The organism is Chitinophaga fulva, from assembly GCF_012927205.1.
Classification (GTDB): Bacteria; Bacteroidota; Bacteroidia; order Chitinophagales; family Chitinophagaceae; genus Chitinophaga; species Chitinophaga fulva.
On record NZ_JABBGC010000001.1, the window covers coordinates 1,153,428 to 1,268,770 of the forward strand.

The following is a 115,343-nucleotide window of genomic DNA, read 5'->3' on the forward strand; positions in this document are numbered from 1 at the left end:
GATACCTTCGATGCTGAATTTCCACTGGTCACGGGTATTGTATTCCAGGGCCAGGCTGCTTCTCCATACCTGTGGCATTTTGAAGTTGTTGTCGATCAGGTCTACCTGGGTAGCACCGGAAGCGTCAGTTACTTTAGCACCGTTCTGGGCTGCGAAATCAGCGATACCGTTGGCAGAAGGTTTAGCTGCAGGGATCGGACCATTTACGAAAGGTTTGGTAGAACGTTGGTCGTAAGCACCATAAGTTACACCGTTGTTGTAGTAAGCGTAACCTAACCATGCGAAAGGAATACGGCCGGTGAAGAGACCGGTACCTCCACGCAGTACGAGGCTGTTGTCTCCTTTGATATCATAGTTGAAACCTAAACGCGGAGAGATCTGCACATTGTTCAGGAAGCTGTTTTTGATATCCTGAGGTTTGGTATATGAATAGGTGTTACCGTAGTTTGCGTCAACAGGCGCTTTGGTGGTTTTGTCACTCAAAGGCTGTTTGTTCGGAATACCAGTATAGTCTAAACGGATACCCGGAGTGATTTTGAAGCGATCAGTCAGTTGGATTTCATCCTGACCGTACAGGCTCAGCAGGTTCACTTTGAACTGTGCAGGAGGATTGGCCATGATGTTATCGCGGGAGTTGTTAGCGTAGTTATAGTTACCACGTACACGGGTAGGCATGTTAGCGAGGAAAGAGTCAACGCTGTTATAGTCGATACGACCGTTCCAGGAGTTTACGAAACCGTAAGTGATGTTGTAAAACTCGTTGTGGGTACCTACTGTGATGGTGTGGTTGCCTTTGAAGATGGTCACGTTATCGGTAACCTCAAAGGTTTTCTGTTTCATATTGAAGATGCTGGCTTCACGGTCAGTACCGAGGAAGATGGTAGAACCAGCAGTACGGCCTTTGATCTGGATCTGCGGAGTAGCAGGATCAGACAGCGGGTCTCTGTAGTCATGAACGCTGGAGTAACCCAGGATCAGGCTGTTGGAGAGCGTGCTGTTGAAAGTGCTTTTCAGCTCTGCAACAGTAGAAGATTGGTTGTTCACCTGTTTGAAGTCGATGCCTTTGAAACGGAAGTTCTGTTGGTCACGTTCCAGGTTGGTAGCTTCGGAGGTGATGGTATTGTTACGGAGAGACAGGTGATGTTTATCGTTGATATGCCAATCCAGTCTGTTAAAGAACTTATTGGAGTTGGAATAGATGCTGGTGTTACCGGCAGTTCCGATATCCACACCATAAGATTTCATCACGGCGGTGATGTCAGCAGCATCTTTTTCAGTGAGGATGCCACCACCATCAGCAGAACCTGCGGCGAGGATCACCGGGTCTACACGGCGGGTGATTTCTTCGTTGGTGAAGAAGAACAGTTTGTTTTTGATGATCGGGAAACCAACACGGGCGCCTGCCTGGTATTCATGGAAATCGCTGGGCAGTTTGGAACCGTCACCGGCGTTGTTTTTACCAATCATAGAGGCGTTACGGCCGTAACCGTAGATAGAACCGTGTACTTCGTTGGTACCGCTGCGGGTTACAGCGTTTACGCTACCACCGAGGAAGTTACCTACTTTCACGTCGAATGGAGCCAGTAATACCTGTACGTCCTGGATCGCGTCGAGAGACACAGGGTTGGTACGGGTGCTGCTTCCTGGCTGGCCGCTGGTAGAGCTCTGACCGCCGAGGGAAGGGCTGAAGCCGATCGCGTCGTTGTTGATCGCACCGTCCACAGTTACGTTATTATAACGATAGTTGGTACCGAGGAAAGAGTTGTTGTTGCTCTGCGGCGTTACCTTGGTGAGGTCCTGCAGGCTGCGGCTCAGGCTGGGGATGCTTTTGATCTGCTCCTGTCCTATTTTGGTGCCGCCTGTTTTGCTGCCGGTGTTGCCGGTAACTACGATTTCGCTCAGTGCAGTGGATTCTTCCTGTAATTTAAAGTTGAAGTTGATAGTACCCAGTGCCAGGTTCACATTTTCTTTTACTTCTTTTTTATAACCGATGAAAGAAACGGTTATAGTGTAAGGACCGCCCGGATTAAGGTTGGGTACAATGTAACGACCGTCGGTGTTGGTCTGTGTACCATTTTTAGTGCCGGTGGCGGTGTTTAATACTACCACCGTTACACCGGGGATAGCCTGACCAGCAGGATCGGCTACTTTACCTGAGATGATGGAGGTGGTGATCTGCGCTTGTGTGTTGTTAAAACATAAAACGACCAGAATGCTCGCTAAAAGCGTGACAAATGATTTCATAAAGCCTGTAAGTATTTACAGGTGCAAAAGAACTACTCCAAAGCAACCAGAATGTTAACTGATCATTACCAAATTGTTAAGGACTACTTAAAATGATCTTAAAATAACCTTGTTGATATGCAATTAAGTTAATAAAATACCAGGTTTAAGAATTCATATGAAAACAATGTTAACAATCAGGGGCGTAGGCGTCATGGCGAAATTGTTTAACAGTTCTTAAACAATAATTTCCTTAAGACAACCCTGATGACTATACGAAAATGACCATATGCCCGTGCCTGTTACCCATAAAAAAAACCCCGTCTCAACAGACAGGGTTTCTCTCGTTTTTTTAAACGGTTCTTGCTTAAAAATAGACTTTGAAAGTCCCGTCCGTTAAAGGTTTTTCTATTTCACCACTAATTAAAGTGCCGGAGAATGTACCCTCCGCTTGTTTACTATTAATGCTTTCGAGTTTGATGGAGATGGCTTTGGTAATATAGCCCTCTTCTTTTTGCTGAATGTCCATCAGCGTCATTTCACCGGTGCTTTGATCGTACTGTCCGGCCTGAAGGCCATTCGGGAAAGTGATCATGAGCTCCATATGTTTGGCGAAATTGTTGGTGACACCATCTATGATCAGCGTTTTTTTGCCGGCAATAACGGTGTCAGAAATGTAACCCTGTGTGGAGTTGGAATGGTAGGTAATATCCCCTACCCGGAAGGTGAAAGTGCCCTCAGGCGTTGCCTCTTTCTTTTTGGAACAACCTGCAAGCCCTGCTCCTGTAATGATTGCAACAACGGCCCATACGAAGATTTTCAAACGCATATGTTTTGTTATTTGATGCTGTCCTGTATTTGTGCCGCTGCATAGGGAAACCCGGGGGATTGGCCGGCAGAAATGCTGCCGCCAGCCATTCTTAATTGGAATAGGTGTACCGGTTAATATACGGGCATAGGGATAAATTCATGTGCAATATATGTAATAAAAATTAAATTAAATAAAATGTTAATAAATAAATGAAGTGCAGGCAGTCAAAAGGAAGGCGGCAACGTCAATATTAACAATATTTTTGTAGGGTAATTCCGTATTATTACTGTTCGAGTTTTATCATTAATAAAAGCACATTATGTCATCGGAAGTAGTCAAACAATTACAGGAAGCAGTGCAGTTTTCACCGGAGAATGTGCCGTTACGCTTACATCTGGCCCAGGTGCTGTTACAGGATTATGAATATGTGCAGGCAGAAGAACAGTACCGCAAAGTACTGGAACTGTCGCCGGACCATACCGGTGCCCAGCTAGGACTGGCCCGTACCTTTTATCATCAGCAAAAATATTCTGCCGCTATAGTTGTATTGGAACAACTGGAACATCATGAGCCGGACCATTTTGACGCACTCCTGCTCCACTGCCGTATACTGGTAAAGGAAAATTCCCTGCAATCAGCAAAGGATATTTATCAGCATCTGTTGCAGCTCAATCCGGGCTTCCGCGACGAAGCCCTCGATGCCCAGTTCCGCCTGCCGCAACAACAAACCGCTACCTCCTATGAGGAAGATGAGCCCATGGAAGATCCGGATAAAGTTTTCACGCTGGAAAAACCGGATATGAATTTTTCCGACGTAGGCGGCATGGAAAGAGAAAAGCAGGAAATAGACCTGAAAATCATCAAGCCCCTGCAGTTCCCCGACCTCTATAAAGCGTATGGCAAAAAAGCAGGCGGTGGTATTTTACTGTACGGTCCTCCGGGATGTGGTAAAACCTATCTGGCCAAAGCTACCGCCGGACAAATACAGGCGGAATTTATCAACGTAGGTATCCACGATGTATTGGACATGTGGATTGGCAACAGCGAAAAGAACCTGCATGCGCTCTTTGAACTGGCTCGCCAACGCAAGCCCTGCGTGCTCTTTTTTGATGAAGTAGACGCGCTCGGCGCTAACCGTACATCTATGCGCAACAGCGGTGCAAGCCACCTGATCAACCAGTTCCTGGCAGAGATGGACGGTATCGCTGCAAATAATGAAAATGTGCTGATCATCGGGGCTACTAATGCGCCCTGGAGCCTCGACCCGGCTTTCCGCCGCCCCGGCCGTTTTGACCGCATCATCTTCGTGGCCCCTCCTGATACAGATGGCCGCGAATCCATCCTGAAACTGCAACTGCGCAATAAACCCGTATCCGACGTGGATTATAAAGCCCTCGCGAAAGCAACGGCCGGCTATTCCGGCGCTGACCTGAAGGCTATCGTGGACCTCGCCGTGGAAGATAAACTCCTCGAAGCATTGCAGAAAGGAGTGCCACAACCTATATCGCAAAAAGAACTGGTGAAAGCTATCAAAATTCATAAGCCTACTACACGGGAATGGTTCAACACTGCCCGTAACTATGCCTTGTATTCCAATGAGGCCGGCCTGTACGATGATGTGCTGAAATACCTGGATATAAAGAAATAACTATGGCTGTACTCATTCAGCGTGCCCAGTTACTGCTGCAACAAGGGCGTTACCAGGATGCGCTGACCACCCTGAAACAACATCTCAGCACCAGCGCCAATGATATCGATGCGCTCTTCCTGCTGGCTATCTGTTACCTCGAAATGGGCAAAACAGAGGAAGGGGAACAAGTGGTCAACAATGCCTTGAGCTTTGCTCCGGACGACGACCGGTTCCTGTACCTGAAAGCCCGGATAGCGCTCAACAAAAACCAGTACAACGAGGCCTTGCAGGCTATCAGTGAAGCGGTCGCTGTCCATCCCTATCAGGCAGACTACTTCGGCATGTGGAGCCAGATACTGCTGTTTAAAAAGGATTATCAGGGCGCCCTGCAGAAGGCGCAGGAAGGACTGGCAATAGACCCGGAGAACCTGGTATGCCTCAACCTCCGGTCCAATGCGCTGTTTAACCTGGGCAAAAAAGAGGAGGCGTTTTCCAATTTGCATGAAGCGCTGGAACATAACCCGGAAAATGCCTATACCCACGCTAATCTGGGCTGGAAATGGCTGGAAGCCGGCGACCACCGGAAAGCCCTGGAGCATTTCAGGGAATCGCTGAAGCTGGACCCTAACCAGCAATGGGCCAAGAGCGGCATGGTGCAGGCCATGAAAGCCCGTTACTGGCTGTATCGCCAGTTCCTGAACTACGCTTTTTTTATGGGAAGGCAAAAGGCAGGTATGCAGTGGCTGATCATTGCCGGCCTCTTCATTTTTACGCAGATTGCCAGCAAGGTGTTCTTTCCATTATATGTGTTGCTGGCACTGGTGGCACTATCTACATGGCTGATAGCGCCGGTGAGCAACCTGTTCCTGCGGCTGAACCCTTACGGTCGTTATGCATTAACACCGCAGCAGATTAAAGTTTCCACGATGGTAGGTGGCCTGCTGTTGGTGGCACTGTTGGCCGCAGCTGCCTACTGGATTACGGCCATCCCCGGTCTGCTGGCTGTTGCTATCTGTTCCGGCGTATTGCTGTTGCCTGTGTCTAGTATGTACGCGCCTGAGTCAAAGAAAAACAAAAAGATATTCCGTATTTATACCCTGTCATTGGCTGTCATAGGACTTTTGGGGATCATCTTCGCGTTCATCACCAATGACTACGCTAATATATTCGTGGCCGTTATGCTGATCGGAGTGTTCCTGTACCAGCTGCTGGCAAACTATATTATCTCCAGGGAGTAACTATGATGGCCATGATTATTGCTGATTTCGCTGATTAGCGAAGATTAAAGCAGAGAATACCATTAAATATAAAAAAGAACATCGCCCACTGATTATATCGGTGGGCGATGTTCTTTTTATACTAAGATTATACTGATAATATTCTTCGCTTCGATCTTCGCTAATCAGTGAAATTAGCGATAATCATGGCCATCATGGGGTTATGCGTCGATCTTTGCGTATTTCGCATGTGATTCAATAAATGCTCTGCGCGGAGGTACTTCGTCGCCCATAAGCATGCTGAATACGCGGTCTGCTTCAGCAGCGCTTTCGATGGTCACCTGTTTCAGCGTACGTCTTTCTGGGTCCATGGTAGTGTCCCACAGCTGTTCTGCGTTCATCTCACCCAGACCTTTATAACGTTGTGTGTTTACGCTGTCTTCTTTACCACCAGCAGCCAGTTGTGTGGTAGCGGCTTTACGCTGTTCCTCTGTCCAGGCGTAGATTTGTTCCTTGCCTTTTTTAACGAGGTACAGCGGTGGTTGTGCAATATATACATAACCCTGCTCCACCATGGCTTTCATGTAACGGAATACGAAGGTGAGGATCAGGGTGGCGATGTGGCTACCGTCCACGTCCGCATCCGTCATGATGATCAGCTTGTGATAGCGGAGTTTGGTGAGGTTCAGGGCTTTATCGTCTTCTTCGGTACCGATGGTAACGCCAAGGGCGGTGAAGATATTTTTGATCTCGTTGTCTTCGTAGATCTTATGTTCCATGGCTTTTTCCACGTTGAGGATTTTACCACGGAGCGGCAGGATAGCCTGGAAGTTACGGTTACGGCCTTGTTTGGCAGTACCACCCGCGGAGTCACCTTCGACGAGGAACAGTTCACATTTTACAGGATCATTGTCGGAGCAGTCTGCCAGTTTACCAGGAAGGCCGCTGCCGGTCATTACGCTCTTACGTTGCACCAGCTGGCGGGCTTTACGGGCCGCTTCACGGGCCTGTGCTGCCAGCACCACCTTGTTGATCACCGTTTTGGCTTCACGGGGATGTTCCTCGAGGAAGGCATCCAGTACGGAAGCCACGGAGCTGTCCACCACACCCATTACATCGGAGTTGCCGAGTTTGGTTTTGGTCTGGCCTTCAAACTGTGGTTCCGGCACTTTTACGCTGATGATAGCGCTGAGGCCTTCACGGAAGTCGTCACCGGTTACTTCTACTTTTGATTTCTCAAACAGCTTGTTTTTATCGCCATAGGCTTTAAATACACGGGTGATGGCACGGCGGAAACCGGCCACGTGTGTACCGCCTTCGATGGTGTTGATATTATTAACGTAGGAGAAGATGTTCTCACTGAACGCTTCGTTATAAACCAGGGCTACTTCCACCGCTACGTTGGATTCCGGGTCGTGGGCTTCTACGTAGATAGGTGCAGGCAGCAGCGGGTTACGGCGGCCGTTCTTATCCAGCATCTGGATAAATTCGAGGATACCGCCTTCGCTGTAGAAAGTTTCAGAGAAGATATTGCCTTCTTCGTCTTTTTCACGTTCGTCGGACAGGGTGATGCGGATCTTACGGTTCAGGTAAGCCAGTTCCCTTAAACGGCCGGCCAGGATTTCCCGGTTGTAGGTCGTTTCCTTGAATATTTCGTTATCCGGCTGGAAGTGAACGGTAGTACCGGTAGTTTCGCTCACGCCGATTTCCCGTACAGCATACTGAGGGATACCACGGTGGTATTCCTGTTCAAACAGTTTACCTTCAGTTTGTACGGTCACATGCAGCATGGAGCTCAGTGCGTTTACGCAGCTGACACCCACCCCGTGCAGACCGCCGGATACTTTATAGGTGTTTTTATCAAATTTACCGCCGGCATGGAGCACGGTCATTACCACTTCCAGGGCGGAACGTCCTTCTTTAGGATGGATGCCGGTGGGGATACCACGACCGTCATCCTTTACCCGGATAGAGTTATCCTCGCAGATCGTTACATCGATATTTTTGCAGTAGCCAGCCAGGGCCTCGTCGATGGAGTTATCCACGACTTCATATACCAGGTGGTGAAGTCCTTTGATGCCAATGTCGCCAATATACATGGCCGGACGCTTGCGCACCGCTTCCAGTCCTTCCAATACCTGAATACTCCCCGCATCATATCCGTTGCTGGGGCTGGTTGCTTGCACTAATTCTTCGCTCATATGTTGGTGTAAAATCGTTTAGAAACAAAATCGGTAGACAATCATGCAAAAATACGAAAAATAAGCCTGATTTCCATAAAAGAATAGCTGTTTTTGAGTGGGATGGATGCCACTTTTTTGCCCTTATAATTTTCCCGCCCCGGCAGTCTCTTTCACGCCGGCGAATAATGTTTTCCACACCAGGTTAAAAAATGACTTCTGGACATCCCGTACATGGGTGGGGTTGGCGACCCGTACCTTCTCTCCGGGAAGAGGGTTCCCATCTTTAATGACCATCACATTGGCCACAAAACTCATCAATCCTTTACGGCTATAGTTTTTATGCTCTTTGTCCTGCTTCAGGATGGCTATTTTCAGGTTATCGTACAGCATGGTAACGCTGCCGGCGGCTTTTCGCTCATCTCCCCGGATATTAAAATTCAGGTCCCGGATGTTACAGGACCTTATTTCTATCATGCCCAGCGGCCGGGTCACGCTGTTCAGGTCTTTGCCGTTCATGTTTTCCAGCTGCCCGGACACGGCAAATTGGCCGGCAGGGTTGTTAAGGGTGAAGTCAAACCGGGCCCTCAACTTGCCGCTTTGCATGAAAATAGCGTCGAAATCGGCAATACAGTGGTTGTTCCGGGCCACCATGGAATCAATATTGGTGATATTGGTCAACCTGGCATGTATATGACTGAAGTTAATCTGGCCCAGCTGCTGGGATACAGGGCTTAGCTCGGCATACTGTAACTCCACATTGTTGCCGGTAAGGGTATCTATTTTTAATGGCAGATGCAGCTTTTGCAGTACCTGGTTGGGAAACTGCCCCGGTTTATCTTCCGGAGGCATCGGTAAGATCCGGTCACGATAAATATGCAGCCTGCCATTGCCGATATTGATCCGCCGGGCCCATACCTGCTGCTCCTGAAGCAACAGCCGCGGGTCCAGCTCCTGTACCTTGATATCATTAAACAACAGCTCGTAGCGGTCCTGTTGTATGCCACCAGTCTGCTGCTGGAACTGCGTTTTGTCGTAGCGGGGCTGTATCTCAAACTGGCCGATGTTCAGCGTTCTTTCGGCCGCATCGTAGCGGATACCGCGTACATACATCCAGTAGAGGCTGTCGCGGGTACGGTTCATATAATCCCGCATACCGATTTCATAGTTGCGGGCGTACAGGTAGCGGGTAGGATCATGCAGTGCCACAGAATCAATCAGAAAATCGTTTACGCCTACCCGTAGGTTGCGGAACTGATGTATCACGCGGGAGGAATCGCTCCGGGTAAATACATATTTAAAATTGGTATTGTCCAGCTGCAGGCGCCCGATGAAGATAGATTTCATTTTGGAGGATATGTCCTCATAAGCGGTACGGGGCCGGGTCGTGTCCCTGACAGTGCTGTTCTGTTCCATCACAATGCTCGGCCCGGTCACAATCAAGGCCCCGGCGCTCAGCTCCTTTTTGATGAAATACCGCCACGGTTTAAAATACCGCAGTTGTAGTTTCTCTACACTGATGAGGTAGGTGTTTTCCGGAGCACGATGATCCGCCAGCATGCGCTGGTATACCGCTGAGTCCAGCGTCATGGTGGCCTTGTCCACTGTCAGGCTGCCGGAAAGCACATTGAGATGCAATTCTTTGAATTGTACAGTATACAGGCTGTCTGATAAATCCGTCACATAGCCAGATAGTTCCTTGCGTAATAGCTTGGTCCAGTGGTGATTAAGGTACCAGGCTGTACAGCACACCAGTATCAGCAGCATGGACAATACGGTCAGAATAATCCTGACGGTCCGTGGTAATTTCCTTTTCCTGTGTTCCATCTGTTATGAATAAACGAAATTTATACCAATTGATTGCTGCCACAGTACTCCAAATATGTGGAAATTATTCTTTATGTTAGGAATGCTTTGTAAGTGTATTGTCAAAATGTATTTGATTAAAATTGGAAGTGTTAAATTTGTCCCGGTTTTAAAACATCAGGTAAAGTGAAAGAAATTCAGGAAATACTGGCATTAGCAATCCCGCAGCCCGCCATGAGCGACCAGCTACAGCTGGCGGAGCAGGATAGCGTGACTGTCCCGGATTGCCTGGACTTTACATTGCAGCGCTTTGTTTATGACAAGCCGCTGCCGGTGGAAGACGTAGCCATGGTTGTGTACCAGCCGGCTAAAAGAGGGCAGTCCGCCGCAATAGAACTACGCTATTGTGTGGCCGGCAGCAAATATTGTAAAAATCCCGCCTGCACTGACCAGTTATGTGCGGAAGGCAATAAGGAAGCCTGTAAGGACAAGGTCCCTTCTGTAGACCTTATCACTGTCAGGTTCCAGCCCGCGTTTATTCAGTCGCTTCAGAAAAATACCACCTCGTTCTCCCTTTTCGAGAACCAGACCCGCAAACCTTTCGTGAAAACCATCCAGCCCTGCACCAAATCCAAATCGGTGCTGGAAACCATGGTACATCATGACTATGAAGGAATGCTGAAGAACATCTTCCTGCAAAGCCGCGCCCTGGACTTACTGCTGTACAGTTCAGACCAGTTTATGCAGAATGATCCCGACGAACGCTATGGCTGCCGCTTCCTCACACATCTGGAAGATCGGGAGAAAATTGAAAAAGCAAGAAGTATCTTACTGGAACAACTGGATTCCCCTATAACCATCCGCGATCTGGCCCGCAAAGTAGCCATGAATGAATGTTACCTGAAAAAAGGCTTTAAAGCTATGTACGGTACCACCATCTATGACTATTTCCAGAAAGAAAGGATGGAGAAGGCCAAAGGCCTGTTGTACGAAAAAGGCATGTCTGTGTCTGAAGTAGCAATGCTCATGGGTTACTCCTGCATTTCCCACTTCTCTACTGCCTTTAAAAAACATACAGGATTAAAACCTTGCGAGTTGTTACTTCGTTGATTATCAATTAGAAAGACTTTTGATAAATGCTGATGGTCCATAGCCATCAGCATTTTTTTTGCAATTTCCCGCTTTGATCATTTCTTTTCCCGAATTGAAAACCGCAGTCGGAAATAACACTGTTACTTTGTAACTGTTAAAACGACGGACAGATTTCTATCTGTGAACCTTCAAAGCTTCCTTATTAGATTTGACCATGGGAAGAGACTTTTCTGGTGATTACATTCAGTAAAGCCATAAATTTTAAACTTGCGTTTTTTATCAAACACCAAAGGAACACAAGTTCAATTACCAGAGAAGTTTTTTACCAGATTTTATAAAGTCGCCTCACTTCTGTGGGGCGACTTTTAAATTTTCAGCAGTGGGCAATAGCTTCGGCACATTCTGTTTCATAAGCCGCCCCGTAAGTGTAACATACAATCACATATTTCAAGAACAGATGCCGGCTCGGTATAGGAGCTTTCTTCCAGGAAATGGCCAACAGTGGGCGGCAATATCTGCCATTTTCCTGTGATGGCTGTGCTGGAATACGGCAAATAACCCCTTTTAACTGTCATAACGGGACCGCCTACACGATGAATCCTGTTTTCTTCGTTGGCTGTGAATCGCCGCCGGAAGAATATATGGACCCGCTATCGGCAATATATCCGCGTTATTACAGCACCATGCTCATTGAAGACAGTATCCGTGTGGAGTTTCCGCATGATGCTGACCGTAAATTATTGTTCGCTACTCCCCTGAATTTTTCGGGAAATACTTTTACTGCCAGGACAATTTTTCATGCAGGTGTTCCGGTGTACGTATATGGCAGATTTAATACGGCCATAACGGCAGGCTTCGTTTCAGACAGCTGGCCCTACGTGCAGTTTCCTGATCGAAATGTGAACGCAGTTGTTTTACAATATGCCATTCTATGTTTCTCAGGAACAGGCAAAACAAAATTTTCAAAAAGAAATGGCAGGGCGTGACATGGAAGTTATCATGGCAGAAGGCCGGCGCCACTGGCAGGAAGTGGCTGGTTAAATTCAGGTGGAAGACGGAACACAGGCGCAGCGCAGATCATTTTACACCGTACTGTATTGTCGTCATGAACGAATGGTGAATATTACAGAAGATACACTTTGCTATAGTGGTTACAATAAAAAAGTTAATGTAGCCCATCATCCTTTTTATGTGGATGATGCTACCTGGGATACTTACCAGGTGCTGCATCCTTTGCGCATGGTCCTGCATCCGGAGCAGGAGGATATGCCGGATGCCTGTGTGACCATGTACGAGCAGGGCGGATGGGTGCGCCCACGTTTCCGCGGTTGTATGGAGATCATCCCTGTATGAATGGTTTTTACAGCACTATTATTTTTCTGGATGCATTGTGCAAAGGGATAAAAATACCACGGATCGCAGTGGCGTATGAATAGTCTTTCGGAAGAAAAAACGCGCACTGTCATGCCGCAACTGTCGGTGGGAGAAAAAGCCTTTGAAAAGCGATTGGACGAGCTGTTCCGCACTGTTCCGGCAATGCCGCGGTATGACTTCTGGCATCGCTTTCCGGCCACTACCGGATTGGTAGGTCAATTTTCCATGGGTAAGGAGCCCGGGTTTCACATTTCTTACCTGAAGTCCTGTGTTCAATAAGGCTACCATCCGGTTGCCACGAGGTAAGCAGTTCACGATAATAGCGTGTCATTGTTCAACGAAGAATCAGTATATCCAGCGGGCCTGGTTAAATGGCGAGGTGTTGCATCCTCCTTTTTCCACGCATCAGCAGTTAATGGAAGGTGGAACATTGTTACTGGAGATGGGGCCGTTGCCGGAGAAGCGCTGGGGTGCGAGTATCCATGCGCTTTGTTGCTGGTGATATAAAATGAAAAACCCCGCCCAAAAGAGCAGGGTCTGTCCTATTTATCCCTATACCTATGAAATACGTGTTTAATTATTCAGTGACGGTGCCTGCTTCGTTCAACAACACTGCTTTATCTGCACCATTGTCCTGAATGTTTACTTTGTAATAAGCAGCTACATCTGCTCTTTCAATTTTCCAGCCATCTTTTATGGTGGCTGCCGGATATTTTGTTTTCAGTGTACCTGCCACTGATTCCGGCAGTGTCTGCGCGTCGTATGAACTTCTCGTGGCAATCCATTTGCCATCGGCGTCATACTCAGCGAGTGTTTGTATGTTGTCTTTGTGGAAACTTACACTCCAGTGGCCAGCACTTGTCTTAGTCCACTTGGCGTCTGTAGTTCCGGCAAAGGCCTGATCAAAAGAACTTTTAACTGCTGCAGGTGCCTCCACCTTTTTCGCAACTGTTTTTGTTTTCTTAACTGATTTTTTTTGCTGTGCAAAAGTTGTGCCGGAAGTAATCAATACTGCACAAAAAATTAACGTCAACTTTTTCATAAATCAAGATATGGTTTATCCGCGTTGGGTTAAAATTAACTGACTTAGGTTTTTCTAATTCTTCCTGGCAAAGAGCTAAAACAATGCCAAAAACGTAAAATAAATACTCTTTATTGTAAATTACTAAGAAATTTACGAAAAAAATTTCAAAACCGCCGTTTTTGGGAAAGTTGCCCCTTTAGGTGCCATCGTATTTTCTTAACTTCGCACAATTTTAATCAATTATTGTCTAAATAACATCAAAGGGCGGGGAATTGTTTTATGTCCAGCAAATATCAGGAATATAACCAGCTGAATTTACCTCAGATAGAGAAAGATATATTACAGCAATGGGAGCTTCACCAGGCTTTTGAGAAAAGCGTGGAAGTACGGGATGGCGCCACGCCATTCGTATTTTATGAAGGCCCTCCCAGTGCTAATGGTTTGCCAGGTATTCACCACGTGATTTCACGCACCCTGAAAGATCTGGTGTGCCGCTATAAAACCATGAAAGGTTTTCAGGTAAAACGCAAAGGCGGATGGGATACCCATGGATTGCCAGTGGAACTGGGCGTGGAAAAGACCCTGGGAATTACTAAAGAAGATATTGGTAAAAAAATCTCTGTCGCGGATTATAACGAGACCTGCCGTAAAGAAGTTCTGAAATATAAAGACAAATGGGATGACCTCACCCGGAAAATGGGCTATTGGGTAGATCTGAAAGATCCTTATATCACATTTGACAATAAATACATTGAATCCCTCTGGTGGAGTTTACAGACCCTGTACAAAAAAGGCCTGTTATACAAAAGCGTGAGCATCCAGCCGTATTCTCCAGCTGCGGGAACTGGTCTCAGTTCTCACGAACTGAACCAACCGGGTACTTACAAAGATGTAAAGGATACCACCGTGGTAGCCATGTTCAAGGCGAAAAACGCAGCGAATTCCAAATTCCTGTTTGATGCCGCCGGGTCAGAGGAGGTCTTCTTCCTGGCCTGGACCACCACTCCATGGACTTTACCTTCCAACCTTGGTTTGACCGTCGGCGCCAATATTCAGTACGTGCTGGTGAGCACGCTCAACCAGTACACCCACTTGCCGGTGAATGTGGTGATGGCAAAAGACCTGCTGGGCAAGTACCTCAAAGCAGAAGGCGAAAATGCCGACTTCGCAGCCTACCAGGAAGGCGACAAAGTAATTCCGTGGAAAATACTGGCGAGCTTCAAAGGCAGCCAGCTGGAAAATATCCGTTACGAGCAGCTGCTGCCCTATACACAGCCGGAAGAAGGCGACCCATTCCGTGTGATCATCGGCGACTTTGTGACTACAGAAGACGGTACCGGTATCGTGCATACCGCTCCTGCTTTCGGTGCGGATGACAACCGCGTCGGTAAAAAATACGGCATCGGCATCTTGACGCTGGTAGACCGTGAAGGTAAGTTCACGGATAACGTGGGTGAGTTTTCCGGTAGATATGTGAAAAATTACAAAGATGATCCGGATTACAAAGATGTGGATGTGGACATCGCTGTGAAGCTGAAGAAAGAGAACCGGGCCTTTAAAGTAGAAAAATACGAGCACACTTATCCTCACTGCTGGCGTACAGACAAACCGGTATTGTATTACCCGCTGGATGCATGGTTCATTAAAACCACTGCGCTGAAAGACCGGATGGTGGAACTGAACAAGACCATCAACTGGAAACCGGCCTTCACCGGCACCGGCCGTTTCGGAAACTGGCTGGAGAACATGGTGGACTGGAACTTGAGCCGCAGCCGCTACTGGGGAACTCCATTACCCATCTGGCGCACCGAAGATGGCAGCGAGGAAATATGCATTGGCAGTATCGAGGAACTGAACACCGAAATTCGTAAAGCAAATGAAGTGCTGGGTGGTGACGTCAACAAGTCCTACCTGCATGAGGGTATCCTCGATTTGCATAAACCTTATGTGGATGATATCGTGTTGGTAAGTCCTTCCGGCAAGCCGATGCGCCGCGAACCAGACCTGATAGATGTGTGGTTCGACAGTGGAGCTATGCCCTACGCACAGTGGCATTATCCGTTTGAAAACAAGGAATTGCTGGATAAAGGGGAAGCATTCCCTGCCGATTTCATTGCGGAAGGTGTTGACCAGACCCGTGGCTGGTTCTATACTTTGCATGCCCTTGGTGTGATGCTGTTCGATAATGTGGCCTATAAAACCGTGGTTTCCAATGGTTTGGTACTGGATAAGAACGGGCAGAAGATGAGTAAGCGTCTGGGCAACGTGGTGAATCCGTTTGAGACGATCGACCAATATGGTGCAGATGCCACCCGTTGGTACCTGATCACCAATGCTTCCCCCTGGGACAGCCTCAAATTTGACGTAAAAGGCATCGGAGAAGCGCAACGCAAGCTCTTCGGTACTTTGTACAATACATATAATTTCTTTGCTATGTATTCTAATCTTGATAAGTTTACATTCAGCGAAGCATACATCCCCTTACAGGAGCGTCCGGAAATTGACCGCTGGATCATCTCGGTACTGAACTCCCTCATCAGGGACGTGACCAGCTACTTTGATGATTATGAGCCTACACAGGCCGGCAGGGCTATTGAATCTTTTGTGGACGAGCACCTGAGCAACTGGTACGTGCGTTTATGCCGTCGCCGGTTCTGGAAAGGAGACTATGGCCATGACAAAATCAGTGCCTACCAGACATTATACGAATGTTTGGAAAAAATTACACAATTGATGGCCCCGGTTTCCCCATTCTTCACAGACTGGATGTTTAACAACCTGAACCGTGTAAGTGGACGCCTTGAGGCGAAATCTATCCACCACACTGATTTTCCGGTGTCTGACTCCGCTGCCATTGATAGTGATCTGGAAGAAAGGATGCAGCTGGCCCAGGATATTTCCTCACTGGTATTATCCTTGCGTAAGAAGGTGAATATCAAGGTAAGACAACCACTTCAGAAGATCCTGATTCCTGTTCCCAATAATCACATGAAAGAGCAGTTGGAAAAAGTGGAAGATCTGATAAAAAGTGAGGTAAATGTCAAAGGGATTGATTATCTTACCGAAACGGGAGGTTTTATCAAGAAAAAGATTAAACCGAACTTCAAATCGCTCGGTAGCAAAATGGGTGCGAAGATGAAAACCGTAGCTGCATTCATTGGTGCGTTCACGGATACAGATATTGCTACTATTGAGCGCGACGGCCATTTCAACCTGGCTGTTGACGGCGAGCAATTGCAGATACAACTCTCTGATGTTGAAATAATTTCCGAAGATATTCCTGGATGGACAGTCGCGAATAAAGGTGCTTTAACGGTAGCGCTGGATATTACTATTACTGACCAGTTACAGGACGAAGGAAATGCACGCGAGCTGGTAAATCGTATACAAAAAATCCGGAAAGACAGTGGTTTTGAACTGACTGACAGAATTGACGTAACGGTAGAGAGCGTGGACTCGCTCAAATCGGCGATTATAAACTATAATAACTATATTTGCACGGAAATTTTGGCAGATAGCTTGGATTTAGTGGAGCAATTACAGGGCGGAACAGAAATAGAGGTGAATGACCTTAAATTTAATGTATTAGTTAACAAAAAAAGCTAATCCCCCATGGCAACAAAAAAGAAGGTTGCTAGTAAATCGACCCAAAAGGTAGTTCAGGTGAAGAAGGCAGCAGCAAAGGCGACGACTGCAAAGAAGACCGCCAAACCTGCTCCGGCTAAAAAAGCTGCGTCTGCCGCTCCTAAAAAAGTGGCCGCCGCCAAAAAAGCAGCCGCCAAGCCCGCCAAACCCGCAGCAAAAAAAGCCGTGGTAGCTAAAGCTGCAGTAAAGAAAACCGCAGCTACCCCAAAAAACGTAATTAAAAAGGCTCCAGCCGCAACAAACAGTAAAACATCGTCCGTCCCGAAAGTTGCTGTACCTGCAAAAAAGACCGTTAAAAATGAGCCTGCTGTAAAGCAGCAAGTGGTCACCAAAAGTGTTGCCGCTGAAAAAGAGAAACCATTAATTTCTAAGTCAGAAGAAAAAGAACTTAAAACAATGGCAATAAAGAAAGCAGATACAAAGGAACAAGTTGCTAAGGTGAAAGAATCCCCTAAAAAAGCAGCCGAAAAACCTGCGGTAAAGGCAGAGAAATCAGCAAAATCCGAGAAACCCGAGAAAACAGAAAAACCGGAAAAAGCTGAAAAAGCCGAAAAAGCAGAGAAAAAAGGTGGAAAGCCTTCTCTGGTTGCTTATCAGCCTGAATTTACCAAATCAGTGCTGGACCAGCCGGAAACGGCTTCAGGCCCCCTTTTCAGATATAGTGATGCAGACCTGCAGGAGTTCAGGGAATTGATCCAGAAAAAACTGGAGTTCGCCAAAAAAGAACTGGTTTATCTGCAAGGCCTCATTACCCGCAAAGACGAAGCAGGTACTGATGATACTGAAAACAAATACATGAGCATGGAAGATGGCAGCGGCTCCCAGGAAAGGGAACAGCTGAACCAGATGGCCAGCCGTCAAATCCAGTTCATCGACCACCTGGAAAAAGCCATGATGCGTATCGAAAATAAAACTTACGGCATCTGCCGCGTAACCGGCAAGCTGATAGATAAAGCACGCCTCCGTGCCGTACCTCATGCTACGCTGAGCATTGAAGCCAAACTGGCCAAGAGCAAATAAAAATTATAAGCATAAACGAAAAACGGGATTTGAGTAATCAAATCCCGTTTTTCGTTTATGGGTCACTGTCATGATTTAACAGTTTGCTTTCTGCCTGTTGCGCAGCTGCCGCATCGCAAAATACACCAGCCCCGCTCCTGCCAATCCAACAAGACTGCCTATCCCAATGTTGCGCGCCTGCTTTTTGCTGATGGCGGGCAACCTGAATTTTTTAGAAGGGCTCGCCGGTGCAATATCCAGCAAAGGCGCTAATGACAAACCAGTAATAATTTTGTCGGCAACCTTTTCTACATATGCCCGTTGGTACTGTGGACAAAACGCAACACCAATACCCGCTTCGGTCAACAGTTGGGTGTCCTGTTTACCATCTCCGACATAAATAATATTCTGTGAGTGGATATTATATTGCTCCGCTACATAAGGTAACACAGCACTCTTACAATACTCACCGTTCTTCAGAAAATAATCAGGCACTGTTAATTCTCCGGTAGCAACGCTGTTGACTAAATGTAGTTTATTGGCCAATACGAAGTCCATTCCCAGCTGATTTTTGATATGCCGGGCTACCATGCCAAAGCCATCTGTGATGAGGCCACAGGCATATCCTCTCTTCTTCAGTTCCTGCACTACTTCACGGATACCCGGTATCAGCGGAATAGCATCCGCTACTTCCAGTAATTCTGCAATATTGCGGCCTTCGAAAAGCGCAGCTGTTTGCTCCAGGCGTGTAAGCGTGTCCGTTTCAGTAGCCATGATGCGCTGCAGCTCTTCCTCCTGATCAAACGCAATTGCTGCCCATTGCAGATAGTTCTGCGTGAAAACAGCATGGTCCAGATTAAAAATGACCATCTTCTGTAACTTGTCGATAGATTCAAGAATGGAGTATTCCATCTGTTCCCTGATCAGGTTGATATTGCCCAGTGTTTCCAGGTTTTCCTGCGGAATGTTTTCTGCTTTGCGTAAAATAGTTCTGGACACTTCGCGCGACATTTTACTCAGCTGCTCCCATGTTTGCATAGCGTTTTCCACCTTGCCGATATTGGCTTCCACAATGCGGGCGCCTAACTGGTGCATGTCTATCAGTAAGCCGATATCCACGCCATAATCATTTTCAAATTGTACCCGGGACAACATGGATTTGCGTCCGGCGATCATGCCGCTAAGTGGTTGCTGGAAATGAGCGAGGTCAGGATACAGAATACTCAGCAGCGGCTTGGCCACTAATTGTGTGACCCTGCCTGCCTGCCTTTCAAAGTAGGATTTAACGAAATCAGCTTCGTCGCGTTCGATAGGATCAGTTAATAATTCTACAATGTTATCAGGATAAGTAAGAATATCACCATCAACATAGGCAATAATTTCGTGCTTGGCAGCCATCATACCTTCCCGCATGGAGATACCCTTCCCCCGCTGGCTGCTGGTAATTACCCGTACCTGCTCTTTCATGGCCTCTTCCACGGTGTTGTCTGTGGAATTGTCATCTACCACAATAATCTCAATTTTGCGGTTGGTCTTCTTTACGGTCTTTATTACCTGGCGTATGGTAGCCCCTTCGTTTAATACAGGAATTACGATAGAAATCATAGGAGTTCGCTATGTTAAAAGGTTAAAGAAATAAACATGCTGCAAAGAGCTGGTTGGCATTATCAAAATGGATATAACAAAAACAGTACCAAAAGAAACGGGGAGATGCAGGCCAGATAATGATTTGGGGATTTTTTGATTTACGGATTTTTTGATTTTGGCAATTTTTGATTTAACAACGTGATCCATGTTATTGAATCCCGGAATCAAAAAATCCTGCATCAAAAAATCCGTAAATGAGATTATTTAAACTCTTGCATTTCTACCAGTTTATGGTAGATGCCTTCACGGGAAAGCAGGTCGTCATGTGTACCACGTTCTTTTATTTCGCCGTGGTCCATAACCACAATTTCATTTGCATGCTGAATGGTGCTCAACCGGTGTGCAATGACAATAGTGGTGCGGTTTTGCATCAGTTTGTCGAGCGCGGACTGTACCAGTTTTTCTGACTCTGTGTCAAGTGCAGAAGTGGCTTCATCCAGTATCAGAATAGGCGGATTCTTAAAAATCGCTCTCGCGATGGTGAGGCGCTGACGCTGGCCACCGCTGAGTTTGAGGCCACGGTCCCCAATAGAAGTCTCGTATCCGTTTTCCAGGTGTTCAATGAACTCATGCGCATTGGCAATTTTTGCTGCCTGGATAACGGCTTCGCGGTCTGCTTCCGGATGGCCGAAAGCAATGTTGTTGAACACCGTGTCATTAAACAGTACAGCTTCCTGTGATACTACACCAATGAGTGCACGCAGATCGTTCAGCCGAAGATCGCGTACATCGGTACCGTCTATACGAATTGCGCCTTCGTTGACATCATAAAAACGTGGCAGCACATCGGCCATGGTAGATTTACCGGCGCCGCTGCGGCCTACGAGTGCGGTCACCTGGCCTTTGCGGATAGTCAGGTTGATGTCTTTCAACACATATTGCTGATCGTATTTGAAAGAAACATTGTTGTATTCAATCTTGTCATCGAATGTGCTGACAGGCTGTGCATTGTTTTTTTCCTGAACAGCTACCTGTGAATCAAGTATGCCGAAGATGCGCTCGCTGGCTACTATGCCGCGTTGCATAGTGGTGATGGCCGTGGAAATATTTTTTGCCGGCTGCAGGATCTGTGAATAGAAAACCAGGTAAGTCATGAAGGTGGCGCCTGTCAGCAGATCGCTGCCATGCAATACCATCGTGCCGCCATAAATCAACAGTACTACCACTACCATTACGCCCAGTATTTCTGATACCGGTGAAGCCAGCTCACGCTGGTTAAACATGGCTTTGCTCACACTAATGAAACGATAGTTGACGTCTCCGAATTTTTTCTGCATGAAAGGCGCTGCAGTGAATGATTGTATGATGCGGACACCACCCAGTGTTTCCTCTGTCACATTCAGAATTTTACCCAGCAGTTCCTGGCTGAACCAGCCCTTTTGTTTCAGCTTTTTAGAGATGTAGGAAATTAGCAGGCCGGACACCGGGAAAAAAACGATGGTAAAAAGCGTCAGTTTCACAGACAGGTAGAAAAGAACAGCGAAATAACCGATGATAATGAATGGATCGCGCAACAGGATCTGAACGGAGCTCACCACGGAGACTTCGACTTCCTGAACATCGTTGGTCATCACAGACAACAGGTCGCCTTTCTGTTTTTCACTATAATAGCCCAATGACTGTTCGGTGAATTTTTTATACAGGTTGGTCCGTAACCGGGAAAGCATCGTCATCTTCATCCGGGTTACCACACGGGTGCTCATATAGCGGCCAAGATTGGCAATGGTGACGCAAATGCCAATTACAGCGCAGACAAAGTACAGTGCGCTTTCTTTAGACCCGCTGGTATTGATAAAATAATAAAAGTAATAGTTAAACAGGTCAATGAAATACTTGATGGTAAAGGAAAACACAGGGTGGTTAATTACCTGTGGCTCAGTTGTCACCTGGTCGAAGATCACATTCAGCAGCGGAATCAACATGGCGAAGTTGACCATGCCGAAAACGATACCTATGATAGTATAAATAACATATTCCGGAACATAATGATGCAGGGGGGTAGCATATCCCAGTAATCGCTTGAAAGTCTTCATGCCTGATGCTTGCGTTTTTATTAGCATGCAAAAATAGCATAATTAAGTGACCACCTGCCTGTAAATACGCCCAATCTTTCCCGGAAATGGTTAATTTCGCGTATAACGGGGCGGTTCGTGGCGGTCCCCTGTTGACAGCATTATATCATAAATATATTATTATTGTGCATGTGTGCTGTTTTGTTAACGATTAAAACTGAATGCAATGCAGGAAACTAAAAGGCAAAAGCAAATAGGACAATTAATACAGGAGCAGCTGAGTGACGTGTTTCAGCGGATGGGGTTCAATGTAGTGGAAGGAGGCATGATTTCCATTGCTGCTGTTAAAATGACGCCTGACCTGCTGGAAGCGAAGGTATATCTGAGCATGTTCCAGATAAAATCTCCCAATGAGATGCTGGAGCGCATCAAAGATAGAATGGGAGAAATCAAAAAGGCGCTGGGATTACGGGTGGGCAAGCAATTGCGCCGGATGCCGGAATTGACTTTTTTCCTTGATGATACGCTTGACTATGTTTTCAAGATGGAAGAACTTTTCAAGAAAATCAAAGAAGACGATTCTCATATTAAAGGAGATAACCAATAATCAATGACGAATTACGGATTACGAATGACGAATTGTACTTTAGCCCCATGCTGTTGTTGACTTCATCATTCGTAATTCGTCATTCGTCATTCGTAATTCAAAAAATATGGTTTGGCAGTTTGCTTCCCGTTACTTCAGGGCTAAAAAATCCACTAATGCCATCAACATCATTGCCTGGGTAAGTGTGGCTGCCATCGCGATAGGTACCGGAGCGCTGATTGTTATCCTGAGTGTGTTCAACGGGTTTGAAGGTTTGGTGAAATCCCTGTATTCCTCTTTTTATCCGGCTATTAAAATTGTGCCCGCCAGCGGTAAAACATTGTTGCTTACGCCGGCGCAATTGCAGGCTATCGGGCATACGCCCGGTGTGGCTGCGTATTCCGAAGTGGTAGAGGAAAAAGCGGTGCTTCGCTACGGGGACGAACCTACGATTGCGGTGCTGAAAGGCGTGGATAGTAGCTACAACCGGGTGGCAGATGTGAAAGGCAATATCGTCCGCGGACGTTTTGATATCGGAGATGAAGTGGCTTACCGTGCTGTGTTGGGACTGGAGCTGGAAGGCGCGCTGGGTGTGGATGTGGAGCATAGTCTGGTACCGGTGACCGTATACGTCCCCCGCCGGAATGTAAATGCGTTTGTTACGCCGGAAGACGCGCTGAACAACGGTGTGCTTTATCCTGCGGGCACCTTTGCCATTCAGCAGGAGTTCAATAGTAAATACGTCATCACGCATATCAATTTCCTGCGTAGTTTGCTGGACCTGAAACCCAATGAGATGTCGGCCCTGGAATTGGCGGCAATGCCTGGAGTAAACCAGAATGAGCTAAAAGGCAGGCTGCAGCGGATATTGGGAGCATCTTATAAAGTACAGACCCGGTATGAACAGAATCAGTCTTTATATGCGATCATGCAGACAGAAAAATGGGCCGTATATGTGATTCTCAGTTTCATTATGATTATTGCTGCCTTCAACATGATCGGGTCGTTGTATATGCTGGTGATTGAAAAAGAGAAAGATATCACGATCCTGAAAGCCATGGGTGCCCGTAAGTCGCTGATAATGAGAATATTCCTTACAGAAGGACTGATTATTGCCGGTATAGGCACTTTGCTGGGGTTTGTGTTGGGAGGTGGGTTTTGCCTGATACAGCAATATTTCGGGATTATCCGGCTGGAAGGCACTTCGTTTTTGGTGGATACCTATCCGGTAAGTATGCACCTGGCTGATTTCGTGCTGGTGCTGATCACCATCCTGGTGATTGGGCTGGCTGCCAGCTGGTATCCTGCCCGCCGGGCAGCGGGGGAAGCTATTTCCCTCAAAGCCACCTGATGTTATTTAGATATTTCATTAAAAAGAAGAAGCGGGACTTTGATATCAAAGTCCCGCTTCTTCTTTTTAATTTTTTTTGAATACTTAAATAAATAGCTAAGTATCAAAATATGTAAATCTCAAAATGATTAATAGTCGCCGAGTGTTTCTGGCAATTGAGCCAGTGCTTTCGCCAGTTGTTCATCGCTGGGGGCGATACCATGCCATTCGTGGTGGCCTTCCATGAAGTCTACACCCTGTCCCATCACGGTTTTCATGATGATAGCGATGGGTTTGCCCTGGCCGGTAAGGCTTTTGGCTTTTTCGAGGGTAGCAACGGTATCGTCCATATCGTTACCGTTCATATGGAGGACGGTCCATCCGAAAGCTTCGAATTTAGCGCCTACATCGCCGAGGCCGGCCACGGCGTCAGTGGTGCCATCAATCTGCTGACCGTTGAGGTCCACAGTAATGATCAGGTTGTCCACTTTATGGTGTGGCGCAAACAGCACGGATTCCCAGATTTGTCCTTCTTCCAGTTCACCGTCGCCGTGCAGGCAGAAAACGATGCCTTTATCGTTGTTCAGCTTTTTGCTCAAAGCTGCACCGATAGCCACGCTCATGCCCTGTCCGAGGGAGCCGGAGGCCATACGTATACCCGGGAGGTGTTCGTGTGTGGTAGGGTGTCCCTGAAGGCGGGAGTTCAGTTTCCGGAAAGTGGCGAGCTCCGGTACCGGGAAATAACCGGAACGGGCCAACGCGCTATAAAAAACAGGGGAAATGTGCCCATTGGAGAGGAAAAACAGGTCCTGGTCACGGCCGTCCATGTCAAAAGGTTGGGGAGTATGCTTTAAAACCTTGAAGTATAAGGCAGTAAAGAAATCTGCGCAACCTAATGAACCACCGGGGTGGCCACTTTGAACACCATGTACCATTCGTACTATATCTCTTCTGATCTGGCTGGCAATATCCTGAAGCTGTGGCATGATAGTTGAGTGATTTTGTGCCGCAAAACTAATTGATTTCTTAGATTTTGTGGCGTTGAATGTTTGTTTTTGCGGTCTCAAAGTATTAAAATTCCCGATTTTTTTAGTGTTTCTTTTACATATTTGATTGAAATAAATATCTTTGCAAAACTTAAGCCCCACTAATGGAGAATGTTTTAATTGCTACCGTCCTGAGTTTTGTGGTAACCTATTTTTCTATTCCGATACTTATCCGAGTAGCGGAATTAAAACACTTGTACGACGAACCAGACGAGAGAAAAACACATAAACAACGCATACCAACGCTCGGAGGAATTGGCTTTTTCTCTGGGTTTATCATTGCTGCGACGGTGTGTGTCCCTACATTACAGAATTCGCCGTTTCAATATATGATGGCGGCTTTCTTCATTATTTTCATGGTGGGCATGAAAGATGATATCGTAGGATTGTCTCCACTTAAGAAACTCATTGGTCAACTCGTTGCTTCTTTTGCCATTATTTATCTGGGCAATCTGCAGATTACCGGTATGTATGGCTTCCTGGGTATCACCACCCTCCCTTCCAATATCAGCCTGATGCTGACATATTTCTACTTTGTTGTTGTGATCAACGCTTTCAACCTGATTGACGGCGTGGACGGTCATGCCGGCAGCATTGGTTTGTTGGTGAGTGCGGTGCTGGGCGCTTATTTCCTGCATGTTGGTGAAATCACCTACGCTGTGCTGGGCTTTGCACTGGCTGGCGGATTGGCAAGCTTCCTGATTTATAATATTTCTCCTGCCCGTATATTCATGGGCGATACCGGTTCCCTGTTGATTGGTTTGGTGAATGCTGTACTGGTACTTAAATTCATCGAAGTGGCAGGTAACCCGGCCAGCAAAATGCCTATTGGCGCCACACCGGCGGTAGCTATTGCTATCTTGATCGTGCCGCTTTTTGATACCCTGCGGGTGTTTTCCGTACGTATGCTCCAGGGCCGCTCTCCTTTTTCAGCGGACCGGAACCATATTCACCACTATTTACTGGACCTGCGCCTGGACCACAGACAAACTACCCTGGTATCTGTGAGTGTAAATGCGGTCTTTATCGCGGGGGCTTATTTCCTTCAGGGGCTGGGCACTACCGTGTTAACGATCGTTGTAGTGGGGGCTGCTACTACCTTTACTGGTATGCTGTATCTGGCCCGTAAGAGAAAGCTGACGCTTAAAACAGCCACCACGATTGCACAGCCTGCCGCCCAGAATGCTGCTGCGCCTAAAGTGCTTCGGGTTACTACAGGAGGCGTATTACAGGATAAATAGCCGGAAAACTGTTATATCCATTCTTGTATCCGTTACTTTGATGATTAAAAGAAAACCTGTAGGTTTGCAGGCACTTAACTATTTATGTTATGCAAGATGATCTAACGCTTATCCTGGATGATGCAGCGGACTCGATGAAAAGAGCAATCGGGCACCTGGAACAGGAACTCACTAAAGTAAGGGCCGGTAAAGCCAATCCTCAGATACTGGACGGTATTACTGTGGATTACTATGGCGCTCCTACCCCGCTTGCCCAGGTAGCCAATGTCAGCATCGCTGACGCCCGTACCCTGACCATTCAGCCTTGGGAAAAAAATATGTTGCAGCCTATCGAAAGGGCCATTATTGCAGCTAATATCGGCATCAACCCGCAGAATGATGGTATCATCATCCGTTTGTTCCTGCCGCCGCTTACAGAGGAAAGAAGAAAGGAATTTGTGAAGAGAGTAAACTCTGAAGGAGAACAGGCTAAGGTTGCCATCCGCAACATTCGCCGCGACGCGATCGAAGGCATCAAAAAACTGCAAAAAGACGGATTGAGCGAAGATACCGCTAAAGATGCGGAAGCTGATATTCAGACTGTGACCGATAAACACATCGTGCTCATCGATAAACATTGCGAAGCAAAAGAGAAAGAAATCATGGCCATCTAACCATCATTTCAGTAAAAATATAACAGCAGCGGAGAGACTTACACATCGTGTGTTTCTCCGCTGCTCTTTTTATCAGGAGGCTGTTTTGGCCCGGTTGACCAGATATACCCCCAACAGGATAATACCCATACACACCACCTGTATCCAGGTGATCGTTTCATGTGCCAGCAATCCCCAGCCTATAGCTACTACCGGTAACGCATAAGTGACCATGGACGCAAACATGGAACCGGCACGACGGATCAGCAGATAAAATAACACAGCTGCCACCCCGGTACCCATTACTCCCAGCACAAGGCCGGCAGACAGAGAACGCCAGGGAGCGTGGTCTGTCGCAAACTGGGGGAAAAAGTCGCTGAACAGTAATACCGGAAAAGTAGCCAGCCCACAGAAAAACATGGCTATAGACCCCAGCTGCAGCGAACCAAATCCTTTCAGATAATGATGCACCAGGCTGATATTGGTGCCATAACTGATCGTGGCGGCCACCACCAGCAGGCTGTAATACCAATGGCCGTTGGTGTTGATCCCCTTGGAACTGAAAAGCAACACCACACCCAGTAAACCCACACATACTCCCAGTAGTTGTGCTTTTTTAATAGGGCTTTTGAAAATAATCAAACCAGCGAGCAATGCCATCAGCGGCGTCAATGAATTTAAAATACCCGCCAGTGAACTGTCTATCTCGGTTTCAGCCAGACAGAAAAGAAAAGCCGGAAGCCCGTTGCCCAGAATACCGGAAAGAATAATAACGGGCAACTTATTGACCGGCGTTTGCCGGATAGCTTTGGGCAGAAATGGCAATAACGCCAGCCCTGCTGCCACCAGTCGCAAACTGGCTACCTGCCAGGGTGTAAAAGATTCCAGTCCGATTTTCATTAAAATGAAAGAGCTGCCCCAGGTAAGTGACAACAGCAGAAAGACGCCCCAGTGGGCAAATTTATGGTTCAAGGTGGCATTTTTTAAGAATACAAAATTGAGGATATAAGTCTATTGCACAAAATATAAATCGTTTGCGATGCAACACTTCTGAGTTGATTTTGTTAAATTCATTGGTAAGAATGTAAATCCATGAGTAAAATCAAGTTGTCTGCCATTAGTACCACCGCTCCCAAAAAACTGGACAAAGAAAAAATCAAAGCCACCACACGGGAAATTTTACAGGAACTGGACGAGTTGCAAAACCTGTTGTATGCCCAGCACAAACACTGTGTATTGATGGTGGTCCAGGGTATGGACGCCAGCGGTAAAGACGGGGTTATTAAAAATGTAACCGGCACCCTGAACCCGCAAGGTTGTACGGTGCATTCGTTTAAAGCGCCTACTCCCGAAGAAACGGACCACGATTTCCTCTGGCGTGTCCATAAACAGGCCCCCGGAAAAGGAATGATACAGGTGTTTAACCGTTCGCATTATGAAGATATTCTCATACAAAGGGTGCATAAATGGATTGACGAGAAAACCGCCCGTAAAAGGATGACGGCCATCAATGACTTCGAGCAGTTGCTGACCGTGCATAACAACACACACATCCTGAAATTCTATCTGCATGTGTCACGGGAAGCGCAACAGCAACGCCTGACCGAACGCACGGAAGACCCAAGGAAGATGTGGAAGTATAATGAGAATGACCTGGAAGAAGCTAAATTGTGGGACCAGTACATGGACGCATATGAAGACGCTTTTAAATACTGTAATGATATTCCCTGGATCATCGTGCCGGCCGATCATAACTGGTACAAGGAGTATATAATCGCACTAACGCTGAGGGATACACTGAAATCACTCAACATGAAATATCCCCGATTGAAGAAATAATAGATTAATAATTAAGCAGTTCTGTGATTATACACTATTTTCGTCGTCATATTTTAACCAAATTAAAACCTTGCATTTATGTCATTCATCAAAGAGTTTAAGGAATTTGCCATGAAAGGCAATGTAATGGATCTGGCCGTAGGTGTGATCATTGGTGGTGCCTTTGGAAAGATCGTTACATCACTGGTAGACAATATTATTATGCCTTTAATTGGCGTAGTAACCGGTGGTGCGGATTTTACGGACAAATTCACCTACCTGGACAGCAGCAAGGGGACTAATTTTCCATCACTGGCTGCGGCAAAAGCTGCTGGTGCTAACGTATTCGCCTATGGCGCATTTATACAGAGTGTGATCGACTTCCTGATTATTGCGTTCTGTATTTTCCTGCTGGTGAAATTTATGAACAGACTGACCAACAAGCAACCAGCTGCTCCGGCAGAACCAACTGCCCAGGAAAAACTGCTCATGGAAATCCGTGATGAACTGAAAAAAAGATAAGCTCTCTTTATATTACCGCACAGCATTCAGTTGCTCTCCTGTATGGAGAACAGCAGCGTGCTGTGTTTTTTTGTTAATCTAAAAAAGTCTAATTGATGAGAAAGTTTGCTTTGTCCATTGCCTGTTGTCTACTGAGTTTTGTAGCTGTCCAGGCACAAAATGACTGGATAAAGAGTCAACGGGATGAAACCGCAAAAAAAATTAAGAAAGATGATAAAGACACGACGGTTAAGATCTGGAAAAGAGGTGTTAATCTGAATGTGAATATCAACCAGGGCTCACTAAGCAACTGGGCTGCGGGTGGTGATAATTTCACTTTTTCGCTGGGATCTAACGTATATGCATTTGCGTTCTATAAGAATGGTCGCCGTGCATGGGACAACGTTGCAGACCTGGCTTATGGTTTTATCAACACCACCAGTCTCGGTGCCCGTAAAGCCGATGACCGTATAGACCTTACGTCAAAATACGGATATGATATTGGCAGGCACTGGTATATAAGCATGCTCGGCAACCTCAGGACACAGTTTACCAGTGGTTATCTCTATCCTGCTGATACTACGCCACAATTATCTTCCCGGTTTTTTGCGCCGGCCTACGTGCTGTTGTCTCCAGGTTTTGATTATAAACCTGTACCTGAGTTTTCACTGTTCCTCTCTCCCGCCACCTCCCGCTTCGTGTTTGTGATGGATGATTACCTCGCAAGCCAGGGAGCATATGGTGTAGATACCGGAAAACATTTTAAGTATGAAATTGGTGCTTATTTGTCTGCCAACTACATGAAAACCATCGCTAAAAATATTACCTACAAAGGCCGGCTGGATTTGTTTTCCAATTACCTCGATAATCCGCAGAATATTGTGGTGTTCTTTACTAATGCGCTGGAACTGAAGGTGAACAAATACATTGCCGCCACGCTCAATGTAGATATGATATATGACGATAAGGTAAAAACATTTGAAAATAAGCAAACTGGTGTGCTGGGCCCCCGTTTGCAGGTCAAGCAGATACTGGGGATAGGGTTCGCTGCCAAGTTCTGATTAGCCGGAATTTCGTTACTTTTGATAATACGCAAAGGCGCGAAGGCGCAAGGCAACAAAAGTCTTTGCTGCTTTGCGCCTTTGTGCATAAAACATCATCAACGTGAGTGAACAGGTTTCCTATAAAATAAAACTTCCGCAGTTTGAGGGTCCTTTTGACCTCCTGTTGTTCTTTATAGAACGCGATGAGCTGGATATCTATAATATTCCGATCAATACGATCACGCAGGAGTTTCTCGACTATATTCACCATATAGAATCGCTGAATATCGAGCTGGCAAGCGAATTCATCCTCTTTGTGTCCACACTGATGCGCATCAAGGCGAAAATGCTGTTGCCCCGCAAAGAACTGGACGAACAGGGAAATGAAATCGACCCGAGGATGGAGTTGATAGACAAGATCCTGGAATATAAACGATATAAGCAGGCTGCTGCGGAACTGGCCGAAATGGAGGCCGAACGCATGCTGCATATCAAACGTGGCAATATTGCGAAGGAATTGGCTGAAATCGGCGAGGTAACAAGTGAAGGGACTGAGATTCAGACCCTTACCCTCTTTAAGCTGGCCCAGACCTTTGAGAAAGTGATGCAGCGCATGAAAGCGCGTGACCATAAGCCTCAGCACGTGGTGTACAAATACGACTACACCATGGAAGGATCGAGGATGTATATGGAGGAGCTGGCCAGATCAGAGCGTACTTTGTCATTTGAAAAGATATTTGATCACTGTAAAGACAGGGTACACGCCATTTTCCTTTTCCTGAGCATGCTGGAACTGGTACAGATGAAGCACCTGGGTATTATGGTGGGAGAAGGCCGAAACAACTTTATTATTGATTACATTGATCCGGAGAACAGGGAGGAAGAACCTGCCGGAACACTTATAGATGGTTAACAGATGGGTGAGAAACGTGACAATATCGGTATCATTTCTTTGCCTGCCTATGCGCAGGCCGATCCTAGTTTTGTGGTGTCCAGCATTTGCGAGCTGGGTGAGAACTTCTTTGATCAGGCAGGTGTGCCGCACCGGCACGATTTCTACACTGTTTACTGGATCAAAAGAGGTTCGTTACTGCATACAATTGATACCGTTACGCACGAAGTAAAAAAGAACACCCTCTTTTTCCTGGCGCCCGGTCAGGTCCATAAGCTCCAGATGAGTGAAAGGATCGATGGGTATATGATCGCCTTCCAGGAGGCTTTTATGTGCCTGAAAGACCAGTCCCAGGTGTCTGGTATTAATTCCGGCCTTTTCTTCAATGATCAGTTCAGTAGTATCATCACGCTGGACCCGGAGCAGTCCGCTGATATTGAGTCTATCGTTCGCCTGATGCTGAAGGAGCTGAATACCCGTGAGCCGGAGTACGAAACCGCCCTGCATGGCCTGCTGCGTTATTTTCTCGTGCTGGTGTCCCGTATTAAGGGCCAAAGTGTGGCCATTCCGGCGGAACAGCATGCTGTACATAACAGTTCCATCTTCCTGAAATTCAAAAACCTTATCGAAGAAAAATACCGGGAACTGAAAACCGTCTCCGATTATGCAGGTCTGCTTCATATAAAACCTGTACTGCTCAATGAAATCAGTAAGCAGTTGTCTGGTATTACAGCAGGAGAGCATATCCGTAACAGAGTCATCCTTGAAGCTCAGCGTTATCTTTATAATACAGACCTTACAGCCAAAGAAATTGCCTACAAGTTAGGATTTGACGACCCCCACTATTTCAGCCGCTTTTTTAAGAAATACACCTCCCAGAGCCCTTCCGAGTTTAAGGAAGCCTCCCGCTCTGTGAGCCACCAGCCTTGATTTACCCCGTTTAGGTAAAAAAGTCCATCAAGGAAGGCGTTTTATCCATTTCATATAGGTGTTGCAACATGTATTTTTGTGTTGTCTTTTAAAGGAGGCAATTATGAAAAACATAAAACATGTAAGTCAGATTTTAATAGCACCTGCTCCCCACATGGTGGGCGACGGATTCAGGGTTCACAGCGTACTGCCTGGCGGTACCCGTTCCCAGAACAATCCGGTCAGCCCTTTTATCCTGATGGACTATGGCGCACCCAGCTACTTCCCGCCCACCAACAGACCGCGTGGCGTGGACCAGCACCCGCACAAAGGGTTTGAAACTGTCACCGTGGTATACCAGGGCGAACTGGAACACCGCGATTCTACCGGCAGTCATGGTAAACTGGCCCCTGGCGATGTACAATGGATGACCGCTGCTGCCGGTATCGTGCACGAAGAAAAACACGAAACTGAATTCAGCAAAAGAGGCGGTAAAGTAGAGATGGCCCAGTTGTGGGTAAATCTCCCGAAGGCATATAAAAACAGCAAGCCTGGTTATCAGAACCTCACCAAAGCGGAGATACCTGTCGTGAAAGTGAGTGAAGAAGGATATGTAAGAGTGATTGCAGGAGAATATCATGATGTTAAAGGCGCGGCTAAAACCTTCTCACCGGTAAACGTACTGGATGTACAGCTTAAAAAAGGCGATAAAATAGAAGTGGCCTTCCCGGCGCATTACAATACCATAGCGGTAGTGATGCAGGGAGAAGCAGACATCAACGGTAGCGCTGCCAAAGGCGTGGAAACCGTGCTCTTTGAGCATGACGGCACTGATATCACCATTACTGCCGTTACAGACACCAGCATGTTGCTGTTGAGCGGTGAACCCATCAATGAACCGATTGTAGCGTATGGTCCTTTTGTGATGAATACACCAGAAGAAATCAATGAAGCGATCAATGACTACAACGCCGGTAAAATGGGCTTCCTGAATTAATCCTGAACAATAAACACATCTATTTATAAAAACTAAAACAAAAACATATTTGTATGACTACCTGGAAAATTGATCCCACTCATAGTGATGTACAGTTTAAAGTAAAACACCTGATGATCACTACTGTGACCGGCCAGTTCGGTACATTCGACGCTACTATGCAAACAGAAGGTAACGATTTCAGCACTGCCAATATTTCTTTCAGTGCAGACATCAACAGCGTTACCACACAGAACGCACAACGTGACCAGCACCTGCTGGCAGGCGATTTCTTTGATGCTGCACAGTATCCTAAACTGCAGTTTGTTTCCAAAGAAGTGAAAAAGATCGATGACGAAACATATAAACTGATCGGTGATCTGACCATCCGTGATAATACCCGTCCGGTAGAACTGAGCGTGGAATTCGGTGGAGAAGTAGTAGACCCGTGGGGACAAACAAAGGCAGGCTTTGAACTGAGCGGTAAAATCAACCGTAAGGATTTTGGTCTTACTTTCCACGCTACCACAGAAACAGGTGGTGTGTTGCTGAGTGATGAAGTGAAACTGCTGGCCAGCGTACAAATGATCAAACAATCATAAAAAAACGACGATGGATATTATACAAAAACTGGAATGGCGTTATGCCGTGAAGAAATTTGATCCGGTGAAGAAGCTGACTGCCACCCAGTTGGACAGGATCACAACAGCTACCCGGTTATCTGCCTCCTCTTATGGGCTCCAGCCTTATAAGATGCTGGTGGTAGAAAACCCCGCCATCAGGGAAAGACTGAAGGCGGCCTCGTGGAACCAGTCGCAGATCACTGATGCATCACATCTGGTAGTGTTTGCCCGGGTACGTAACCTGAACGAATCCCACGTAGACGATTATACGAATAATATAGCCGCTACGCGTAATATCAATCCGGAAGACCTTGCCGGCTTTGCGGGGATGATGAAAAATACCGTGAGCCATCTGGATGCAGCAGGTGCCGCCGTTTGGACCTCCAAGCAGGCTTACCTGGCACTGGGTACTTTGCTGACAGCCGCAGCAGCCGAAGGCATCGATGCCTGTCCGATGGAAGGCTTTGATGCCAATCAATACGACGAAATTTTGGGCTTAAAGGATAAAGGACTGGCTACTGTAGTGATAGCAGCCATTGGTTTCAGAGCGGAAGATGATGTTATGCAACACGCAAAGAAAGTGAGAAAACCAATTGCTGAATTAGTGGAAGTTATTTAACTGTGATAGACAGGATTACAGCTGATTCACCGGATGAACGAAGACAGATAGGAAGAATTAAGAGAGATTGTGATAACCTGGCAGGGTTCCCTGCCAGGTTATCTTTTTTTGATCATGATAATCCTGTTTATTTTTGTAATTTGGGGCCTCTACACAGATTAATCACCTCAAATTATTTAAAGAATAATAACATGAAAAGATTTGCAACTGCCAATTGGCAAGGCACTGGTAAAGAAGGTAAAGGTACCGTTTCTTCCCAGTCAACCGTGTTGAACAATACCCAATACTCCTACAGCAGCCGTTTTGAGGAAGGTGTAGGCACTAATCCTGAAGAATTGATAGCGGCAGCTCATGCTGGTTGTTTTACTATGAAACTGAGCTTCGTGATTTCCGGTGCTGGTTTAACTCCGGGCAACATCGATACCAAATGCACCATCACCCTGGAAAATGGCGCCATCACCTCCAGCCATCTGGAAGTGAAAGCCAGCGTTCCTGGTCTGGATGCCGCCAAATTTGCTGAAATGGCTGCTGATGCAAAAGCAAACTGCCCTATCAGCAAACTGTTGAACACTAACATCACCATGGATGCCGTACTGGTATAACCATTGTTCAATAAATTTTATGGAAAATGCAGCGGGATATCCGCTGCATTTTTTTTGTCCACGTTTTTCAACAGATCATCCATTTTATTCCCCTCCCTTTATACCGACCTTTGTAGTGTACAAAAACAAGGAGAACAATAGTTATGAAAAAGATTATACAGCGTGCAGATGACAGAGGCTATGCTAACCATGGCTGGTTGAAAAGCCACCATTCTTTCAGCTTTGCTAATTATTATAATCCTGACAAAATTCACTTCGGCGCTTTGCGCGTATTGAACGATGACCAGGTAAAAGGTGGTATGGGTTTCGGTGCGCACCCGCACGACAATATGGAGATCGTTTCCATTGTGCTGGACGGTAGCCTTGAACACCGTGACAATACCGGCACCAAAGGAGTGATCCGGAAAAACGATGTACAGGTAATGAGTGCCGGCAGTGGTATCGTACACTCAGAGTTTAATGCATCCAAAACAGACGATGTGAGTTTTCTGCAGATATGGATATTTCCTAAAGAAAGAAATATCACGCCGCGTTATGATCAGCGTACTTTTGATCCTGCAGCCCGGCACAATGCTTTACAGCTGGTGGTTGCGCCGGATGGCGCTCAGCATGCGCTAAGCCTTCATCAGGATACCTGGTTTTCACTGGGGGATTTTGAAGCAGGACAGAAAATAGACCTGACACCGAAACAAGCGGGTACCGGTAGTTACCTGTTCCTCCTCAGCGGAGAAATAAAAGTAGCAGATGAAGTGTTACAGACGCGTGATGCGATTGGTTTGTCTGATTACGAAAAGGTAACAGTAGAGGTGCTGAAACCAGCAACGTTTTTGCTGATAGACGTACCCATGCTGAACTGATCCTTCCGCTTCGTTATAGATCGTTATTATATGCACAAGAGACAGCCGAAGGCCGGTCTCTTGTTTTTTATTTTTGTTAAACATGTAGACCGGAGTTGTATTCCCCGCACAAAGCTTTTATATTACCGATCAACAGACGACCATCAAGATGTTATTAGCAACAGATTTAGACGGAACATTCCTGGCCGGCTCCGCGGCAGATAAGGAACAGCTTTACGAGCTGGTCCGCAACAGAAAAGACATACAATTGGTTTTTGTAACAGGGAGGGGTATACGTAGTGTGTTGACTTTGCTGGAAGATGCCCGTATTCCGCGCCCTGAGTATATTATTTGTGACGTAGGGGCTACTGTTACGCATCTGGCTTCACTGGTAGCGGTAGAGCCTGTACAATCAGACATCGCCAAATTGTGGCCAGGTGATCAGGTGCGGGAGCAACTGAAATCGGTGAAGGGATTGTTGCACCAGGAGGCGCAGCAACAGTACCGTTGTTCCTATTATTATGACGATGCCACAGATATAGAGACAGCGCGGGAAGTAGCTGAATCGCTGCACTGTGATCTGTTGTTGTCTGCCGGAAAATATCTTGATATTCTTCCCCGCGGTGTGAATAAAGGAAACACCCTGCAACAATTGTTAGGAGTGCTGGCATTGCCTCATCATGAGGTGTTGGTGGCCGGAGATTCCATGAACGATTTATCCATGTATGAAATGGGATTTAAGGGTGTGGTAGTTGGTGGCGCTGAGCCGGAATTGCTTACCCGTACCGTGGGAATGCACAATGTGCTGCAAGCCGGTCGCAGCGGTACAGGCGGTATTTTGGAGGCGATGGCATGGTTTCCGGAGTTCGGCAGATTTTTATAAACAATACCGGAAAGAACGTCAAAAGTTGTGAGGGCCGAATTGAAAAAGGTTGTACCTTAGAAGTGGATCTTTGTTAACAGTAGCGGGATGTAAACAGTTAAAGTGGATATTGAAAAACTTGCTTGGGTAATGATGAATCATTATTGTTAATGGCTAAATCAATACACCATGGAAATTACAACACAGCCAACTGATCTGACTGAGCAGATCAATTCCTGGAAGGAAGAAGTAAATGAAGTAAGAGAAGATGCAAAAATGATGCGGGAGCGTCTGGAACAAATAGTCCTCAGTTCTGCGCCCCGGGAAGTAATGTCAAGAGTAGAACATTTTGAGAACCGTTTGTTAAGACAGCGGGAAGTTGCCGACGAAATGTTCCACGATCTTAAGCAATGTGCCAAAAAACTCTCGGCCGAGCAGCCACCAACGGTCATCCACGACGACCGGCCCATATGTGACTATGATACCATGTCCAACCGTATGGAGATTTTTCAGAAATTATTTATTGAGCTGAAAGAAGATTTCAACCAATTTATGGACAGTGAATTGTAGCCCGTACTATTCGATACTTTTCACCTTGTGTTCTATTTTGTGAATGATTTCATCCAACTGCCGGGTGGATTGGTGTAGCCATTCCATCAGCCTGGAATTGAGATGCACGTCCTGATTGCTTTTATCAAACAGGTTGGTGATGCTAAGGATAGACACCACTGGCCTGCGTATTTCATGTGAATTGATCCAGGCTATTTCCCGCAGGGTTTTATTTTGTTTTTCGAGGCGTACTGCCTGTTTCACGTATTGGTCTATGTCCTGTACGATGCCTATCATGCGGGTGGGCCGGTCGTTTTCATAGATGATGAACGCCCGGTCCACCACATATTTGAACGTACCATCGGAACAGCGGAAGCGGTATTGTTGCGACCAGGAGCTGTTCTTGTTTTGCAGGCAGGTATCGAGTGAGGCCATGACTGCAGGACCATCAGCCGGGTGGATATTGGATTTCCACCACACAAACAGATCGGTGTCCGGTTGGGTGGGATGCTGGAACATACTTTCAAGCCCGTGTTTCCAGAGCACTTCATTGGTGATGAGATTGCGGTCATAGAGCGCATCGTTGGTGGCCTGGGCCAGCAGTTCGTACCGGATGCCCAGCTGGTGGGCTTCTTTGGCGGCGCGCACCTGGTCATCCACATCCTTGGCCATGATAAAGCGGGCTTCCCTCCCCTGATAATAAGCGGAGTGAGCGTAGATCTCGACAAAGAAGTTCTCGCCGTTTTTACGGCGATGTTTCCAGATACCCCGGTATTCAGCTCCATTGCAGCGGTCACGGACATTCTCCATTAACGCATCGAGCTCTTCATTTTCTCGTATATCCTTGATCGTGAGGGCCAGGAATTCCTGGTGCGTATAGCCGTATTTTTTACAGGCTGCTTCATTCACGAACAGGAAACGAAGGGTATCCTTGTCATAGATCCACATGGGGATGGGATGATTGATGTACAGATTCTCGAACTGGGAAACCGGTTGTTTACGTATAAGCGTGGCGGTTAACAGCAGAAAAGCGCTGCAGAGTACAGTTTCGTTGAGTATAAGCCAGGTTTTTTGAGTAGATGATTCGCTTCCGGTGAGGAGATAAGCATTGATAACAATGATTACAAAAAGCAAACACAAACCTGCAATCTTAATCGGGGAGCGTTGCATTTCTCGAATTTGCTAAAATTTAACGAAAATCTGCGCATGTAAAAAATAATAATCAGAGTGATATGATTAATAAAACTATTTATATTCTGATTATTTATAATTCGATGTCAACTTGCTCGCTGACGGGATAACCCACGCAGGTGAGGATAAGTCCTTCTGCCAGTTCTTTGTCAGTCAATACTTCATTGACTGACATCCAAACTTTCCCGCTGGTACATTGTGCGGTACAGGAACCGCAGACACCGCCTTTGCAGCTGTATGGCAGCGGCACATCATGTTCCAGTGCGTAGCTGAGAATAGTTTGATTGGCCGGGATGGACAATGTATAGGTTTCGTTGCGCAGCAGTATGTTCACCTCACGGGGCGTGTCGTCAGTGGGAAGTGAGGTGCGGGCCAGTTTGGCTTCTGTGGTAACCACGAAGTTTTCTTTATGCAGCTGCGCGTCTTTAAAGCCCATAAAGTGAAGGGTGAGCATGATCATGCGCATGTATTCCGGAGGGCCGCAAAGGAAGAATTGTGCGGCGTCCTGATGATACAGCAGATGTTCATTGACCAGCAGCTCCAGCAGGATGTTATTGAGCCGGCGGGAGGCATGGTGGCTGTCAGGATCGTTGCTGAAGAGGAAAAGGACATTGAGCCGCGGATGTTGTTGTTCGAGTGTCCGCAGTTGTTCATAAAAGATGGTCCTTTCCAGGGTGCTGTTGCTGTAAATGAGCGTGATTTTAGACGCTGGTTCATCCCTGAGCATTTGTTTGAGCAGGGAGAACACCGGGGTAATGCCGCTACCGGCGGCGAGCAGAAAGATATCGCGTTCTTCAGGCGATGGTTCAAAAGTGAACCGGCCGGAGGGCTCGAGGGCAGTCAGGATGTCACCGGTCTTCCAGGTGCGCAGCAGGTAGCGGGATATCTCTCCGTTTTCCTTTTCCCGGATGGTGACAGCCATCACCGGGTCTATTCCGGGCGTAGAGCTGAGGGAATAGGAGCGTCGATGTTCTTTATGATTAAGTTGAATGACAAATGTGAGAAATTGTCCGGCCTGATATACTACAGGCTCCGGGGTGGTGTTTTCGAGGTAGTAGGTCTTAGTGCCGGGCGTTTCTACTTTTATGTCAACAATCTTTAGTTGCAAATACATATCCGGCTAAATTACGAATTACAAATTATGAATTACGAATTGAGGGCTATCACATAGGTAAAAATTTTACTTACATGATAGCCCTCAATTCGTATTATAATTCGTAATTGATTATACGGTGACGGTGATTTTTTCCCGCAGCATTTCTCTGGTGGCACGGGCGATACCGGATGGATCGTAGCCACATTCGCGGTACAGTTCTTCCGGTTTGCCATGTTCAATGATCTTATCGGGAATACCGAGCATTTTCACCTGTGCGTTGTAGTTATACTTTGCCATAAATTCCAGTACAGCGCTGCCTACGCCGCCGGTGATGGAGCCGTCTTCCACGGTAATCACTTTGCTGAAGTTGCTGAATACTTCGTGCAGCATGGCTTCATCCAGTGGTTTTACAAAGCGGAGATCGTAGTGTGCAGGTTGCAGACCATCGCTGATCAGTTCTTTGCAGGCTTCTGTCACGAAGTTGCCCACATGTCCGAAGGACAGGATAGCGATCTCTTTACCGTCGCGGATTTTACGGCCGGTACCGGCTTTGATGGCTTTGAATGGAGTGCGCCATTCAGGCATCACGCCTTGTCCGCGTGGGTAGCGGATCACATATGGATGGGTGTTTTCTTCCAATTGGGCGCTGTACATCAGGTTACGCAGCTCTTCTTCATTCATGGGAGCGCTGATGATCACGTTGGGGATACTGCGCATGTAGGCAATATCGTAGGCACCGTGGTGGGTGGGGCCGTCTTCTCCTACCAGGCCTGCCCTGTCGAGGCAGAAGATAACCGGCAGGTTTTGGATGGCCACATCGTGTACGGCCTGGTCAAAGGCACGCTGGAAGAAGGAGGAGTAGATGGTACAGAACACACGCATGCCCTGGGTGGCCATACCGGCGGAGAGGGTAACAGCGTGTTGTTCGCAGATACCTACGTCGAATGCGCGGTCTGGCATTTTCTCCATCATAAATTTGAGGGAGGAGCCGGAAGGCATGGCGGGCGTGATACCAATGATTTTCTCATTCTTTTCAGCCAGTTCGATGATCGTATGGCCGAAAACGTCCTGGTATTTAGGCGGTTGTGGCCTGTCGACCGGTTTTTTAAAGATTTCACCGGTGATTTTGTCGAAGAGGCCGGGCGCATGCCAGGTAGTTTGGTCCTTTTCTGCGAGGGCATAGCCTTTACCTTTGGTGGTAACGATATGCAGCAGTTTAGGGCCGGGAATATCTTTCAGGTCCTGAAGCGTATCGGCCAGTTTAGTGATATTATGACCGTCTATCGGACCGAAGTACCGTAATTGCAGTGATTCAAAGAGATTGGAGGACTTAGACACCACGCCTTTGAGGGAGGCTTCCAGTTTGGAGGCCATTTCGCGGGTAAAGCGTTTACCTACAGGCAGTTTGCCGAGCAGATGCCATACATCGTCACGCAGTTTGTTGTAGGTGGGCGATGTGGTGATATCTGTCAGGTATTCTTTGAGCGCGCCCACATTGGGATCGATGGACATGCAGTTATCGTTGAGGATAATCAGCACGTTGGCATTGGCCACTCCTGCGTGGTTGAGGGCTTCAAAAGCCATTCCGGCCGTCATAGCGCCATCGCCGATAACGGCAATGTGCTGGCGGTCAAATTCTCCTTTGTAGTGGGAGGCCATGGCCATGCCCAATGCAGCAGAGATGGAGGTAGAGGAGTGCCCTACTCCGAAGGTATCGTATTCGCTTTCGTCTCTTTTTGGAAACCCGCTGATGCCTTTGTATTTCCGGTTGGTCGGGAAGGCCTCGCGCCGGCCGGTAAGGATTTTATGTCCGTAAGCCTGGTGTCCTACATCCCATACCAGCTGGTCATAAGGAGTATTGAAGACATAATGCAGGGCTACTGAGAGCTCTACAACACCCAGGCTGGCGGCGAAGTGGCCACCATGCACGCTTACCACGTCAATAATGTATTGACGCAGTTCCTCACACACCTGATGCAGCTGATCTTTACTCAGCTTTCTCAAATCCGCTGGGGAGTTTATCTGGCTTAAAAGTGAACCGGCCGTGATATTCATATTGTTTTGATGGTTCAGGGTTTAATTAAAAACAAAACTACTAAAAAATATGGGTTATCCGGCGACATTTGGCGGGAAAAACCCCCTATTTCCTGTTAATCCGCCATTCGGTACAGGGGATTCGCCATTTACTGGTTCTGATTCACCATTTATAACATTTAGGTTCCGGTGGGTAGGCCCATAAGGTATTTTTGGAATACTGGGGAAGTTTACTAATTTGAATTAATGCTTAAACAAGTATCCAAATATTGGTGGGGGCAATTGTTGGGGTGGTCTGTGTATTTTCTGGTCACTTTATTCTTCAACTTCACCCTGAAAAAGACTGATCTGTCGGCAGTGACGATCTATTTGATCATCTTTATCATTTCCGGTGTTGCTTCTACTCATCTATTCCGGACCCTCTTAAACAAGCTCAAGGGGTGGGAAGGCTATAGCTTTGAAAGACAATTGATTATCTTCCTGGTATTGGTGATATGTACCAACATGGTATGGTACTTTGGATACAATCTGTTGCTGGATTATATGGGTGGAAACCGGTCGAAGGGAGGAAATTTTCTGATGATGCTGGCAGAAAGAGGGTATCTGGCCTCTTTTGCTACTTCTTTTATCTGGTGGGTGATTTATTTCATCTGGCACTATATAGACAGGACCCGGACTTCGCAGGTAGACCGGCTGAAGCTGGAGTCTACAGTAAAGGAACTGGAGCTGAAGACCATTAAAGCACAACTGAACCCTCATTTTATCTTTAATGCACTGAACAGCATCCGGGCTTTGGTGGATGAGAATCCGCCGCGGGCCAGGACGGCGATCACAGAACTGTCCAACATTCTCCGTAGTTCCATGGCTATTGAAAAGGCAGAGACCGTGAGCCTGGAAAATGAATTAAATATTGTAAAAGATTACCTTGCACTGGAACACATCCGGTTTGAGGAACGGTTACAGGTGCGGTACGAGATAGATCCAGACACCCTGGAGCTGCAGGTGCCGCCCATGATGTTACAAACGCTCGTGGAGAACGCCATCAAACATGGTATTTCCAGGATAGTGAGCGGCGGAACGGTGTTCATTAGTTCGCGACTGAAGGGGATGGAACATGAAATTACCATTGAAAATACCGGGCAACTGGTAGAAAAGAATATGGTAAACAGCCATGGTTTTGGACTGGAGAGCACACGGCAACGATTAAGCCTTTTGTTCGGAAACAGGGCTACCTTTGATATCAGAAATAAAGATGAGGCAACGGTGGAAGCACGTGTGATGATGCCGTTACTCTGATTCACTTGTTATTCGGAAACCGCTATAGCGGGGCGTTGAGCCTGGCTATAGCTTTAAATGTTGATAAAAAAATTGTCATCAACCAAACTTCATATTGCCAATGAAAAAAGCATTGATAATAGATGATGAACGCCTGGCCAGGAGTGAGCTGAAAAAATTGCTGGCGGACCACCCGGAGATAGTGGTGGTGGGCGAAGCAGTGAACGCGAAGGATGGTATAGAGAAGATAGAGAATCTGCATCCTGACCTGCTGTTTCTGGATATCCAGATGCCCGACAAAACGGGTTTCGATTTGCTGGCCGAGCTGGAGAAATCACCTCAGGTGATTTTTACGACAGCCTATGACGAATATGCCCTGAAAGCATTTGAGTACAATGCCCTGGATTATTTGTTGAAGCCGGTAGAGCCCAAGCGGCTGGCTGACGCCATTCACAAGTTGCACCAGCAGGACGAAAAAGACCGGCTGGCTGCTTCCGGAGGGATACGTACCCTGTTGTCGGAGAATGACCAGGTGTTTGTGAAAGACGGCGATCGTTGCTGGTTTGTAAAGCTGCAGGAGATCCGGCTGTTTGAGAGCGTAGGCAACTATGCGCGGGTCTATTTTGAAGGCAACAAGCCGTTGATCCTGAAATCGCTGAATGCCCTCGAAGAGCGGCTGGACGAGCGGGTGTTTTTCCGGGCCAACCGTAAACATATTGTCAACCTGCGGATGATCGAAAAGATCGACACTTACTTCAACGGTGGGTTACTACTGGAGATGAAGGGAGGTGAAAAGATTGAAGTCAGTCGTCGTCAGGCCGTTAAGTTTAAGGAGATGATGAGCCTGTGATACCTGGATATTAAGCTATTTTTGATATTAACAAAAAAGCGGAGATCATTTGATGATCTCCGCTTTTTTAATATCTAAATTCTCTAATAATCAAATGACTAAATGGTGATGGGGGCGGTAGAATGTACCGCATCGGCCAGTTCCTTGATCAGGGAGATATCATTTTCGATGGCATTGCCTACTACGATAATATCGGCGCCCGCTTTGCAGTTGCGGTAAGCTTTTTCAGCATCGCGGATACCGCCACCTACGATGATGGGTACTTCCACCTGGCTGGCGACCCTGCTGATCATTGTTTCTGTGATGGGGTTACGGGCGCCGCTGCCGGCATCCATATAGATCACTTTCATGCCCAGCATCTCTCCTGCCATAGCAGTACACATCGCAATATCCGCCTTATCGGCAGGAATGGGCGTGGCATTGCTGATGTAGGAAACAGTGGTAGGAGCGCCTCCGTCAATGACCATATAGCCGGTGGAAATAACTTCCAGCTGGCTTTTTTTAACAGCCGCAGCGGATACTACGTGCTGACCGATCAATAACTCAGGGTTCCTGCCTGAAATCATGGAAAGATAAAGGAGTGCGTCTGCATATCTCGAAACCTGCGAAGGGCTTCCTGGAAACAAAATAACAGGAATGTCGCAACTGGCTTTCAATTGTTGCACGCATTCATCCAGATGATTGGTGATGACCAGACTACCACCAAGGAAGATATAATCAACTTTGGCAGCGGTGCATTTTGCCGCGAGTTCAATGATGCCAGCAGGAGTCACCTTATCCGGATCAATTAAAACCGCGAATGCTTTTTCTTTCCTAGCCTTTCTTTCGATGAACGAAGTGTATATTTTATTGTACATCAATAGCGCATTGTTCCGGTTGTCGCAAATGTATAATTTTTTTATTAATAACCCACAATGCTAAATAAATATGCATGCAATTCATTTTCTATTCATGAACTACATGATATCTAATGGCATTTCAAGATGCATCCACTCGGGAAAATCTCTGTTAGCGACAAATTTTGAGCCGGATTTTATGGTCTTAGTCTGCTTTATAACAATCCTGCCCGGAAAGTGTTGTTTCAATTATCCACAAGTTGTGCAAAATAATCCAGCTTCCCGAGACTTTTTAAAACTAATTTTAGAGCACCCCCCTTTCACATATTCTTTTTAATCCTGGAAAAAATTTTGGGTATGAAAAATCCAGCAAGCAGCAAGCGTGGCATGGCCTTCCCCCGGTACTTTACCAAAGAAGGAATGCGTCCGTATGAACAGTTTGAGTATGACCTCCGCTCTTCGGTGATCCGTAATCCCGGTGGGGACGTGGTGTTTGAAATGAACAATGTAGAGGTGCCTCAGGGGTGGTCGCAGATTGCGACGGATATCCTGGCGCAAAAGTATTTCCGAAAGGCCGGCGTGCCCCAGGAAGACGGCAGCCTGGGCCGGGAAACGTCGGTTAAACAGGTGGTGCATCGTATGGCCAATTGCTGGCGGGCCTGGGGCGAGCGGTATGGTTATTTTGCCTCCGGGGATGATGCACAGACCTTTTACGAGGAACTGGTGTATAGCATGCTGAACCAGGCCTGTGTGCCCAATTCACCACAGTGGTTCAATACCGGTTTGTATGAAAGCTACGGTATCAAAGGCAAGCCGCAGGGACATTATTACGTAGAACAAAATACCGGTCAGCTGGAGAAGTCGACATCAGCTTATGAGCGGCCCCAGCCCCACGCCTGTTTTATTCTCAGTGTAGATGACGACCTGGTGGGTGATGGCGGTATTATGGACCTTTGGATGCGAGAAGCCCGGATTTTCAAGTATGGTTCTGGTGTAGGCACTAACTTCTCCCATATCCGGGGCGAAGGAGAGAAACTGAGTGGTGGCGGCACTTCCAGCGGACTGATGAGCTTTCTGAAAATTGGTGACCGGGCAGCCGGCGCTATTAAATCGGGTGGCACCACCCGCCGGGCAGCCAAAATGGTGTGCCTGGACCTGGACCATCCGGAGGTGCTGGACTTCATCAACTGGAAAGTGGAAGAAGAGAAAAAGGTGGCAGCCCTGATTGCTGCCGGTTATTCATCCGATTATGAAGGAGAAGCCTACCGGACCGTATCCGGACAGAACTCCAACAATTCCGTTCGCATCCCCAACTGCTTTTTCAGACAACTGGCAGCCGAAGGCGACTGGGACCTGATAGCGCGTACTACCGGTAAAGCCGTAAAGACCGTCAAAGCCAGTGACCTGTGGGACCAGATCGCTTATGCCGCCTGGCGTTGTGCCGATCCGGGTACTCAGTATGATACTACTATCAATGAATGGCATACGTGTCCGAAGGGTGGCCGTATCAATGCTTCCAATCCCTGCTCAGAGTATATGTTCCTCGACAATACCGCCTGTAACCTGGCATCGGTGAACCTGCGGCGGTTTTTTGACGAAGAAAAGGGGCTTTTTGATGTACCGGGATTTGAATATACCGTCAGGCTGTGGACCACAGTACTGGAGATTTCTGTGCTGATGGCCCAGTTCCCCTCCAAAGAGGTAGCGCAGCTGAGTTATGATTACCGGACGCTGGGGCTGGGATATGCCAATCTGGGTTCCATGCTGATGGTGAGTGGTATTGCATATGACAGTGAAGAGGCGCGCGGTATTGCGGGCGCCATTACAGCTATTATGACTGGTGTGGCTTACCAGACTTCTGCAGAGCTGGCGTCACACCTTGGAGCGTTTCCACGGTTTGAAGAAAACCGGGAGGATATGTTACGGGTCATGCGTAACCATCGGGCTGCTGCTTATGATGCCGCAGAAGCTTACGAAGCGCTCGAAATTTCGCCACGGGGCATCGATGCGCGGTATTGTCCCGACTATATGCTGAAAGCCGCTACAAGGGCCTGGGATGAAGCCGTGCAGGCCGGAGAGAAACATGGTTACCGTAACGCACAAACGACGGTGATTGCCCCTACAGGTACTATCGGGCTGGTCATGGACTGTGACACGACCGGCGTGGAGCCAGATTTCGCATTGGTGAAATTTAAGAAGTTATCAGGTGGCGGATATTTCAAGATCATTAATCAATCTATCCCCACCGCTTTGCAGAACCTGGGTTATCAGTCGAATGAGATCAAGGCGATCGTGGACTATGCAAAGGGCACCGGTTCTTTTGTGGGAGCACCTTATATCAATCATCAGTCGCTCAGCGAAAAAGGTTTCATTGCTGAAGAGCTGAAAAAACTGGATACTGCGGTGTCCTCTTCCTTTGATATCTCTTTTGTGTTTAACGTATATACCCTTGGAGAAGCTTGCCTGCAAAGGCTGGGTTTTGTGCCGGAGCAGTACTTTAATCTTGATTTCAGCCTGTTGCATGCCCTTGGGTTCCAGGATACCGAGATAGAAGCGGCTAATGACTATGTGTGTGGCACCATGACAGTAGAGGGGGCTCCTTACCTTCAGGAGGCGCATTTACCGGTGTTTGATTGTGCCAATAAGTGTGGCAAACATGGACAGCGGTATATTCATCCGCATGGGCATATCCGGATGATGGCAGCCGCGCAGCCTTTTATTTCCGGTGCTATTTCCAAAACCATCAACCTGCCGCATGAAGCAGAAGTGCATGAGATAGCAGACGCTTATATGCTGAGCTGGGAGCTGGGCCTTAAAGCCTGTGCGCTTTATCGTGATGGCAGCAAACTTAGTCAGCCGTTGAGCAACAAGACTGATAAAAAGAAAAAAGCTGATGCGACTGCTGCAGTAACAGCTACTGCCGTACAGCTGCCCGACCTTGAACAGGCAACTATTGATGAGTTGTTGGAGGAAGTAAACAGGCGGATGATGGCCAGCAAAGACACAACGTTGAAGCGGCAGTTGTCCCGCATTGTAGAGCGGAAAACGCTTCCTTCCAAACGCGGAGGATTCACGCAGAAAGCAAAAGTAGGTGGTCAGGCTATTTTCCTGCGCACCGGTGAATATAATGATGGTACGTTGGGAGAAATATTCATTGATCTGGCGAAAGAAGGATCTACTTTGCGGAGTATGATGAACTGCTTTGCCATAGCGGTTTCTGTGGGATTGCAGTATGGTGTTCCGCTGGAAGAGTTTGTGGACAAGTTTGTGTTTACACGGTTTGAACCTGCCGGTATGGTGGACCATCCGAATATTAAATCCGCAACGTCGCTGGTGGACTATGTTTTCCGGGTGTTGGGATATGAATACCTGGGGCGCACAGACCTGGTGCATGTGCTGGATGCGCCGGGAAATACCGGTGAAGAAGATGATGATGAGCCGATGGATACACCATCTTTATCCGGTATGCGTGTAACCGTTAGTAGCGGTCAGTCAGCGAATGCTCCGAAGACGCCCAAGCAGCAAGCAGTTGCGGCGCATCAAGGAGAAAGCAGTACACAGGATTATTTGCGCAGCATGCAGCGTGATGCCCCTGCCTGTAACGTTTGCGGACATATCACGGTAAGATCCGGCACATGTTACAAATGCCTGAACTGCGGTAACAGCATGGGTTGTAGCTGATTCGATGTTGCAACTCTTGTTAACGAGATGTTATTGTGCCTTTAAAATTTCAAAGAAAAATAACATGCACTTATCTTTGTATTCAAATAGGGTTTTCATAGGATAGTAACAAATTGAGGGCGCTTTTCTAGGCGCCCTTACTTTTTTAAAAAACCCTGATCAAAGGACCGGTTTCTGGTTACTTTCTCTTCACTTCTCCCGGTACGGGGATAATCTCATATTTTGTTTTATCTAATTTAAAGGCGTTTATTTTTCATTTCTGAGATTTTTCGATCTCATATTAAAAATTATTTAATTTTTAGACTTCTTCTTCTGTCACCATATAATTTTATTATATTTGTTATTGTATTAATTTTTATTATGGTTACTGTCCTATGAAAAACCAAATATTCCTACACCGCATGATTCATCATGCACTGTAAATGACTCTCGAAAGCAATGGTTCGTCCATTGCTTTTGTTTTTTCAGGGGGTATGCGTGGTTATACGTATTTTTTTTCTGGATTAGAAATCTCGGAATATTAGTGTATTTTTAAGACTCGAAAAATTTGGATGCCTTATGACAAAGCTGTTGTTCATGCTGTTGGTAGTTTTGGCCGCAGCCACATCAGCAAATGCCAACACTGTTCATGGTAATGGCAACGGTAATGGTAATGGAGACAACACCAATACCGGTTGCAAGAACGGGGACAACAATGGAGATAAAAACGGGGATAACAACGATAACCGTAATAATGCCAGGAATAATGATAAGCCCAAGCCTGTAAGGGTTGAAGAGTTTGTGTTATTATTCCCCCGGGTAGAGACGGGAGAGAAAGTAGATGAAGCAGAGTTGGAAAAAGCTATTGTGGACCTATACAAATGGTATTTACAAAACGAAACAAAAATAAACACCAACGACTTCCTGAAAGGAAGTGGTAAGGAACCGGCGTTCCCTTTTAAAGTGGACCCGAAGACCTTGCAACAATATTTCCTTTTCATCAAGAAAAACTTTCCGGGCTTTAATGAGGAGTATCTTTCCACTTTGAAGCGCAACCGTAAGAAAGAAGCACCTGTTACTGTACGTGATGAAATGGATAACCCTATGTCGATTTCCGTAAACAGATAAAAATCGTTTTGCCAGGCGCCTAATGCAGTTAGAGTTCAGTTATAATAAGGGAGATGTATTGCACGCATTACGCTATCATTTTATGCATCGGGGAGAAATAAAGGTGTTCCGTAACACCCTTATTATTCTGCTGCTGGCTACTGTCGCGGGTTATGCCTTTAACCTGGTCACACCTGGTACCCTCTCTGGTATCACCATCATGGTACTCCTGCTTGGGCTCGTTTTCTGGTACCTCCTCCCTATCTCCATTTACAACAAAGCCGCCACCTTCAAGGATGATATCCATCTTCGCTACTCTGAAGAAGGCATCCAGATAGCCACCCGTTCCAGTGACCATTTACGTTCTATCAGCTGGAATAATTTCTCCAAAGTGGTGGAAACCAAAAAATTCTTCTTTCTCTATCGCGACCAAAAGACCTTCTTCCTGATTCCCATCAGCGCCTTTAAAACAGAAGATGCTTACCAGGGATTTAAGGAGATGGTAGAGCCACTAAATCGCTGATAATCAGGATTATTGAACCGCTGACAGACAGGATTATTGCTGATTCGCCTGATGTGTGGAGATCGGCTATTTGACCTTTAGACTCAGTTAAATCAGCAATAATCATGACAATCATGTTGTTATAGTTGTTGGAAAACCGCGAAGTGCAATATGTGATTCATATTTCGCGCGCCACTGCCTCCCTGAATGAACTGATTCATGTATCCGATATCTGCTTTGAGGGAACCACTCAGTTTATACCCAAAAGCGGTCAGAAAACGGTTCTGGTCAAAGAAAAGGCTGCTGATATCATTTCCCCACAAATTCAGGAATATTTCGTCCTGTAAGGCCACATAAAAGCGGGTAGACTGCTGATTATGCCTGACGTTGAGCTGGGTACGGTTAAAATAACGAAAACGGTTGCCATATTTCCAGTCACCGATGGTCTTAGCGGCATCCGGACTGTTAGGCTGGGCTACCCAGCGCTGTTCCAGCCGGAAACGGTGGGTCATGTCTATTTTGGGTGCTTTGTAGATGTATTGCTCGAAAACCCGGTGTTCCGGCAGCCAGGTATTGCTAATGTTGTTATAGGTGGGCACGAAGGCGTAACCCAATAATACCTGATGTTGTGGGGTAATGGCGTATTGTAGTCCTCCTCTCATCAACAGCTGTCCTTTGTTGCTGATACCGTCGCGGATACGCCCTTGTATATCAAAAGGAACAGACCAGCGTTGATTGATTTTTACATTCCCGAAATAAGTGTACCAGTGTTGGTAGGCGTGCGCGGTCTCTTGGGCCGTAGCATAGCGCGATAGGGCTATTACGACCAGTAATAACAGTACTTTCTTCATAAAATCACTTAAAACTTATTATAGGGGGGCTTAAAGATAAGGCGGAATCATTTACGAATTTTTAGAAAGGGAGAATGGCACAGGAGATTTACAGGAGACGGCATAAAAAAGGCGCCTGCAGAAGCAGGCGCCGGCTGATTGTTTTAGTTGAGTGAGTATTTTGTTAAAATTTGTTAAACCACAATTTGGTGCCTTTCAGATCGCCTCCGATCGCTTTGGCTGCTTCCGTGTAAGCAGCCTGGTTTTGCGTCTGTTCAGTGACGAGGTAAGTAAGGCGGTAAGGCACAAAGGGAGCTGACTGGTCCATGCTACCGGAAACAGGGGCAATGAAAAATGCCTGGCCGCCCGGCTTTTTGAAATTGAGCCTTGTTCTCTCATACCAGCCCTGGAAGCCCTGCGGATACAGTGCCAGCCATTTCTGGGTACCGATCACGTTGCGCCAGTCGGCCGCATCGTAGGGTACTCCGCCCACAAACTTGTCAACGACAGCGTCTGTTATGCCCGTGTTATTGGTCAGTTTTTTCCAGTAATCAACAGAGGCTTTGATGCCGTTGATATAGTGAGTGGAGGCTTCTCCCACGGTCATGCCGCGGGCGGCTGCTTCCGCCAGGATGAATTCCACCTCGGCATAGTTCATCAGGATGCCTGGCATGGTAGCGCTGTAGATCTGTGTACCCGGGTAGGAAAAGTGCCCGGGGGAAGGTCTGCTGGCATCAGAGCTGGCCCAACCATATGGCATGCCTTTCAACGTTTTATCGTCTTTGGAAGGACGGGCATAAATGGAGAGCCTGGGATCGCCGGTGGTTTGCATGTAATCCACCAGCGTGGCACTGACGAAGAAGTCAGGGATTTCCCTTTCAGAATCGTTGAAGGGGAATTTGTTAGGCGCAGCATTCAGGTAAATGAACTGTGCATTATCATCATTGCTCGTAAATGCCTGCTGATAGTGGGCTTCGATGATCTGTTTGGCTTTAGCACCGTCTGCGTCGGCCATGCGCATGGCTATACGAAGCATCAGTGAATGTGCCAGTTTGGCCCATTTATCGGCACTGCCGTTGTAGATCACATCGCCGGTGGCGGTCACGCCTTTATTGGCGTCGAATATGGCGATCTGTGCCTGCAGGGTATCGAGGAGATGGCCATAGACTCCTTTCGCATCGTCGTAAGCAGGTTTGAGATTGCCTGCATCCAGCTGGAACGTGGAAGAATAAGGCACATTACCATAGGCATCTGCCAGTATCTGGTATATCCAGCAGGAAGAAACACGGGCAATGGCTGTTTGAACGGCCAGTTGTGGTGTTGCTGGCTGGGTGGCATTTTGCCGTACGATCGTTTCCAGGTTGTTCAGCGAGATACGGTAAAGGTTGTTCCACATGGTGGAGTTGTTACCTTCATCCAGCTTGTAGCGGCTGTCATCTGTACGGGAATTGGCAGACCAGTACTGGGCATAATGCATGGCAATATACCCGTTCTGCAGGCCGCTGTACAGCACGTCCATAGCGGCCTTTTGCGCGCCGGCCAGCAAGTACTGCGGTTCCGCAGTAGTGGGTTTGGTTGGGTCGTGATTGATATCATCGAGCTTTTTACAACCGGTGAACGCCATGGCGGCCAGCAGCAGTAAAGCGGAGCTATATTTCAGAATCTTGTTGGTCATCTTCACAAATTTTAGAATGATACATTCAGGTTTAAACCATAAGAGCGCAGCGAAGGCAGTGCTCCCCCTTCAATCCCCTGTATATTGGAAGAGGAGTTGATGATGTTGGCCGGATCGACGTTAGGCGCGTTGGACTTGATCAGCCACAGGTTACGGCCATAAAGGGAGAGACGGGCACTTTGCGCACCGATCTTTTTGTACCATGATTCCGGCAGGTTATAACCGATTTTTGCTTCTCTCAGGTAGATATAGCTGGCGTCGTACATATTGGCCCGGCTGATAACGTTACCACCATTGGCCGCGAAGTGGTCCTGTGCGGTGATGTTAACAGTATTAGGATGACCATCAGCTGTTACACCCGGCACTATGATACCGTTTTCGCGGATATTGTTTTCCACGGTAGTCTGTAGCAAGCCTGATTTCTCTCCGTACAGGTTGGTGTAGGAGAAGAAGCTGCCGCCATGCTGGAAGTCAACCAGCGCTGACAGATAGATGCCTTTATAGGTGAAGGTGTTGGTAACACCGCCTACATAATCCGGATAGGCGTTACCGAGAGGAACGCTGGTAGTGGTAGGCACATAGTGGCCTTTCGCATCTACTACTTTTTCTCCGTTCAGGTACGTATAGTCGGTACCGATGAGCGTGCCCAGCGGTTGCCCTACCATGGCCACTACAGAAACTTTCTGTGTACGGCGGTCGGTGCCGATGAGATACACAGGAAGGCTGGTATTGTACTGGTCGATGTTCATGCTGAGCAGCTTATTGCGGTTGCGGGAGAGGTTGGCATTGATATCCCAGCGGAAGCCGTTTCTCAGGCGGATGGGGTTCAGGTTAAGGCCAATTTCAATACCCTTGTTTTCCACTTCCCCACCGTTAGCATACGCAGTAGTGTAGCCGGTAGCAGCGGGCAGTGACAGGTAGATCAGCTGATCTTTGGTCCTGCGGCGATAGTAGGTAAAGTCAACGCCTATACGATTATCGAGGAACTTCAGTTCTACCCCTGTTTCTATTTCGGTAGTACGTTCCGGTTTCAGGTCCCTGGTGTATTTGGTGGCAGAAGACTGCGTCACCGGATAGTTGCCAAAAGGCGGCTGGAACTCGTAGGTATCGTAGATCCGGTATGGATCCGCGTCATTACCCACGGCAGCAAGGCTTCCCCTTACTTTGCCGAAGGTCAGCCATTTCCATTCTTTCAGCAGATCAGAGAAAACAAAAGAGAGGGATGTTGACGGATAGAAGTATTGGTTGTTGCCTTTTAACAGGGTGGAGCTCCAGTCGCTACGGCCGGTGAGGTCGAGGAACAGCATGTTCTTATAACCGAGGTTGGCAGTAGCGAATACAGAGTTGATCTGTTTCTCGGCGAAATCGTCGATGACCTTTGCCGGTTGCACGGAGTTGTTCAGGTTGTACACATTCTTCACCAGCAGGCCTTGTTGTGTGCTACCGCCTGTGGTGGTCCATTTGCGGTGCATGATGTTGCCACCTACACTTGCATTCAGCTGGAATTCCTTGCTGAAATCTTTTTTGATATCGGCAGTAACCTGATAGTTCATTTCACGGGAAGTGCGTACCCTTTTGATATAGCCACCAACGAGGTAGTCTTTGGCGGTCCTTTCTTCTTCGAGGGTATTGTAGTCGTCCATGAATACGCGGCCGGTGAAGGACAGCCATTTGGTAGCATCGATGTCTACGCCGGCATAACCGAAGAGGCGGTTACGGCTATCGGTTTCATAGTCCATATAACGGTTCCAGTATGGGCCGTTGCTGAACTGTACAGCTGGATCGCTCCATGATTTACGGTTCCAGGTGATCTGTGAACCATCGCTGTATTTGAAGTTTTTCTCTTTCTCGATATCGAGCTGGCGCTGTCCGAACATGGTGAACTGAAGGGCCGGGTTGGGGCCGGTGAAACCGGTGCCAGGGCGGGCTTTGGCTTTCAGTCCTACGTAGTTCACAGAGGCCACAGCCCTAACGCCTTTGGTTACTTCGTAGTTACCGTTGAACGACAGGTTGTTACGGCTGGTGGTAGCATTGGGCAGCACAAAGGTCTGGTTCATGTTGCCATAAGACAGGCGGAAGCCTCCTTTGTCGTTACTACCGGCCATGGATATATTATTGGTGAGCGTAAAGCCGGTGCGGTAGAAATCCTTCACATTGTCGGGATGTGCCTCCCACGGGGCAGTTTGACCAAAGAGCGGATTGCCCTTGGCTTTGTCCCATGACCAGTAGTGGCGCACGAGGCGGCCATCCAGGCGCGGGCCCCAGGAAGCATCTTCATAGTACTGTGGCATGAGATCATACCGGCCTTTCCCGTTATTATCATCATATGCAGCGCTTTGTTCGTTGAGGAAAGCTTCGGGGTGTTGGTTGTAATAGAGTGTATCAAAGCGGGGGCTTGCGCCGCCGCCATACATATTCTGATAAGTAGGTAGTTTGTATACCTGATCGACCTGGGCATTGAGGCTATAGGTTACGCCTATACCGCGTTCGCTGTCGGGACGTTTTTTGGTGGTGATGAGCAGTACACCGTTGGCGCCTCGGCTGCCATAGAGGGCCGTGGCGGCTGCACCTTTCAGCACGGAGATGTTTTCGATATCTTCCGGGTTGATGTCCTGGAGCGGGCTGCCGAAGTCGTAACCACCGCCGCCGTTGAGCTGACCCGGATCGTTGGTGCTGTTGTTCTGCATGGGTACACCGTCTATGACGAAGAAGGCGTTGTTATCACCGAGGATGGATTTTACGCCACGGATGGTGATTTTAGAGGAGCCGCCCATGGAGCCGGTGTTGGTATTGATTTGTACGCCGGGCACTTTACCGGTGAGGGCGTTGACGAAGTTCACTTCTTTCGCTTCCTGTACAGCATTACCACTTACTTCCTGCATGGCATAACCTACGGAGCGTGGGTTTTTCTTGATACCGAGGGCGGTAACTACCACTTCTCCCAATACTTTTTTGTTGGCATTTACAGGTGTGAGCGTGATGTTCAAAGGTTCTTTTTTCTCCACAATGATCGTCTGGTCTCCGAACGTTGGCGAAGTTATCGTGATGGTATCGTTTTGTTTAGCCTTGATAGTGAATTTACCATCCGGATTTGACTGAGCGTTGGTGCCGGTGGACTTATTACGGATGAGTGCACCAGGAACGGGTGTCGCTTTATCGTCCTTTACGAGGCCGTTGAGCGTGAACTGCCCGATTTCCTTTTTTATCGTAGCGTCATCTGGCGGGAGGATCAGTCCTGTATCCTGTTTGGGTTTCACGGAATCCTGCGTGGGTTTCTTGGTGGTATCCTGCCTGGGTTTGGCGGCAGTGTCAGCAGCAGCTGGCTTGATAACAACCGGAACGGTAGTATCCGCAGGTTGCTGCTGGACGGTGAGATACCTTTCGGGTTTCGTGTATGCGCTGCTGGGGGTATAGCAGAAAAAGGCATAGCACAGCCCCGACCAGGCTAGTACATGGCTTCTCATTGTATAGTGCTTGATTTGGTTACAAATTTTTTGTGCAGTTCTTGCAGACTGCTTATTGTTATCTGGACAATACATATCAAATAACAATACAATCGAAAGCCCTTTTACAATGGGCTTAAATTGATTTTATCAGGTTTTTCCTCATTTCGTAGTGTGGAATGCCCACTTCTGTAAACTCTTCTCCACAGATTTCGTAGCCCAGTTTCCGATAGAAGCCTATGGCTTCTTTGCGCGCGTGCATCGTTAGTATTCCGAACCCGTTGTTCACTGCTGTTGTTTCTGCGAACTGGATAATTTCCCTGCCGATACCCTTTCCCTGCAGCGAGGGTGAAACCGCCATTTGCCGCAGCTGCACTGTGTTTTCACTGAAAGGTGAGAGGATGCAGCAACCTGCGAGCAGTTGTTTTTCGTTGAGCTGTTGAAATCCTCCGACGAGGATATCATTCATTTCCTGCTGCAGGTATTCAGTTGAAAATGTTAGTCCCAGCGGCTTCCGGAGTACTTCATCCCGAAGTGCTACCATATCGTGGTAGTCGCAACTACCGTATTCGATTATACGAAAATCCAGCATTGATTTTTTTTTGATTAAAGTGTGCCATAAAGGTACAACGTGGGCCGGGAGCATATGCTACAGTCATCCGCACACAGGGGGTAAAACAAATAGCCTGCCAAGGGGCAGGCTGAAAATAAGGATACAGGCTGATTTACAATGCCTAGCTTTTAGCGTTGATGGCGTTCACGATAAGTTGAGCGACGGATTTGACCTGCAGGAACTCATCCTGAATAAGCAATGCGTTGGGATGTGTGTCGGTGCAGACGATGCCTTTGATGATGCCGCTGTCTTTGATTTTCTGAAATCCGTTGCCCGCGAAGATGCCGTGTGTAGTGATGACATAGATATCGCGTGCGCCGGCATCGCGGTAGGCTTCTGCGGCGTGGAGCAGAGAGCCGCCGGTGCGGATCATGTCATCATAGATGATCACAATTTTGTCATTCACATCCGCACTGATAGCGGTGATAGCGGTTTCTTCGCCGGAGATACGGCGTTTGAAGACGAATGCGGCCTGTACATGAAAGTCGTTGGCCAGTGATTCCACCCACTTGGCCCTGCCGGCGTCTGTGCTGGCCAGTACAAAGGTTTGACCGCCAGCCAGCTCCAGGGCCGCTTCTTTTACAAAGTCTTTCGCGTAGAGATGTACAGGGCGGACATCATTTTCAAAATACCAGGTGATACCGTCCACATGTAGGTCTATCAACATAATGCGGTTGCCCCGCGAAGTGTTGGGAAGCGAAGAAAAAAGAACCGCCCTTGTTTTGGCTTTAACGATTTCGCCGTATTGGACTGCTCGTTCCATGGTAGAATATCCAAAGAAAGGGATCACGATGGTGAGGGAGTGGGCGCCCAGCTGTATGCAGCCGCTGGCCAGGTCGTATAGTTCGAGTGTTGCTTTATCATCGATGGTGCCGCCTATGAGGACGACTTCTTTGTTGCTGATTTCACTGACGATGCGGTGATAGTGTTCTCCGTCCGGAAAATCACGGATTTCCAGTTCTCCGTTTTCCCAGGGAGCATCTGGCAGTGATAGGATACGGTCTTTCAGATATTGATAGTGCTGTGTAGCAAAAATGATCTTCTGTGGCATGATAATGGTGAATTGAAGTAAAAATAAGCTATTTATAAGGCTGATAATTAATATTTTTGCGGCCGAGCACTGTCACATACCCGCTTTTTTAACTTTTCATTTGCGGGTGGAACGTTAAATTTGATAGATTAGTACGTCCAATGATTCGTTTTTTAGCATATATCGGAGCACTGTTTTTCTTCTTTTTCATATGCCAACAGCATATATCTGCACAGGTAAGATTGTCTGGTATGGTGGCTGACCAGGAGACCAAAACGGGATTGCCATTTGTTTCCATCGTTAACAAGAGAACGATGACGGGTACTCTCAGTAATGAGAATGGCCGCTATTATATTGAGGCCCTGCCGGGAGATACCCTTGAGTTCTCCATGCTTAGTTATGCCCAGCGCCAGATCGTTGCACCGGGGATGTCCACTACACAGGACGTTTATTTGCAGAGACGGCTGTTTGAGCTGCAGGGGGTCAATGTAAAAGGGATCAACCACACCAAGGACTCCCTCGCCATGCGGCAGGAATACGGCCGTTATTTCAATTATAAAAAGCCGGGGGCCATGGACGTGCTAAAAACACTGCCAGCCAATCCCATTACGGCATTAACTTACCTTGTGCCCAGCAAAACGCGCAAACGGAAGGAGCAGTTCCGTGAGCAGCTGGTGTACTGGGAAAAAGAAAAGTATATTGATTACCGTTATTCTCCCGAACTGGTGGCAAAGATGACCAAACTGCAGTCGCCGGAGCTGGATTCCTTTATGCATAGGTACCGCCCAGGCTACCAGTTCCTGAACGATGCTTCCGAGTATGATCTGCTGTTATTCATTAAGCAGTCGTTCGAAGATTATCAAAGAGCAAAAGGGAATAAACAATAAACAATCATCTTCCTGTATAAAAATAAAAGCCCGGGACATCATTGTTCCGGGCTTTTTTATGTGGTTATATTACCAAATTGTTAACCTGCAAAACGGACTAGGAACTTCTTATTTCCCGGACGTACTCTATGTGTAAATACCCTGAGCAGGGACCGGGATTATGGATAAACAGTTACTGGAAAAGTATTTTAAAGGGCAATGCACAACACAGGAAGTCGCCGTCGTTGAAAATTGGCTTTCTTCAGCAGACACGATGCTGCTGGATGAGTTTATGATGGGGAAATGGGAGGAAGCCAATGCGCCTGTTGTGATGAAGCCCCGTGTACACAGATTCTGGTATGGTGCCACCGCAGCAGCCGTGATCGGTATCATTGTTTCCATTGCCTTTTTCTGGCAACACCGTACAGGCACCCGCCCTGTTGCCGTGAAATGGGATACCCTGCACAACACCAGCGACAATATACAATTGTTCACCATGGAGGATGGCAGTGAAGTCTGGCTTAATACGCATTCGTCTATCATTTATCAGAACAGGTATAATAAGGAATCGAGGGAGTTATGGCTGCATGGTGAAGCTTATTTCAAGGTAACCAAAGACGAGGAACGGCCTTTCCTGGTACACACCGGTCGCCTGACGACCACCGTACTGGGTACTGTATTCAATATTGCCACCTCCAATATGGCCGACGGCAGCATTCAGATCAGCTTGTTGGAAGGGAAAGTAGCCGTGAGCAAACCAGATTCATTTAACGAAGTATTGTTGCCCGGCCAGATGTTGAACTATGCAGACGGAAAACAACCACAGCTGACAAGCTTCGAAAAGAGTGATGTGCTGGACTGGAAAAAAGGGAAAATTCATTTTAACCACACCCAACTGGCAGATGCATTAGCCCGGTTACAGCAGCGTTATGGCTGCCGGATTATACTGGATGACCCGTCGTTGGGCAAAAAGAAAATTTCAGGTGAATTCAACCGGGATATGTCTTTAGAAAAAATTCTATCCACATTGGGTTATGTACATGATATCTCATTCGTACGGATTAACGACACCACATACCAAACACACAGTAAGTAGCTAACTACATCCATTTAAAATAAAGAATACATTATGCAAAAATCTACCTACAGATTTTGTACAGGGGAAAGTATGTCATGTCGTGTGATGATCCTTTTGTTTTTTTTCGTTCCACTATCGCCTATGCTGGTATTAGCACAGGCTTACAAATCCCTTACCGATAAGGTACAACTGCAGTTGGGTAAAACCAATGCTGCCGCTATTGTGAAAGCGTTACAACAACAAACACCTTATACCTTCATTTATGATCCGGAGTATCTGCAACAGTGCACCGTTAGTGAAGCACGGTTTCCGGGTACGCCGCTGGGAGAAGTATTGAGCTACATCGATCAACATACGCCACTGGACGTGGAGTTGACCGGAAATCATGTGATAGCGCTGCGCAAAGGCAGTGTTGTTACACCGGCAGCACAAACCAATGGCCGCATCCGCGGGAAAGTAGTGGATGCCAAGAATGAACCGCTGCCTGGTGTTACGATAGCAGCACAGGGCGGACAAGGCACTATCACCGCGGTAGATGGTAGTTATGAACTGGTGTTGAATCCCGGTACGTACAGCCTTAGCTTCAGCTTCGTTTCCTATGAAACCAGGAAAGTGACAGATATTTCCGTGAAGGAAAAAGACATTATTCCACTGAACGTAGTGCTGAAAAACAGCGGCTCCCGCCTGAAAGAGGTGACCGTGACCGGTAACTACCGCAAAGCTTCTATCGAAGGTTTGTATGCCTTGCAGAAGAATAACGCGGCTATTACGGATGGTATCAGCGCAGAACAGATAGCCCGTACGCCGGATAAAAACATTGGTGAAGTATTAAAGAGAGTAAGCGGTCTGGCTACGATGGATAATAAATACGTAGTAGTACGCGGACTGAGCGAACGTTATAATCAGGCGGTGCTGAATGGGCAGATTATGCCCAGCACAGAGCTGAACAGAAAGAACTTCAGCTTTGACATCATTCCTTCCAATATCGTGGAGAATGTAACGGTGATAAAGACTATCACGCCTGATCGCAGCGCAGAATTTGGTGGCGGCCTGGTAGAAGTGAATACACTGGACATTCCTTCCGAAAATTTTCTGAACCTGTCTGTTGGCGGCAGCTATAATGATAAAACAACAGGCAAGGATTTTTTGTCCTTACCACTGAGTGGCAGTGAGTATTGGGGAAATACCGCCAAACATCGCCAGCTGTTTGGCACGCTGGACTGGAAAGACAGATTTGATATAGTAGATCATTACAACAAAGAAGGCAAAAATGCTGCGCTGTTTAATAATAACTGGGCTGTAACAAAATTTAAAGCACCGGTATCTCCCAATTTTCAGGCGTCTTTTGGCCGGGTGCTGCGTGGTAGCGCAGGTCAGCAATGGGGACTGGTAGCCGCAGCCAGTTATCGTAATACATTATCTACGCAGGATATCATATTAGGAAGAGAAGGTTTTGCTGTAGCAGAAGGTAATAGTGATCTGGACAACAGGTTGTTTAAAGGACAACGATATGGCTTTGTGACCAATTTGGGAGGTATGCTGGGTATTGGTTATCGCACCGAAAAAAGCAGGATCGGTTTTCAATCGCTTTACCTGCGCACACTGGACCAACAGCTGACATTTGGCACCGGGCCGAATGATACTTTCGGTGAACATACCGTAGGACTTTTTGATATGGGAATGCAAACATCCCTGTGGCAAAACCAACTGAGAGGTGAACATGCTATTGGCCGGAATGGTATTCGTTTGAAATGGAGTGGCAGTTACCTTAAACTGGACCGTCAAAAGCCGGACAACCACATCTTGTTGGCTAATTATATACCGATAGAAGGAGCAGAAAAAAATGAGTTTACCATCGATAAATACGGAAGCAATTTCGCAGAAGGCGCATTAAGATCATGGAGCCGTGCACTGGAGAATAACTATAACTGGGAAGCTGCGGTATCTGTACCGTTTAAGTTTAATGCTGGCAAAGTAAACTTTGATAATACTTTCAAAGGTGGTTACGCCGGTTGGAATAAAGACAGGTTGTTCTTTGTGTTGAATACGTTGTCAAAAATTGATAACAGAGGTTCAGAGGTTTTCCCGCTGGGAAAGGCATTTATACCGGAAAATGGCTTACAGGTGGGCATGAGCCAGTTTGGTGACAACTTCAAACGTCGGTCAGCCTCATTGCATGCATTGTTTGCCATGCTGGACAATAGGATTGGAGATAAGTGGAGACTGGTATGGGGGGTGAGAGCTGAATATTACAACCTGAATAAGGTGAATAACAATCTTGACTCAACTTTTGCCAAATTTAAACCGGAGCCAGGTAAGGAGTATGATTATTCAGACTTGCTAAGCAGAGAGTCGAATTGGCATTTTTTTCCTTCCGTCAACCTGACTTATTCCCTTACACCGTCCATGAACCTGCGGTTGGCTTATTCAGAAAGTATTATCCGTCCGGACTTACGTGAGTTGTCTGTTTTCAAGGAATATGATTTTGAGTTAGGAGGTGATTATACGTCCTCTTTGGTAAGATCAACAACGATAAAGCATCTGGACTTCCGTTATGAGTGGTATCCGGGTCCGGGGGAAATCCTTTCCGCGTCATTTTTCTACAAGGACCTCTCCTACCCGATGGAGATTTACCGGCGGGAGCTGCTTAACAGCTATGAGTTGTTAAACAGTAAATCGGCGAAAAACTATGGTATAGAGCTGGAGATGAGAAAGTCGTTAGCTTTTACCAAAGTGCCGGTGCTGCGCAATTTTACGCTCTACGGCAACTTTACATACCTGGATGCTACCGTTAAACCTATGAGCCTTAATATAGGCATTATGGACCCGGCTAATCCTCAAAAAGTAATCGTAAAGGAGACTATCGGGGAAGAAGAGAAAAGACCTCAGATGGGTGCCAGCAATTTTATGTTTAATGCTGGTGTTTACTACGACATGAACCCTTTATCAGTGAGCCTGACTTATAATTCAGTTACTAATCGTGTTTTCCTGCCAAGTACTGTTTACAGGCTGTCGTTAATGGAGCGGCCTTTGCAGGCGCTGGATGCGCAGATTGGGTTCAGGTTCCTGAAGCAGCATGCTGAATTGAAGTTAAATATTGGTAACCTGTTAGACAGTTACGCAGTTATCTACAGGAACCAGTTTACTGCTGAGCAAAACCAGGACTACACCAATGGTGGAAAGCCTGGAAAGAAAGAAATGAATTATAATCCCGGACAAGATATCGTGAATTTCAAATCCAAGCCAGGCCGTACTTACAGCGCGACTTTTACCTATAAGTTTTAATGTTTAAAAGTAGATGTTCTATGAATAAGAGACTTTTAACGACTACGCTCATATTTGTTGCAGCCATATTAAATCTGACGTTGGGAACATCCTGTAAAAAGGAAAATGGTGCCACCGAGCATAATCGTACCGTGGTTGCCGGTGGTCCTTCCGGTGTAGCCGGCAGTTGTGGCGACAGCATTATTACCGGTGTAATTACCTCCGATATTACCTTGAAAAGCTGTAAAATTTACAAGCTGAACGGGTTGATATATGTGACCAACAATGCGGTAGTGACCATTGAGCCCGGAACCGTGATCAAGGGCATTAAAGGGACCTCTACTGCCGTTGGCGGAGGACTGGTTATTACCAGCGGGGCAAAACTAATAGCCAGTGGTACTGCTACTGATCCAATCGTTTTTACTTCCAATGAAAGTTTTCCTGTATCCGGCGATTGGTGTGGTATCGTGATGGTCGGTAATGCACCTGCTAACCCGCTTGCCGCGGTACCTGTACCGGGTCTTCCTACTCCCTTTTTCGGTGATGTTACTTATGGTGGCCCGGGCAAGAATATACCTGGTGACAATAGCGGTATACTACGCTATGTCAGGATCGAATATGCCGGTTTTGAATTGAGTAGCCTCAGTGCTCTGAATGGCCTGACACTGGCAGGAGTGGGCAATGGTACTGTACTGGATTTTATTGAGGTATATAAAGCAAAAGCTGATGCCTTTGGAATCTATGGCGGGACAGTAAATGCTTCTCACCTGTTGGCTATCTCTCCATTAGACGATCTGTTTGATATTGACCACGGTTATACGGGTACTGTCACTTACGCACTGGGCATATCTGATCCTGCCAGGGCTGACAAGAGCCAGTCCAATGGCCTGGAATCCGATAACAACATAAATGGTGACCCGGTAACTCCTTATACACATCCTACTTTCAACTACCTTACTATTATTGGCCAGCGTGACGCGGCATCGGCTTCCGTTACCAACGCCCCTCCCAGCGGCACCGGCAGATATGGTTATGCAGCACATCTGAGAAGGAACAGTGAGTTTGCGATTAGTAACGCCATCTTTATGGGCTATAATATTGGTATTTTCCTGGACCCAACACTACCTCCTGTAGGGCCCAATACGAGAACGAAGTATGACAACGGCATCTCTACGTTAACCAATGTCTATGTACATGCATATGTTACTCCTTTTGCCACGTTTACTCCGCTGGGTACTACCAACAAAGGTTACATTTCTGCAGACCCGAACTTTAACATCAGGTTGAATGCTCCATTTGCTACCATACCTGTCATCAGTAACTATATTCCACAGGCATTGTCTCCCGCCAGGGCTGTAGGCGCTTTCCCTGTTGGAAACACTACCTGGGCCAATGGCTGGTCAATTCTATAATGATAATATTATCCTCAAGTATAAACATTAACGCTTTTGCGCGCATACCCGAAAAATATATCCTGATCAGGTATTCATCATTCATTCCTTATTCATTTGTTTAAACTTTAAAAAGTAAAAATCCCATGAACAAAAAACCCTTAGCGGTAACCCTCATGTCCGCAGCAACTGTGCTGGGCATGATGTTAGGCACATCCTGCAAAAAAGACAACGTAGTAAACAATGACCGCGCAGTAGTAGCCGGTGGTCCTTCTGGTGCTTCCGGTACCTGTGGTGACAGCACCATCACTGGTGTGATCACTTCCAACATCACCCTGAAAAGCTGCAAAATTTACAAACTGGATGGTCTGGTATATGTAGCCAACAACGCTGTTGTAACTGTTGAACCCGGAACAGTGATCAAAGGTATCAAAGGTATTCCTGCTGACCCGAACGTTCCAGGTTCTGGTACTCCAGGCGGTGGTTTGATCGTTACCCGCGGTGCTAAACTGATCGCTGATGGTACTGATACTAATCCGATCATCTTTACTTCCAACGAAGCTGCTCCTCAGTCTGGCGATTGGGGTGGTGTAGTATTGCTGGGTAAAGCACCTACCAACCATGCTGGTGCTGTACTGGTAGAAGGTATCACTGGTACTCCTCCTGCTGATGCTACTTATGGTGGTCCGGCTAACAACGTTCCTACAGATAACTCAGGTACCCTGCGTTATGTAAGAATTGAGTATGCTGGTTACGAACTGGCTCCGGATAATGAACTGAACGGTCTGACACTGGCTGGTGTTGGTAACGGTACTATCCTCGATTTCGTTGAAGTATACAAATCCAAAGACGATGCTTTTGAATTCTTTGGTGGTACTGTAAACGCTTCTCACCTGGTGGCTATCGACGCGCTGGATGATATGTTTGATACTGACAACGGTTATTCCGGTAAAATCGAGTACGCACTGGGCGTATCTGATCCTAACCGTGCTGACAAGAGCCAGTCTAACGGTTTCGAAAGCGACAACAACGCTGGTGGTGATGCCGTAACTCCTTACACTCATCCTACTTACAACTTCATCACTATCATCGGTCAGCCTACTGCCGCTGCTGCTTCTATTACCAATGGTCTGCCTTCTACTATCGGTAAATATGGCCGCGCTGCTCACCTGAGAAGAAATGCTGAATTTGTTATCAACAATTCTATCTTCCTGGGCTTCAACTATGGTATCTCTCTGGATACACAGAAACCTGCTACCGGTGCTAACACCAAAACCAAGTATGACGCTGGTACTTCTACGCTGACTAACAACTTTGTTCATGCGTATGTGTTTCCGTTCTCTACTGAGATCAACTTCACTTCCTTCGCTGCGTTCACTCCGGCTGGTACTACCAACAGAGGCTATACCAACACTGATCCGAACGTGAATATCAAACTGACTGCTCCGTTCGCAGCTACCCGTGCTATCGGTAACTACGTTCCTACAAGTCTGTCTGTTGCTAAAGCTGCTGGTGCTTTCCCTACCGGAAACACTACATGGGCTAATGGCTGGACTATTCTGTAATTGTTTTTATTCGTCATCACGTATAGAGGATTTTCCTCTATACGTGATGATCATCTTTTTTCTGTTAATATTTTGAATATGTATCTGTTTTTAAAACGCTTGTCTTTTCTTTTAGCCGTTATCGCTTTCCTGGCTTCCTGCCGTAAGGGTGAAATGCCCGACGAACACTACTTTGGTAAAGTCCAGGTTTCGCTGCTGAACCTTCCCAACACTCCCAAAATCATGATGTATTTTGATGGCCAGCGACTGGACACGATCAGGGTAGTTGGAGACGGGAGCCATTTTATTCTTCCTGCAGGCAAGAAAGGAAAACTGAGTGCTTATGATGCAGGCAAGCAGGAATTACTTGCAGATACTATGATTACTATTGGGATTAACAGTATACAGCAGTTTCGGTTTGCTTACAGCCCTGAGCTTGGATTGAAGGGATTCGTTGGTGCTGGTGGCGGTAGCTCTGTACCCATTGATTCATTTGATGTTCAGTTATTCAATAATTTGACAGCCTCCTTCTATCCCCTCGAAAAATACGATCTGGCCTTTATTTTTGCTGATCCTGACAGTGGTGAGATTTTGGATTATCCACTTGTATTAAAAGGATGGTCAAGAGGCAAACTGTCGGCTGTTGTAAGATTAAGAGCTGTAAACGCCAACGGTCATGACTACACGTACGCTGCTAAGTTAATTGACCCGGCCACTGGTCAGGTAGTATTACAGCCGGATGGTTCTGAGTTTTTTACATTCGGCAGTGATAAACTTGGTGGTAAAACTGAAATTATCTCCGTGGTGAACGATCCGACCGGAGGATATATTTCAACTTCCTATATAGACCTTTAATCTTTTTTATGCATCCCGCGAGCAAATATGTAACCCGTCTTATACCCTACTGCTGGTATGGTTTGAGTAGCTTATCTGTTATCACGGCGGGTTGCAAAAAAAATGATGTGGTAAATCCTGCTGCTACGCAGGAAGTTAAAATGGAAATCATCCCTGTGTCCGATACCATACGACAGGTTATTGCTTCCAATACATTGCTGACAGCCAACCATCCCTGGTATATTGATGGTTGGGTGTATGTGGCAAACGAAGCAACCTTGCGGGTGGAAGCCGGCGCGGTGGTTAACATACTGCCTACCGCGGTAAATAAACAAGACGGTCGCCATAGCGGCGGACTGGTTATTACCCGGGGGGCATATATTCTGGCTGAAGGTACAACAACACTGCCCATCCGGATAACGGTAGAAAAAGCTCCCGATCCTGGCCCCAGCGGTCTGCTGATATTGGGCCGGGCCCCGGTCAAAAAAGGATATACCCCTTTTCGTGACCTGACCTTTGGTGGCAACCTGGCGGAAGACAGCTCCGGCGTGATCAGGCATTTGCATCTGCATTACTCCCCTGCTGCGGGCAAAGGTTTCCGCGGAGGCCTGCTATTGCTGGGAGCCGGCAGCAAAACGATTACAGAAGCGATTGTGACGCATGCTTTACCCACTGCCGGGCCGGGCCTGAAAGGCGGAAAGCTGCGTTGAGATACTTTAAAATAATATGGAAAACCCTGTTTTACTGATTACTCTCCATTAACTATCATTTTTGTTAACCCCTCTTTCTCTCTTTATCTTGGGATGATCACCAAACTGTTGGCAGCCGCTTGTTGACCGGCATCATAGAAATGACGAAGGGTATTGTTGCTTTCCACGCTTGCCCTTACATTACCTGCGATTACTGACAGGGCTTTGGCTACCAGTGGATCATTGGCATCTCCCAATGGCAATAATGGTTGTCTGGACATTTCGTCTACTGGATATTGCGGTGCGATGCCCTGTGTGTAATTACCGTTACCATTGGCATTGGACAGCCGGTAGGTAAGCGGCTGAATAACCCAGGGGATGCGGCGGGGACTGCGCATATCTTTCACCAGTATGGCTCCTTTGTCTTTACCCACGGTGGTTTCACCTATCTGTATCACTTTCGTATAGGGTTTAAGGTTATTTACCAGCAGTTCGGCGGCGGATACTGTCTGACTGCCGGTCAACAGGAAAATGCGGGGCAGATTAAGTTGGGCGGAAGAGAGTGCAGCAAAGCTGATAGGGTCTGCATTTTCGGGGACAGAGAGTGTAGTGGCGAAGTTGAGTGTCTGGGAACCGAGGCGGTTGTTGCCGCTGTACTGCACAAAAACGCTTTTGTCTGTTACATCCGGTGCTATCAGCGCTGTGAGCATGGCGGCGGCGGCGAGGCTGCCGCCTGTATTGTAGCGGATATCAATGATCAGCTCCTCTATACCCTGACTTTTGAAGTTCCGGAATACATCCAGCAGACTGGTATTGTATGCATCGATAAAGGCATTGTAAAACACATAGCCTGTTTTACGGGAAGCGCCGGTTATTAACGTTGACGTATATACGGGGTTAGCAGTTGCCAACTTTCCTTGCAGCAATACGGCCGTGTTTTCAGTAATAGTTGCGCCGCTCACAGTAGCGGGTGTGATCGTACCAGTGGCGGCGGTCCTGAGCTGCTCACTGAGTGTTGCGGCATTTGCCGCAGTGAGGCTTGTTTCATTGATACGGGTAAAATAACTGCCTCTTTTCAGTCCGGCTGCCGCTGCATAAGATCCCGGCACCACCAGCTTGATAACGCCGATAACGCCTTCCGGCCGCTGTGGCCAGCTGATGATACTATAGTCGATGCCGTATTTACTGCGGATATCGGTGGCATACGTGGCCGGATCTTCGGGGTTGTACAGCAGGGAGAATCTGTCTTCGGTATACTTAATACTGTGAAAAAAAGATATCGTCTCCAGTGTGTTGTTGGGATTGGCAGGCAGCTGATCATTCCACAGATAGAAGTAGCGCATACTATCCAGTACCCAGTTGTTGATTTCCTGTTGGGTGACGGGCCCTGTTGGCACAGGTGGTATGTCATCTTTTTTACTACAGGCGGTTATCAACGCGATACTGCCAAGGAGAAAAGAATGGGAAGAGCGTCGCATGGCGGTGTTGTTTTCAGGGTGAGATGTGTCAGCTATGGTTGCTACCGAAATGACTGGTCAGTTCTTTCCGGATATATTGAAGGGCTGCTGTCAGGTGATTTTTTACGGTGGCGGGAGAAATGGATAATTGCTGGCCTATCTCCCGATGGCTATAGCCCAGGCTTCTGCTGAGCATATATACGTTCCGCCGCTGTTCAGGCATATTTTCTACCAGTTGGTGTATATGGGTGGTGAGTTCTTTTTGGAGGAGCAGTTTTTCTCCGCTGTGAGCAGTTTCAATGGATTGGTTGTCCGCCACTTTCGCCATCGCTTTTTTTTCGCGGTAAAGCTTGCGGGTTTCGTCGATCACCAGGTTTTTAACATACACAAACAATAAAGGAAATACGTCCTGCCCTTCCTTCAGCTGGTGCATGTTTTCCCAGAGGCGAACAAAGCATAACTGGGTGATTTCCTGCGCTCTGTTGGCATCACCTGTCAACTTGAACGCGAACCGGTATACTTTTAAATTGTTCTCCTCAAATATCTTCTCAAATTGTTCTTTAGGCGGGCTATCAGACATAGTTCGAGGTTGTTGCATTATCCGGATATAAATATAAGCCGGCTATGTTACAGGAATGTTAAGGCCCGGATATTTCTTTTCAGCAGTGACGCAAAGTTACGCACATGCAAAAGCCCGGAATATCTCCGGGCTTTTGTACGAATTTATTTGATAATGAAGAGTCGTTATTGGAGCAGTGAACCGTTTAACCGCTGCAGTTCTGTCTCGGCAAGTTTGGTGTTGTAACGCGCCTGTATCAGCCGGTAGTTGGAGTCTTCCAGGCTTTGCTGCGCCTGTTTTACTTCGATGGTGGTAGACACGCCCTGCTTGAAACGTTCCAGCGCCACCATCATATTTTCTTCAGCCAACTGGTTGTTTTCTTCTTCCAGTTCCAGCGCTTTCCTGTAATATTCATAATCCTTAAAGGCATTGTTCAGCGAGAGGTCTACCTGTGATTTGACATTATCGAGTGTAATGTTTTGGAAATCAAAGTCAATCTTAGCATTTTTTACCTGCCGTTTCACATTGAAGCCATTGAAGATAGGAATGGCTGCGGTGAGGCCATAGTTAAACACGCCGTTGCGGTTGAACCGGGGACTGAAGGCATTGGATGCCGCATTGGACGTATTACGGTTGTAGTTATAACCGGAATTGAAGGTGATCACCGGGAAATAATCTGCGCGGCGTTCTTTGATGGTCAGTGCGGAGATATTGATGTTCTGTTGCTGCACCTTGATGGCGGTGTTGTTATTGGCCACATTCTGTTGCAGCGTCACGAAAGACAGGCCGGCATTGATGGGAATAGAATCCGGGACATCATAACCGGTGGCGCCGGCGGGTACGGCCATCAGCTGGTTCAGCAGCGCTTTACTTTGTTCTATAAGCGTTGTCTGGCGCAGCAGCAGCGCTTTTTGTGCGTTGCAGTCTACTTTGGACTGCAACAGGTCTGTTTTAGGACCGAGGCCGGTGGTAAACTTGGCGTCGGACAATTTTACCCTTTCTTCCGAAATCGACAGCTGTTCACGGATGGCGATCAGTTGTTGTTTTTGTTGAACGATATTGTAATACCCACCGATGACGGTAGCAACGGAATTCTGTACCTGGTCTTTGATGGCCAGTTCACCGAGATCTTTGATGGCTGCCAGTTTCTCACGGGTAGCGAACATCTTGAGACCATCGAAGAGTGTCCAGCTGAGTGTGGCGTTGGCACTGATATTATTGCCTTTGATGCCGCTGGTATCTCTTTTGGTGCCGTTGACAAATTCCTGTTTGGTGGCGGTATTGTTCCAGGTGGTACCGGCGGTGGCGTTGAGACGGGGCACGAAGGCAAAATTCGCATAGGCGTAATCGTTAGCCGATAGTTCGGCTGTATTTCTGGCCAGCCGGATAGAGAAATTGTTTTTAAGCGCCAGGTCTATGGCCTGCTCCAGGGTCAGTATCTTCTGTTGCGCGGAGGCAGCCAGGGTGCTTCCCGCTATGAGGATAAAGAGGAGGCCGATGCTGGTGATATATTTCTTCATAATAAATTTAATAACGGTTTATGCATGAGCGGAGGCTACATCTTCTTCTTTGCCTTCCAGTCTTTCTTCTTCATCGCTGTCTTCCGATTTGTTGCCGTGACGGGAGAAGAAGGTATACATGGCCGGAATTACATACAAGGTGAGGACGAGAGAGAAGATGATACCACCTACGATCACGATACCCAGCGGAATACGGCTGGTAGCTGCGGCGCCGAGCGACATCGCGATGGGCAATGCACCAAGGGCCATGGCCAGGCTGGTCATCAGGATCGGGCGCAAACGCATGGCGGAAGCGTGTATCACGGCATCGGACTTGGAAAGACCGGCATCGCGCTGGTGGTTGGCAAATTCCACGATGAGGATACCGTTTTTGGTCACCAGGCCAATGAGCATGATCACACCAATCTGTGAGAAGATATTCCATGTCTGGTCAAATACCCACAGCGACAGCAAGGCGCCGGCGAAGGCGAGTGGTACGGTGAGCATGATGATCAGCGGATCTATCCAGCTTTCAAACTGTGCGGCGAGTACGAGGTAGATCAGCACCAGCGCCAGGCCTAACGCAAACATCGTGTTGGAGCCGCTTTCCGCGTAGTCGCGGGAAGAGCCTGACAGGGCGGTGGTGTAGGAATCGTCGATTACTTTTTCGTTTTCCAGTTTATTATAGATGCGGTACATCTCTTTCAGGCCATCGCCGATGGTTTTACCGGGTGCGAGGCCGGCAGAGATGGTGGCGGACTTATAACGGTTGAAGTGGTAGATGATCGGCGGACTGGTTTCTTCTTCGATGCTCACCACGTTGTCGAGCTGGATGGCTTCGCCGCGGGAGTTACGTACGTAGAGGTTCTCAAGGTCCATCGGGGCATCGCGGTCGGCGCGGAACACCTGTCCCATTACCTGGTACTGTTTACCGTTGCGGATGAAGTATCCGTAGCGCAGGTTGCTCAGTGCCAGCTGGAGAGTTTGGGAGATGTCCTGTACCGAAACGCCGAGCTGTGTAGCTTTGTCGCGGTTGATGTGAATGCGCAGTTCCGGCTTGTTGAATTTAAGGTCCACGTCGGTGCCCTGGAATACGGGGCTGCTGCCTACTTCGTCCATGAACCGGGGCAGTACGCGCGTCAGTGAGTCGAAGTTGATATGTTCCAGCACAAAGGAAACCGGGAGGCCGCTGCGGCGTCCTACCTGTATGGTTTGTGTTTCGATGGCGAATACTTTTCCCTGTGGATACCTGGCCATATTGCGGTTTACCATGTTCACAATTTCTTTTTGTGAACGATGGCGTTCATTCGGCTCCGTTAGTACTACGTTGGCGAAGGCGGAGTTCACCGCGCCGGCGCCGCTGAATCCGGGGGAAGTAACGCTGAGGATAATTTTCTTCTCCGGGATGGAGTCTGCCAGGAACTTCGTGAGTTGGTCCACATAATTGTCCATGTAATCGAAGGAAGTACCTTCCGGCGTGGTAATGGAAAGGCGGAACTGGCTGCGGTCTTCCAGCGGGGCCAGCTCTGCGGGCAATGTCCTGAAGAGGAAATAGATCATCACCAGACAACCGGCGATCACCAGTCCGGCTACCCAACGGAAACGCATAAACGATTCTAGTGAGTTTTTATAGCCGTCTTCCATCCAGCGGAAGAATGGTTCTGATTTGGTATAAAACCAGGAGTGGGTATGTGTTTTCCGTCCCAGTTTCACGTTGAGCACCGGTGTGAGCGTCAGTGATACGAAAGCGGAGATCAGTACCGCACCGGCCACCACGATACCGAATTCGCGGAACAGTTGACCTACGAAGCCCTGCAGGAAGATGATGGGCAGGAATACGAAGGCCAGCGTGATGGAGGTGGCGATAACGGCGAAGAAGATTTCTTCTGACCCTTCTCGAGCGGCGCGCATACGGGGCATGCCGGCTTCTATTTTCTTATAGATGTTTTCCGTTACCACGATACCATCGTCCACCACAAGGCCGGTAGCGAGTACGATGGCCAGCAGGGTGAGGATATTGATGGTAAAGCCGCAGATGTACATGATAAAGAAGGCGCCGATGAGGGACACCGGGATATCTACCAGCGGACGGAGGGCCATCAGCCAGTCGCGGAAGAAGAGGTACACGATGAGGATCACGAGTGTGAGTGCGATGATCAGTGTTTCTTCCACTTCCTCGATGGACTTTTTAATAAACTTGGTGTTGTCCATCGCGATGTTCACGGTGAAGTCTTCCGGGATATCTTTTTTCAGCTGTTCATATCTTTTATAGAACTCATCGGCGATGGCCACGTAGTTGGAGCCGGGCTGCGGGATGAGGGCAAGGGCGATCATGGGGCTACCGGATTCTTTGAGGATGGTTTCCTCGTTTTCCGGTCCCAGTATAGCCTGACCGATATCGCGGATGCGTATTTCGCTGCCGTTTACATTTTTGATGATGAGATTATTAAAATCATCTTCCGTAAAGAGGCGGCCGAAGGTACGTACGGTGAAGTCGGTGGCGTTGCCGGCAATTTTACCGGAAGGCAGTTCCACGTTCTCCCGTTGCAGGGCGGCTTGTATGTCTGATGGGGTGAGGCTGTAGGACGACAGTTTGGCGGGGTCCATCCAGATACGCATGGCGTATCTTTTTTCGCCCCATATCTGAATGGCGCTCACGCCGGGAATGGTTTGCAGTTTTTCGAGCAGTACGTTGGTGCCGTATTCGGTCACTTCCAGCTGGTTGCGGGTATTGCTCTGCACCGTCATAGAGATGATGGCGTCTGAGTTAGCGTCCTGTTTGGACACTACCGGTGGCGCATCGATATCCGGCGGGAGGCTGCGGAGGGCCTGGGACACTTTATCACGCACGTCGTTGGTAGCGCCTTCCAGGTCCTGGCCCAGTTCAAATTCCACGGTGATATTGCTGCTGCCCTGGCTGCTGCTGGAAGATATGTTTTTGATACCGGCTACCCCGTTGATGGATTTCTCCAGTGGTTCGGTGATCTGTGTTTCGATGATATCGGAGTTGGCGCCGGCGTATGACGTACGTACGTTAACGATAGGCGGGTCGATAGCGGGGAAGTCCCGCACTCCGAGGAAGGTAAAGCCCACGAGACCGAATATCACGATGATGATATTCATCACAATTGCCAGAACGGGGCGTTTGAGTGATAATGAAGGTAAACTCATTTTCAATTACGTATTACGAATGACGAATTGAGTATCCGTCATTGGTGATTTCCATTATTGTATTTTATTGAACTTCAGCGGCATGCCCGGCTTCAGTTGCAGGATACCTGTGGTTATCACGGTATCTCCGGCTTTCAGGCCACTGGTGATCTGTACGTTGCTTTCGGTGCGGATGCCTGTTTCTACGACTACAAATTTGGCTTTGCCGCTATCGGCAACAATTACTTTCTTATCACGGGTACCGGGGATGACGGCCTGGGAAGGTATCATGAGGGCTTCCGGCAGGTTGCGGAGGGTGATTTTCACTTTTGCGAAAGAACCGGGGAAGAGGGTACCATGATTATTAGGAATGATGGCCCGGAGTTTAACCGTACGGGTAGTCAGGTCAATTTTCGGGTCGATGGCATAGATACTGCCTTTGTATTCGTTGTTATCGCCGGCCACGAGGAAGGTTACCTGATCGCCGTTTTTGATGACGTTGCGGTATTTCTCGGCTACAGCGAAGTCCATTTTAAGCGGATCTATCTGTTGCAGGGTGGTGATAACGGTGGCGGAGGATACGATAGCGCCTTCGCTGACGTTACGGAGGCCCAGCTTACCGCTGAAAGGAGCGCGGAGCTCGGTTTTCTGCAGTTGGGTTTGGGTATATTCCATGTCTGCACCGTAGGCGCTGACCTGGTTGCGGGTCACGTCTACGTCCTGGCGGCTGATACCGTTTATTTTAAGCAGGTTTTCCTGGCGTTCGAGGGTTGTTTTGGCCAGTTGCTGTTGTAATTTCAGTTTTTGCAGTTGGGCACGGAGGTCTTCATCGTAGAGTTTTACGAGGAGGTCTCCTTTTTTTACGTTGGTACCTTCTTTAAAATAAAGGTGTGTGATACGGCCGTTGATTTCCGGTTTCACTTCCACTTCTTCGTTGCTTTGGAGCGTTCCGCTTGCTTCAATGGCCTGATCGAGGGTTGAAGTTTTCACAATCCAGGCATCGGTAAGTAGCTGTCTGGCGTTGGCGCCTTTAGCGGCGGCTCCATTGGAGGCGGCGGCCGCTTCCTTTTTACCGGCTATTTTTTTATAAACCAGGAAGAGCACGATACCGACAGCAACCAATATAATAATGGAGCGGACTGTTTTTTTGGTGTTGGGCATGTTAATAAGCCTTTTTGCGATTCGCTTTTAAGTGATAATATCATTTGGTTATTTAGAAATTTAATTATTTAGTGGGTTCCGTTAATAGCCAAATATCCAAATAATCAAATAATCCAATAGTAGAGGCTTCTCATAAGCCGGACAAATTTAATAAATGGCGATTGTGAATGCATCCGGGGACTGTTAATTAGCGTTAAGGCGTTAGATAAGTGGTGAAAAAGCAGGTTAAATGGAGATTAAAATGGGTTGACCGCGGCGGATATTTACCTATTGGGCCATTTTATGACGGGGTCATATATATTTTTCTGAAGAGATGAGGATATACCCGAATGGGTATATAAATGGGTAGAAAAGGGGAATAAATGACAGAAAGAAGGGGTGTATGAGAGAAAATCTTTTATTAACAAAGTACAAAATATGTTTACTGTATTGGGTTTGGTGGGATTGTCCATACTGCCAAGGGGTTAAAATTCGGGCTATCTGTTGGCAATTCAATAAAAATTATATTTTTGCAGTCAAGTTTTAAACCAAAAACACTTAAAATTATGTCAGACATTGCATCAAGAGTTAAAAAGATCATCATTGACAAATTGGGCGTTGACGAAGCCGAGGTAACTCCTGAAGCCTCCTTCACCAACGACTTAGGCGCTGACTCTTTGGATACGGTAGAACTGATTATGGAATTCGAAAAAGAATTCAACATCTCCATTCCTGACGAACAAGCTGAAACTATTACTACTGTTGGCCAGGCAGTTGCTTACCTGGAAGAACATGTAAAATAATCCTACTAATCAGAATTGTTTTAATGCAACCAAGACGAGTTGTCGTTACAGGTTTAGGCGCTCTTACACCGCTCGGCAATTCCGTAGCTGATTTCTGGCACGGATTGACGAACGGTGTATCCGGCGCGGATTACATCCGTCAATTTGACGCTTCCAAGTTCAAAACCCGTTTTGCTTGTGAACTGAAGAATTTCGACCCTACCAATTACCTGGATAAAAAGGAGGCCCGTAAGATGGACCCCTTTACACAGACAGCGGTGATATCCGCAGATCAGGCTATACTGGACGCCAATATCAACAAAGACAAGATCAATCTCGATCGTGCCGGTGTGATATGGGGTACTGGTGTTGGAGGGATGATCAACTTCAGCCATGAATTAAAAGAATTTCATACCGGAGACGGGACTCCCCGCTTCAGCCCATTCCTGATCACCAGGCTTATCCTTGACATTGCTGCTGGTTCTATTTCTATCCGCCACGGCTTCAGGGGGCCTAATTTCTCTGTTGTATCTGCTTGCGCATCTGCCACCAATGCTATTATTGAGGCGATGTACAGTATCCGTTACGGCAAAACGGACCTCGTCGTTACCGGCGGTTCGGAGAATGTGATCAATGAGCCTTGTGTTGGCGGCTTCAATGCCATGAAGGCTTTATCCGAAAGGAATGATGATCCTAAAACGGCTTCCCGGCCTTTCGACCTCGACCGTGATGGTTTTGTCATGGGAGAAGGTGCTGGCGCGCTGGTACTGGAATCATTGGACCATGCGTTGGAAAGAGGTGCAAAAATTTATGCAGAGCTGGCCGGCGGAGGTGCTACTGCGGATGCTCATCATATTACGGCCCCTCATCCGGAAGGACTGGGTGCTATGAACGTGATGCGGCAGGCATTGGCTGATGCCGGTTTACAGGCGAATGATATTGATTATATCAATGTACACGGTACTTCCACCCCACTTGGTGATATCGCAGAAGTAAAGGCTATTCAGAAGGTATTCGGTGAACATGCTTATGACCTCAACATCAGCTCCACCAAATCCATGACTGGTCACCTGCTCGGTGCTGCCGGCGCTATTGAATCCATCGCCAGCATCATGTCTATCATCGATGGTATCGTACCACCCACGATTAACCATTTTACTGACGACCCTCAGCTAGACCCGAAATTAAATTTTACCTTTAACACCGCACAACATAGAGAAGTAAGAGCTGCATTATCCAATACCTTTGGTTTTGGAGGACATAATGCCTCTGTTATTTTCAAAAAATTTGTTCCTTGATCTTGATTGTGTGAAATTACTGCCAGGATTTTTATATCGACTCGTATCCAAGAAGCGGCACTTGTACAAAGAGCTCACCAGCCTGTTGGGTTTCCCGCCAGGTAACTTTGCCCTGTATGAGATAGCCCTTAGCCACCGCTCAAGCAAAGAGAAGTTCCTCGAAAGCAACGAACGGTTGGAATACCTCGGCGATGCTATCCTGGGAGCAATCGTGGGTGACTATCTCTTTAAAAAATATCCTTACAAAACAGAAGGATATCTTACCGAGATGCGCTCCAAAATCGTTAACCGCCAGCAACTGAATGATATCGCTATCAAGATGGGGCTGCGTAAACTCACGATCTACGACAAGTACAACAGCTTCCTGAAGATCAGCCAGATCTTCGGCAATACCCTCGAAGCACTGGTAGGCGCGGTATATCTTGACCGTGGCTATAATAAAACCCAACAGTTTGTTCATAAACGCATCCTGATGCCATACATCGATATGGAACTGCTGGAAAGCGTGGAAATGAACCACAAAAACAAATTGTACGGCTGGGCCAATAAAAACGGCAAAGTCCTCGAGTTTGAACTACTCGATGAACAAATGGACAATGGCCGGCGCATTTTTACCGTAGGCGCTGTAGTAGACGGTGAACTGATTTGCACCGGTAAAGCCTTCAATAAAAAAGACGCCAGCCAGATTGCTGCCCAGCAAGCTATTCAGCAACTGGGACTGTCAGATTGATTTTCCTCTCCCACTTATTTTACAGGATGCCGCAGTATGGTCTTCAACTTCTCCGGCGCTGTTTTCCTGTAATCAGACAGGTATATTTCATGATGCCTGCCATTCATCTGAAACCCCTGCTGGTGCATGAATGCCTCCATCTTCTCCAATGATGCCGGTTCTTCACTGAATGGGCCTATGTGCATCAGCTGAATACATTTTCCTTCTTCCTTCGTTTTAAGATCTACATTTCTGAACAACATGGACTGCTTCTTTTTCTCTGCAGAAAGTACGGAGGCAGATAATTGTTGCCGGGTAACGTAGTCGGGCATACGAATAGCCAACTCGTAGTACCATTCACTGCGAGGCACCAGCAACGGCTCAACAGAAGTGTCTTCTACCCACCAAAAGCCTTCCAGTTTGCTGACCGTGAAATCCTTGTCAGCCTTTTTGCACATGAATTTGATGCCATAAGCCACGGCATAAAGGGCACCGGTATTTTCGGCGAAAACCTCCCCGTTGGGATCGCCCTTACCATTGATGGTCAGGAACAATCCTTTTTCAATGACAGCCACCTGTGGTGTGGTAGTGGCTGTATAATAGCTCTTAAAAGCTTTAGTAAGATCCAGTTTATTCATTTCCGTTGGGTTGAGTGTAGCATCAATTTTAAATCCTATAAGTAATAACAGTGCCCACCAAAGGGCATTCCTGCATTTCATGATATCAAGGTTTTAGAATACCGATCTGAACATTGGTGATATTTTGATCCGGCTGATTGAAATCGTATTGGAAATATTGCTCCCGGTTGTAGCCGCTCATCGGGATACCCAGTACCTGCAGGACGCTGATCAGTTGACCGTAAGTATCTCCCAGTTTGTCCCATCCGCCTTCATGGGTGGTGCTGATACAGTCGAAGGCTGGCAGTGTTTCACATTTGTAAGGCGCTGGTACCGGGGCGGTAGTTGTCACGGGAAGACCGATATCGAGGTGGAAGACGGTTTCGGGGTTGCCATCAAACTGATGATAATGCCACTGTACCGGGCCGGACACTTCCAGGCCTGCAGCGATAGCTTGCCGGTACATCTCCAGTGTGGCAGTCCGTACCAGTGGCAGCATGCCTTCCATGTTCACCTCGTAGCTGCGGTAGAAGAACGGCAGCGGTAGTACGTGACTGAATTTGGGCTTGGGGCCGGCGGCATCGAAGAAGCCGAACCAGAAAGCCAGTTCCTGTTTGTCAAGCAGATCGAGCGCAGCATAAATTTCTTTGGTAAAAGGTACCATGGCGGTACCGGCGGCAGTGATCAGGTTACCACTTCTGACGGCTGGCTGGTTGATATAGTGGGCAACGCCTTTATAAGCGGGGGCCATCATTTGCAGTACCTGGGCGTCATTGCCGGTATGTGCCACATGGTCCAGCAGGCCGTGGTTGCCAAGGAAGGCGGTGGCATCGCAGATAGCGGCCAGCAGGCGGCCGGCTTCCAGTTGTTTCAGGAGCAGGGGCAGCAGGGCATGGTGTTCGCTGCTGCTGGCGATGGTAGTGCCGCCGGGGATGATCAGCAGGTCGATATCCGCTGCCATAGCCTGTTCCAGGCTTTGCTGCGGCTGTACGCTTACATTGCCACCGGAAGTGACTGGCTGGCCATCCAGCGAAAACGGTACCACCCGGACGTCGGTAAAGTTGTTCAGTCCAAAAATGGCCAGCGCCGGTTCCCAGTCAGAATAGCCGTTGTATACATACACGTAGCAGTTGCGTTGCGTTTTCATATTGTATCTTTTAATTACAATACAAAGCAACGAACGGGATGTGACAACCCTATGTCAGGAGAGTTTTGAAATTTGTTCATTTAGTTATTTAATCATTTGAATAAGTAAATGAATAAATAACTAAATGAACAAATAACTAAATGAGATAGTGGTCCTTAAGCTCGGTGACCAGCTCACGCATAGTGATTTTGAGGGCTTCGGGCTCCAGGATGTCCACGCTGTTACTGTACATGACCAGGTAGCGAGCCAGATAGTTCAGGCCGGATGTGAGAAAAGTCAGTTCTATTTTATCTCCTTTCGTGGTTTCATCCATCAGGCCGAAGTAATAGAGCTGATTACGCATATAGCGCCGTTGGTCTTTGTCCACCGTTATTTTTACCAGGAGTGTTTTCTCAGGAGCGGCGCTGCGGCGCTGTTCCAGGTATTCCTGCAGGGATATACGTTTGTCTTTTTTATAATAGGAAGACGTTAGACTAAGCTTACGGATACGGTCTATCCGGAAATCGCGGTAGCCCTGCCGGAGGCGGCACCAGGCAATCAGGTGCCAGTTACTGCCGTCATGAAAGATACCGATGGGTTCTGCTTCCCGCCGGGTGGCTACTTCTTCCTGAAAGGAAAAGTATTCCATGTTGACTACCTGTTGGTGCCCCAGGGCGTGTTGCAGCTCTGAGAGGAACCGGTTGGGGAAATTATCCTCTTCCACCGGCCCGTAGCTCCGCTGTACCACGATATTTTCATCGAGGGATTCCAGGAAATCTTTTTCTGAGCCGCGCAGCACCGACCGGATTTTTTCCATGGCAAAGCCGAACTGTTTCCGGCTGGAATGATCGCCAAACTGCTCCATGAGCTTCTCCCCTGTCAGCAGGGCGCCTGCCTCCTCTTTGGAAAACATCACCGGTGGCAGGTGATAACCATCCACAATATAGTAACCGGTGCCCGCTTCGGCCCCGATAGGCACGCCGGCCTCCTGTAACGCCTTTACATCACGGTATACAGTACGCAGACTGATATTGAACCGCTCGGATATTTCGGCGGCCTTTACTATTTTTTTGCCTTGTAATTGGATCAGAATGGCAGTTAGCCTGTCGATACGGTTCATGAAATTGCCAGGTTGAGACCTCTAATTTCGGGTGCCTGAAATTATTTTTCATTTTTTTTTGTCCTTCATTAAACTTTGGGGAGAATAAACTGTCTTTAATACGTAACAAATCTCTGAGAAATAATTAAGTGGTTGATTTCGAGAGTTATAGGAATTTCTAGAGATACACAAACACGATGCTACAGTACAGAATATAGGTTAAATGGTAAGCCCCTGCAATTTCTTGCGGGGGCCTGTTTTTTATATCCCATCCCCGGATTCCCAGGGCTGAAGCCCTGGGCTAAGATGGATCAAGTCGAAAAGTTGGGGGATGGAGTAAAAACACATTGCCTGTCGACAGAAATGAGAAAGGAGTGTTTCCCTGGATATCGCTATGGTACATACAGCCCCCCTATAGTAACCCTGGGGTAAAGGTGGACTTGATGCGGGAGTGTTCTTCAAGAAAACAGATACACCGTTTTTCGGTCCCCACTTTTCAACTTGATCCGTTAAGATGTTCTTCAGTTCTCTTTATCTTTTAGCTGCATGCTTGCAGGTAAAAGGTCATTCTTGTTGTCTTTAGCCAATGGTGACTAAACATCCTGGTCCTTGGAGACAGGGATTGAGGATTGATGCCCCATGCAGTAGTTTGTTAATAACTCATATCGGTGAGTTTCACCTTGCCCCGGAAAGTCCAGAAAACGAAGGTACTGTAAGCGATCACCAGCGGTGTGCCAACGGCGGCAATCAGCAGCATGATCTTCAGTGACTTGTTGGAGGAGGCTGCCTGATAAATGCTAATGCTGTAAGCAGGGTCGGTGGTAGACAATACAATATTGGGATACAGCCCTACCGCAAATAAAATCAGCAAACAGGAAGTGATGATACAGGAGTAGAAAAAGGCAGTAAAGTATTTTCTGGCGTCGATGTTCCGTTTGATGTTCAGGAGAATAAACACCGCTACCATAGGGAGGAGAAACAATTGCGGATGGTTTTTAAACTGATGCGTCATGTGTGGAATGTATATCAGTGTAGCCATTGACGTTAGAATAAAACACAGGATAAAAAACTTGCTGCAATTGTTTACCAGCACCGTCAGCTTGGCGTAGAGGCGGTTTTCTGTTTTCATCACCAGGTAAATAGCCCCATGCAGCATAAACAGCGACAAAGTGGTGAAAGCAATCAGGATGGCATAAGGATTAAAAAATGTCCACAGGTTGCCGGTAAATTCATGCTCTTTATTGATCGGTAATCCGTGGATAAGGTTACCCAGCACCAGTCCCAGCAATAACGTAATGGCCGTGCTGGAAACGGTATAGGAGATGTCCCACATCTTTCGCCACCAGGTCCACGGCTCCTTACTACGGAACTCAATGGAGATAGCCCTGAAAATGAGCGCCACCAAAAACAGCATAAAAGGGATGTAGAAGGTGGAGAAAATGACGCCGTACACCAGCGGAAAACCTGCAAACAGCGCCCCGCCGGCTATTACCAGCCATACTTCATTACCGTCCCATACAGGCCCGATAGCGTTGAGCACCAGGCGCCGACTTTCTTCCTTATTAAAAAACAGGTGTAATGAGCCTGCTCCGAGGTCAAATCCATCGAGCACGCCGTAACCGGTGATCAGTCCGCCGATCACTAAAAACCACCAGGTGGGAAGGTCCAGTCCGAGAATTGTTTCCATGCAACTGTGTTTTAAGAAGGAAGATTTGCCAAATTATTAGGATAGTACTGGTCGTGGTCATCCGCTACGTCCGGTCCATGCTGTATTTTACGGTTCAGTAGATACAGGAACAATACAAACAGCAACATATATACCAGCGTAAACAATATCAGTGAAAACATCACCTGATCGGCTGTCACCTTTTTAGACAGCGCGTCGGAGGTACGTAACAGCTTGTATACCACCCATGGCTGCCGGCCTACTTCTGCTGCATACCAGCCTACCTGGTTGGCGATCTGCGGCAGCAATACGGCCCAGGCAAATATGATCATCAGCCAGCGTTGCTGGAACAGTTTCTTTCTCCAGAGTAATATCAAAGCCAGCAGGGTAAGGCCAATCAATGTCATGCCGATGGAGATCATCATATGATAGGTCTGAAAAACGAAGTTGACCGCGCGGGGCCTGTCCTGTGGCGGCGTGGCGTGCAAGCCTTCCACCGGCGCACTGAAGCTGCCATGTGTCAGGAAAGACAGGCCTCCGGGGATTTTAATACCGGTAGTTTTTTCTTCTTTATTGTTGACCCAGCCAATGATATACATGTCTGCTACAGCAAGACTATCATAATGTCCTTCCATAGCGGCCAGTTTAGCCGGCTGGTATTTGCTGACATAGTGTGCAGAACGGTGTCCGGTGAAAAGTTGTGCCAGTGCGGCAATTACTGCTACAGACAGCCCCACTTTAAACATGGCCTGCGCATGTTCCACGAAACGTTTTTTCAGGATATACCAAGCACCAACGCTCATCACGAGAAAAGCGCCTGCGAGAAATGAACCAATGATCACATGTGCATAACGGTCCATACTGGAAGGGTTGTTGACCATCTCCCAAAAATCAGTCACCACGGCCCTTGCGCCCAGATCATGCCCTTCGATGCGGTAACCGGCCGGTGTTTGCTGCCAGGAATTGGCAATCACTATCCACAGGGCAGACAGGGCGGAACCTACTGCTACCATGATAGTGGAGAAATAATGCACGGCTTTGTGTACACGGTCCCATCCAAACAGTAATACTCCCAGAAAAGCAGATTCCATGGCGAAGGCGAAGATCCCCTCTGCTGCCAGCGCACTGCCGAAGATATCGCCTACATAATGGGAATAGGTGGCCCAGTTGGTGCCGAACTCAAATTCCATCACAATGCCGGTGGCCACACCGATACCAAATATCAATGCGAAGATCTTGATCCAGAACTTCGTGATCTCTTTATACAGCAGCTTCCCTGTTTTCAGGTACAACCCTTCCATAATCACCAAACACAAGCCCAGCCCGATACTCAGCGGAGGATAGATGTAATGGAATGCAATAGTAAAGGCAAACTGTATCCTGGATAGTATTTCAACAGAAGGCATAATCTCGAATTATGTTCACAAAGTTAGTCGCTGCTCCAATCTGTCAACCTGATGTTTATCATGTATGTATAAATATATAATATTTCGGGGAGGTAAACCAGTACTATCCGGGGAATGTTAACGCAAAAAAAATAAAGCGTGAAGGTAACTGTTGTTGACCTTCACGCTTTTTATGTTGAATGATATTTGACAGGAAATCAGGCTTCCATTGTTTCAAACTCTTTCTTCCTTTCCCGGTATTCTTCCATGGTGAAGTTATACACCACAGAGTCGCGCTTGTTTTTGTTGGACACAAAGTGACAGGCGTGGATATACGGTTCAGCGATATTGAGTTTGTCCAGCGGCGTAACGACCAGCAGCTGGAGGTTGAGTTGGCCACAATATTCCATCAGGTAGTGGCTTTTCTCAGGGTCCAGTTTGCTGAAGGCCTCATCCACCGTGATAAAGCGCAGGCTGCGGTGCTGGCGGTTGGCCTCATTGATACCGAACTGGTAAGCGATAGCGGCACCCAGAATAGTGTAGGTGAATTGTGCTTTCTCACCACCGGAAAGGCTGGCGGTATCCTCGTAGTATTTAAAGGCTTTATTATCGGAGATGTAGTATTCTTTAGCACCGAAGTCGAGCCAGTTACGGACATCCGTTACTTTACGGCGCCATGCTTCATTTTGCTGCAGCTCGGTGATCAGTACTTTGATGTTTTCAAAGAGTTGTTCGCCGTAAGCCTGGTCTTTTTCCAGGTGGTACTTCATGGAGTCTGGTACGGCGCCGCTCAGTTTCTCTTTGAAGTTGCGTATCTCCACGTCTTTTACGTGGCGGCATTCCAGCTGGAGATAGGTGTCCGGGTTTTTGTTGAAGGTGATGTTACGGAGCGGTTCGTTGAGATCGTCCATTACTTCACGGATCAGGTCTTCCTGGCCGTATATCCATGCCCGGTAGTTGGTGATGGCATTGAGCATACTGGTGTCCATATATTTACGGAAACGTTCCTTATGCTCAATGAGGCGCTGGTATTTGATGTTCTCGTACAGGGAGGTGAATTCCTCGAGGTACCTGACATGCGGCTGCAGGTCACTGACATCGCCGAGCCATTCGGGATAGGCATCGTGGATGGCTTTGGAAGGCATCACGAAGGCTGACAGCTGCCGGGTGATTTCTCCTTCTTTTTCGGCCGACTGGCGCATGGCATCGTGCAGGGTGGCTTTCAGGTTATCGTCTGCCCGTTTGCGGTAGGACGCCAGTTCTGCGGTCGTTTCGGCCGGTTCGGTGAGAGACAGGTCAGAAAGGTATTCCAGCACGTATTGCAGCGAGATATCGTCGAGCGGATTTACTTTCAGCTGATTGAAATGACGCAGCTTATCGCCGGCTTTGTCATCGATACGGCCTTTTTCCTGCAAGGCTCTTTCCTTCTCTTTCTCTTTGTCCTGTATCTGTGCAATGGCTTCGTCGAGCTGATCGCAGATCACCTGGTATTTGTCGCTGGTTTTCAGCAGCTGTGCTTTTTCCCGTGCAAACGATTCGATGACGCCGGCATGTGTTTGCCAGTTGATCTCGCTGTAGTTGCGGAGCGAGAGGAACGCATTCAGCAAAGTATTGACGGTAGTGATGGCCTTGCGGCTATTTTCCAGCTGTGAGATGCTGTGCTGCAATGTTTCAATATTGCTGCTGCATTCGTCCTGTTCCGCTTTGAGCAAACGCAGCTTGTTTTTATTGTTCCAGCCGAGCACGTAGTTGTTCTGTTGTGAGCGGTTGGGGCGGTCGTCTTTTTCATGGCGTGTAGCCTGCCGCGTTAGTCCGTTGGAGGTAACAGCTTTGCGTGACTTGTTGAACACGGCCATATCATCGGTACAGGTATAATCAAACTGGTCGAGCAGCTGGTTTTGCAGCCATTCTTTGAAAATGGTGCCTGGCTTGATTTCTATCTTCTGCAGGAGGCTTTCTTTTTCGGTGGGCATCCTGAGCATGGTGTAATTTTCGTCTTCCACTTTGTGGTAAACGAGGCGTGTTTGCAGGTTGTTGGAGTTGATGTATTTGTTGATGTCCATGATGTACTCTTCCGGTACCAGCAGGCGCAGGCCGAAGTTGTGGAGTACTTTTTCGATGGCATTTTCCCAACGGCTTTCGCTGTCTTTTACGCGTACCAGTTCACCCACAAACGGCAGGTCATCTTCCTGTACATCGAGCATGTCTGCCAGCTGTTGACGGATGCGTACCAGTTCGTAGGGAATGTTGTTTTTGCGGTTGAGGAACGATTCAATTTCCTCTTCCAGCCGTGTTACCTGGGCCCTTTCGGCGGTGAGGCTGCTCTTGTAGTGGAACATCTCTTCCTGCAGTGTTTCCAGTTGTTTATCGTGTGCGCCTTTTAACTGTTCGGCGCCGGAGATGTTTTCATGGAACTGCTGTTCATCCGGGTTGGGGGCTAGTTCCAGCCGGTCGGCGAGCATGTTGTACTCTTCCATCTTGTTACGTTTCCCTTCGAGGGACTTTTGTTCGTAGTGGATGGATTTTTCGATGGAACGCAATTGTTCATCGACACTGTTGTTGGCTTTCTGGGCAATCAGTTCATCCTTGCGGAGGTTCATCGTTTGCAGATGTTCATTGATACCGCTGAGGATGGTGGCTGTTTTCTGCTGTTCTTTTTGCAGCGCTTCCAGTTCTTTTTCGAGGATGTCCTTTTCCTGTTTGTTGAACCAGGCGGGCAGTATGTCCTGTAGCATCTGCAATTCCCGGTTGCGGTCCTGCAGTTCCTGCCAGGCTGTTTTATTGGCAATGATGGGTTCCAGCATTTTCAGCTGGGTTTCATCTTTCTGGATGGCGCGGTGGCTGGACAGCAGGCTGTCGTAGTTTTCGCGCAGTTTCAGGAATTCGCCTTCTGCATCGGTTTCTTCGAGCATCTGGCTGCGGATGAAGGTATTGAGGTCACCCAATACTTTGATGCCGACTGTCTGATTGAAGAGCGACAGGGCTTTTTCGCTGCGCAGGCCGAAGATATTGCTGAAGAGGGCGGCGTATTCTTTAAAGCTGTCGGTGATTTCCGTTTTGGGATATTCGAGGCGGAGTTTCTTTTTCCAGTCGCCTTTCATATCGAATTTACCGGCACCGAAGTGGTCGTTGATATTGAGTTTGTGGGGGGAGACGATGAATTGTCTTTTCAGTTCCCCGGAATACCAGCGTACCTGCGCCAGTGTGATCTGGTGCATGGTGGCGGCATTGTAGAAATAGGCCAGCAGTACGGAGTACGGGTTGTTCTCCTTGTGGCGGAGCTGTTCGGTTTTGGATTGCAACGAGTCTTCTGAGAAGGTTTTACCATAGTATCCCCAGAAATAGGATTCTTCGCCGCGGTCTTTTCGTTGGTCCGTACCGGATGACTGGTTATAGAAGCGTTTTCCTGCGGGCACGAGCAGTGTCAGCAGGGCATCGATCAATGTCGTTTTACCGCTACCGTTAGCACCTGTGAGCAGAGATGTCTGGCCACTGGTATTTACGCGGTATATTTTATTATGGAACGTGCCCCAGTTGTATATTTCAAGATATTGTAACCGGAACCCGCTTTCTTTAGAATCACTGTTGAACAGGGTTGACATGCAATTTCAGTTTTGATTTGATTTCTTCCAGTTTTTCGTTGTTGACCAGTGCTTTGATCACCCTTTTTACTTCGTACTGATGCAGTTCCTTATTGGCTGCGTCTTCGCGTGTAGCTTTAAGGATACCGATGTTGAGCAGGCTGTTGATGGGTTTGTTCAGGTCTTTGAGCAGTTTGGATTTGTTGTTCCGCTCTTTGAAGAAGAGGGCGAGCCTTTCCTTGATTTCCTTTTGTGTCATGAACAGCCGGGTGCCGTTGCCTTTGATGTCAAATTCATCGAGGGCTTCGCGGAGCACGATGCAGAGCAGGGTGGCTTCGTAGGTGAGCCTTGTTTTGCGCATCAGGCGCGGTAGGGGTTTGTCGCCGGAAGAGTCGTCTGCTTCGGGTTGCAGGATGCGGGCGAAGCCATCGCCTTCGTTAATGATCAGTTGCAGTCCTACCTGGTTCAGGTATTTGCTGAGCTCTGTTTGCCAGCCCAGCAGGTCTTTCCAGTAAGCTTTGTCTTCTTCGTACACGGGGCCCTGCATGAGTTTGAGGAACACGTGTGCAAAGGGAGAAATATTGTTATCGGCCATGTTTCATGTTAGTTTTGAGAGTTTGTGAACAGCACCATCGGCATGTTGATGACGCGGTTGCCCAGGGATACCGGATCAGGCGTTTCCAGTATGATGTGGCTGGATGACTGGCTGGCTATGGAGAAATAGGTGATGAGCTCTGTCAGGCCTTTTTCGGTACCATAGATATCTACCAGTTCCTTCAAACTGATCTGTTTTTTGTTTTGCAGTTGGGTGTTGATACGGTCCTCGAGGAGGGTACGGTCAATGTTAAAGTGATTGAACAGCGCGTTCATATCAGAGTCGGAGAAGTCGTCGCCACCAATACCTTCGGGGAATTCCACGTCGGGATGTGTTTTTTTGTCTTCTGCCATCTCCCAGCGGTCCAGCATATCTATTTCCGGATCGCTTTCTATATCGATATAAAATTCTTCGCCTGGTATATCGTCCAGTGTCTGGAAGGCCAGCTGGCGGATATCGTTGATGAGCTCCATGGCTTTGCGGTGATCGGTGAGATTTTTCTCACTGAGTACGCGGCTGAGTTTATCGCTCAGCTTTTTGTTGGCATCGATCACTTTTTTGCCGGAGGCATGGAGGAACTGTTTCAGTTTTTTGAGGAAGCGGTCATTTTTGTACTCGATATTCCGCTCTTCGAGCAGGTTGTAGAGTTTTTCGATGAGCGCACGCATTTCTTCCTGCTTGGTTTCATCCATGAGGAACTGCCAGAAGGAGTAGAAGCTTTTGCCCTGGTCTTTCTGGCGGAGTGCTTCGAAAGAGTCGAGGGTATAGGCCAGGAGAGCGCCTTTGGCGATATCGCGTTCACTTTGTTTGCGGTATATCTCCTGGGTGATCTGTTCAAAGTTCTGTTCTACTTCCTTAAAATCGCTGAGAAGCTCTCTCGACATGCGGTTTACGTCGTAGCATCTTTCTTTGATCTGGGTGTCGTCAAACACCTGTACTTTTCCGGAGATGGTGATGCTTTTGATCTCCTGTTCTATCTCAAATTTCTTTTTTTCCAGTTCCTGTATACGCTGTTTGGGATCTTTATTGCTCTGGTCCACCAGTTCCTTCAGTTTGGAAAAGATGTCTTTAAAGCGGCTTTCTGTGCCCACAAATTCCCTTTTCTGGAGGGTAGACACCCAGTGCATCACTTTTTCCATGTCGCTGCTAAGCTCGTGGATATCATTACCGTCATCGTCGGGATACTTCCGGAGAAAGCCTTTATTGCTCCATTGTTCCACATATTTCCTGGCTCTTTCATCTTCATTGTCGAGCAGGGCGGAGGCGTCTATTTCGTCGTCTGTGGCGCGGTAGCCGGTAGCTACCAGGTAATCAGACAGGCGGGTGACCAGTTCCACATTAGGAACGGTGGTGTGGTTTTTCTCCTTGAATGTTTGGTGAAAAAATGACAACATCATTGGCGCGCTACGTGCCCGGAGTATCTTTAGCGTGATCGACTGGGCATATAGATTACATAATTGATCATAAGTCATGCGGTAAAAGTACGGAATTACCAGTTATGAATAATGATTTGTAGGCCCGTTCCCCGGTATGCCTGGCTGATTTGTCATTCCTCATTTTTACATAATATATAGCCCGTCAAACTTGGGTTTTACCGGTTGTGGCACCGGCTCTTCTCCCATGAGTTCAATGAGGTTGATTTCGATGGTGCGGGAGATGCTATCGAGCGGAATGCCCAGGGGATGGTACTCGAACGGGTTCATAAGGGTGATGCCGTTGAGATGGGTGACATGGAACACGAAGCCAAACACCCATCCGAAGAGGATGGCCCAGGCACCGATAGATTCGGTCATCATCAGGGTGTTCATGATCACATAGAACCAGATGAACAGCCGGGTGAAATAGACGTAGCTGGGTGGGAAGACGGTGTTTTTGATGCGTTCGGACTTGCCCATTTGATCACAATGGTTGACCAGCATCTGGTTCAGCTCCAGGAAAGCGAACCCGTCTACCACGCCGGACTGCCGGAGCTGCTGCAGGTCGGCTGATTGGAGGGTGAGCAGGGCGTTGGGAATATTTTGATGTTGCTGAACGTAGTCGATTTCTTCTTTGGTGAGGTAGCGGGTGTAGTAGTCGTCGGGGAGTTTTCGGAGGTTGGTTTTCAGGGCGTATACAAAGGAAAGGTGGCGGTAGATCATATGGCGGATGAAAGTCAGTTTTTCCTGGTCACCGTTGGTCTGCGTGTAGTGGAGCAGGTTTCTGGCCCAGGAACGGGAGTCGTTGACGAGCGCCCCCCAGATGATGCGGGCCTCCCACCAGCGGTCATAGGCTTGGTTGTTATTGAAGCCGATAAAAAAGGCGATGGCAGTACCCAGTACGGCCGATACGGCCACGGGGATGGCTATATGGGCGGACAGCCAGTATTGATCGACAAAATATACAATGGTACAGCAAAGCAGCAGCATGATGTCTACCTTCCAGGTGAAGGTAAAGATCTGCGCGAAGGAGAGTCGGTGTTTCAGCAGCATATGTCTGATTTATTTCTTCAGCAATTTATCCTTTAAAATGGTATTCATCACACTGTCTTTCAGTCCCCTGGACACCGGTACGGAAGCTTGTCCCATCATGATCCTGTTGCCTTCGATACTGGTGATTTTGCGGGCGTTGATGATATACGATTTGTGGGTCTGAACAAATTCCGGACCGGTTACATTTTCCGCCACCGCTTTCAGGGTGGAATGGGTAAGGTACCGTCCGTGCGTAGTATGGATATATACGTAGTTTTCCATCGCTTCTATAAAGATAATGTCTTCCAGTAGTACACGGACCAATTTTTCCCCGGTTTTGATATAGATGTCCCTTTCTGCCACAGGTGTGGGAGTTGATGGGGCAAATACTTCCCGGGCGCGGTTGGCAGCTTTCAGGAAGCGTTCAAAAGAGATGGGTTTCATAAGGTAATCGATGGCATCCAGTTCAAAACCTTTGAGGGCGTACTGTTCATAGGCGGTGGTGAAGATCACTTTGGGTGGATGGGGCAGGCTTTCCAGTAGTTCCACCCCGTTGATATAGGGCATTTCAATATCGAGGAAGAGCAGATCGGCCGGTTGGTGCCGTAGGAGGTTATTGAGCGACAGTGCATCTTCGCATACACCTGCCAGGGAGAGGAAGTCTATTTTTTCCACATATCCGGCCAATCCTTTACGGGCTACAGGTTCATCGTCGGTGATAATACAGCTGATCTTCATAATGCAATTTTTAGGTCTGCCGAATAGTTCTCGCGGCTGTTGCAGATGGCCAGTTCATGTTTGCCCGGATAGAGCAGGGCAAGGCGGCGGCGCAGGTTTTCCAGGCCTATGCCGCCTTTTTTGTGTTTCATTTCTATGGCGGGTATCGCATTGCTGACATGAAACACCAGCCATCCGCTTTGAAGGCTGGCGGAGATATTGATCCAGTATTCGCCGCCGGCATATTTGAATGCATTTTCCACCAGTGGTAATAACAATAACGGGTATACGCTTTGTTTGTTCAGCTGGTTGTCAATTTCCACGGTCAGCCGGAGGTGTTCGTTCATACGGCTCCGTTGCAGATCGATATAGGATTGCAGGTATTGCAGCTCTTTTCCCACGGCCACGGTTTGTTGATGATCGTACAGCTGGTAGCGCAGCAGTTCGGACAGTTTTTCCACCGTATGTTTGGCGGTGCCTACGCTTTCATCCATCTGGAAATAGACCGTGTTCAGTGCGTTGAACAGGAAATGCGGATGGAACTGGGCTTTGAGGAAGCGGAGTTCTGTCTGGAGCTGGTCGTTGCTGATTTTCTCGAGCAATAGTTGCTGCTCATAACTTTTCCGTAAGGAGGCATTGGCGCGTTTGATCACATAATACAACAGATAGAACAAGGTAGGTATCAGCGTGAGATTGATCACATCATACAACTGGCATCCCCGCTCTCCGGTGAAATGCTGGATGGGCAGGATGATCCCGTCTGTGAATACGATGATCACAGCCGATACTACCAGGTATTCCCTGATCACGGGGCCGGGCTTGGGTTGCCGTTGGTAATACTGAAGCAGGTAGTTCAGCATCCAGGCGTAAATGTATCCTGTTGACAACAGGGTGCATTCGATCACCGTCTCCAGCCACGGCCGCTCCCAGAAGCGGAAACCGGTAAGCACCGCATTGATCAGGCGCATGCTGACATAAATAACGAGGGCATATAAGACCGGGAAAATGTATTTGCGCCAGAACTGTTCCATCGGAATCAAGTTAGTAAAAAAACTCGGACTGGGGCATTTGCACTTTCACCACTTTGCCGGTGGTAATGGGTGGTGTACCGGGTTTTACGCCAAAGAGAAAGCGGGTGATCACAAAAGGTTTGATCAGCACATTAAAAATCATGATGGCTAAAAGCCAGCTGCTCAGCGCCACGAAAATGTATTCCAGTACTGGTGGATATTGCCAGTTCAGGACAAAGCCTGCGATAATGATGATGAGTGGCTGTTGCAGGAGGTAAAAAGGCCACACAAAGAGATTGGCGTAGGCCCGCAGACGATGTTCACGGTGGAGGTACTTTTTGCCATAGCCTGTGAGACAGAATACCCAGAGGCCGGCATGGACAGGTTCTATCAGCAGCGCCACGAGTGAGCCGGCGTGATAGTTTTGTCCGGCAATGACAAAGGAAACGGCGATCAGCAACAATACAAGGGAGTAACGGCGGTTACGTTCCAGGCTGTCCATCAGTTCAGGTTGCAGCATGCAAAAGAAGCCCAGCACCAGCAACAGCCACCAGTACACGAAGACAACCAGGTGCCCGGAAGAGCCCAGCAGCAGGCCGGTGATAAAGATGGCCGCCACAGGCAGCAGCAGGAGAAATATCCGTTGACCGGGAACGAACCACAGCAGCGATTGCTGGAATTTACGGGCCGAAGCCGTGCGCAGCCAGCGGAACAGGGGAATCATCATTACCATGTAAAGGGCAAGGCATATGACGACCCAGAGATGGTACCAGTTGGCCGGATGCAGCGCCAGCTTTACCGCCGCGCCATAGAAGGACCAGAAAGTTCCCGGGTTGCCGCTCTCCCATTGACTGAGCCAGATGAGGAGCGGGAGCAACCCGAACAGACTGGTAAGTAGTGGCGCCAGCAGCCGGCGTATCCATAATAAGATCAGTTTGGTGTTGTTGCGTTTTAAGGCCATGTGCAGGGAGGTGGCGCCGGAGAGGAAGAATAGTAGTGGAATACAGCTGCTGTTGAGCATATAATTTACCTGGTCCGGCTGTGCGCTGGTAGCGGGCGGTGTAAACGGTCGTGCTGCGGTGAACAGGAAAATGCCCAGTATGGCCAGTGTTCTGAGCCAGTCGAGGTAAGCCAGTCGGCAGGTTTTAGGTTGCATCTGAATCGTGTTTTGCGCAAACCTAAGTCCTGTGGGTGTTTTAAGGGGTTGTGTTTTGACCATCTGCAGGAAACCTTTGACGAACTGTTATTGCATTTTGGGTTGTCTCCTGCCGGATGTTTTCAGCGTCGGTTATATTTTGTTGATTCTCCCCCATCAGTTCTCTCTCTAAAAAATATTATCTTACAATCTGCTATAAATCAATCTATTATATTTTTAAATACATATAGTCTATAGAATTAGTAGGATAATATGTTTTTTCCCCTATCTTTGTATCAATATTATAAACCGAAGCGTGATAAAAACCCCTGCAACGGACATTTTATCAGCCATTAAAAACAGCGAGCATGTCTACCTTACACCGTTACGCAGACTACCTGCCAGCCCCAATTGCCGATCAGTTTCCCAGTCCGGTGAAGAACCGGGAGCGTATCCGTCCGTTAACAGCGGGACAATTTTTTTCGGATTTTTACCTGGAAGAAGACCAAGTGATCAACCGTGGTCCTTTGCTGAAAGATGCTGCAGGTGTTACTTCCCTGCATTTGCTGACGGCGCAGCCGTTGGTAGTGGCTTTTTATTCTGTTAACTGGAATGGTTATGGGGATGCACTGATAGCTGAACTGATTGAGAAACATGCTGCCATAGAAGCTGCCGGAGCGCGTTTGCTGGTACTGTCCAGCGAGGGCAAAAAGCACTTCACCGAATTCAACCGCGAGCCATTGCCTTTTGACGTGGTCCGCGATGCCCAGCATCGTGTTGCCCGGAAGGCCGGTATTTACAAGGAAACCGATCCTATCTGGGGGCGTGTTGCCGGCATAAATGCGGACGTGCCTGTTCCGGCAGTTTATCTGATCACTCCTTCCCTCGAAATTACCTATAGCTTTACGGATACTTACCTGGAGCAAAAATTCTCTGTGGACGAACTGTTGTCTGTGGTGGACAAACAGCTGGCCATCAGTGCGTAATAGTATTACGTATATCCGTTGCAGTTATCTTATACAAAAGTCCGTGTTCCGGAGGCGGTGTAAGCCATCCGGAACTCTTTGGGCGTACAGTCTTTTTTCTTTTTAAAGATGCGGTTGAAATTGGAGATATTGTTAAACCCACATTTGTAAGCTATTTCATTAACGGTATGCGTGGTTTCTATCAGCATCCGGGAGGCATGCCCCAGCCTTATTTCTATCAGTGTATCCACAAACGTTTTACCAATCCTTGCTTTAAAGAAACGGCTGAAAGCCACGTCTGTCATAGCTGCCAGCTTAGCGGCTTCGTGCAGGGAGATATTCTTGTCGAAGTTGTGATTGAGGTAATGCATCACTTTTTGCACACGGCGACTGTTATACGAAAATGTTTCCAGGTTGCTGAAGCTGGCATCTGATAAGATGCGCATGTTGCGGCTGGTAGACAGGTCGTGCAGGACAGACATCAGTTCCAATACAGAATCGAAGCCTTGTTTTTGTGGCAGGTGCACCAGCCGGGGCATGATCTGCCGCGTGGTGTCAGTGGAAAACAGGATACCCCTGAGCGACCGTTCAAACATGTTTTTGATGAAACTCATCTGGTTGCGCTGCAGGAATTTTTCATCGAACAGGTCGCGGTGAAACTGAATAGTGATTTCCTTAATGATGCCGCCCTGATGTTTGTGGGTGAACCAGCCGTGCTGCAGATTGGGACCTACCAGTACCAGCTCCAGGTCTTCAATGTCTTCGATATGATCGCCAATGATGCGCCGGGCGCCGGTTGCGTGCTGGATGAAGTTGAGCTCAAATTCTTCATGGTAGTGCAGTGGAAAATCGAAAGCTGTCTTCTCCCGGGAGAAGAGGGTAAAACAATCGCTTTGTGTTAGCGGGGTGATCTCGCGCAGTAGTTTGCTTTTCATGTACCATATTTTGGTGAACGTGGAATGTGTTGATTTTCTGCCTGTAACATCAACAGGGATAAAAAAGCATCATTTTTCTATTGTTCCTGTAATAAAACGTAACGCGGAACCTGGTATGTAATATTACTGATAATAGCTGATTTTAACTACGTCTGCGGCGGGAATTTGTCTGGATATATTAATGAAAAAGATTATCAAAGTATAACTAATAGATAATAAAGTATTACATACTTGTTGAAATAAAAATCATTTTTACGGGAGATAGTAACCACGTTTTGTTTTGCCAGCGGCGGAGGACCAGTTGCATTTTATGTTCCACGTATTTTTCGTGATGACCGTTTGCCAACAGCATAGCCTGTTTGCGCGGCAGGAAAACTCTTGCGCACAAACAGGCTACGGGGACGTGAGTTGCCGGTTGATCTAACTTAACTTACTAACGGTATCGCCTATTCCGGATATTATCCGTTGCCGGTTGTTTTAGGCTGGCATCCGGTAATGTCAGCGGCTGCACGCAGCTGCTGTTCCAGGGTATTACCATCCATCAGTGCCCGGTGTTCGATGATCCGGCCGTCTTTGAATGCAAAGGAGCGGAAGCCGCTGGTGACAGCGGTCTGGCCTGTTGCAGGGATACCTCGCCACAAACCGGTATGTTTCATCTGCATGGAGATGCGGACCATGCAATGACCGGGTTCGGCGAGGTGTTCCTCAATGACGGTTTGTGGTTGAAACGACTCGTGTACCATGGCTACCCACTGTTTCAAGCCGGTGGCGTCTACGGGAAGGCCGGCCGGGAGCGAGTAATCTTTATAGGCCGGATGTAGGAAAGTGTCGAGGTTGTTGGTATTACCGTTATTCCAGATTTCGTCGATGAAGCGGACGATCAGATCTTTTTGTTCAGAAAGATGCATATGATGGCTGTTGTTGAGCCACAAAGGTACCAGCAGGTCATCGACCGATATTGTGTCAAACGTCACAAAACGCGGCGGCGTATGCGGCTGAGTGTTTCGCGGGAGATACCGATATAGGAACTGAGTTGTGTAAGAGATACACGTTGCACCAGTTGAGGATGATGCATTAGTACATACTGGTAGCGCTCTTCCGGGGTATGTGTCTTTAGCCAGTCGGCATGTGTTTCACCGGCAATAGCCAGTAATTCCAGTTGTTCGCGGCCAAAAGCAGCGATGGCGGATGATTGCTGATAAAGAGCGGCAAGTGTGTCCTTATGCCAGCGAAGGAGCACGGAACGCTCTGTGGTGGCCAGATGATAGGCCGATGGCTCATTGTTCCGCAGGCTTTTCATGTTAGTGATAAAGTTATTTTCAAAGAAAAAAGCGGTGTTGACTTCCCGGGTATGATGTTCATAGAATGCCCGGCAGGCGCCTTTTTCCACGAGCCAAACATGCTGGCAGGTTTGGCCTGCCCGCAGGATATGGTCACCCAGTTTGACCAAGTGAATTTGTGCCGCATGCCACATTAGTTCTTTGGAAACACTGTCCAGTTGCGACTTGTGGAGGATGGATTCATCGAAACAAACGATTGTTTTTTTCATGTGTGATATTGGTGAAATAAGCTGTCAGTTGTTAAAAATACTCACTACTAGGTATTTCCACAATCCTTTCCTTCACTTACCTTTGTTTCCACAGATGTTTCATATTCATCTGTTAACTGTCACACAAGGCTAATACTGTTCCACAGATCATCATATTTTTACCCCCAAAAAAGGGTCATCTTCTACAGGAAGGGGACCCTTATCCGTTTTTTATATACATTTGTTATCAGAGAGCATTAAAAACCTACGACATTTACGGTTTATCCTATACACTATATAGCAGGACATGAGTACGTATACCGTATTATCCGAGGCTGCCAGTCTTGAAGAAAAGCTGCAGGCCCTTCAGGCCATAGAGCGCGAACTGCCGGCCGTATTTATTGTGATGAACGTGGAGGAGGACTATGTAGAATATATGTCTGAGAACGGACGGCAACAGCTGGACGTTTCCATGGAGGACCTTCGGGCCATGGGCCACAGTTATTATGACACTTACTTCAATCCGCACGATGTGGCTGACTATCTGCCCAAGGTTACCGCTATGCTTACGGCATCGCGGGAGAAGGACATGGCCATTACCTTCTTTCAGCAGGTGAGGCTGGCCCGTCATCTGGACTGGTCCTGGCATCTGGGCACTACCCGGATATTTATGCGGAACGCCCTTGGGACACCCACGCATGTGATCACCTGCGCTATTCCCATTGATCCGCTGCATCATGTGACCAGTAAGGTGAACCGCCTGTTGGAGGAAAACAACTTCCTGCGCCGCAACCAGCATATTTTTGCGGCGCTGACCAAACGGGAGAAAGAGATACTCCGGTTAATGGCCCTCGGCCTTAGTGCCAGCGAAATAGCAGAAAAAGTTCATATCTCTGAGAAAACAGCTGTCACCCACCGACGGAATATCAAAAGTAAAATCGGCGCCCAGTCAGGCTACGACCTGACCAGTTTTGCCCAGGCTTTTGACCTGATCTGACCGGGGAAACCATTTCCCGGAAAATCCCGAAAATTTAAAGCCGGGAATGTGCTCCATATACAGATTTATCTGTATTTTCAGTGCTGTATACCATATTTTTTCCCTGTCTGCCTGTTTTGCAGCAGACTTGTTAACCGATTATTTATGTCTTTTAAAGCAGTTCTCAACATCGACGGAGAAGAGTTAAACGTACTGGAGTGCGATTTCACCTTCAGCCAGCACACCGATCACAATGGAAAGCCTGCAGCGCGCCCCAAAGGAGGCAATATCAATCTGAAAGTGGAATCTGCCGGCGAAACCCATCTTTTTGACTGGATGATCTCCAATACCCAAACTAAAAATGGCAGCATTACTTTCTTCCGCCGCGACTCCATGTCCAGGCTGAAAGAACTGCGGTTTACCGACGCCTATTGCGTAGGCTACACCGAACAGTTCAATGCCGCCAACGATCAACCTTTGCAGATACAACTGTCGCTTTCTGCCAGGGAGCTGAAGCTCAACAACTCCGTGTACCAGAACCCCTGGCCCATGTAGGCCCGAAAAAAGTATTTCACGCAAAGCAGCCACGCGCGAAAAATGCAGCTGACCATGGACGTCCCTGGCCAGTTGGATTCTCATGCCCGTGCCGCTTTGCGTTTTGGCAACTTACCCGCCTACCTGCCTTTGCCCGCATCTTCACGTACGAAATGTGCGTACCTTTATACCGCTGCAGTGAGCCTGCAACGAGGACTATGGAAGACAAACAAGTAATCACCTACCCTAACGGCACCATGACCATGACACGCTGGATGTGCGATGACATACTCATCGGGCATGGCCTGTCGTCCTTCCGGGAGCTGTTCGCCCATCCGGCGCATAGCGATAACGATGTAGTACGGCTGCATTTCGGCCTGCGGGGAGATTACCTTTTCAGCTATCAGCAGCTGGGCAAAACCTATGACCTGATTGGCGGGCATCACAACTTCATGTACTCCCACCCCTTTGATATGGTGGTGGAAAACAAAACCTTTGAGCTGGAGATTTTTGGCATACAGTTCCCGCGGGAAAAGTTCCTGAGCTTTACCCAACAGGGCAACGATCAGCTCAAACGTTTCGCGGATAAAGTAGCTGCCGGTCAACCGGTTATCTTTACAGACACCTGGGGCGCGCTGGACTCCCAGATGGAGCAGGTCATATCCCAGATCCGGTTCAGCAAATACGCCGGCGATTTCCAGCGGCTTTTCCTGCTGTCCAAAAGCCTGGAATTGCTGGTGTTGTCGGCCGAATCCTGCACTGCTGCCGATCAGCGGCAAGCCATCTACCTGAAAAGCAAACAGGACACCGAAAAAATCATTGCGGTGCGCGACCTGCTCAACACAAGACTGGACTCCCCGCCCAGCCTGACAGAGATTGCCCGCACAGTAGGGCTCAACGAATACAAACTGAAGCGCGGCTTTAAAGAGAAATTCAACAACACCGTTTTTGGCTACCTCACCGATCAGCGGCTGCATCTGGCTCATCAGTACCTGCGCGACACCGGCAAAACAGCCGCGGAGATAGCCGCTGAACTGGGCTATGCTACCCCGCAGCATTTTAATAACGCCTTTAAAAAGAAGTTCGGCTTTACTCCTTTTTCGGTTAGAAATAATCCGTAATGCGCAATCCGCCGAATCACCTTTATTTTACTTTTGTGACGTATCACAAGAGCAAAATATTTATCTACCTGTAAAAAACTATCGTATGGGACAAGCATTAATCGTGAGAAACGACATTACCATCAACGCACCTGCCGCCGTGGTATGGGATACCCTGGTCAACCCCGCCAAGACCAAACAGTACATGTTCAACTGCGAAACGGTGTCTGACTGGAAACAAGGCAGCGAGCTCCTTTGGAAAATGGAATATGAAGGCAAGGAAATGGTGGCCGTTAAAGGTACCATCGAAGAGATCATCCCCAACGAAAGGCTGATTTATACCACTATCGATCCTAATTCCAATATCGACGATACTTCTGAGAATTACCTGAAAGTGACCTACCAGCTAAGCCCCAAAGACGGGCAAACCTTGCTGGTGGTAACGCAGGGCGATTATTCCACCGTGGCTGAAGGCGACCGGCGATATAAAGAAGCCATGGACGCTGGTGGCTGGGCTTCTATCCTCACCGAAATTAAAAAAGTGGCGGAAGCCAACTAATAACCGGTAAAAAAAGGGCTTTCACCGGAACCAGCCCTCCGTTTACCTAGTGATGGTTGACTCCCCGGGTGCTGTGTTACAATTTTGTGGTATAAACCCTTTTTTATGACGCAGCTCCCAACATCTTTTCATGTATTGATAGCCGGTGGCGGAATCAGTGGTCTGTCATTAGCATTGTTCCTGAACAAGGCAGGCGTGTCCTGCAGCATCTATGAGGCATATGGTTATAAAGCCACCATTGGCGCAGGTTTTAACATTGCGCCTAATGGCATGAACGTACTGGATGCCTTGGGGCTGGCTGAACGGGTGACAGCCGCCGGAGCTGTGTCGGAAGAGTTTTGCATGCGTAATGGCAAAGGCAAAGTGATCGCCAATTTACCAAACGGCTCTGTCGAAAAGTACGGTCAACAGGGAGTTAGCCTCTCCCGCGCTGCATTGTATGACATCCTGTTACAGGAACTGAAAGAACAAGGCATCACCATTCAATATCAAAAAAGGCTTTGCGATATCCGTCAGAACGAAGATGGCGTGACTGCTGTATTTACCGATGGTACGCGGGTTACAGGCGATGTTTTAATTGGCGCCGATGGTGTTCATTCTGCTACCCGCCAGCTCCTCTTTCCCGAAGCGCCGGTACCTGCCTTTACCGGGATGAAAAACTATGGTGGATTTGCTCCACTGTCTGCCTTACCGGAAATGACTACACGCGAAATCAACAGCCTTAATTTTACTTTCGGAAATGACGGTTTCTTTGGCTACTGCGCTGCCGGCAACGGTATGGCCATGTGGTGGTCCAACCTGCCGTCTGACGCGCCTTTTACCAAAGAAGAGCTGGATTCCACCACCGTAGAAGAAGTAAAAACGTTGATGGAAGACCGTTATAAAAATTATCATGCGCCTATTCCTGCATTAATAGCACAGACGGAAAAAGTGTTGAAGGTGAATGTGGCGGATATTGCTTCCCTGGCTTCGTGGCATAAAGGCCGGGTATTGCTGATCGGTGATGCCGCTCATGCCGTAAGCCCTAGTGCTGGTCAGGGCGCTTCCATGGCCCTGGAAGACGCAATGTACCTGGGCATGCTGCTGCGGGATGCCGGCGTGGGCTCTTATGCCGCCGCTTTCCGGAAGTTTGAAACCGACCGTAAACCCAGGGTGGAAAAGATTGTGGCTGAAGGAAGAAGAAGAGGTAAATCTAAAAATATACTCCGCCCCTGGCAGGCTAAGATCAGGGACTGGATGATGGCGATTTTCATCCCGCTGTTTGCCCCTAAAAATTTCGATTGGTTATACCGCTATAAACTGGACTGGCAAATGAAATACTAACGGGAAGGGGTATATTTGGGTCAAATATATCACACTATGCCATCCCGCACCCCGCAGCCCTTAATTGTTGCCATTCCCCTAGCTTTTGTGTTTGTCATGTACGCCATATTCAATGATGGCATTTCGGCATTGTTCAGTGTGATGGGCCTGGCCTTCATCTTTGGCATTCCTTTCGGTGTGGGCGCGCTGACCATCTATCTGTCTCCCCGGGACAAGGTGGAGAGTCGATCTTACCGGATCATGATGCCCTGGGTACCAGTTGGCATCTTTTTCATATTTACACTGTTATTTGCCATGGAGGGCTGGGCGTGCTGGCTGATGATACTGCCTTTGTTCCTTATAGCGGCATCTGCCGGAGGTGCAATGGCCGGCCGTTTAAAGTTAAGAGATAAGAACAAACAGGAACGCAGATACGTTTCTCTGATCGTTTTACTCCCGTTTGTCATCTCTCCCATAGAACAAATGATCGCTAAGATACCGGGTCAATACAAGGCCTATACTTACATAGATATCCATGCCAGCAAGGAAAACATCTGGAAGAACGTTACCCGCGTAGGCGAAATCGCTGCCACGCAGGACAAGGGCTGGTTTACCCGGATGTTGGGATTCCCTCGTCCTATCAAAGCGGAACTGAATTATGAAGGCGTAGGCGCTTACCGCAAAGCGATCTTTGATAAAGGACTGGTCTTCGATGAAAAGGTAACAGCGTATAACCATCAGCGTAGTATGAGCTTTACCATTCATGCAGATCCTTACAATATTCCTTCCACCACCATGGACGAACATGTGGTGATTGGCGGGGAGTATTTTGATGTGCTGGATGGTACTTATGAACTGGAACCTTTGTCCAACGGGAACTACAGGCTACACCTCTATAGCCATTTTAAACTACATACCACCTTTAATTTTTATGCCAGTTGGTGGGCATCCTGGATCATGAAAGATATCCAGAACAATATCCTGCAGGTGATCCGGCAGCGGGCGGAATCGGGTTTACCAAAAGACCGTATATAACGCTGTCAGGATACCGATGATGATAATAGAGCCTGCGATAAAGCCTGGCGTGGTGCGGAACATGGACTTGTCTATTTCCAGTGCATGCTGCGTCGCCTCTTTCGTTGGCCGGGTGATACTGATGATGATCATCAGGATAACGATCAGCACAAATGTGATAGACATCCTGTCGAGGAACGGGTAGTCCGGGAAGGCACCGTTTGTCCATGTGGGCAGGAATTTCAGCACCGTGGAGATGGGAATGGTCAGCAGTGCGCCGGTGAGCGCGGCGCCGGCGGTGGTCCGCTTCCAGAAGAAGCCGAGCAGGAAAATAGCCAATACACCCGGAGAGATAAAGCCAACGTATTCCTGAATGAATTGGTAAGCCTGGTCCAACGACCGCAATGATGGCGTAACGATAGCTGCCAGCAGCATAGCGATGATGACTGCCCAGCGGCCTACGCTCACCAGCTTTTTTTCGCTGGCTTCGCGATTAAAATATTTCTGGTAGATATCCAACGAGAAGATGGTAGAGATACTATTGGCTTTACCGGCGAGAGAAGCCACAATGGCGGCTGTCAGCGCAGCGAAGGCAACACCTTTCAGGCCGGGAGGCAACAGGTTCATCAGCGTAGGGTAGGCATGGTCCGGTTTAATAACACCGGCGGCATCAGTCATTTCCTGTTGGAACATCCCGTTTTTATGCAGTACGAACATCACAATACCGGGAAGCACGGCGATGACCGGCACCAGCAGCTTCAGGAAAGCGGCAAATAAAATGCCTTTGCGCGCGGTCTGTAAATTGGCACCCAGCGCACGTTGTGTGATATATTGGTTACATCCCCAGTACGCCAGATTATTGATCCACATACCACCAATCAATACAGACAACCCGGGAAGATCTTTATAGTAGGGATGATCACTGTGGAAGATCATATGAAAATGAGAAGGGGCTTCCTTCCGTAGTACGGACAAGCCTTTCAGGATGTTACTGCCATAACCGAACTTCTCTGATAATAAAGTAAGTGCCAGATAGGTGGTTACCAGTCCGCCGATGATCAGCACCGCCACCTGTACCACATCGGTATAACCGATTACTTTCATACCACCGAGCGTTACGATCACAGAAAAGACACAAAGCCCTGCAATGCACCATTCAAAAGGAATGGTGGAGATGGAGGCGATGGCCAGCGCACCGAGGTAGATGATGGAAGTGAGGTTGACGAACACATACACCAACAGCCAGAATACAGCCATGACGGTACTGACTTTATCATTGTACCGTTTGGCCAGAAACTGCGGCATGGTGTAGATTTTATTTTTCAGGTACAGCGGGATAAAGAATACTGCTACTATGATCAGTGTGGCGGCGGCCATCCACTCATAGGTGGAGATAGCCAGTCCGAGGGCGAAGCCGGAGCCGGACATGCCGATGAAGTGTTCCGCTGAGATATTGGAAGCGATGAGAGAAGCCCCGATGGCCCACCAGGTGAGGGAGCCTTCCGCGAGAAAGAAATCTTTGGAGCTGGCAGCTGCTGATTTTTTGCGATGATAAACGTAATACCCGTAGGTGGCGATAGCGATGAAGTAGATAAAAAAGACGATGTAATCCGCTTGTTGCAGCTTATTCATGTGGTGGATGTGTGGAATTTATAAAGTTGGTTGATAAGTTACATTAATTGCTGCGATCCCCCAAAATGGGGGACCTTGTCAGTAGGCAGCAACAAACGGAGGTTTTTCAGAATAGTCAGAACTTTAAGTTAGCCGGGAGATACTTAGCCACGAGATCTTCGTAATAGGAACGAAGTTTATTCCAGTCCGGTGGTACCGGATTTTTGGAATAGAGATCATATGGGTTGAAGAGTTTCACCCATTTGAGCATTTCGTGGTCATGATCATCGAGCAGATAATCATAGGCGCCTTCCCGGTGCCAGGCGTAGAAAGAATGATAGCGCAGCATGTACAGGCCGGATTCCGGCAGATGGTCTTTCATCATCTGGTACACGTATTCATCGTGTCCCCATGACATGTGCACATTGCGCAGGCCGCAGCCGCGTTCATAAACGCCGGTACCTTCCTGGTACACGGTGTTTTGATAGTCCGGATTGTTGCGGAAATATTCCGGATAAACGACTTTATCTGAATAGGGAGCGCCTACGGGGAAGGTGTCGCCAACGACGGCCCATTGAGGCTCTCCGAAGAGGCAGAGTACTTTGCCCATATCGTGCATGAGGCCAGTGAGCACCATCCAGTCGGGATGGCCATCATGACGGATAGCTTCCGAAGTCTGCAGCAGGTGCTGAAACTGGTCGAGATCGGTGTCCGGATCGGAGTCGTCCACCAGCTCATTCAGGAAATTAAAGGCATCCCATACCGGCATTTCCTTTTTGTTGAATTGCAGGAAATCGGCCCTTTTCTGTTGCACAAAATCATATGTCTGATAGGTATGATTGAGCCGATAGAATTCGCGGACAGTATCTCTTTCCGGGGTATCGTAGTTCCGGTATTCATCCACAGATTTGGAAGTGGCGATACTTTCCGGAGTGGGGTACCGTTCCAGTACGGCGTCTTCCCACTGGTCGAGGCTTGTTAGCGGGTTCACTTCTTTTTCAGTGAAGGAAGGCTTTTTGTTATCCATGGCAAGCGGTTTTATGGCTGACTTAAATTTCGGCTATTTTGACAGGATTATTGGCATGGGCGGGGAGTTTTATTTACGAAACCGGTTTCGTAGATTTATCGGACATGAAAAACGTAAACATCAGGGCGCTGGCCCGGGAGTTGAATCTTTCGTTATCTACGGTTTCCAAGGCATTGCGTGATAGCTATGAGATCAGTGCCGCCACCAAAGAAAGGGTGCGGGCTTTGGCTGCTGAGTGGAACTATATTCCCAACGCCTACGCCAGTAGCCTGCGCGGGCGGAGGAGCAAAAATATTGCAGTGGTACTGCCGGAGGTGGCCGACAGTTTTTTTTCGATCGCTATTAACGGCATAGAGGCGGCTGTGAAGGCTAAAGGGTATCACGTGATCATCTACCTGACGCATGAAAGTTATGCCGGAGAAGTGGCCATATTAAAAGATTTTCAGAGTGGCCGGGTAGACGGAGTGCTGTTGTCGGTGTCACGGGAAACCACAGATACCGCGCATGTGCAGGAACTAATGGATAAGGATGTGCCGGTGGTGTTTTTTGACCGGGTGCTGGAAACGCTGGCGGCGCCGAAAATAGTGACAGATGACGCGGAAAGTGCCTATAAGGCCACCGCCCATTTGATAGCGCAGGGATGCCGGGAAATAGCTTATCTCGGTATTTCCGATAGCCTGTCCATCTGCCGGCAGCGGATGGCCGGTTACGTGCAGGCATTGGGTGATCACCAGCTTCCCGTACATCAGCGGAATATGCTCATCTGTACCACCGACGGGGCCGGTAATTTCCAGCTGGTGAAAAAGCTGTTGCAGCGCACGCACCGGCCGGATGGTATTGTGGCCTCCGTAGAAAAACTGACGACCACCGTATACCAGGCCTGTCGGCAACTACAATTACGTATGCCCGAAGACGTGAAACTGGCATGCTTTTCTAATCTGGAGATCGCTACCATTCTGCAGCCGTCGCTGACGACGGTCACGCAGCCTGCTTTTGACATGGGGAAAGCTGCTGCGGAGGTGCTGGTGAAAATGCTGGAAAAGAAACCGCTAACACCGAAGGATATACGTATTGTGATTCCTTCAGTACTGGTGGTGAGGGAATCAAGTGTCAAAACCAGCAAACGATAAAAAATAACGGAAACCATAACCAATGAAAGAACTACAGACTTACATTCATTCCCTGACCCCTTTCTCTGACGACAATTGGCAGCACCTGCTGCCGGCACTCTCTGTGCAACATTTCCGGAAAGACGAATTTCTGTTGCGCGCCGGCGAGGTATGTAATGCCTTGTTTTTTGTCAGCAAGGGTTATTGCCGGGCTTTCTACGATAAAGATGGCGTGGATATCAACGCTGATTTCTTTTTTGAGCAGGACATTGCTACCAATATCAATAGCTATGGCCGCCGGGAGAAATCCACTTTTTCTATACAGGCCTGCGAACCGCTGGAAGTGGTGCGTTTTGACCGGGACCTTTTACTGGCCGCGGCTGCCGCGGACCCACAGATAGAAACGCTGGGAAGACTCTGCCTGCAACGTATTGCGGCAAAGCAGGAGAAACACACGGCGTTGTTCAAACTGATGAGTGCACAGGAGCGGTATGAATACCTGGAGCAGGCATACCCGGAAATGCTGCAACGGGTGTCGTTATCGCAGTTATCGTCCTTTCTGGGCATAGCCCGGGAAACGTTGAGCCGTATCCGGGGCAGGCGGTAGCGTTGCGCGTTTGTGACGATCGTCACAGGATAGATTCCTGTTGCGGCCCTACCTTTGTGTGCAGATAAAAAAATGAAGACGATGACACAAGCTGGAAAAACCGTGGAGCAGTTCATAACTGCCCTGAATAAAGAAGAGATGACCGTAGCCGGAACATTGCTGACGCCCGATTTCAAATTTGTGGGCGTACTGGGCTCCCGTGATGGCGCCGACGTATACATGGAAGATATGGGCCGTATGAAGATGAAATACACGGTCCATAAAATATTTGAAAACGGCGACGATGTATGTGTGCTGTGCGATTATATGATGGGTGACAAAACTGTGTTCGGATGCAGCTGGTACCAGCTGAAAAACGGGAAAATCAACTCGCTTAGGGTGGTGTTTGATCCCCGACCCTTATTATAAAAAATATTAAGCGCGGTTCGCCGCGCTTAATATTTTAAAATCAGTCGGTTAGACTTGATAATTACATTAATGTTAAAATTTCCCCAAAAAAAGACCGTTTAGCCGTAGGGTAAGGCTTCCATTCTGGTACTACCTATCAGGCATGGATAAAAATACCTTTCACGAACTAGTCGACCGATATCTGGACGGCACTGCCACTTCCGCTGAGCAGGCGCTGGTAGACCGTTATTGCGAGCAGCTGGAAACCTCCGGGGAGACCGGGTTGGAGCCGGAAACCGAGGTCTTGTTGCAACAGGTCATGTATGACCGTATTATGCAAAAGATCCGGGCTCCGCGGAAACGTTCTTACAGATGGGCCTATGCCGCAGCCGCAGCAGTGCTGGCACTGGTAGTTGTGGGAGGCGTATTGCTCTTTCCCCGCAAACAGGCATCTTCTGTGGCTGTCACCGAGAATTCAGTTTTTCATAACGATATAAAACCGGGTGGCAATAAAGCCACACTGACACTGGCCAATGGGGCGACAGTCGTGCTGGATGATATAACAGCAGATTCACTGTCGCCACAGGGCAACAGTAAAATTACCCGGACCGGTAACGGGCAACTGAGTTATCAACCATCAGGCGCGCCTCAGCAGGTGGTGTATAATACCCTCTCCACGCCGGCAGGCGGCCAGTTCCGGCTCACCTTACCGGATGGCAGCCGTGTTTGGCTGAATGCCGCCTCCTCCATTACATTCCCTACCGCATTTAACGGCAAAGACCGCATTGTAGAGCTGAAAGGAGAGGCTTACCTCGAAGTCAGCCACAACCCGCACCAACCATTTAAAGTAAAAGTCCGTGATATGGAAGTGTCTGTGCTGGGCACACATTTCAATATCAACGCCTATCCTGACGAAGCAGGGGTCCGTACCACCCTGCTGGAAGGATCGGTGCGCGTGAACAATGACGGACAGTCATATATGCTGAAGCCTGGTCAGCAGGCACAGCTGCAGCCCGACGGGCAATTTTCCCTTCATCAAGTAGATACAGACGACATCATTGCCTGGAAAGACGGGCAGTTTGCCTTCAACGATGCAGATATCCACACCGTTATGCGCCAGGTAGCACGCTGGTACGGCGCAGAGGTGGTATACCAGGGCGCCGTTACCCATCACTTTATGGGTAACATTCCCCGTGATGTACCGGTATCCCGGTTGTTGAAAATGCTGGAGCTGACAGGCCGCGTGTCTTTTGTAGTGGAGGGGAACAAGATTATCGTCAAACCTTAAAGCAAAAACCAATCAATAATCCGCCCAAAAAAATGGCCAGAGATATTCGCAGTATCCCTGGCCGGTGGGCAACCTTAAAATGTCCTGTTTAGAAATTTTATTCATCACCCAAAATCAAATGTATGATTTTAAGAGCTTGGTTCCAAGCCCAGCGTGGTACCCTGTACCCGCCAGCTAATGAGCACTCCGGCAGGTATCCTGCCCGGAGAAAAATCTGGAAGATTATGAAACTGACTGTCATGTTACTGTTGGCTGCATTTATGCATGTGAGCGCGGGCACTTTTGCCCAGACAGTAACGCTTTCTTTAAAGAAAGCGCCATTAACCAGGGTTTTTAGGGAGATGCAACAACAAACAGGATATTCCTTCCTGTATTCCAAGGAAGACCTGCAACAGACGGACAATGTAAACCTTGATCTGAAAAATGTGCAGCTGTCGGCCGCGCTGAAGCAGTGTTTTGAAGATCAGCCGCTGACTTTCACGATCGTGGACAAGGTGGTGATCATCAAACGGGCTAACAGTGCTTCCGCAGGGCTGTTGGCCGTTGAAAAGGTAGCAGCAATACCCGTTACCGGCACCATCACTGATAGCTCCGGCACAGCATTGCCCGGTGCTTCCGTGGTGATCAAAGGAACTACCCGCTCCGCTATTTCTGACGTGGACGGCCGGTTTAATATCGATGCCAAACCTGGTGATGTACTGGTAATCCGCTATGTAGGCTTCAATACAAAGGAAGTGACCGTAGGCAAAAATGCCGGCATACAGATTAAGCTGGAACAGCTCTCCAGCCGCCTGGCAGGCATTTCCGTAGTGAGCACCGGTTACCAGACCATCTCCAAGGAACGCGCTACAGGCTCTTATTCTACCATCACCGCCGATGATATGGCCGGTAAAATGCAAACCGGCATACTGGACCGCCTCGAAGGGATGGCTGCCGGTATGACTTCCTATAAAGGCAAAATGCAGATCCGCGGGGTAACCACCTTAGGTACTCAAACCGCTCCCCTATACGTCATTGATGGGATGCCCTTTGAAGGGGACAGCGCGGTGATTAACCCTGCCGACATCGCTACGGTTACTGTGCTGAAAGACGCAACCGCTGCTTCTATCTACGGCGCCCGCGCTGCGAATGGCGTGATCGTGATGACCACGAAACAAGGCAAACCCGGCGCGATGAGAGTTACTTACAACAACGCTATCAAATTTACGCCACTGCCCGGCAGAAGCTATAATAACCTGATGTCCAGCGCTGAACTGGTGGACTTTCAACGGGACATGTTCAACTATCGCTCCGGTGACTATAGCGCCATTGATCCCCGTAAAGCCATGAACGACGTATACCGGTTGTTATACGAACGAAAGGGTAATAAAATCACAGAAGAGCAGTTGCAACGCGCATTGGACGTATATCGTAACAGTGACCGCTATGACCAGGTGAAGGACGAACTGCTGCGCAAAGCGATGGTGACCAACCAGCACACACTGGGCCTTTCCGGGGGAAGCGAAAAATACCGCTATAACCTCTCCGTGAATTATCTCGGTACCAATCCGTATGAAAAAGCCCAACAGTCGCAACGAGTGGGTTATAACCTCCGCAATAGTTTCTACTTCACCAAATGGATGCGTGTAGACGTAGGCGTGTTAGGAAGCAGCATCAAAGAAGACTTTGATAACGGATTCCTGGGTATGAAGAATTTCAACGCCGGAAAAGCGTCCTATTATATGCTCCGTGATCCGAACGGGCAACCCACTCAATGGTACCTGAGCAAGTCCCAGTATGAAATTGACCGCCTGAAAGGTTTAGGTCTGCAAGATGAAACCTATCGTCCGTTGGAAGAACTTGGCCGTCAACGTTACACCAGGAAAGGCAACTACCTGAACCTCAATATTGGCGCTAATTTCAGGATCATTAACGGGTTATCACTAGATGTACGTTATCAGACAGAGCGTATGGACACTACCATACAGCAGTTATACCGCAAGAATGCCAACGTGGTAACGACTATGCTCAATGACGCTACTCCTATCATCTCAGCAACATCCCTGCTGCCGCTTGGTGGCCAGTTTAATGAAACAAGGACCAGTGTCGCAACGAATATGCTGCGGTTACAACTGAACTACGAGAAACTGATTGGCGATGATCATGAAATCCAGGCATTGGTGGGCGCTGAGCGGCGTCAGGTAAGGAATACTTCCACCAATATCCACAAATACGGATATGATGAGTACAGTCTCAACTATAAACCGATAGATGAACTGGCACTGAGTCAGAATCTGAAAAATATGCAGTCGCTTTTTGGTCAGTTCCGACTGGATAGCAGAAATAAAGACAGAGAAAGAGGGTTCCGTGACCTGGAAGACAGGTTTGTGTCCTTTTACGGCAATGCTTCCTATTCTTATAAACGAAGGTTGACAGCATCCGGTAGTATCAGAATAGATCAGTCCAACTTGTTCGGTACAGACCCTAAGTATCAATATAAACCCATGTGGTCAGCAGGCCTGATGTATGTAGTGAGCGATGGCGGAGATATCAGCTGGCTGGACCGCCTGGCGGTACGTGCTACCTACGGTGTGAATGGTAATATTCCCAAGGACGCGGGGCCTTATATGATCACAAGAGACGATGTTCCCAACTATCTGACCAATGAGTCACAAGCCTATGTATACAGTCCGCCTAACGCCGGATTACGCTGGGAAAAAACCAAGGTGGCCAATATCGGTGTTGACCTCACTACACTCGGTGGCAGACTGACCGGCTCTGTTGAATTCTATAATAAAAATACATCTGATCTGCTGGGCAACATGACAGCAGATCCTACGCTGGGCTGGAGCTCCTATATTGTCAACTACGGTAATATGTATAACCGCGGTATAGACATTACCCTGACCAGCGTTAATGTCAAAACCCGTGATTTCCGCTGGAATACCACCTTTAACTTTAACTATAACAAAAATGAGTTGACCAAGCTGGATGTGTCTGAGAATTCAGTATACGGATATGTGTACGCAGCACAACGCCGGAAAGGTATTCCGCTGGATGGATTATACAGTATCCGTTACGCCGGGCTGGACGCCAGCGGCCGGCCACAGGCTTATACCAAGGACGGAAAGATCGTGAAATCCACGCAGAACTTAACTGTTGACGATCTGGTATATAGTGGAACAACCATTCCGCCTTATTCAGCGTCTTTACAGAATACCTTACACTATAAGGATTTTGATCTCTTTTTTATGTTCATCTATTATGGTGGCAACGTCATGCGTGATGCGGTAGCGCCTTATCTGACGAAGTTTCCAGAGCTGAACTATACCACCAATATAGACCGCCAGGCACTTAACTACTGGAAAAAACCGGGTGATGAACAGAACCCGGATCTTGCACCGGCTTATTTCAGCGGTGCTTCCACCACTACCACCGTGCTGTGGGAAGGAGCTGATAAGCACATCAGCAAAGCATCCTATATCAAACTGCGTGATATAACACTGAGTTATAATCTCCCGTCAGCGCTGCTGAAGAAGGCTTATATACAAAGTATGCGGGTGAGCTTCCAGGTACAGAATGCATGGCGCTGGTCTGCTAACAAACAAAACCTGGACCCGGAAGTATGGAATGGTACTATTATCAATGCTACCAGGGGATCAATGATACCTCCGAGCTACACAATTGGCGTAAATGTTAATTTCTAAACGGAACAAACATGAAGAAAATATTCATTCTGTTACTGGCAGGAGCATCTTTTGCAACATTGCCTGCCTGTAACAAATACCTGGACATCAAACCGAAAGGATATACCATTCCCGAGTATTTTGATGACTATCAAAAGCTGATCAATAACACCAGCCTTACTGCTGCAGTGGGGGCTTATCCTGCCTATATCACAGATGATGTGGAAGGCGGAGAGGATAATGATATCAATCAGCAGGCGTCTTATTCATTCTACGCTGTGTATAAACGTAACCTGTATGCTTTCTCTCCAGGACAGATATTCGAGCAGAATAGTGAGGACCCGCAGTGGAACCCATCCTATGCTAATATCTATGTTTGCAATACCGTCATCAATAATGTGATGAAGGTGGCAGATGCTACCGAACAGGAGAAAAAGCGCCTGCGCGCCCAGGCACAGGTAGCCCGTGCATTTGAATACCTGACATTGGTAAATATCTATGCCGAACAATATGATCCAGCTAACGCTTCTGCTGCATTGGGTGTTCCGCTGGTGTTAACGGAAGATATTACACAACCCTATGAAAGGAAAAGCGTAGCTGCTGTATATGCACAAATCAAACAGGACCTGGAAGAAGCATTGCCCAACCTGCCGGACAATGTACCTAACACGCTGAAACCAGGTAAGAGCGCTGGCTATGGCTTGTTGAGCCGCGTGAACCTGTATATGGGAGATTATAAAGCAGCGCTTGAAAATGCCAACAAAGTACTCGGTGTGAATAATGCACTGATGACTTATACCTCCTATGATGTCCAGAAGGGAACCTGGGGACGTGTATATAACCCCGTGGATAAATCAGCTTTCCCGGATGGAAATCTCAATAAGGAGACTATCTGGTACCGGAGAGGTACCCCCAGCTCTTCCAGTATCTTCACCGAAGTATATGCTAATCCGGACCTGATCAATGTATTTAAGAAAGATCTGCCGGCAGGTGCTACGGACAAACGTTTTAGCCTGTTCTATTGCAACGGGGAAGCCCTCTTTGGCCCGAATAAAATATTATTCCCGGGCCGCGTACTGTGGGCTGCTTATGTTGACTTTAATTTAGGCGTTGGTACTGCTGAATTGTACCTGAATGCGGCAGAGGCTGAAGCCAGAACAGGCAGCAAAGACAGGGCGATGCAACTGATCAATACCCTGCGGGACAATCGTATTACCAACAATCAGCCGCTGGTAGCTGCCGATAATGAAGCAGCGCTCCGCCTGGTGCTGGAAGAACGCAGAAGGGAACTGGCCCTGATGGGGTACAGCCGGTTGGCCGACCTGAAGCGGTTGAATAAAGACACCCGTTTCGCTAAAACCGTTACCCATACCCACAACGGACAAACGTATACGCTGCCCGCCAACGATAAGCGTTATGTGTTCCCCATACCGCCTAAAGTGCTGGCCATGAACCCCGGCATCCCGCAATACGAACGCTAAACTTTATACCGCCCGGAGGTAGCCATTCCTCCGGGTCAACACTATTTTTATGAAAAAGATATTATCAATGCTCTGCCTGCTGGTAGCGCTGAAAGGAATGGCCCAGGAAGAAATCGCGTTTAACAACGCCACCTGGCAAGCCTCCCTCGACCAGGCTACCAAAGAGAACAAACTGATATTCCTCGATTGTTACACCTCCTGGTGCGGTCCCTGCAAATGGATGGAGAAAAATGTATTCAACGTACCGGAAGTATTCAACTATTATAATCAGCACTTCATCAACACCAAACATGATATGGAGAAAGGTGAAGGAGTAGATTTGAGGAAGAAGTACAATATCCAGTCTTTCCCTACCTACCTTTTCATCAATGGTAAAGGAGAAGTGGTGCACCGCACCGGTTCCCGCATGTCTGTGGAGGAGTTTTTGGAAGAAGCGCATATGGCTACGGACCCTAACCGCAACATGTCGTCCCTCTCTGCCCGCTACAATGCCGGCGAGAGAAGCGTTCCGTTCCTGCTGAATTATTACCTCGCCGTGTATAAGTCTGACCGTCGTATGGCTGCGAAAATCGGAGAGGAAATCACCACGGCAATACCCGAACAGGATTTAAGCACTCCTCTTGGTTGGAAGGTGATCAAACACATTGCGCAATCCGGCAATGACCGCCTGGGTAAATATTATCTGGCCAACCAGACGCAGTTTGCCTCCTACGCTGGTCAGGAAGAACGTGATGCCCTGACCGACCGTCTTATCTCCAGTACACTATATCCTAAAATCTATAACAACGATGAAAAAGGATTTTTTGAAGGGTTACCGCATTTCAAACAGTCTAAGATGCCTGAAAGACAGCGACAGGCTGTGATGCTGGAAGCCGAATGGTATTTCCAGCGGGGTAACCTGAAAGAATATGTGAAACTGACGGATGCAGCCATGAAAGGAGTACTGAAAGCTGATGCAGAGAAACTGAGCTTCCTCGCCCGCCGGATCAACGGCAAAAGGGACGTGGATGCTAAAACCACCCCTTTCCTGCCACAGGCCTATAAAATGGCTAAAAAAGCGGCGGCACTGGATCCGGAAGAATACAGCGTCCAGAGTACTTTTGGATGGGTATGCCTTTCTATGAAGAAAAAAGAAGAAGGCCTCACTGCTGCACGTAAAGCGCGGGCGCTGGCAGACGCTGAAACATCCAAAATCCAGAAACTGGCCCAGGAGCTGGTGGACCAGCTGGAAAAATTATAATATACCTGACCATATCCCGTGAAAAAAAGGGTGTAGCCGTATGGCTGCACCCTTTCCTTTTTAAAAAGGACTTGCATTATTTCACCGCTAAAGTTATCTTCGCCCTCACCAACCATCTAGAATGGATACACTTGTTACTTCCTGTTTGTAGGCCCGCAAACAACAGGTAGCGATTCATGTCGGATTACAACACATATACGGATGATCAGCTTTGGAGCCAGATAACACTGGACGATCAGGACGCTTTTACGGCGGTGTACAACCGTTATTGGAAAGTATTGTATGTCCGTGCCCGTAATGTGTTGTCCGACAGTGACCTGGCAGAGGATATTGTACAAGAAGTATTCATCTCCCTATGGCATCGCCGGCAGGAAGTGGAAGTGATACACCTGAAAGCCTACCTTTTTCAGGCCGTCCGCTTTCAGGAACTAAAAGCCCTGCGTAACCTCAAATCCGACACGAATTTTTACGAAAGGCTGGCCCATATTTCCAAAGATCTGCTGCAACATGAGCCCCTGGCCTTTAAGGAGCTGGACAGCGTCCTGCAGCGGGTATTGGCGACTTTCCCGGAAGACCAGCGCGCCATTTTCAGCATGAGCCGCGATGAAGGCCTCACCTACCGGGAAATAGCGGACAGGATGGAAATCTCCGTCAAAACAGTGGAGAAGAAGATCTCTCAGGCGTTAGGTGCCATCCGCAAAGGGATGGACAGCGCTTTCCCCTTATTACTGGGTGTGATCGCGGTGCTGGAACAAAACAATAACTAGTTACCTGCCTGGTAAACCCCTCTGTCTATCGTTATGCCCAGCCGCTGATAAAACGCTGCGGGCTGAAACCCAATCCGGTTATACTCTTCCAGCACCCTGGTTTTGGCATTGTCCAGGCTGCCCTGGTTTTTCCAGGTGGCAACGGTGACGATGGAAACCTGCCCGTTTTCCCCCTGCTGCTGATATACCTGGTCTGTGATAAAGCCTTCCAACTGGCGGATGAAGTTCCTGTTATAATTCACCCGTTCCGTGAATTCCGCCACAGCCTGGGCCGGTACGGTGAATTTATCAATGAAATACACCTCCTCCTGTTTAGCCGGCGCTGTTATATTTGCTGGCAATATCCCTATCTGTTGAAGGAATCCCAGTCTGTCAGTCAGTATTTCATGGGAGATGACTTTCCCGTTCTTAAAGGTGTAGATCCCTGTTCCTTCGTTGGTAAGGGCCTTATGGGTGGGCGCCATTCCGAGATATGGTGTCTGGTGGGTGCATGTCATTTGTTGTTTAACAAAGACTTTATCGCCGTCTGCGGCTATGCTGACGATCGTCCATTGGGCATCGGGAAACGTCTGCAACAGCGAGTTCAGTTGCGCCATAAAGCCGGGTATGCCGCTGACTCCCAGGTTATTGGTATAATCTGCTGATACCAGTTGACCTACTTTATCCAGTTGCCGGTGATTCAGCGTTTGTTCATAAAATTCAATGATAGCGGCTTTGTGTTGTTGTACGGTATCCATGGTTAA

At 47.9% G+C, this 115,343-nt stretch carries 96 protein-coding genes (2 of these 96 cut by a window edge); 55 read left to right on the top strand and 41 right to left on the bottom strand.

The genetic code is table 11. From position 1 onward, the window contains the following. Both HHL17_RS04905 and HHL17_RS04910 read right to left on the bottom strand, forming a co-directional pair. Positions 1 to 2,244, bottom strand: partial view of a TonB-dependent receptor gene (locus tag HHL17_RS04905; RefSeq protein ID WP_169223647.1) — the 5' portion only. The gene continues 981 nt to the left of window position 1, outside the view; the window shows 2,244 of its 3,225 coding nt (coding positions 1-2,244); the start codon lies at positions 2,242 to 2,244; its stop codon lies off the left edge, out of view. 346 nt (positions 2,245 to 2,590) lie between these two features. After that, the gene (locus tag HHL17_RS04910; RefSeq protein WP_169223648.1) at positions 2,591 to 3,052 is read right to left on the bottom strand and encodes a hypothetical protein; all 462 of its coding nucleotides are present in this window, start codon (positions 3,050 to 3,052) and stop codon (positions 2,591 to 2,593) included. 301 nt (positions 3,053 to 3,353) lie between these two features. Here HHL17_RS04910 and HHL17_RS04915 point away from each other — a divergent pair, with 301 nt between their 5' ends. Both HHL17_RS04915 and HHL17_RS04920 read left to right on the top strand, forming a co-directional pair. Beyond that, entirely contained in the window at positions 3,354 to 4,682 is a 1,329-nt protein-coding gene (locus HHL17_RS04915; protein ID WP_169223649.1) for an ATP-binding protein, read from the top strand. Between the two features lie 2 nt (positions 4,683 to 4,684). Then, on the top strand, positions 4,685 to 5,902 hold the full coding sequence (locus tag HHL17_RS04920; protein ID WP_169223650.1) for a tetratricopeptide repeat protein: 1,218 nt from the start codon (positions 4,685 to 4,687) through the stop codon (positions 5,900 to 5,902). A gap of 200 nt (positions 5,903 to 6,102) precedes the next feature. Here HHL17_RS04920 and gyrB read toward each other — a convergent pair whose 3' ends face one another. Next, positions 6,103 to 8,082 carry a DNA topoisomerase (ATP-hydrolyzing) subunit B gene (gene gyrB, locus HHL17_RS04925; protein WP_169223651.1) on the bottom strand — a complete coding sequence of 660 codons (1,980 nt, stop codon included), beginning with the start codon at positions 8,080 to 8,082 and terminating at the stop codon, positions 6,103 to 6,105. Between the two features lie 123 nt (positions 8,083 to 8,205). Next, positions 8,206 to 9,888 (bottom strand): AsmA family protein, encoded by a 1,683-nt coding sequence (locus HHL17_RS04930; protein WP_169223652.1) that lies wholly within the window; start codon positions 9,886 to 9,888, stop codon positions 8,206 to 8,208. 165 nt (positions 9,889 to 10,053) lie between these two features. Here HHL17_RS04930 and HHL17_RS33820 point away from each other — a divergent pair, with 165 nt between their 5' ends. The 5 genes from HHL17_RS33820 to HHL17_RS33925 all read left to right on the top strand — a co-directional run bounded on the left by HHL17_RS33820 (position 10,054) and on the right by HHL17_RS33925 (position 12,835). Then, the gene (locus HHL17_RS33820) at positions 10,054 to 10,977 is read left to right on the top strand and encodes a helix-turn-helix domain-containing protein (RefSeq protein WP_169223653.1); all 924 of its coding nucleotides are present in this window, start codon (positions 10,054 to 10,056) and stop codon (positions 10,975 to 10,977) included. Between the two features lie 575 nt (positions 10,978 to 11,552). Further along, positions 11,553 to 11,945, top strand: a complete 393-nt coding sequence (locus tag HHL17_RS04940; RefSeq protein ID WP_169223654.1) for a hypothetical protein — start codon at positions 11,553 to 11,555, stop codon at positions 11,943 to 11,945. Positions 11,946 to 12,006: 61 nt separating this feature from the next. After that, positions 12,007 to 12,312: a glycoside hydrolase domain-containing protein gene (locus HHL17_RS04945; RefSeq protein ID WP_169223655.1), complete on the top strand. Its 306-nt coding sequence runs from the start codon at positions 12,007 to 12,009 to the stop codon at positions 12,310 to 12,312. A gap of 111 nt (positions 12,313 to 12,423) precedes the next feature. Further along, a complete protein-coding gene (locus HHL17_RS04950) occupies positions 12,424 to 12,612 on the top strand; it encodes a glycoside hydrolase domain-containing protein (RefSeq protein WP_169223656.1) in 189 nt (62 codons plus the stop codon). Further along, complete coding sequence (locus tag HHL17_RS33925) at positions 12,602 to 12,835, top strand: glycoside hydrolase domain-containing protein (RefSeq protein ID WP_394353255.1); 234 nt, start codon at positions 12,602 to 12,604, stop codon at positions 12,833 to 12,835. The genes HHL17_RS04950 and HHL17_RS33925 overlap by 11 nt, the downstream gene beginning before the upstream one ends. Before the next feature lie 75 nt (positions 12,836 to 12,910). Here HHL17_RS33925 and HHL17_RS04960 read toward each other — a convergent pair whose 3' ends face one another. Then, positions 12,911 to 13,375, bottom strand: a complete 465-nt coding sequence (locus tag HHL17_RS04960; protein ID WP_169223658.1) for a PepSY-like domain-containing protein — start codon at positions 13,373 to 13,375, stop codon at positions 12,911 to 12,913. 261 nt (positions 13,376 to 13,636) lie between these two features. On the opposite strand from HHL17_RS04960, the gene ileS reads away from it, so the two are divergent. Beyond that, the gene (ileS, locus tag HHL17_RS04965; protein ID WP_169223659.1) at positions 13,637 to 16,963 is read left to right on the top strand and encodes an isoleucine--tRNA ligase; all 3,327 of its coding nucleotides are present in this window, start codon (positions 13,637 to 13,639) and stop codon (positions 16,961 to 16,963) included. Between the two features lie 57 nt (positions 16,964 to 17,020). Beyond that, the gene (locus HHL17_RS04970) at positions 17,021 to 18,022 is read left to right on the top strand and encodes a TraR/DksA C4-type zinc finger protein (RefSeq protein WP_317166519.1); all 1,002 of its coding nucleotides are present in this window, start codon (positions 17,021 to 17,023) and stop codon (positions 18,020 to 18,022) included. A 75-nt stretch (positions 18,023 to 18,097) separates the two neighbouring features. Here the strand turns inward: HHL17_RS04970 and HHL17_RS04975 are convergent, their stop codons facing one another. Both HHL17_RS04975 and HHL17_RS04980 read right to left on the bottom strand, forming a co-directional pair. Beyond that, positions 18,098 to 19,606: an HAD-IB family phosphatase gene (locus tag HHL17_RS04975; RefSeq protein WP_169223661.1), complete on the bottom strand. Its 1,509-nt coding sequence runs from the start codon at positions 19,604 to 19,606 to the stop codon at positions 18,098 to 18,100. A gap of 242 nt (positions 19,607 to 19,848) precedes the next feature. Continuing rightward, the gene (locus HHL17_RS04980; protein WP_169223662.1) at positions 19,849 to 21,681 is read right to left on the bottom strand and encodes an ABC transporter ATP-binding protein; all 1,833 of its coding nucleotides are present in this window, start codon (positions 21,679 to 21,681) and stop codon (positions 19,849 to 19,851) included. A gap of 205 nt (positions 21,682 to 21,886) precedes the next feature. Between HHL17_RS04980 and rbfA the strand changes: the two genes are divergently transcribed. Both rbfA and HHL17_RS04990 read left to right on the top strand, forming a co-directional pair. Further along, entirely contained in the window at positions 21,887 to 22,267 is a 381-nt protein-coding gene (gene rbfA / locus HHL17_RS04985) for a 30S ribosome-binding factor RbfA (RefSeq protein ID WP_169223663.1), read from the top strand. A 106-nt stretch (positions 22,268 to 22,373) separates the two neighbouring features. Further along, positions 22,374 to 23,597, top strand: a complete 1,224-nt coding sequence (locus HHL17_RS04990) for an FtsX-like permease family protein (RefSeq protein ID WP_169223664.1) — start codon at positions 22,374 to 22,376, stop codon at positions 23,595 to 23,597. 128 nt (positions 23,598 to 23,725) lie between these two features. On the opposite strand, the gene HHL17_RS04995 is transcribed toward HHL17_RS04990, so the two are convergent. After that, positions 23,726 to 24,562, bottom strand: a complete 837-nt coding sequence (locus HHL17_RS04995; protein ID WP_169223665.1) for a transketolase — start codon at positions 24,560 to 24,562, stop codon at positions 23,726 to 23,728. Between the two features lie 164 nt (positions 24,563 to 24,726). Between HHL17_RS04995 and HHL17_RS05000 the strand changes: the two genes are divergently transcribed. Beyond that, on the top strand, positions 24,727 to 25,863 hold the full coding sequence (locus HHL17_RS05000; protein WP_169223666.1) for a glycosyltransferase family 4 protein: 1,137 nt from the start codon (positions 24,727 to 24,729) through the stop codon (positions 25,861 to 25,863). An 89-nt stretch (positions 25,864 to 25,952) separates the two neighbouring features. Then, positions 25,953 to 26,516 carry a ribosome recycling factor gene (frr, locus tag HHL17_RS05005; protein ID WP_169223667.1) on the top strand — a complete coding sequence of 188 codons (564 nt, stop codon included), beginning with the start codon at positions 25,953 to 25,955 and terminating at the stop codon, positions 26,514 to 26,516. Positions 26,517 to 26,588: 72 nt separating this feature from the next. Here the strand turns inward: frr and HHL17_RS05010 are convergent, their stop codons facing one another. After that, complete coding sequence (locus HHL17_RS05010; protein ID WP_169223668.1) at positions 26,589 to 27,467, bottom strand: DMT family transporter; 879 nt, start codon at positions 27,465 to 27,467, stop codon at positions 26,589 to 26,591. Between the two features lie 120 nt (positions 27,468 to 27,587). On the opposite strand from HHL17_RS05010, the gene HHL17_RS05015 reads away from it, so the two are divergent. The 12 genes from HHL17_RS05015 (at position 27,588) to HHL17_RS05070 (ending at position 36,746) form a co-directional block, all read left to right on the top strand. Continuing rightward, a complete protein-coding gene (locus HHL17_RS05015; protein WP_169223669.1) occupies positions 27,588 to 28,334 on the top strand; it encodes a PPK2 family polyphosphate kinase in 747 nt (248 codons plus the stop codon). 78 nt (positions 28,335 to 28,412) lie between these two features. Beyond that, on the top strand, positions 28,413 to 28,835 hold the full coding sequence (gene mscL / locus HHL17_RS05020) for a large conductance mechanosensitive channel protein MscL (RefSeq protein ID WP_169223670.1): 423 nt from the start codon (positions 28,413 to 28,415) through the stop codon (positions 28,833 to 28,835). Between the two features lie 95 nt (positions 28,836 to 28,930). After that, a complete protein-coding gene (locus HHL17_RS05025) occupies positions 28,931 to 29,875 on the top strand; it encodes a DUF3078 domain-containing protein (protein WP_169223671.1) in 945 nt (314 codons plus the stop codon). 103 nt (positions 29,876 to 29,978) lie between these two features. Then, positions 29,979 to 30,770 (top strand): segregation and condensation protein A, encoded by a 792-nt coding sequence (locus HHL17_RS05030; protein ID WP_169223672.1) that lies wholly within the window; start codon positions 29,979 to 29,981, stop codon positions 30,768 to 30,770. A gap of 3 nt (positions 30,771 to 30,773) precedes the next feature. After that, positions 30,774 to 31,679, top strand: a complete 906-nt coding sequence (locus HHL17_RS05035; protein WP_169223673.1) for a helix-turn-helix domain-containing protein — start codon at positions 30,774 to 30,776, stop codon at positions 31,677 to 31,679. Positions 31,680 to 31,782: 103 nt separating this feature from the next. Beyond that, entirely contained in the window at positions 31,783 to 32,655 is an 873-nt protein-coding gene (locus HHL17_RS05040) for a pirin family protein (protein ID WP_169223674.1), read from the top strand. Positions 32,656 to 32,708: 53 nt separating this feature from the next. Next, on the top strand, positions 32,709 to 33,236 hold the full coding sequence (locus tag HHL17_RS05045; protein ID WP_206155913.1) for a YceI family protein: 528 nt from the start codon (positions 32,709 to 32,711) through the stop codon (positions 33,234 to 33,236). Positions 33,237 to 33,246: 10 nt separating this feature from the next. Then, a complete protein-coding gene (locus tag HHL17_RS05050; protein WP_169223675.1) occupies positions 33,247 to 33,876 on the top strand; it encodes an NAD(P)H-dependent oxidoreductase in 630 nt (209 codons plus the stop codon). Between the two features lie 191 nt (positions 33,877 to 34,067). Beyond that, positions 34,068 to 34,478 carry an OsmC family protein gene (locus tag HHL17_RS05055; RefSeq protein ID WP_168870494.1) on the top strand — a complete coding sequence of 137 codons (411 nt, stop codon included), beginning with the start codon at positions 34,068 to 34,070 and terminating at the stop codon, positions 34,476 to 34,478. Between the two features lie 143 nt (positions 34,479 to 34,621). Beyond that, complete coding sequence (locus HHL17_RS05060; protein ID WP_169223676.1) at positions 34,622 to 35,335, top strand: pirin family protein; 714 nt, start codon at positions 34,622 to 34,624, stop codon at positions 35,333 to 35,335. Between the two features lie 148 nt (positions 35,336 to 35,483). After that, positions 35,484 to 36,197, top strand: coding sequence for an HAD-IIB family hydrolase (locus HHL17_RS05065; RefSeq protein ID WP_169223677.1), 714 nt, complete (start codon positions 35,484 to 35,486; stop codon positions 36,195 to 36,197). A gap of 168 nt (positions 36,198 to 36,365) precedes the next feature. Next, positions 36,366 to 36,746, top strand: a complete 381-nt coding sequence (locus HHL17_RS05070) for a hypothetical protein (protein WP_169223678.1) — start codon at positions 36,366 to 36,368, stop codon at positions 36,744 to 36,746. 6 nt (positions 36,747 to 36,752) lie between these two features. Here the strand turns inward: HHL17_RS05070 and HHL17_RS05075 are convergent, their stop codons facing one another. The 3 genes from HHL17_RS05075 to dxs all read right to left on the bottom strand — a co-directional run bounded on the left by HHL17_RS05075 (position 36,753) and on the right by dxs (position 41,067). Then, a complete protein-coding gene (locus tag HHL17_RS05075; RefSeq protein WP_169223679.1) occupies positions 36,753 to 37,895 on the bottom strand; it encodes a PAS domain-containing protein in 1,143 nt (380 codons plus the stop codon). A gap of 94 nt (positions 37,896 to 37,989) precedes the next feature. Next, positions 37,990 to 39,030, bottom strand: coding sequence for a ferredoxin--NADP reductase (locus tag HHL17_RS05080; protein WP_169223680.1), 1,041 nt, complete (start codon positions 39,028 to 39,030; stop codon positions 37,990 to 37,992). A gap of 111 nt (positions 39,031 to 39,141) precedes the next feature. Then, positions 39,142 to 41,067, bottom strand: a complete 1,926-nt coding sequence (gene dxs, locus HHL17_RS05085) for a 1-deoxy-D-xylulose-5-phosphate synthase (RefSeq protein WP_169223681.1) — start codon at positions 41,065 to 41,067, stop codon at positions 39,142 to 39,144. A 225-nt stretch (positions 41,068 to 41,292) separates the two neighbouring features. Between dxs and HHL17_RS05090 the strand changes: the two genes are divergently transcribed. Both HHL17_RS05090 and HHL17_RS05095 read left to right on the top strand, forming a co-directional pair. Next, positions 41,293 to 42,342: a sensor histidine kinase gene (locus HHL17_RS05090; protein ID WP_169223682.1), complete on the top strand. Its 1,050-nt coding sequence runs from the start codon at positions 41,293 to 41,295 to the stop codon at positions 42,340 to 42,342. Between the two features lie 100 nt (positions 42,343 to 42,442). Beyond that, positions 42,443 to 43,171 (top strand): LytR/AlgR family response regulator transcription factor, encoded by a 729-nt coding sequence (locus HHL17_RS05095; RefSeq protein WP_168870486.1) that lies wholly within the window; start codon positions 42,443 to 42,445, stop codon positions 43,169 to 43,171. A 98-nt stretch (positions 43,172 to 43,269) separates the two neighbouring features. Here the strand turns inward: HHL17_RS05095 and HHL17_RS05100 are convergent, their stop codons facing one another. Then, entirely contained in the window at positions 43,270 to 44,028 is a 759-nt protein-coding gene (locus HHL17_RS05100) for a geranylgeranylglyceryl/heptaprenylglyceryl phosphate synthase (RefSeq protein ID WP_169223683.1), read from the bottom strand. A gap of 336 nt (positions 44,029 to 44,364) precedes the next feature. Here HHL17_RS05100 and HHL17_RS05105 point away from each other — a divergent pair, with 336 nt between their 5' ends. The 3 genes from HHL17_RS05105 to HHL17_RS05115 all read left to right on the top strand — a co-directional run bounded on the left by HHL17_RS05105 (position 44,365) and on the right by HHL17_RS05115 (position 49,297). Continuing rightward, positions 44,365 to 47,688 (top strand): vitamin B12-dependent ribonucleotide reductase, encoded by a 3,324-nt coding sequence (locus tag HHL17_RS05105; protein ID WP_169223684.1) that lies wholly within the window; start codon positions 44,365 to 44,367, stop codon positions 47,686 to 47,688. A 558-nt stretch (positions 47,689 to 48,246) separates the two neighbouring features. Then, on the top strand, positions 48,247 to 48,795 hold the full coding sequence (locus HHL17_RS05110) for a hypothetical protein (RefSeq protein WP_169223685.1): 549 nt from the start codon (positions 48,247 to 48,249) through the stop codon (positions 48,793 to 48,795). Between the two features lie 22 nt (positions 48,796 to 48,817). After that, entirely contained in the window at positions 48,818 to 49,297 is a 480-nt protein-coding gene (locus HHL17_RS05115; protein WP_169223686.1) for a YcxB family protein, read from the top strand. A gap of 119 nt (positions 49,298 to 49,416) precedes the next feature. Here the strand turns inward: HHL17_RS05115 and HHL17_RS05120 are convergent, their stop codons facing one another. The 5 genes from HHL17_RS05120 to prs all read right to left on the bottom strand — a co-directional run bounded on the left by HHL17_RS05120 (position 49,417) and on the right by prs (position 56,888). Next, positions 49,417 to 50,127 (bottom strand): DUF2490 domain-containing protein, encoded by a 711-nt coding sequence (locus HHL17_RS05120; protein ID WP_169223687.1) that lies wholly within the window; start codon positions 50,125 to 50,127, stop codon positions 49,417 to 49,419. Between the two features lie 163 nt (positions 50,128 to 50,290). Then, positions 50,291 to 51,781, bottom strand: a complete 1,491-nt coding sequence (locus tag HHL17_RS05125) for a SusD/RagB family nutrient-binding outer membrane lipoprotein (RefSeq protein ID WP_169223688.1) — start codon at positions 51,779 to 51,781, stop codon at positions 50,291 to 50,293. An 11-nt stretch (positions 51,782 to 51,792) separates the two neighbouring features. Then, entirely contained in the window at positions 51,793 to 55,245 is a 3,453-nt protein-coding gene (locus tag HHL17_RS05130) for a SusC/RagA family TonB-linked outer membrane protein (RefSeq protein WP_169223689.1), read from the bottom strand. Between the two features lie 115 nt (positions 55,246 to 55,360). Next, positions 55,361 to 55,816: a GNAT family N-acetyltransferase gene (locus HHL17_RS05135; protein WP_169223690.1), complete on the bottom strand. Its 456-nt coding sequence runs from the start codon at positions 55,814 to 55,816 to the stop codon at positions 55,361 to 55,363. Between the two features lie 142 nt (positions 55,817 to 55,958). Next, complete coding sequence (prs, locus tag HHL17_RS05140) at positions 55,959 to 56,888, bottom strand: ribose-phosphate diphosphokinase (protein WP_169223691.1); 930 nt, start codon at positions 56,886 to 56,888, stop codon at positions 55,959 to 55,961. 140 nt (positions 56,889 to 57,028) lie between these two features. Here prs and HHL17_RS05145 point away from each other — a divergent pair, with 140 nt between their 5' ends. From HHL17_RS05145 to HHL17_RS05175, 7 genes are all read left to right on the top strand, one after another. Continuing rightward, positions 57,029 to 57,754, top strand: a complete 726-nt coding sequence (locus tag HHL17_RS05145; protein ID WP_169223692.1) for a carboxypeptidase-like regulatory domain-containing protein — start codon at positions 57,029 to 57,031, stop codon at positions 57,752 to 57,754. Positions 57,755 to 57,914: 160 nt separating this feature from the next. Beyond that, positions 57,915 to 58,829 carry a FecR family protein gene (locus HHL17_RS05150; RefSeq protein WP_169223693.1) on the top strand — a complete coding sequence of 305 codons (915 nt, stop codon included), beginning with the start codon at positions 57,915 to 57,917 and terminating at the stop codon, positions 58,827 to 58,829. A gap of 123 nt (positions 58,830 to 58,952) precedes the next feature. Continuing rightward, the gene (locus HHL17_RS05155; protein WP_240975093.1) at positions 58,953 to 62,096 is read left to right on the top strand and encodes a TonB-dependent receptor domain-containing protein; all 3,144 of its coding nucleotides are present in this window, start codon (positions 58,953 to 58,955) and stop codon (positions 62,094 to 62,096) included. A gap of 20 nt (positions 62,097 to 62,116) precedes the next feature. Further along, positions 62,117 to 63,487 carry a hypothetical protein gene (locus HHL17_RS05160; RefSeq protein WP_169223695.1) on the top strand — a complete coding sequence of 457 codons (1,371 nt, stop codon included), beginning with the start codon at positions 62,117 to 62,119 and terminating at the stop codon, positions 63,485 to 63,487. Positions 63,488 to 63,612: 125 nt separating this feature from the next. Next, positions 63,613 to 65,031: a hypothetical protein gene (locus HHL17_RS05165; protein WP_169223696.1), complete on the top strand. Its 1,419-nt coding sequence runs from the start codon at positions 63,613 to 63,615 to the stop codon at positions 65,029 to 65,031. A gap of 78 nt (positions 65,032 to 65,109) precedes the next feature. Next, positions 65,110 to 65,865, top strand: a complete 756-nt coding sequence (locus HHL17_RS05170; RefSeq protein ID WP_169223697.1) for a hypothetical protein — start codon at positions 65,110 to 65,112, stop codon at positions 65,863 to 65,865. A gap of 107 nt (positions 65,866 to 65,972) precedes the next feature. Next, a complete protein-coding gene (locus tag HHL17_RS05175; protein WP_169223698.1) occupies positions 65,973 to 66,554 on the top strand; it encodes a hypothetical protein in 582 nt (193 codons plus the stop codon). Positions 66,555 to 66,637: 83 nt separating this feature from the next. Here HHL17_RS05175 and HHL17_RS05180 read toward each other — a convergent pair whose 3' ends face one another. The 5 genes from HHL17_RS05180 to HHL17_RS05200 form a co-directional block, all read right to left on the bottom strand. Then, positions 66,638 to 68,011, bottom strand: coding sequence for a S41 family peptidase (locus tag HHL17_RS05180; RefSeq protein WP_169223699.1), 1,374 nt, complete (start codon positions 68,009 to 68,011; stop codon positions 66,638 to 66,640). Between the two features lie 28 nt (positions 68,012 to 68,039). Further along, positions 68,040 to 68,570, bottom strand: coding sequence for an RNA polymerase sigma-70 factor (locus tag HHL17_RS05185; protein ID WP_169223700.1), 531 nt, complete (start codon positions 68,568 to 68,570; stop codon positions 68,040 to 68,042). Positions 68,571 to 68,734: 164 nt separating this feature from the next. After that, entirely contained in the window at positions 68,735 to 70,069 is a 1,335-nt protein-coding gene (locus tag HHL17_RS05190; RefSeq protein WP_169223701.1) for a TolC family protein, read from the bottom strand. 18 nt (positions 70,070 to 70,087) lie between these two features. Then, positions 70,088 to 73,219 (bottom strand): efflux RND transporter permease subunit, encoded by a 3,132-nt coding sequence (locus HHL17_RS05195; protein ID WP_169223702.1) that lies wholly within the window; start codon positions 73,217 to 73,219, stop codon positions 70,088 to 70,090. A 54-nt stretch (positions 73,220 to 73,273) separates the two neighbouring features. Beyond that, positions 73,274 to 74,359, bottom strand: a complete 1,086-nt coding sequence (locus tag HHL17_RS05200; RefSeq protein ID WP_169223703.1) for an efflux RND transporter periplasmic adaptor subunit — start codon at positions 74,357 to 74,359, stop codon at positions 73,274 to 73,276. A gap of 545 nt (positions 74,360 to 74,904) precedes the next feature. Between HHL17_RS05200 and HHL17_RS05205 the strand changes: the two genes are divergently transcribed. The 3 genes from HHL17_RS05205 to rnc all read left to right on the top strand — a co-directional run bounded on the left by HHL17_RS05205 (position 74,905) and on the right by rnc (position 77,148). Then, positions 74,905 to 75,141 (top strand): acyl carrier protein, encoded by a 237-nt coding sequence (locus tag HHL17_RS05205; RefSeq protein WP_012788038.1) that lies wholly within the window; start codon positions 74,905 to 74,907, stop codon positions 75,139 to 75,141. A 23-nt stretch (positions 75,142 to 75,164) separates the two neighbouring features. After that, positions 75,165 to 76,418 carry a beta-ketoacyl-ACP synthase II gene (fabF, locus tag HHL17_RS05210; protein ID WP_169223704.1) on the top strand — a complete coding sequence of 418 codons (1,254 nt, stop codon included), beginning with the start codon at positions 75,165 to 75,167 and terminating at the stop codon, positions 76,416 to 76,418. A gap of 61 nt (positions 76,419 to 76,479) precedes the next feature. After that, positions 76,480 to 77,148, top strand: coding sequence for a ribonuclease III (rnc, locus tag HHL17_RS05215; protein ID WP_240975094.1), 669 nt, complete (start codon positions 76,480 to 76,482; stop codon positions 77,146 to 77,148). Positions 77,149 to 77,162: 14 nt separating this feature from the next. On the opposite strand, the gene HHL17_RS05220 is transcribed toward rnc, so the two are convergent. The 12 genes from HHL17_RS05220 to HHL17_RS05275 all read right to left on the bottom strand — a co-directional run bounded on the left by HHL17_RS05220 (position 77,163) and on the right by HHL17_RS05275 (position 92,526). Then, complete coding sequence (locus HHL17_RS05220; protein WP_240975095.1) at positions 77,163 to 77,846, bottom strand: GyrI-like domain-containing protein; 684 nt, start codon at positions 77,844 to 77,846, stop codon at positions 77,163 to 77,165. Between the two features lie 4 nt (positions 77,847 to 77,850). Next, complete coding sequence (locus HHL17_RS05225) at positions 77,851 to 78,891, bottom strand: DJ-1/PfpI family protein (RefSeq protein ID WP_169223706.1); 1,041 nt, start codon at positions 78,889 to 78,891, stop codon at positions 77,851 to 77,853. 136 nt (positions 78,892 to 79,027) lie between these two features. Beyond that, entirely contained in the window at positions 79,028 to 79,990 is a 963-nt protein-coding gene (locus HHL17_RS05230; RefSeq protein ID WP_169223707.1) for a helix-turn-helix transcriptional regulator, read from the bottom strand. A gap of 631 nt (positions 79,991 to 80,621) precedes the next feature. Next, positions 80,622 to 81,656, bottom strand: coding sequence for a cytochrome d ubiquinol oxidase subunit II (cydB, locus tag HHL17_RS05235; RefSeq protein ID WP_169223708.1), 1,035 nt, complete (start codon positions 81,654 to 81,656; stop codon positions 80,622 to 80,624). Between the two features lie 11 nt (positions 81,657 to 81,667). Further along, positions 81,668 to 83,041: a cytochrome ubiquinol oxidase subunit I gene (locus HHL17_RS05240; RefSeq protein ID WP_169223709.1), complete on the bottom strand. Its 1,374-nt coding sequence runs from the start codon at positions 83,039 to 83,041 to the stop codon at positions 81,668 to 81,670. A gap of 197 nt (positions 83,042 to 83,238) precedes the next feature. Next, complete coding sequence (locus tag HHL17_RS05245; RefSeq protein WP_169223710.1) at positions 83,239 to 86,622, bottom strand: ATP-binding protein; 3,384 nt, start codon at positions 86,620 to 86,622, stop codon at positions 83,239 to 83,241. Continuing rightward, entirely contained in the window at positions 86,600 to 87,196 is a 597-nt protein-coding gene (locus HHL17_RS05250; protein ID WP_169223711.1) for a DUF4194 domain-containing protein, read from the bottom strand. Before HHL17_RS05250 ends, HHL17_RS05245 begins: the two co-directional genes overlap by 23 nt. An 8-nt stretch (positions 87,197 to 87,204) precedes the next feature. Next, positions 87,205 to 88,668 carry a DUF3375 domain-containing protein gene (locus HHL17_RS05255; protein WP_169223712.1) on the bottom strand — a complete coding sequence of 488 codons (1,464 nt, stop codon included), beginning with the start codon at positions 88,666 to 88,668 and terminating at the stop codon, positions 87,205 to 87,207. Positions 88,669 to 88,755: 87 nt separating this feature from the next. After that, positions 88,756 to 89,664, bottom strand: coding sequence for a bestrophin family protein (locus HHL17_RS05260; protein WP_169223713.1), 909 nt, complete (start codon positions 89,662 to 89,664; stop codon positions 88,756 to 88,758). Positions 89,665 to 89,673: 9 nt separating this feature from the next. Then, positions 89,674 to 90,381, bottom strand: coding sequence for a LytR/AlgR family response regulator transcription factor (locus HHL17_RS05265; protein WP_169223714.1), 708 nt, complete (start codon positions 90,379 to 90,381; stop codon positions 89,674 to 89,676). Then, entirely contained in the window at positions 90,378 to 91,391 is a 1,014-nt protein-coding gene (locus tag HHL17_RS05270) for a sensor histidine kinase (protein ID WP_169223715.1), read from the bottom strand. Before HHL17_RS05270 ends, HHL17_RS05265 begins: the two co-directional genes overlap by 4 nt. Positions 91,392 to 91,401: 10 nt before the next feature. Then, positions 91,402 to 92,526: an acyltransferase family protein gene (locus tag HHL17_RS05275; protein WP_169223716.1), complete on the bottom strand. Its 1,125-nt coding sequence runs from the start codon at positions 92,524 to 92,526 to the stop codon at positions 91,402 to 91,404. 347 nt (positions 92,527 to 92,873) lie between these two features. On the opposite strand from HHL17_RS05275, the gene HHL17_RS05280 reads away from it, so the two are divergent. Then, positions 92,874 to 93,491, top strand: coding sequence for a redoxin domain-containing protein (locus HHL17_RS05280; protein WP_169223717.1), 618 nt, complete (start codon positions 92,874 to 92,876; stop codon positions 93,489 to 93,491). A gap of 29 nt (positions 93,492 to 93,520) precedes the next feature. On the opposite strand, the gene HHL17_RS05285 is transcribed toward HHL17_RS05280, so the two are convergent. From HHL17_RS05285 to HHL17_RS05295, 3 genes are all read right to left on the bottom strand, one after another. Beyond that, positions 93,521 to 94,405, bottom strand: a complete 885-nt coding sequence (locus HHL17_RS05285; protein ID WP_169223718.1) for a helix-turn-helix transcriptional regulator — start codon at positions 94,403 to 94,405, stop codon at positions 93,521 to 93,523. Between the two features lie 458 nt (positions 94,406 to 94,863). Next, positions 94,864 to 95,379, bottom strand: coding sequence for an ester cyclase (locus tag HHL17_RS05290; protein ID WP_169223719.1), 516 nt, complete (start codon positions 95,377 to 95,379; stop codon positions 94,864 to 94,866). After that, positions 95,376 to 95,954, bottom strand: coding sequence for a Crp/Fnr family transcriptional regulator (locus HHL17_RS05295; protein ID WP_169223720.1), 579 nt, complete (start codon positions 95,952 to 95,954; stop codon positions 95,376 to 95,378). The genes HHL17_RS05290 and HHL17_RS05295 overlap by 4 nt, the downstream gene beginning before the upstream one ends. 286 nt (positions 95,955 to 96,240) lie before the next feature. Here HHL17_RS05295 and HHL17_RS05300 point away from each other — a divergent pair, with 286 nt between their 5' ends. The 6 genes from HHL17_RS05300 to HHL17_RS05325 all read left to right on the top strand — a co-directional run bounded on the left by HHL17_RS05300 (position 96,241) and on the right by HHL17_RS05325 (position 101,439). Further along, entirely contained in the window at positions 96,241 to 96,930 is a 690-nt protein-coding gene (locus tag HHL17_RS05300) for a helix-turn-helix transcriptional regulator (RefSeq protein ID WP_169223721.1), read from the top strand. A gap of 144 nt (positions 96,931 to 97,074) precedes the next feature. Next, positions 97,075 to 97,464: a type VI secretion system tube protein TssD gene (gene tssD, locus HHL17_RS05305; protein ID WP_169223722.1), complete on the top strand. Its 390-nt coding sequence runs from the start codon at positions 97,075 to 97,077 to the stop codon at positions 97,462 to 97,464. Between the two features lie 197 nt (positions 97,465 to 97,661). Beyond that, positions 97,662 to 98,564, top strand: coding sequence for a helix-turn-helix domain-containing protein (locus tag HHL17_RS05310; RefSeq protein WP_169223723.1), 903 nt, complete (start codon positions 97,662 to 97,664; stop codon positions 98,562 to 98,564). Positions 98,565 to 98,649: 85 nt separating this feature from the next. Next, positions 98,650 to 99,102 carry an SRPBCC family protein gene (locus HHL17_RS05315; RefSeq protein ID WP_169223724.1) on the top strand — a complete coding sequence of 151 codons (453 nt, stop codon included), beginning with the start codon at positions 98,650 to 98,652 and terminating at the stop codon, positions 99,100 to 99,102. 105 nt (positions 99,103 to 99,207) lie between these two features. Further along, positions 99,208 to 100,425, top strand: a complete 1,218-nt coding sequence (locus tag HHL17_RS05320; RefSeq protein WP_169223725.1) for an FAD-dependent oxidoreductase — start codon at positions 99,208 to 99,210, stop codon at positions 100,423 to 100,425. A 36-nt stretch (positions 100,426 to 100,461) separates the two neighbouring features. Further along, positions 100,462 to 101,439, top strand: coding sequence for an SRPBCC family protein (locus HHL17_RS05325; RefSeq protein ID WP_169223726.1), 978 nt, complete (start codon positions 100,462 to 100,464; stop codon positions 101,437 to 101,439). Here the strand turns inward: HHL17_RS05325 and HHL17_RS05330 are convergent. Together HHL17_RS05330 and HHL17_RS05335 are read right to left on the bottom strand one after the other, a co-directional pair. Beyond that, a complete protein-coding gene (locus HHL17_RS05330) occupies positions 101,419 to 103,050 on the bottom strand; it encodes a sodium/sugar symporter (protein ID WP_169223727.1) in 1,632 nt (543 codons plus the stop codon). The two genes, HHL17_RS05325 and HHL17_RS05330, sit on opposite strands and share 21 nt — an antisense overlap. 115 nt (positions 103,051 to 103,165) lie before the next feature. Continuing rightward, positions 103,166 to 104,056, bottom strand: a complete 891-nt coding sequence (locus HHL17_RS05335; RefSeq protein ID WP_169223728.1) for an inositol oxygenase family protein — start codon at positions 104,054 to 104,056, stop codon at positions 103,166 to 103,168. A 104-nt stretch (positions 104,057 to 104,160) separates the two neighbouring features. Here HHL17_RS05335 and HHL17_RS05340 point away from each other — a divergent pair, with 104 nt between their 5' ends. The 8 genes from HHL17_RS05340 to HHL17_RS05375 all read left to right on the top strand — a co-directional run bounded on the left by HHL17_RS05340 (position 104,161) and on the right by HHL17_RS05375 (position 114,600). Further along, positions 104,161 to 105,186, top strand: coding sequence for a LacI family DNA-binding transcriptional regulator (locus tag HHL17_RS05340; protein ID WP_169223729.1), 1,026 nt, complete (start codon positions 104,161 to 104,163; stop codon positions 105,184 to 105,186). A 22-nt stretch (positions 105,187 to 105,208) separates the two neighbouring features. Next, positions 105,209 to 105,772 carry a Crp/Fnr family transcriptional regulator gene (locus tag HHL17_RS05345; protein ID WP_169223730.1) on the top strand — a complete coding sequence of 188 codons (564 nt, stop codon included), beginning with the start codon at positions 105,209 to 105,211 and terminating at the stop codon, positions 105,770 to 105,772. Between the two features lie 81 nt (positions 105,773 to 105,853). Then, positions 105,854 to 106,180, top strand: a complete 327-nt coding sequence (locus tag HHL17_RS05350; RefSeq protein ID WP_169223731.1) for a nuclear transport factor 2 family protein — start codon at positions 105,854 to 105,856, stop codon at positions 106,178 to 106,180. A 142-nt stretch (positions 106,181 to 106,322) separates the two neighbouring features. Then, positions 106,323 to 107,447, top strand: coding sequence for a FecR family protein (locus HHL17_RS05355; RefSeq protein WP_169223732.1), 1,125 nt, complete (start codon positions 106,323 to 106,325; stop codon positions 107,445 to 107,447). Between the two features lie 122 nt (positions 107,448 to 107,569). Next, positions 107,570 to 111,133: a SusC/RagA family TonB-linked outer membrane protein gene (locus HHL17_RS05360; RefSeq protein WP_169223733.1), complete on the top strand. Its 3,564-nt coding sequence runs from the start codon at positions 107,570 to 107,572 to the stop codon at positions 111,131 to 111,133. An 11-nt stretch (positions 111,134 to 111,144) separates the two neighbouring features. Beyond that, a complete protein-coding gene (locus tag HHL17_RS05365; protein WP_169223734.1) occupies positions 111,145 to 112,593 on the top strand; it encodes a RagB/SusD family nutrient uptake outer membrane protein in 1,449 nt (482 codons plus the stop codon). 49 nt (positions 112,594 to 112,642) lie between these two features. After that, positions 112,643 to 113,833 carry a thioredoxin family protein gene (locus tag HHL17_RS05370; protein WP_169223735.1) on the top strand — a complete coding sequence of 397 codons (1,191 nt, stop codon included), beginning with the start codon at positions 112,643 to 112,645 and terminating at the stop codon, positions 113,831 to 113,833. A gap of 176 nt (positions 113,834 to 114,009) precedes the next feature. Next, positions 114,010 to 114,600 (top strand): RNA polymerase sigma-70 factor, encoded by a 591-nt coding sequence (locus HHL17_RS05375; protein WP_169223736.1) that lies wholly within the window; start codon positions 114,010 to 114,012, stop codon positions 114,598 to 114,600. On the opposite strand, the gene HHL17_RS05380 is transcribed toward HHL17_RS05375, so the two are convergent. Further along, positions 114,597 to 115,343 carry the 3' portion of an ester cyclase gene (locus HHL17_RS05380; RefSeq protein WP_169223737.1) on the bottom strand. The gene runs 87 nt beyond the window's last position, so only the last 747 of its 834 coding nucleotides appear in the window; its start codon lies off the right edge, out of view; its stop codon occupies positions 114,597 to 114,599. The two genes, HHL17_RS05375 and HHL17_RS05380, sit on opposite strands and share 4 nt — an antisense overlap.

Excerpts from the sequence above, each read along its gene's own strand:
- HHL17_RS04910 (WP_169223648.1), bottom strand. The coding sequence starts at position 3,052 with ATGCGTTTGAAAATCTTCGTATGGGCCGTTGTTGCAATCATTACAGGA.
- HHL17_RS04915 (WP_169223649.1), top strand. The coding sequence starts at position 3,354 with ATGTCATCGGAAGTAGTCAAACAATTACAGGAAGCAGTGCAGTTTTCA.
- HHL17_RS04920 (WP_169223650.1), top strand. The coding sequence starts at position 4,685 with ATGGCTGTACTCATTCAGCGTGCCCAGTTACTGCTGCAACAAGGGCGT.
- gyrB (WP_169223651.1), bottom strand. The coding sequence starts at position 8,082 with ATGAGCGAAGAATTAGTGCAAGCAACCAGCCCCAGCAACGGATATGAT.
- HHL17_RS04930 (WP_169223652.1), bottom strand. The coding sequence starts at position 9,888 with ATGGAACACAGGAAAAGGAAATTACCACGGACCGTCAGGATTATTCTG.
- HHL17_RS04940 (WP_169223654.1), top strand. The coding sequence starts at position 11,553 with ATGAATCCTGTTTTCTTCGTTGGCTGTGAATCGCCGCCGGAAGAATAT.
- HHL17_RS04950 (WP_169223656.1), top strand. The coding sequence starts at position 12,424 with ATGCCGCAACTGTCGGTGGGAGAAAAAGCCTTTGAAAAGCGATTGGAC.
- HHL17_RS04960 (WP_169223658.1), bottom strand. The coding sequence starts at position 13,375 with ATGAAAAAGTTGACGTTAATTTTTTGTGCAGTATTGATTACTTCCGGC.
- ileS (WP_169223659.1), top strand. The coding sequence starts at position 13,637 with ATGTCCAGCAAATATCAGGAATATAACCAGCTGAATTTACCTCAGATA.
- HHL17_RS04975 (WP_169223661.1), bottom strand. The coding sequence starts at position 19,606 with ATGATTTCTATCGTAATTCCTGTATTAAACGAAGGGGCTACCATACGC.
- HHL17_RS04980 (WP_169223662.1), bottom strand. The coding sequence starts at position 21,681 with ATGAAGACTTTCAAGCGATTACTGGGATATGCTACCCCCCTGCATCAT.
- rbfA (WP_169223663.1), top strand. The coding sequence starts at position 21,887 with ATGCAGGAAACTAAAAGGCAAAAGCAAATAGGACAATTAATACAGGAG.
- HHL17_RS04990 (WP_169223664.1), top strand. The coding sequence starts at position 22,374 with ATGGTTTGGCAGTTTGCTTCCCGTTACTTCAGGGCTAAAAAATCCACT.
- HHL17_RS04995 (WP_169223665.1), bottom strand. The coding sequence starts at position 24,562 with ATGCCACAGCTTCAGGATATTGCCAGCCAGATCAGAAGAGATATAGTA.
- HHL17_RS05000 (WP_169223666.1), top strand. The coding sequence starts at position 24,727 with ATGGAGAATGTTTTAATTGCTACCGTCCTGAGTTTTGTGGTAACCTAT.
- frr (WP_169223667.1), top strand. The coding sequence starts at position 25,953 with ATGCAAGATGATCTAACGCTTATCCTGGATGATGCAGCGGACTCGATG.
- HHL17_RS05015 (WP_169223669.1), top strand. The coding sequence starts at position 27,588 with ATGAGTAAAATCAAGTTGTCTGCCATTAGTACCACCGCTCCCAAAAAA.
- mscL (WP_169223670.1), top strand. The coding sequence starts at position 28,413 with ATGTCATTCATCAAAGAGTTTAAGGAATTTGCCATGAAAGGCAATGTA.
- HHL17_RS05025 (WP_169223671.1), top strand. The coding sequence starts at position 28,931 with ATGAGAAAGTTTGCTTTGTCCATTGCCTGTTGTCTACTGAGTTTTGTA.
- HHL17_RS05035 (WP_169223673.1), top strand. The coding sequence starts at position 30,774 with ATGGGTGAGAAACGTGACAATATCGGTATCATTTCTTTGCCTGCCTAT.
- HHL17_RS05040 (WP_169223674.1), top strand. The coding sequence starts at position 31,783 with ATGAAAAACATAAAACATGTAAGTCAGATTTTAATAGCACCTGCTCCC.
- HHL17_RS05045 (WP_206155913.1), top strand. The coding sequence starts at position 32,709 with ATGACTACCTGGAAAATTGATCCCACTCATAGTGATGTACAGTTTAAA.
- HHL17_RS05050 (WP_169223675.1), top strand. The coding sequence starts at position 33,247 with ATGGATATTATACAAAAACTGGAATGGCGTTATGCCGTGAAGAAATTT.
- HHL17_RS05055 (WP_168870494.1), top strand. The coding sequence starts at position 34,068 with ATGAAAAGATTTGCAACTGCCAATTGGCAAGGCACTGGTAAAGAAGGT.
- HHL17_RS05060 (WP_169223676.1), top strand. The coding sequence starts at position 34,622 with ATGAAAAAGATTATACAGCGTGCAGATGACAGAGGCTATGCTAACCAT.
- HHL17_RS05065 (WP_169223677.1), top strand. The coding sequence starts at position 35,484 with ATGTTATTAGCAACAGATTTAGACGGAACATTCCTGGCCGGCTCCGCG.
- HHL17_RS05070 (WP_169223678.1), top strand. The coding sequence starts at position 36,366 with ATGGAAATTACAACACAGCCAACTGATCTGACTGAGCAGATCAATTCC.
- HHL17_RS05075 (WP_169223679.1), bottom strand. The coding sequence starts at position 37,895 with ATGCAACGCTCCCCGATTAAGATTGCAGGTTTGTGTTTGCTTTTTGTA.
- HHL17_RS05080 (WP_169223680.1), bottom strand. The coding sequence starts at position 39,030 with ATGTATTTGCAACTAAAGATTGTTGACATAAAAGTAGAAACGCCCGGC.
- dxs (WP_169223681.1), bottom strand. The coding sequence starts at position 41,067 with ATGAATATCACGGCCGGTTCACTTTTAAGCCAGATAAACTCCCCAGCG.
- HHL17_RS05090 (WP_169223682.1), top strand. The coding sequence starts at position 41,293 with ATGCTTAAACAAGTATCCAAATATTGGTGGGGGCAATTGTTGGGGTGG.
- HHL17_RS05095 (WP_168870486.1), top strand. The coding sequence starts at position 42,443 with ATGAAAAAAGCATTGATAATAGATGATGAACGCCTGGCCAGGAGTGAG.
- HHL17_RS05100 (WP_169223683.1), bottom strand. The coding sequence starts at position 44,028 with ATGTACAATAAAATATACACTTCGTTCATCGAAAGAAAGGCTAGGAAA.
- HHL17_RS05105 (WP_169223684.1), top strand. The coding sequence starts at position 44,365 with ATGAAAAATCCAGCAAGCAGCAAGCGTGGCATGGCCTTCCCCCGGTAC.
- HHL17_RS05110 (WP_169223685.1), top strand. The coding sequence starts at position 48,247 with ATGACAAAGCTGTTGTTCATGCTGTTGGTAGTTTTGGCCGCAGCCACA.
- HHL17_RS05115 (WP_169223686.1), top strand. The coding sequence starts at position 48,818 with ATGCAGTTAGAGTTCAGTTATAATAAGGGAGATGTATTGCACGCATTA.
- HHL17_RS05120 (WP_169223687.1), bottom strand. The coding sequence starts at position 50,127 with ATGAAGAAAGTACTGTTATTACTGGTCGTAATAGCCCTATCGCGCTAT.
- HHL17_RS05125 (WP_169223688.1), bottom strand. The coding sequence starts at position 51,781 with ATGACCAACAAGATTCTGAAATATAGCTCCGCTTTACTGCTGCTGGCC.
- HHL17_RS05130 (WP_169223689.1), bottom strand. The coding sequence starts at position 55,245 with ATGAGAAGCCATGTACTAGCCTGGTCGGGGCTGTGCTATGCCTTTTTC.
- HHL17_RS05135 (WP_169223690.1), bottom strand. The coding sequence starts at position 55,816 with ATGCTGGATTTTCGTATAATCGAATACGGTAGTTGCGACTACCACGAT.
- prs (WP_169223691.1), bottom strand. The coding sequence starts at position 56,888 with ATGCCACAGAAGATCATTTTTGCTACACAGCACTATCAATATCTGAAA.
- HHL17_RS05145 (WP_169223692.1), top strand. The coding sequence starts at position 57,029 with ATGATTCGTTTTTTAGCATATATCGGAGCACTGTTTTTCTTCTTTTTC.
- HHL17_RS05150 (WP_169223693.1), top strand. The coding sequence starts at position 57,915 with ATGGATAAACAGTTACTGGAAAAGTATTTTAAAGGGCAATGCACAACA.
- HHL17_RS05155 (WP_240975093.1), top strand. The coding sequence starts at position 58,953 with ATGCTGGTATTAGCACAGGCTTACAAATCCCTTACCGATAAGGTACAA.
- HHL17_RS05160 (WP_169223695.1), top strand. The coding sequence starts at position 62,117 with ATGAATAAGAGACTTTTAACGACTACGCTCATATTTGTTGCAGCCATA.
- HHL17_RS05165 (WP_169223696.1), top strand. The coding sequence starts at position 63,613 with ATGAACAAAAAACCCTTAGCGGTAACCCTCATGTCCGCAGCAACTGTG.
- HHL17_RS05170 (WP_169223697.1), top strand. The coding sequence starts at position 65,110 with ATGTATCTGTTTTTAAAACGCTTGTCTTTTCTTTTAGCCGTTATCGCT.
- HHL17_RS05180 (WP_169223699.1), bottom strand. The coding sequence starts at position 68,011 with ATGCGACGCTCTTCCCATTCTTTTCTCCTTGGCAGTATCGCGTTGATA.
- HHL17_RS05185 (WP_169223700.1), bottom strand. The coding sequence starts at position 68,570 with ATGTCTGATAGCCCGCCTAAAGAACAATTTGAGAAGATATTTGAGGAG.
- HHL17_RS05190 (WP_169223701.1), bottom strand. The coding sequence starts at position 70,069 with ATGAAGAAATATATCACCAGCATCGGCCTCCTCTTTATCCTCATAGCG.
- HHL17_RS05195 (WP_169223702.1), bottom strand. The coding sequence starts at position 73,219 with ATGAGTTTACCTTCATTATCACTCAAACGCCCCGTTCTGGCAATTGTG.
- HHL17_RS05200 (WP_169223703.1), bottom strand. The coding sequence starts at position 74,359 with ATGCCCAACACCAAAAAAACAGTCCGCTCCATTATTATATTGGTTGCT.
- HHL17_RS05205 (WP_012788038.1), top strand. The coding sequence starts at position 74,905 with ATGTCAGACATTGCATCAAGAGTTAAAAAGATCATCATTGACAAATTG.
- fabF (WP_169223704.1), top strand. The coding sequence starts at position 75,165 with ATGCAACCAAGACGAGTTGTCGTTACAGGTTTAGGCGCTCTTACACCG.
- HHL17_RS05220 (WP_240975095.1), bottom strand. The coding sequence starts at position 77,846 with ATGAAATGCAGGAATGCCCTTTGGTGGGCACTGTTATTACTTATAGGA.
- HHL17_RS05225 (WP_169223706.1), bottom strand. The coding sequence starts at position 78,891 with ATGAAAACGCAACGCAACTGCTACGTGTATGTATACAACGGCTATTCT.
- HHL17_RS05230 (WP_169223707.1), bottom strand. The coding sequence starts at position 79,990 with ATGAACCGTATCGACAGGCTAACTGCCATTCTGATCCAATTACAAGGC.
- cydB (WP_169223708.1), bottom strand. The coding sequence starts at position 81,656 with ATGGAAACAATTCTCGGACTGGACCTTCCCACCTGGTGGTTTTTAGTG.
- HHL17_RS05240 (WP_169223709.1), bottom strand. The coding sequence starts at position 83,041 with ATGCCTTCTGTTGAAATACTATCCAGGATACAGTTTGCCTTTACTATT.
- HHL17_RS05245 (WP_169223710.1), bottom strand. The coding sequence starts at position 86,622 with ATGTCAACCCTGTTCAACAGTGATTCTAAAGAAAGCGGGTTCCGGTTA.
- HHL17_RS05250 (WP_169223711.1), bottom strand. The coding sequence starts at position 87,196 with ATGGCCGATAACAATATTTCTCCCTTTGCACACGTGTTCCTCAAACTC.
- HHL17_RS05255 (WP_169223712.1), bottom strand. The coding sequence starts at position 88,668 with ATGACTTATGATCAATTATGTAATCTATATGCCCAGTCGATCACGCTA.
- HHL17_RS05260 (WP_169223713.1), bottom strand. The coding sequence starts at position 89,664 with ATGCTGCTGAAACACCGACTCTCCTTCGCGCAGATCTTTACCTTCACC.
- HHL17_RS05265 (WP_169223714.1), bottom strand. The coding sequence starts at position 90,381 with ATGAAGATCAGCTGTATTATCACCGACGATGAACCTGTAGCCCGTAAA.
- HHL17_RS05270 (WP_169223715.1), bottom strand. The coding sequence starts at position 91,391 with ATGGAACAGTTCTGGCGCAAATACATTTTCCCGGTCTTATATGCCCTC.
- HHL17_RS05275 (WP_169223716.1), bottom strand. The coding sequence starts at position 92,526 with ATGCAACCTAAAACCTGCCGACTGGCTTACCTCGACTGGCTCAGAACA.
- HHL17_RS05280 (WP_169223717.1), top strand. The coding sequence starts at position 92,874 with ATGTCTACCTTACACCGTTACGCAGACTACCTGCCAGCCCCAATTGCC.
- HHL17_RS05285 (WP_169223718.1), bottom strand. The coding sequence starts at position 94,405 with ATGAAAAGCAAACTACTGCGCGAGATCACCCCGCTAACACAAAGCGAT.
- HHL17_RS05295 (WP_169223720.1), bottom strand. The coding sequence starts at position 95,954 with ATGAAAAAAACAATCGTTTGTTTCGATGAATCCATCCTCCACAAGTCG.
- HHL17_RS05300 (WP_169223721.1), top strand. The coding sequence starts at position 96,241 with ATGAGTACGTATACCGTATTATCCGAGGCTGCCAGTCTTGAAGAAAAG.
- tssD (WP_169223722.1), top strand. The coding sequence starts at position 97,075 with ATGTCTTTTAAAGCAGTTCTCAACATCGACGGAGAAGAGTTAAACGTA.
- HHL17_RS05310 (WP_169223723.1), top strand. The coding sequence starts at position 97,662 with ATGGAAGACAAACAAGTAATCACCTACCCTAACGGCACCATGACCATG.
- HHL17_RS05315 (WP_169223724.1), top strand. The coding sequence starts at position 98,650 with ATGGGACAAGCATTAATCGTGAGAAACGACATTACCATCAACGCACCT.
- HHL17_RS05320 (WP_169223725.1), top strand. The coding sequence starts at position 99,208 with ATGACGCAGCTCCCAACATCTTTTCATGTATTGATAGCCGGTGGCGGA.
- HHL17_RS05325 (WP_169223726.1), top strand. The coding sequence starts at position 100,462 with ATGCCATCCCGCACCCCGCAGCCCTTAATTGTTGCCATTCCCCTAGCT.
- HHL17_RS05330 (WP_169223727.1), bottom strand. The coding sequence starts at position 103,050 with ATGAATAAGCTGCAACAAGCGGATTACATCGTCTTTTTTATCTACTTC.
- HHL17_RS05335 (WP_169223728.1), bottom strand. The coding sequence starts at position 104,056 with ATGGATAACAAAAAGCCTTCCTTCACTGAAAAAGAAGTGAACCCGCTA.
- HHL17_RS05340 (WP_169223729.1), top strand. The coding sequence starts at position 104,161 with ATGAAAAACGTAAACATCAGGGCGCTGGCCCGGGAGTTGAATCTTTCG.
- HHL17_RS05345 (WP_169223730.1), top strand. The coding sequence starts at position 105,209 with ATGAAAGAACTACAGACTTACATTCATTCCCTGACCCCTTTCTCTGAC.
- HHL17_RS05350 (WP_169223731.1), top strand. The coding sequence starts at position 105,854 with ATGACACAAGCTGGAAAAACCGTGGAGCAGTTCATAACTGCCCTGAAT.
- HHL17_RS05355 (WP_169223732.1), top strand. The coding sequence starts at position 106,323 with ATGGATAAAAATACCTTTCACGAACTAGTCGACCGATATCTGGACGGC.
- HHL17_RS05360 (WP_169223733.1), top strand. The coding sequence starts at position 107,570 with ATGATTTTAAGAGCTTGGTTCCAAGCCCAGCGTGGTACCCTGTACCCG.
- HHL17_RS05365 (WP_169223734.1), top strand. The coding sequence starts at position 111,145 with ATGAAGAAAATATTCATTCTGTTACTGGCAGGAGCATCTTTTGCAACA.
- HHL17_RS05370 (WP_169223735.1), top strand. The coding sequence starts at position 112,643 with ATGAAAAAGATATTATCAATGCTCTGCCTGCTGGTAGCGCTGAAAGGA.
- HHL17_RS05375 (WP_169223736.1), top strand. The coding sequence starts at position 114,010 with ATGTCGGATTACAACACATATACGGATGATCAGCTTTGGAGCCAGATA.